This window comes from Campylobacter canis (genome assembly GCF_045504005.1).
Lineage (GTDB): Bacteria > Campylobacterota > Campylobacteria > Campylobacterales > Campylobacteraceae > Campylobacter_A > Campylobacter_A canis.
In genome coordinates this window covers 173,015-264,148 of sequence record NZ_JBJJXH010000003.1, presented here as the reverse complement: position 1 = coordinate 264,148, position 91,134 = coordinate 173,015, and the positions used below count along the sequence as shown (strand labels likewise).

Annotated in this window: 93 protein-coding genes, 2 tRNA genes, 1 other RNA gene and 1 pseudogene (1 of these 97 running past the window's edge); 26 read left to right on the top strand and 71 right to left on the bottom strand. The window is 38.3% G+C overall.

What is annotated here, in order from left to right:
• The 4 genes from ACHJH3_RS04815 to ACHJH3_RS04800 form a co-directional block, all read right to left on the bottom strand.
• Positions 1-1,130, bottom strand: a 1,130-nt coding sequence (locus ACHJH3_RS04815) for a cache domain-containing protein (RefSeq protein WP_407063805.1), incomplete at its 3' end; no start/stop codon positions are given.
• Positions 1,131-1,390: 260 nt separating this feature from the next.
• Positions 1,391-1,465: transfer RNA gene (locus ACHJH3_RS04810), tRNA-Met, on the bottom strand.
• 17 nt (positions 1,466-1,482) lie between these two features.
• Positions 1,483-1,557, bottom strand: a tRNA-Gln gene (locus tag ACHJH3_RS04805).
• Between the two features lie 174 nt (positions 1,558-1,731).
• Positions 1,732-2,421 (bottom strand): MOSC domain-containing protein, encoded by a 690-nt coding sequence (locus ACHJH3_RS04800; protein WP_407063804.1) that lies wholly within the window; start codon positions 2,419-2,421, stop codon positions 1,732-1,734.
• Between the two features lie 228 nt (positions 2,422-2,649).
• Between ACHJH3_RS04800 and hcp the strand changes: the two genes are divergently transcribed.
• The gene (hcp, locus tag ACHJH3_RS04795) at positions 2,650-3,984 is read left to right on the top strand and encodes a hydroxylamine reductase (protein WP_407063803.1); all 1,335 of its coding nucleotides are present in this window, start codon (positions 2,650-2,652) and stop codon (positions 3,982-3,984) included.
• 74 nt (positions 3,985-4,058) lie between these two features.
• On the opposite strand, the gene ACHJH3_RS04790 is transcribed toward hcp, so the two are convergent.
• The 15 genes from ACHJH3_RS04790 to ACHJH3_RS04720 all read right to left on the bottom strand — a co-directional run bounded on the left by ACHJH3_RS04790 (position 4,059) and on the right by ACHJH3_RS04720 (position 19,399).
• Complete coding sequence (locus tag ACHJH3_RS04790; RefSeq protein WP_407063802.1) at positions 4,059-4,751, bottom strand: DUF4230 domain-containing protein; 693 nt, start codon at positions 4,749-4,751, stop codon at positions 4,059-4,061.
• A gap of 141 nt (positions 4,752-4,892) precedes the next feature.
• Positions 4,893-6,104, bottom strand: coding sequence for a threonine ammonia-lyase (gene ilvA / locus ACHJH3_RS04785; RefSeq protein ID WP_407063801.1), 1,212 nt, complete (start codon positions 6,102-6,104; stop codon positions 4,893-4,895).
• Complete coding sequence (locus ACHJH3_RS04780) at positions 6,088-6,492, bottom strand: CoA-binding protein (protein WP_407063800.1); 405 nt, start codon at positions 6,490-6,492, stop codon at positions 6,088-6,090. Before ACHJH3_RS04780 ends, ilvA begins: the two co-directional genes overlap by 17 nt.
• A complete protein-coding gene (gene trmA / locus ACHJH3_RS04775; RefSeq protein WP_407063799.1) occupies positions 6,479-7,594 on the bottom strand; it encodes a tRNA (uridine(54)-C5)-methyltransferase TrmA in 1,116 nt (371 codons plus the stop codon). Before trmA ends, ACHJH3_RS04780 begins: the two co-directional genes overlap by 14 nt.
• A gap of 1 nt (position 7,595) precedes the next feature.
• Positions 7,596-9,266: a Na+/H+ antiporter NhaC family protein gene (locus ACHJH3_RS04770; protein WP_407063798.1), complete on the bottom strand. Its 1,671-nt coding sequence runs from the start codon at positions 9,264-9,266 to the stop codon at positions 7,596-7,598.
• Positions 9,267-10,013, bottom strand: coding sequence for an SDR family NAD(P)-dependent oxidoreductase (locus ACHJH3_RS04765; protein WP_169941566.1), 747 nt, complete (start codon positions 10,011-10,013; stop codon positions 9,267-9,269).
• Between the two features lie 10 nt (positions 10,014-10,023).
• Positions 10,024-11,283: an ankyrin repeat domain-containing protein gene (locus ACHJH3_RS04760; protein WP_407063797.1), complete on the bottom strand. Its 1,260-nt coding sequence runs from the start codon at positions 11,281-11,283 to the stop codon at positions 10,024-10,026.
• A 128-nt stretch (positions 11,284-11,411) separates the two neighbouring features.
• Entirely contained in the window at positions 11,412-11,906 is a 495-nt protein-coding gene (locus tag ACHJH3_RS04755; RefSeq protein WP_407063796.1) for an HIT family protein, read from the bottom strand.
• Entirely contained in the window at positions 11,906-12,691 is a 786-nt protein-coding gene (gene trpC, locus ACHJH3_RS04750; protein ID WP_407063795.1) for an indole-3-glycerol phosphate synthase TrpC, read from the bottom strand. Before trpC ends, ACHJH3_RS04755 begins: the two co-directional genes overlap by 1 nt.
• A complete protein-coding gene (locus ACHJH3_RS04745) occupies positions 12,688-13,962 on the bottom strand; it encodes a tetratricopeptide repeat protein (protein ID WP_407063794.1) in 1,275 nt (424 codons plus the stop codon). The genes trpC and ACHJH3_RS04745 overlap by 4 nt, the downstream gene beginning before the upstream one ends.
• Positions 13,938-14,309: a YkgJ family cysteine cluster protein gene (locus tag ACHJH3_RS04740; protein ID WP_407063793.1), complete on the bottom strand. Its 372-nt coding sequence runs from the start codon at positions 14,307-14,309 to the stop codon at positions 13,938-13,940. The genes ACHJH3_RS04745 and ACHJH3_RS04740 overlap by 25 nt, the downstream gene beginning before the upstream one ends.
• On the bottom strand, positions 14,306-15,001 hold the full coding sequence (locus tag ACHJH3_RS04735) for a tRNA1(Val) (adenine(37)-N6)-methyltransferase (RefSeq protein WP_407063792.1): 696 nt from the start codon (positions 14,999-15,001) through the stop codon (positions 14,306-14,308). The genes ACHJH3_RS04740 and ACHJH3_RS04735 overlap by 4 nt, the downstream gene beginning before the upstream one ends.
• On the bottom strand, positions 14,998-16,950 hold the full coding sequence (locus tag ACHJH3_RS04730; protein WP_407063791.1) for a hypothetical protein: 1,953 nt from the start codon (positions 16,948-16,950) through the stop codon (positions 14,998-15,000). The genes ACHJH3_RS04735 and ACHJH3_RS04730 overlap by 4 nt, the downstream gene beginning before the upstream one ends.
• Before the next feature lie 2 nt (positions 16,951-16,952).
• Positions 16,953-17,906: an NAD(P)-binding domain-containing protein gene (locus ACHJH3_RS04725; RefSeq protein WP_407063790.1), complete on the bottom strand. Its 954-nt coding sequence runs from the start codon at positions 17,904-17,906 to the stop codon at positions 16,953-16,955.
• Positions 17,907-18,058: 152 nt separating this feature from the next.
• Complete coding sequence (locus ACHJH3_RS04720; protein ID WP_407063789.1) at positions 18,059-19,399, bottom strand: class II 3-deoxy-7-phosphoheptulonate synthase; 1,341 nt, start codon at positions 19,397-19,399, stop codon at positions 18,059-18,061.
• Between the two features lie 180 nt (positions 19,400-19,579).
• Here ACHJH3_RS04720 and rarD point away from each other — a divergent pair, with 180 nt between their 5' ends.
• The 6 genes from rarD (at position 19,580) to ACHJH3_RS04690 (ending at position 24,495) form a co-directional block, all read left to right on the top strand.
• Positions 19,580-20,467, top strand: coding sequence for an EamA family transporter RarD (gene rarD, locus ACHJH3_RS04715; protein ID WP_407063788.1), 888 nt, complete (start codon positions 19,580-19,582; stop codon positions 20,465-20,467).
• A 39-nt stretch (positions 20,468-20,506) separates the two neighbouring features.
• Positions 20,507-20,965: a hypothetical protein gene (locus ACHJH3_RS04710; protein WP_407063787.1), complete on the top strand. Its 459-nt coding sequence runs from the start codon at positions 20,507-20,509 to the stop codon at positions 20,963-20,965.
• 149 nt (positions 20,966-21,114) lie between these two features.
• The gene (locus tag ACHJH3_RS04705; protein WP_407063786.1) at positions 21,115-21,612 is read left to right on the top strand and encodes a CPCC family cysteine-rich protein; all 498 of its coding nucleotides are present in this window, start codon (positions 21,115-21,117) and stop codon (positions 21,610-21,612) included.
• A 9-nt stretch (positions 21,613-21,621) separates the two neighbouring features.
• The gene (locus tag ACHJH3_RS04700; RefSeq protein ID WP_407063785.1) at positions 21,622-22,155 is read left to right on the top strand and encodes a hypothetical protein; all 534 of its coding nucleotides are present in this window, start codon (positions 21,622-21,624) and stop codon (positions 22,153-22,155) included.
• Between the two features lie 127 nt (positions 22,156-22,282).
• Complete coding sequence (locus ACHJH3_RS04695; protein ID WP_173031017.1) at positions 22,283-23,206, top strand: aspartate carbamoyltransferase catalytic subunit; 924 nt, start codon at positions 22,283-22,285, stop codon at positions 23,204-23,206.
• A gap of 8 nt (positions 23,207-23,214) precedes the next feature.
• Positions 23,215-24,495: a dihydroorotase gene (locus ACHJH3_RS04690; RefSeq protein WP_407063784.1), complete on the top strand. Its 1,281-nt coding sequence runs from the start codon at positions 23,215-23,217 to the stop codon at positions 24,493-24,495.
• Positions 24,496-24,733: 238 nt separating this feature from the next.
• On the opposite strand, the gene ACHJH3_RS04685 is transcribed toward ACHJH3_RS04690, so the two are convergent.
• The 15 genes and pseudogenes from ACHJH3_RS04685 to ACHJH3_RS04615 form a co-directional block, all read right to left on the bottom strand.
• Positions 24,734-26,047: an amidohydrolase gene (locus ACHJH3_RS04685; RefSeq protein WP_407063783.1), complete on the bottom strand. Its 1,314-nt coding sequence runs from the start codon at positions 26,045-26,047 to the stop codon at positions 24,734-24,736.
• A gap of 111 nt (positions 26,048-26,158) precedes the next feature.
• Positions 26,159-27,223 carry a glycoside hydrolase family 3 N-terminal domain-containing protein gene (locus tag ACHJH3_RS04680; RefSeq protein WP_407063782.1) on the bottom strand — a complete coding sequence of 355 codons (1,065 nt, stop codon included), beginning with the start codon at positions 27,221-27,223 and terminating at the stop codon, positions 26,159-26,161.
• Positions 27,220-28,116 carry an NAD(P)H-dependent glycerol-3-phosphate dehydrogenase gene (locus ACHJH3_RS04675; RefSeq protein ID WP_407063781.1) on the bottom strand — a complete coding sequence of 299 codons (897 nt, stop codon included), beginning with the start codon at positions 28,114-28,116 and terminating at the stop codon, positions 27,220-27,222. Before ACHJH3_RS04675 ends, ACHJH3_RS04680 begins: the two co-directional genes overlap by 4 nt.
• A 1-nt stretch (position 28,117) precedes the next feature.
• Positions 28,118-29,536, bottom strand: a complete 1,419-nt coding sequence (gatB, locus tag ACHJH3_RS04670; RefSeq protein ID WP_173031014.1) for an Asp-tRNA(Asn)/Glu-tRNA(Gln) amidotransferase subunit GatB — start codon at positions 29,534-29,536, stop codon at positions 28,118-28,120.
• Between the two features lie 178 nt (positions 29,537-29,714).
• Positions 29,715-30,395, bottom strand: a complete 681-nt coding sequence (locus tag ACHJH3_RS04665; protein WP_169941537.1) for a F0F1 ATP synthase subunit A — start codon at positions 30,393-30,395, stop codon at positions 29,715-29,717.
• 102 nt (positions 30,396-30,497) lie between these two features.
• Entirely contained in the window at positions 30,498-31,259 is a 762-nt protein-coding gene (locus tag ACHJH3_RS04660) for a TSUP family transporter (RefSeq protein ID WP_407063780.1), read from the bottom strand.
• A gap of 134 nt (positions 31,260-31,393) precedes the next feature.
• Complete coding sequence (locus ACHJH3_RS04655; RefSeq protein ID WP_172199303.1) at positions 31,394-31,930, bottom strand: superoxide dismutase family protein; 537 nt, start codon at positions 31,928-31,930, stop codon at positions 31,394-31,396.
• Positions 31,931-32,048: 118 nt separating this feature from the next.
• Entirely contained in the window at positions 32,049-32,813 is a 765-nt protein-coding gene (locus ACHJH3_RS04650) for a TIGR02757 family protein (protein ID WP_407063779.1), read from the bottom strand.
• On the bottom strand, positions 32,810-34,666 hold the full coding sequence (flgK, locus tag ACHJH3_RS04645) for a flagellar hook-associated protein FlgK (RefSeq protein ID WP_407063778.1): 1,857 nt from the start codon (positions 34,664-34,666) through the stop codon (positions 32,810-32,812). Before flgK ends, ACHJH3_RS04650 begins: the two co-directional genes overlap by 4 nt.
• 1 nt (position 34,667) lies before the next feature.
• Positions 34,668-35,102: a flagellar export chaperone FlgN gene (locus tag ACHJH3_RS04640; RefSeq protein WP_169941527.1), complete on the bottom strand. Its 435-nt coding sequence runs from the start codon at positions 35,100-35,102 to the stop codon at positions 34,668-34,670.
• A 41-nt stretch (positions 35,103-35,143) separates the two neighbouring features.
• Positions 35,144-35,353, bottom strand: a complete 210-nt coding sequence (locus ACHJH3_RS04635; protein WP_172199294.1) for a flagellar biosynthesis anti-sigma factor FlgM — start codon at positions 35,351-35,353, stop codon at positions 35,144-35,146.
• A gap of 52 nt (positions 35,354-35,405) precedes the next feature.
• Positions 35,406-35,612, bottom strand: a pseudogene (locus ACHJH3_RS04630) (rod-binding protein); the annotation flags it as partial.
• Positions 35,613-35,710: 98 nt separating this feature from the next.
• A complete protein-coding gene (locus ACHJH3_RS04625; RefSeq protein ID WP_407063777.1) occupies positions 35,711-36,760 on the bottom strand; it encodes a flagellar basal body P-ring protein FlgI in 1,050 nt (349 codons plus the stop codon).
• Between the two features lie 51 nt (positions 36,761-36,811).
• Complete coding sequence (locus ACHJH3_RS04620; RefSeq protein ID WP_407063776.1) at positions 36,812-37,390, bottom strand: RsmD family RNA methyltransferase; 579 nt, start codon at positions 37,388-37,390, stop codon at positions 36,812-36,814.
• On the bottom strand, positions 37,387-37,737 hold the full coding sequence (locus tag ACHJH3_RS04615; protein WP_169941517.1) for an ornithine carbamoyltransferase: 351 nt from the start codon (positions 37,735-37,737) through the stop codon (positions 37,387-37,389). The genes ACHJH3_RS04620 and ACHJH3_RS04615 overlap by 4 nt, the downstream gene beginning before the upstream one ends.
• 154 nt (positions 37,738-37,891) lie before the next feature.
• Here ACHJH3_RS04615 and ACHJH3_RS04610 point away from each other — a divergent pair, with 154 nt between their 5' ends.
• Genes ACHJH3_RS04610 through ACHJH3_RS04595 form a run of 4 tightly spaced genes read left to right on the top strand, consistent with a single transcriptional unit; the run spans position 37,892 to position 40,596 of the window.
• On the top strand, positions 37,892-38,263 hold the full coding sequence (locus ACHJH3_RS04610) for a FlaG family protein (protein WP_169941515.1): 372 nt from the start codon (positions 37,892-37,894) through the stop codon (positions 38,261-38,263).
• Between the two features lie 2 nt (positions 38,264-38,265).
• The gene (gene fliD / locus ACHJH3_RS04605) at positions 38,266-39,999 is read left to right on the top strand and encodes a flagellar filament capping protein FliD (protein WP_407063775.1); all 1,734 of its coding nucleotides are present in this window, start codon (positions 38,266-38,268) and stop codon (positions 39,997-39,999) included.
• Between the two features lie 7 nt (positions 40,000-40,006).
• Positions 40,007-40,375 (top strand): flagellar export chaperone FliS, encoded by a 369-nt coding sequence (gene fliS / locus ACHJH3_RS04600; RefSeq protein WP_172199276.1) that lies wholly within the window; start codon positions 40,007-40,009, stop codon positions 40,373-40,375.
• Positions 40,376-40,377: 2 nt separating this feature from the next.
• Positions 40,378-40,596: a hypothetical protein gene (locus ACHJH3_RS04595; RefSeq protein WP_407063774.1), complete on the top strand. Its 219-nt coding sequence runs from the start codon at positions 40,378-40,380 to the stop codon at positions 40,594-40,596.
• A 243-nt stretch (positions 40,597-40,839) separates the two neighbouring features.
• Here the strand turns inward: ACHJH3_RS04595 and rnpB are convergent.
• The 5 genes from rnpB to ACHJH3_RS04570 all read right to left on the bottom strand — a co-directional run bounded on the left by rnpB (position 40,840) and on the right by ACHJH3_RS04570 (position 44,068).
• Positions 40,840-41,168: RNase P RNA component class A (gene rnpB / locus ACHJH3_RS04590), an RNA gene on the bottom strand.
• 5 nt (positions 41,169-41,173) lie between these two features.
• Positions 41,174-41,788 (bottom strand): Type 1 glutamine amidotransferase-like domain-containing protein, encoded by a 615-nt coding sequence (locus ACHJH3_RS04585; RefSeq protein ID WP_407063773.1) that lies wholly within the window; start codon positions 41,786-41,788, stop codon positions 41,174-41,176.
• On the bottom strand, positions 41,785-42,135 hold the full coding sequence (locus ACHJH3_RS04580) for a CREC-EF hand family protein (RefSeq protein WP_407063772.1): 351 nt from the start codon (positions 42,133-42,135) through the stop codon (positions 41,785-41,787). The genes ACHJH3_RS04585 and ACHJH3_RS04580 overlap by 4 nt, the downstream gene beginning before the upstream one ends.
• Before the next feature lie 9 nt (positions 42,136-42,144).
• Entirely contained in the window at positions 42,145-43,269 is a 1,125-nt protein-coding gene (truD, locus tag ACHJH3_RS04575) for a tRNA pseudouridine(13) synthase TruD (protein WP_407063771.1), read from the bottom strand.
• Entirely contained in the window at positions 43,247-44,068 is an 822-nt protein-coding gene (locus tag ACHJH3_RS04570) for a thiamine-phosphate kinase (RefSeq protein ID WP_173030997.1), read from the bottom strand. Before ACHJH3_RS04570 ends, truD begins: the two co-directional genes overlap by 23 nt.
• A gap of 87 nt (positions 44,069-44,155) precedes the next feature.
• On the opposite strand from ACHJH3_RS04570, the gene ACHJH3_RS04565 reads away from it, so the two are divergent.
• The 3 genes from ACHJH3_RS04565 to ACHJH3_RS04555 all read left to right on the top strand — a co-directional run bounded on the left by ACHJH3_RS04565 (position 44,156) and on the right by ACHJH3_RS04555 (position 46,899).
• On the top strand, positions 44,156-45,196 hold the full coding sequence (locus tag ACHJH3_RS04565; protein ID WP_407063770.1) for an HdrB C-terminal domain-containing protein: 1,041 nt from the start codon (positions 44,156-44,158) through the stop codon (positions 45,194-45,196).
• Between the two features lie 93 nt (positions 45,197-45,289).
• On the top strand, positions 45,290-46,231 hold the full coding sequence (locus ACHJH3_RS04560; RefSeq protein ID WP_407063769.1) for a 4Fe-4S dicluster domain-containing protein: 942 nt from the start codon (positions 45,290-45,292) through the stop codon (positions 46,229-46,231).
• Positions 46,228-46,899, top strand: coding sequence for a cytochrome b/b6 domain-containing protein (locus ACHJH3_RS04555; RefSeq protein ID WP_407063768.1), 672 nt, complete (start codon positions 46,228-46,230; stop codon positions 46,897-46,899). The genes ACHJH3_RS04560 and ACHJH3_RS04555 overlap by 4 nt, the downstream gene beginning before the upstream one ends.
• An 8-nt stretch (positions 46,900-46,907) precedes the next feature.
• Here ACHJH3_RS04555 and ACHJH3_RS04550 read toward each other — a convergent pair whose 3' ends face one another.
• The 15 genes from ACHJH3_RS04550 to ACHJH3_RS04480 all read right to left on the bottom strand — a co-directional run bounded on the left by ACHJH3_RS04550 (position 46,908) and on the right by ACHJH3_RS04480 (position 60,630).
• Entirely contained in the window at positions 46,908-47,348 is a 441-nt protein-coding gene (locus ACHJH3_RS04550) for a helicase IV (protein ID WP_407063767.1), read from the bottom strand.
• A gap of 28 nt (positions 47,349-47,376) precedes the next feature.
• Entirely contained in the window at positions 47,377-48,072 is a 696-nt protein-coding gene (locus tag ACHJH3_RS04545; RefSeq protein ID WP_169941504.1) for an ABC transporter ATP-binding protein, read from the bottom strand.
• Positions 48,069-48,833, bottom strand: a complete 765-nt coding sequence (locus tag ACHJH3_RS04540) for an ABC transporter ATP-binding protein (RefSeq protein WP_407063766.1) — start codon at positions 48,831-48,833, stop codon at positions 48,069-48,071. Before ACHJH3_RS04540 ends, ACHJH3_RS04545 begins: the two co-directional genes overlap by 4 nt.
• Positions 48,830-49,861 carry a branched-chain amino acid ABC transporter permease gene (locus tag ACHJH3_RS04535; RefSeq protein ID WP_407063765.1) on the bottom strand — a complete coding sequence of 344 codons (1,032 nt, stop codon included), beginning with the start codon at positions 49,859-49,861 and terminating at the stop codon, positions 48,830-48,832. Before ACHJH3_RS04535 ends, ACHJH3_RS04540 begins: the two co-directional genes overlap by 4 nt.
• On the bottom strand, positions 49,862-50,758 hold the full coding sequence (locus ACHJH3_RS04530) for a branched-chain amino acid ABC transporter permease (RefSeq protein WP_407063764.1): 897 nt from the start codon (positions 50,756-50,758) through the stop codon (positions 49,862-49,864).
• A 29-nt stretch (positions 50,759-50,787) separates the two neighbouring features.
• Entirely contained in the window at positions 50,788-51,906 is a 1,119-nt protein-coding gene (locus ACHJH3_RS04525) for an ABC transporter substrate-binding protein (RefSeq protein WP_407063763.1), read from the bottom strand.
• 251 nt (positions 51,907-52,157) lie between these two features.
• The gene (locus ACHJH3_RS04520) at positions 52,158-53,969 is read right to left on the bottom strand and encodes a menaquinone biosynthesis decarboxylase (protein WP_407063762.1); all 1,812 of its coding nucleotides are present in this window, start codon (positions 53,967-53,969) and stop codon (positions 52,158-52,160) included.
• 19 nt (positions 53,970-53,988) lie between these two features.
• Positions 53,989-54,696, bottom strand: coding sequence for a hypothetical protein (locus ACHJH3_RS04515; RefSeq protein ID WP_407063761.1), 708 nt, complete (start codon positions 54,694-54,696; stop codon positions 53,989-53,991).
• Positions 54,693-55,631 (bottom strand): hydroxymethylbilane synthase, encoded by a 939-nt coding sequence (hemC, locus tag ACHJH3_RS04510; RefSeq protein WP_407063760.1) that lies wholly within the window; start codon positions 55,629-55,631, stop codon positions 54,693-54,695. Before hemC ends, ACHJH3_RS04515 begins: the two co-directional genes overlap by 4 nt.
• 9 nt (positions 55,632-55,640) lie before the next feature.
• On the bottom strand, positions 55,641-56,063 hold the full coding sequence (locus ACHJH3_RS04505; protein WP_407063759.1) for an FxsA family protein: 423 nt from the start codon (positions 56,061-56,063) through the stop codon (positions 55,641-55,643).
• A complete protein-coding gene (locus ACHJH3_RS04500; RefSeq protein WP_407063813.1) occupies positions 56,057-57,760 on the bottom strand; it encodes a proline--tRNA ligase in 1,704 nt (567 codons plus the stop codon). Before ACHJH3_RS04500 ends, ACHJH3_RS04505 begins: the two co-directional genes overlap by 7 nt.
• Complete coding sequence (gene hemA / locus ACHJH3_RS04495) at positions 57,760-59,052, bottom strand: glutamyl-tRNA reductase (RefSeq protein WP_407063758.1); 1,293 nt, start codon at positions 59,050-59,052, stop codon at positions 57,760-57,762. Before hemA ends, ACHJH3_RS04500 begins: the two co-directional genes overlap by 1 nt.
• Complete coding sequence (locus ACHJH3_RS04490; protein WP_407063757.1) at positions 59,052-59,945, bottom strand: polyprenyl synthetase family protein; 894 nt, start codon at positions 59,943-59,945, stop codon at positions 59,052-59,054. The genes hemA and ACHJH3_RS04490 overlap by 1 nt, the downstream gene beginning before the upstream one ends.
• A gap of 12 nt (positions 59,946-59,957) precedes the next feature.
• Entirely contained in the window at positions 59,958-60,380 is a 423-nt protein-coding gene (locus ACHJH3_RS04485; RefSeq protein ID WP_407063756.1) for a hypothetical protein, read from the bottom strand.
• Positions 60,373-60,630 (bottom strand): DUF2018 family protein, encoded by a 258-nt coding sequence (locus ACHJH3_RS04480; RefSeq protein WP_407063755.1) that lies wholly within the window; start codon positions 60,628-60,630, stop codon positions 60,373-60,375. Before ACHJH3_RS04480 ends, ACHJH3_RS04485 begins: the two co-directional genes overlap by 8 nt.
• 268 nt (positions 60,631-60,898) lie before the next feature.
• Between ACHJH3_RS04480 and ACHJH3_RS04475 the strand changes: the two genes are divergently transcribed.
• Complete coding sequence (locus ACHJH3_RS04475) at positions 60,899-61,621, top strand: alpha/beta hydrolase (protein ID WP_407063754.1); 723 nt, start codon at positions 60,899-60,901, stop codon at positions 61,619-61,621.
• Between the two features lie 130 nt (positions 61,622-61,751).
• On the opposite strand, the gene ACHJH3_RS04470 is transcribed toward ACHJH3_RS04475, so the two are convergent.
• Together ACHJH3_RS04470 and ACHJH3_RS04465 are read right to left on the bottom strand one after the other, a co-directional pair.
• A complete protein-coding gene (locus tag ACHJH3_RS04470) occupies positions 61,752-62,375 on the bottom strand; it encodes an HAD family hydrolase (protein WP_407063753.1) in 624 nt (207 codons plus the stop codon).
• Positions 62,372-62,707, bottom strand: a complete 336-nt coding sequence (locus ACHJH3_RS04465) for a hypothetical protein (protein ID WP_407063752.1) — start codon at positions 62,705-62,707, stop codon at positions 62,372-62,374. Before ACHJH3_RS04465 ends, ACHJH3_RS04470 begins: the two co-directional genes overlap by 4 nt.
• A gap of 147 nt (positions 62,708-62,854) precedes the next feature.
• Between ACHJH3_RS04465 and ACHJH3_RS04460 the strand changes: the two genes are divergently transcribed.
• Positions 62,855-64,129, top strand: coding sequence for an O-acetylhomoserine aminocarboxypropyltransferase/cysteine synthase family protein (locus tag ACHJH3_RS04460; protein ID WP_407063751.1), 1,275 nt, complete (start codon positions 62,855-62,857; stop codon positions 64,127-64,129).
• Positions 64,130-64,767: 638 nt separating this feature from the next.
• Here the strand turns inward: ACHJH3_RS04460 and ACHJH3_RS04455 are convergent.
• The 3 genes from ACHJH3_RS04455 to ACHJH3_RS04445 all read right to left on the bottom strand — a co-directional run bounded on the left by ACHJH3_RS04455 (position 64,768) and on the right by ACHJH3_RS04445 (position 67,657).
• Positions 64,768-66,222, bottom strand: a complete 1,455-nt coding sequence (locus ACHJH3_RS04455) for a potassium/proton antiporter (protein ID WP_407063750.1) — start codon at positions 66,220-66,222, stop codon at positions 64,768-64,770.
• 141 nt (positions 66,223-66,363) lie between these two features.
• Positions 66,364-66,750: a heat shock protein transcriptional repressor HspR gene (locus ACHJH3_RS04450; protein WP_172199204.1), complete on the bottom strand. Its 387-nt coding sequence runs from the start codon at positions 66,748-66,750 to the stop codon at positions 66,364-66,366.
• A 1-nt stretch (position 66,751) separates the two neighbouring features.
• Positions 66,752-67,657 (bottom strand): DnaJ C-terminal domain-containing protein, encoded by a 906-nt coding sequence (locus ACHJH3_RS04445; RefSeq protein ID WP_407063749.1) that lies wholly within the window; start codon positions 67,655-67,657, stop codon positions 66,752-66,754.
• A gap of 183 nt (positions 67,658-67,840) precedes the next feature.
• Here ACHJH3_RS04445 and ACHJH3_RS04440 point away from each other — a divergent pair, with 183 nt between their 5' ends.
• From ACHJH3_RS04440 to ACHJH3_RS04430, 3 genes are all read left to right on the top strand, one after another.
• Complete coding sequence (locus ACHJH3_RS04440; RefSeq protein ID WP_407063748.1) at positions 67,841-69,244, top strand: Do family serine endopeptidase; 1,404 nt, start codon at positions 67,841-67,843, stop codon at positions 69,242-69,244.
• A gap of 98 nt (positions 69,245-69,342) precedes the next feature.
• The gene (locus ACHJH3_RS04435) at positions 69,343-70,020 is read left to right on the top strand and encodes a response regulator transcription factor (protein ID WP_407063747.1); all 678 of its coding nucleotides are present in this window, start codon (positions 69,343-69,345) and stop codon (positions 70,018-70,020) included.
• Between the two features lie 12 nt (positions 70,021-70,032).
• Positions 70,033-71,274 (top strand): ArsS family sensor histidine kinase, encoded by a 1,242-nt coding sequence (locus ACHJH3_RS04430; RefSeq protein ID WP_407063746.1) that lies wholly within the window; start codon positions 70,033-70,035, stop codon positions 71,272-71,274.
• 13 nt (positions 71,275-71,287) lie between these two features.
• Here ACHJH3_RS04430 and ACHJH3_RS04425 read toward each other — a convergent pair whose 3' ends face one another.
• Entirely contained in the window at positions 71,288-72,484 is a 1,197-nt protein-coding gene (locus ACHJH3_RS04425; RefSeq protein ID WP_407063745.1) for an ABC transporter permease, read from the bottom strand.
• Positions 72,485-72,565: 81 nt separating this feature from the next.
• Positions 72,566-75,169: a preprotein translocase subunit SecA gene (gene secA, locus ACHJH3_RS04420; protein ID WP_407063744.1), complete on the bottom strand. Its 2,604-nt coding sequence runs from the start codon at positions 75,167-75,169 to the stop codon at positions 72,566-72,568.
• A gap of 88 nt (positions 75,170-75,257) precedes the next feature.
• Here secA and lolA point away from each other — a divergent pair, with 88 nt between their 5' ends.
• On the top strand, positions 75,258-75,770 hold the full coding sequence (lolA, locus tag ACHJH3_RS04415; RefSeq protein WP_169941456.1) for a LolA-like outer membrane lipoprotein chaperone: 513 nt from the start codon (positions 75,258-75,260) through the stop codon (positions 75,768-75,770).
• A 22-nt stretch (positions 75,771-75,792) separates the two neighbouring features.
• Here the strand turns inward: lolA and ACHJH3_RS04410 are convergent, their stop codons facing one another.
• The gene (locus ACHJH3_RS04410) at positions 75,793-76,314 is read right to left on the bottom strand and encodes a hypothetical protein (RefSeq protein ID WP_407063743.1); all 522 of its coding nucleotides are present in this window, start codon (positions 76,312-76,314) and stop codon (positions 75,793-75,795) included.
• Positions 76,311-77,633 carry an ATP-dependent DNA helicase gene (locus ACHJH3_RS04405; RefSeq protein WP_172199164.1) on the bottom strand — a complete coding sequence of 441 codons (1,323 nt, stop codon included), beginning with the start codon at positions 77,631-77,633 and terminating at the stop codon, positions 76,311-76,313. Before ACHJH3_RS04405 ends, ACHJH3_RS04410 begins: the two co-directional genes overlap by 4 nt.
• Positions 77,634-77,684: 51 nt before the next feature.
• On the opposite strand from ACHJH3_RS04405, the gene ACHJH3_RS04400 reads away from it, so the two are divergent.
• A complete protein-coding gene (locus ACHJH3_RS04400; protein WP_407063742.1) occupies positions 77,685-79,676 on the top strand; it encodes a M15 family metallopeptidase in 1,992 nt (663 codons plus the stop codon).
• A 63-nt stretch (positions 79,677-79,739) separates the two neighbouring features.
• Here ACHJH3_RS04400 and ACHJH3_RS04395 read toward each other — a convergent pair whose 3' ends face one another.
• The gene (locus ACHJH3_RS04395; RefSeq protein WP_407063741.1) at positions 79,740-80,597 is read right to left on the bottom strand and encodes a D-amino-acid transaminase; all 858 of its coding nucleotides are present in this window, start codon (positions 80,595-80,597) and stop codon (positions 79,740-79,742) included.
• A gap of 142 nt (positions 80,598-80,739) precedes the next feature.
• Between ACHJH3_RS04395 and ACHJH3_RS04390 the strand changes: the two genes are divergently transcribed.
• Complete coding sequence (locus ACHJH3_RS04390; RefSeq protein WP_169941448.1) at positions 80,740-81,249, top strand: hypothetical protein; 510 nt, start codon at positions 80,740-80,742, stop codon at positions 81,247-81,249.
• 27 nt (positions 81,250-81,276) lie between these two features.
• Here the strand turns inward: ACHJH3_RS04390 and ACHJH3_RS04385 are convergent, their stop codons facing one another.
• Together ACHJH3_RS04385 and rsmH are read right to left on the bottom strand one after the other, a co-directional pair.
• Positions 81,277-81,561, bottom strand: coding sequence for a hypothetical protein (locus ACHJH3_RS04385; RefSeq protein WP_169941446.1), 285 nt, complete (start codon positions 81,559-81,561; stop codon positions 81,277-81,279).
• The gene (gene rsmH / locus ACHJH3_RS04380; protein WP_407063740.1) at positions 81,551-82,483 is read right to left on the bottom strand and encodes a 16S rRNA (cytosine(1402)-N(4))-methyltransferase RsmH; all 933 of its coding nucleotides are present in this window, start codon (positions 82,481-82,483) and stop codon (positions 81,551-81,553) included. The genes ACHJH3_RS04385 and rsmH overlap by 11 nt, the downstream gene beginning before the upstream one ends.
• 62 nt (positions 82,484-82,545) lie before the next feature.
• Here rsmH and ACHJH3_RS04375 point away from each other — a divergent pair, with 62 nt between their 5' ends.
• From ACHJH3_RS04375 to ftsZ, 4 genes are all read left to right on the top strand, one after another.
• Entirely contained in the window at positions 82,546-83,133 is a 588-nt protein-coding gene (locus ACHJH3_RS04375; RefSeq protein WP_169941442.1) for a class II aldolase and adducin N-terminal domain-containing protein, read from the top strand.
• 123 nt (positions 83,134-83,256) lie between these two features.
• Positions 83,257-84,720 carry a peptidylprolyl isomerase gene (locus ACHJH3_RS04370; RefSeq protein WP_407063739.1) on the top strand — a complete coding sequence of 488 codons (1,464 nt, stop codon included), beginning with the start codon at positions 83,257-83,259 and terminating at the stop codon, positions 84,718-84,720.
• A 5-nt stretch (positions 84,721-84,725) separates the two neighbouring features.
• The gene (gene ftsA / locus ACHJH3_RS04365) at positions 84,726-86,147 is read left to right on the top strand and encodes a cell division protein FtsA (protein ID WP_169941438.1); all 1,422 of its coding nucleotides are present in this window, start codon (positions 84,726-84,728) and stop codon (positions 86,145-86,147) included.
• A gap of 18 nt (positions 86,148-86,165) precedes the next feature.
• The gene (ftsZ, locus tag ACHJH3_RS04360) at positions 86,166-87,308 is read left to right on the top strand and encodes a cell division protein FtsZ (RefSeq protein WP_407063738.1); all 1,143 of its coding nucleotides are present in this window, start codon (positions 86,166-86,168) and stop codon (positions 87,306-87,308) included.
• Between the two features lie 127 nt (positions 87,309-87,435).
• On the opposite strand, the gene ACHJH3_RS04355 is transcribed toward ftsZ, so the two are convergent.
• The 5 genes from ACHJH3_RS04355 to ACHJH3_RS04335 all read right to left on the bottom strand — a co-directional run.
• Positions 87,436-87,726 carry a metal-sulfur cluster assembly factor gene (locus ACHJH3_RS04355; protein WP_407063737.1) on the bottom strand — a complete coding sequence of 97 codons (291 nt, stop codon included), beginning with the start codon at positions 87,724-87,726 and terminating at the stop codon, positions 87,436-87,438.
• Positions 87,716-88,897, bottom strand: a complete 1,182-nt coding sequence (locus tag ACHJH3_RS04350) for a peptidase M50 (protein ID WP_407063736.1) — start codon at positions 88,895-88,897, stop codon at positions 87,716-87,718. The genes ACHJH3_RS04355 and ACHJH3_RS04350 overlap by 11 nt, the downstream gene beginning before the upstream one ends.
• The gene (locus ACHJH3_RS04345; RefSeq protein ID WP_407063735.1) at positions 88,898-89,245 is read right to left on the bottom strand and encodes a hypothetical protein; all 348 of its coding nucleotides are present in this window, start codon (positions 89,243-89,245) and stop codon (positions 88,898-88,900) included.
• A 170-nt stretch (positions 89,246-89,415) separates the two neighbouring features.
• Entirely contained in the window at positions 89,416-90,948 is a 1,533-nt protein-coding gene (gene purH / locus ACHJH3_RS04340; RefSeq protein ID WP_407063734.1) for a bifunctional phosphoribosylaminoimidazolecarboxamide formyltransferase/IMP cyclohydrolase, read from the bottom strand.
• Positions 90,920-91,134 carry the 3' portion of a GNAT family N-acetyltransferase gene (locus ACHJH3_RS04335; protein WP_169973839.1) on the bottom strand. The gene runs 295 nt beyond the window's last position, so 215 of the gene's 510 nt are visible here — the last part of the coding sequence; its start codon lies off the right edge, out of view; it ends in the stop codon at positions 90,920-90,922. Before ACHJH3_RS04335 ends, purH begins: the two co-directional genes overlap by 29 nt.

Here is a 91,134-nt window from a genome sequence, read left to right as displayed (position 1 = left end):
TCGTTTTCAGAGAGTTTGGCTGATTCTATCTTGCTTATGTTGTCATTTATTAAAGATGCCATTTGACCGAATTCGTCTTTGGTTTTTACGTCTAATTTAGCAGGCTCTTTTATCTCATGGTTTAGGAATTTAAAGAAGGATATTAGTCCTGTTGAGATTAGGTTGAGGGGTTTGAGGAATTTAGATATCGCAAAAACCAAAATTCCAACAATCACTGTGATAAACAGCACAGAAAGAATTGTTTGATTTTTCAAAACCGCATTTAAAGTCTCATCATAATCGCTAAATTCGTTTGAAGAACACACAAGCCAATTAGCAAGATCGTATCTTTTGCAAGCACCTACTTTTCTTACTCCTTCGTATTCAAATTCAAACGCCTTTTCTCCGTATTTTTTAAACCCGCCTTCTAAAATTTCAACCGCCCTTTTTGCCGGTTCAGAATTAGACATGATTAAGTTTTTATTTGTGTTATACACTATCTTTGAACTATCCAAATCAACTAGGCTTAAAACACCCGTATTGCTATCTTTCATCTTTACTAAGGTATCTCCAAGTATAGAAAGATCCACATCAGCTCCGACTACGCCCATAACCTTGCCATTTATGAGAATTTGTTTTACAAAGCTAGAGACTATTTTGTTACTTCCGGGATCCAAATAAGGTTCCGTTGCAAATATCTTATCGGCCTTAGCAACCTTATACCAATCACGACTTCTTGAGTCATATCCATCTTTTTCAAAGCTTAAAATTTCGTATTTTGGCTCCCTTGATCCCTTTTCAAAAAAAGCATTTATAAGCGAACCGTCATCCTCAAACCCTATAAAAAGAGCATCAAGCTTAGCAATGGCTATAAGATCTCCAAAATTTGCCTTCAAAGCCTCTTTGTCCGAGAAAAATTCGGGATTTTTTTGCAAATAATAGATAAAATTCTCTACCGCCTCCACTCTTGAGCTTACATATTCCTCTATAAAAAGCCCTCCTGAAAGAGTAATCGCCTCTTTTGACTTTTCAGATAGTCCTATCATAGCCAGCGTGGTTTGCCTATAGCTCAAAAATGCAAACGTAAGAAAAGATGCGGTAAGCAAAACAAATATAATTGTCGCGATTTTATTTGAAACCCTACTAAACATAAAACAATCTCCCTCCCTTTTGTGATTAGCTTTATTTAAACTTAAAAATAGAATTTTGGGATTATACTATAGAGGTTGTAAAAATTTATTAAAAATAAATTTTTAATTGTTTATCTATTATTTTATTTTAATTTATAATATCTATTTTTGAAAAGCGTTTTGTAAGATTTAATTTTTATATACAATACTTTATTCTTGCAGTATAAGCTAATTCAAATTAAAAGATAAAATAGATTTTTTGATTTAAAAATATAGGAGTTTGGTTGCAGAAGAGGGATTTGAACCCCCGACCTTCGGGTTATGAGCCCGACGAGCTACCACTGCTCTATTCTGCGTCAATATAAGGTTGAATTGGATGGGGTAAGAGGATTCGAACCTCTGAATGTCAGGACCAAAACCTGATGCCTTACCGCTTGGCGATACCCCAATACCAAATAAGAAAACGTGATTATATTCATTTTTTTGTTTTTTGTCAAGATATAAACCGCTAAAATAGCTAAAGTTAAAGTAAAATTATCTATTTAAAAGCCAGACAAAGAGATAATTGTCTAAATTTTCAGCCCAATAGTATTCGCAAGCCAAACGTGATAAACTTAAACTACTAAATTTTATCCATATAAGATGTATCGTAAACACCTTCGATGCGTCTTTTCATATCATCTTGCCAACCTGCGCTTAAAGCCTTTAAATTCATAAATTTATCGACCAAACGAGCATTTTCTTTGGGCGCATAAAATACTCGGTTTACATCAGCCACGCTCATGGAACTACTATCTCTAAAAACTATATCCACACTATCGCCCACTTTGCAAGAACCGGCTTCAAGCACTCTATAATACCAGCCGCTAAGCCCGCTTCTAAAAATTTCTTTTGCTACGCCTGCATTCATCCAGCGTTTTGATAGCTTAAAGCAAGGCTTTCTAGGCTGGCTTACTTCAAGCACAAGCGAGCCTATCTTATGCACATCACCGATAAAAACGTCATTTTCATGGAGTCCTGATATGGTTAAATTTTCTCCCATTGCACCAAATGGCAAATTTGCAAAACCTAAAAACTCACTCCACGCAGGATAATTCTCGTAAGAATTTGCAAATATAGCCTTTTGCTCTCCTCCGTGATGCACCTTATCGGCCACATCATCACCTTTAAAACCAAATTTATCTGCATAAATTTCACCCTCGGTCGCTGTTTTAAATATCGCGCTCTGCCAAATTTTATTAAGCGGATCATTTGAGTTTACATCTCCGTAAGTTTTAACTTCACCTATCAGCAAGGCTTTTACAATTGCCATTTTATACCTTTTATAAAATTTCTTTTGACACCAAATAATCAAAAATAAGCTATGGATAATAACATCTAAAAAGACACTGTTATCCGTCCAGACATTGCTTGCAAACGTTTTGATCGAAATTTGAGCCATTGTTTATTCTCAAAACCACTCGGCGTTGATACGTATCAACACTTAAATTTTGATAATTCAATACAATTTTAGCAAATTTCAACAAAGAAAGGATACAAGATGAGTTCGATAGATCAAAAGATGTTTTGTTACCAGTGCGAGATGAGTGCTCCAAACGGGTGTGGCTCAAAAGGGCAAGATAAAGGAACCTGTGGCAAGGATAGCACAAAGGCTAGACTTCAAGATATGATGATATTTGGGCTTAAAGGCATGAGTGCGTATCGTCACCATGCAAACGAGCTTGGCGCAAACACAAAAAACGTAGATGACGTTATCGCACAGACGCTTTATTTCACGCTTACAAATATGAATTTTAATTTTGAGGAGCATATCGAGCAAATTTTAAAAGTCGGCAAAGCAGGAGTTGAGGTAATGGATCTGCTTTCAGATGCGCACACTAGCACTTACGGCGTGCCAAGTCCCGTTAAAGTCACTCAAAACAGAGCCGAGGGCAAGGCGATCTTAGTTAGCGGACACAACCTTCATATGCTTAAAGAGCTACTTGAGCAGACCAAAGACAAAGGCGTAAATATCTACACTCACTCAGAGATGCTTCCTGCACACGGATATCCTGAGCTACGCAAATATCCGCACCTTAAAGGCAATATCGGCAAGGCTTGGTTTGATCAGACTAAGCTATTTAATGCTTGGCAAGGCGCTATCATAATGAGTACCAACTGCATAGTTCCGCTTCGCTCATCCTGCACATATGCAGATAGGCTCTTTGGATATGATATCGCAGGCACTGACGGCGTAACGCATATTAACGGCAATGATTTTACTCCTGTGATCGAAAAAGCGCTAAGCCTTCCTGATATAAGCGGATTTGATAGCGATGAGATTATAAGCACGGGTCATCATTACAAGGCGATTTTACCTATGGCGGGTGAAATTTTAAAGGCTGTAACAGAGGGCAAAATTCGCCGATTTTTCGTTATAGCAGGTTGTGACGCACCGGGAAAAGACCGCGAATACTACAGAGAACTTGCCGTAAGCTTGCCAAAAGACTGCGTGATACTTACTTCAAGCTGCGGCAAATTTAGATTTAACGACATTGATTTTGGCTTCATCGAAGGCACGCAAATTCCTCGCTATCTTGATCTTGGACAGTGCAACGACAGCAACGGTGCGGTCAAAATCGCTCTAGCTCTTAGCGAAGCTACAGGCATAGCGGTAAACGATCTGCCTATTTCTATCGTGCTTATGTGGATGGAGCAAAAAGCTATCATCATACTCTTTGCACTTTTATATCTTGGAGTTAAAAATATTCACGTGGGACCAAGTCTGCCTGAGTTTATGAACGAGGAAATTTTAAATTTCTTAGTGCAAAATTACAATCTTGGATTAATAAGCGGCGACGCTAAAGCCGATCTTAAAAAATATTTGGGAGAGTAAAATAAAAAAGGAGAGTTAAAACTCTCCTTAAATTTTTAAATTTTAGCCCGCTTCACTAAACCAACGGGCTAAATTCAGGCTACGTTTTGTAGATTTAAGCGTCTGTCAAGCGGCTCGTCATTATCATGGAATTCAAACCTAACCGACCTTGCGCCAAAGCTTTTTGCAATCGCCTCAAGAGTATCGCGAGCCGATTTGTGAATTTTGTTTTGAAGCTCGGAAATTAGCTTAACTGACATCTTCTCAACCTCGTTTCTAGCCTCTGTTATGAGCTTATTTTTATCTTCTTCCGTAAACGTACTTCCAAAAAAGCCGTTTAGCGAATCAGGCAACAAAAACGGTATAAATTTGCCGTTTTTTTCATCATAAAATTTCATATTGGCAATCGAAAATTTATATTTACAAGGCGGCATTACGATAAGATACTCGCCGTTTGCTGTATTTACGATATCCATCTTAGGGCTTGTTAGATCGTAGATGAAATTTATCTCAAATTCAAATATCATCGAAAGCTTCTTTTCACTAACCAGCCAGCGCAGATACTCCTTGCCAAAGCTTCCAAACGCATGATCGGTCTTTGTCACGATCTCTTTGCTATAAACTTGAAATACCGAAAGCTCGCCGATTGATTTTATCTGCGAAATTTCGCTCGTTATATCGCTTTTTATCTCTTTTGACGCTTTTGAAGCCTGCTTATTTACCTTATATATCACGCCAAATACGATCAAAACCAAAATTAGAAGCGCAACTATTACATAATCAACCATATCTTTCTCCTTTTAGCGCGATTTTATCAAAATTTGGTAAAGGGATTGTTAAATTTACCGCCTCATACTTTGTATTTAGATAAAAGCTTGCTTAAATTTGACCGCTTTAAAATCCGTGCGGGTACAATAAACCAAATTTATCTAAAACAGCTGAGTAAATTCAAACCCATGCTCATTTAGAGTGTTTCGCACCATCTCTTGATGCTCTTTGCCCTTAGTTTCAAGCGTGATTGTGATACTTGCATCGCCATAATCAAGACTGGTAGAAAATCTATCATAATCAATCTTGACGATATTTGCATTTGCAGTTTTTAAGCAATCAGTTAGACTCATAAGCGCACCCGGTTTATCAACCAAAGTAACCTTTATCGTCATCTTTCTGGCTGATTTTATAAGACCCTTTTCGATGATGATATTTAACATCTGCACATCGATATTTCCGCCACTTAAGACTATACCGATCTTTGCGTCTTTTTCAAATTTCACTTTTGAGTGAAGCACGCTTGCAACTCCGACCGCCCCTGCGCCTTCAACGATGATCTTTTGATTTTCAAGCAGGAACAAAATCGCATTTGCTATCTCTTCGTCATCAACCTGAACTATATCATCAACGCACTCTAATATATGCGCAAGAGTAACCTCGCTAGCGTCTCTTACGGCAATGCCGTCCGCGATAGTTCGAACGGTTTTTGAATTTTTACTCTTTTTAGCCTTAAAGCTCTCATACATCGCAGGAGCGCCCTTGGCACTTACTCCGATTACTTTGATGTTTGGATTTACCTGCTTAACGCAGCTTGCTATACCGCTTATAAGCCCGCCTCCGCCGACAGGCACTATGATCATATCAAGATCGGCGACTTCATCAAGCATCTCAAGCCCTACCGTGCCCTGCCCAGCCATTACGAATTCGTCGCTAAAAGGGTGTATGAAGCTCATTCCTCGCTCTCTTGCGTATTCGTTTGCGTATTCGTAAGCTTCATCGAAGTTATCGCCCTTTAAAATCACTTGCGCACCAAGAGCCTTTGTGCCTGAAACCTTTAAAAGCGGTGTTGATTCGGGCATTACAATGATGGCTGGCGCACCAAACTCCCTAGCGCATATAGCTACGCCTTGAGCGTGATTGCCCGCACTTGCCGCAACTACGCCCTTTGCACGCTCTTCATCGCTTAAATTTGCTATTTTATTGTATGCGCCTCTTATCTTGTAAGCTCCCGTGCGTTGCAAATTCTCTTTTTTAAGATAAATTTGCGCTCCGCTTAGCAAGCTAAGCTTAGGACTAAACGCAAACGGCGTTTTATAAACAAAGCCGCTTATGGCGCGTTTTGCTTGGATTATTTTATTTAACGATATCATTTTCTAGCCTTTGTAATTCGATTTTTATACACCTATCTTCTACGAAATTCACACCCGCTTCTTTTGCGCGCTCTTTGGCCACTTCGTTTGTTATAGCAAGCTGAAGCCAAAGCGTTTTAGCGCCTACTTTTATCACATCTTCAACAAGAGTGGTTGCAAATTCTCCCTTTCTAAACATCACTACGATGTCGATATCTTCATTTATCTCGCTTAAATTTCTATATACTTTAAAGCCTAAAATTTCACCCTCTTTAGGATAAATAGGGAAAATCCTAAACCCCTCTTTTATCAAAAATTTAGCCACCGCATTGCTAGCCTTGCTCTCATCGGGGCTTAAGCCTACTATGGCTATGTTTTTAGCTGTTTTTAAAATTTCATAAACTTGCACTTCTTCTCCTTAAAAGCACTCCGCACTCTATGTGAGTTGTGTTTGCAAACTGGTCAAATATCGCAAATTTAACCGCCTCGTGGCTTTTATCAAGCTCTTTTAAATTATCTTTTAAAGTTTCGGGATTACAGGATATATAGATGATATTTTCGTAGTTTTTGATGAAATTTATCACGCTCATATCAAGTCCCGCACGAGGCGGATCGACAAGGATGTGAGAGAAATTAAAAGCTTTTAAATTTACGCTTTCTAATCTGCGAAATTCTCGCACGCCGCTAAAAGCCTGCATAAGTTCTTCGCTGCTAACTCTTATAAATTTGATATTTTTAACTTCGTTTAGCTCGCAGTTTTTAAGAGCATTTGAAATCGATTTTTTAGAAATTTCAGTTGCCAAAACTTGATTAAATTCGCTTGCAAGCGGGATAGTGAAATTCCCGTGACCACAATACATCTCAAGTAGATCGTTTGCTCCATGAACGCAGCCTTTGGCCCAAGATATCATCTTTTCGTTTACGGCTCTGTTTGGCTGTATGAAAGCTCCTTCACTAAAGCTAAATTTATACTCCTTGCCCTCTATATAGAGTCTTTCGCTTAAATTTTCATCTCCGCTAACTAGCTTTTGTCCTCTGCTTCTTGCGATTACCGATATGCCAAATTTGTTTGCAAGCTCATCAAATTCGCTCTTTAGCCCATCAAGCTTCTTGTGATACAAAAGCATAGCAAGAAAGCTATCTTTAGTCGAGATAAACTCTATACCAAATAGTTTATGCTTTAAATTGTCGTTTTTTTCGATGAAATTTAAAAGAGGCTGCATTAAATTTGCGATTTTGGCTTCAACCTTCAAACACTCGTCAATTAGCACAAATTTACGCTTATCGCCACGCATATAGTAGCTTAGTTTATCTTTGTCGTGATAGATACCAAATTCAGCCCTACTTCGGTAGTAAGTCGGCGCGGAGGCGAAAAACTCAAATTCACCTCCGTAAAACTCGCTAAATTTTTCTTTTATAAATTTCTTTTTAAACTCAACCTGCTCGTCATAGCTTAAATTTAGAGTGCAACTTCCGCACTCCCCTACAAATTTGCACTCGCTTGCAGTCAAATCAAACCTTTTGCCCTACAAATCTTACCGTTAAAAATACCGCTAAAAACCCAAGCGGAAGCACTATCCACACGCTAAGCCCCAAAGACGCAGGTATATAGCCTACAAGTATGCTTATGGCGCTTACGCTAAGTGCATAGGTCATCTGCGTGCGAACGTGGTCTATGTGGTTACACCCCGCACCCATTGAGGAAAGTATGGTGGTATCTGATATCGGAGAGCAGTGATCGCCAAATATCGCTCCCGTAAGCACGGCTGAAATATTTATGATCATATATGCATGAAGTGCTTCACCCTCAAGTCCGCTGCTGATACCGACGGCATTTGCAAGAGGTATGGCAAGAGGCATCAAAATTCCCATCGTTCCGTAGCTGGTTCCCGTTGAAAACGAGATAAAAGAGCCAAGTATAAATATAGTCGCAGGCAGGATAAATTTAGGCGTGGCGTCTGAAAGCATATCGACAAGATACCTTGACGTGCCAAGCTCTTTGATAACCGAACTTAAAGACCACGCAAGAAGCAAGATAACAATCGTAACTATCATCGTTTTCCAGCCTTTAACCCAAGTCTCAATAGCCTCTTTTACGCCGAAAATTTTTCTATAAACACCAATTAGTATCGCCACTATAGTAGCTAAAAGAGCCGATTGAAAAAGCGCTACTGAAGCATCGGCCGCACCGTAAGTCTCTCTAAGCGTTTCAAAAGTAAGCGGATTTGCAAGAGCCTTTTCAAGAACTTCACCCTCAAGCGCACTAAGCCCGCTAAAATAAAAACTAACAAAAGCGCCTATTATAAGAACCAATATAGGTATAACGGCGTTTGATGTCTGAAGCTTGATGCCTTCTTTTGGCTCAAGAGTCTTATCCTCGATATCAACCATTCTTGATTTGCTTGAATGAAGCTCTCCCGTGCGAGCTCTACGCTCGGCTGCAAGCATGCTTCCGTATTCGCGCCCCATCATTGCCGTACAGACTACAAACAAAAGCATAAAGAGGTTATAAAAGCGATAAGGAATCGTCTCTACAAATATCCCAAACGCGTTTATATCGGTTATTCCGATTAGCTCGTAGCCGTTTTTAATGAGTGAAATTTCAAGTCCGACCCATGTGGATATGATGGCAATTCCTGCTATCGGTGCAGCCGTTGCGTCGATGATAAAAGCAAGCTTTTCTCTTGAGACTTTAAATTTATCGGTTATCGGACGCATGATAGGTCCTACGATAAGGGCGTTTGCATAATCGTCAAAAAAGACAAAAAGCCCCATCACCCAAGTTGAAATTTGAGCTGAAATTCCGGTTTTTGCTTTTTTGCTAAGCCATAAAGCAACAGCCTTTGTGCCTCCCATTTTAGTTACAAGAGCTACCACGCCGCCTATACAAAGCACTTGAAGGATAATGCCTGCGTTCCAGCTATCGGCCATTGAGCCTACTATGCGCTTAACGATATCGACAAATCCCTTTACAAAAGACATTATCACACCGTTATTCATAACGCTTAGCAGATAAGTTCCGCTAAATACACCTATAAAAAGCGATAAGATAACATCTTTGGTGATAAATGCAAGCACTATCGCCACAACGGGTGGGATAAGTGTAAATACACCGAATAATTCGGCATTTTTTGCAGGATCTGCAAACATCAATACAGGTAAAAATAAAGTTAAATATCTCATCTACTCCCTTTCAAAAGCAAATCCCGCCCAAGTCTGCGTCGTCGCCATAACTTCAAGCGAATTTATATTTACGTGTTTTGGTAAATTTATACAATCAACTATAATACGCGCGATATCTTCGGATGTGATAAACTGGGTCTTGTCATATACCGCATCTGCTTTTGCGCTATCTCCTTTAAATCTAACAAGGCTAAATTCGGTCTTTGCGATACCGGGCGCGATTTGCGTAACGCGAATTCCCGTACCTTGCAGATCGTTTCTAAGATTAAAGCTAAACTGCTTCACAAACGCCTTTGTGCCGCCATAGACATTTCCGCCTGGATATGGCCACTCGCCGGCAACCGAGCCTAAGTTTATGATATAGCCGCTTTTGCGAGCCGTCATTATCGGTAAAACAGCCTTGGTTACATATAAAAGCCCTTTGATATTTGTATCTATCATCGTTTCAAAGTCTTCGATACTTGCTTCGTTTGTTTTTTCTTGTCCAAGCGCAAGCCCTGCGTTATTTACGAGAATTTCTATGTCTTTGAAATTCTCCGGCAAATTTGCAACTTCACTGAAAATTTTCTCTTTGTCTCTTATGTCGGCTGCTATGATATGAGTATTGCCAAGCTCGGCAGCAAGTCGTTTGAGCCTATCTTCGCGGCGTCCTAAAAGTATGAGCTTATAGCCCTCTTTAGCAAGCGCTCTTGCCGTAGCTTCACCAAAGCCCGATGTTGCTCCCGTGATAAAAGCGGTCTGTTTCACTCTCTCCTCCTTATCTATTTTCTAAATTTGAACTTAAGCCAATTGAGTTAAGATACTGTAAATTTATATCTTTTTTTCCCATTCTGGCATAATCAAATGCGTTAAATCCAGCATCGTCAATCGCGTCCGTATCTACGCCATTTTCAACCAAAAACTCCAAAATTTCAACATCGCTATTGGCAGCAGCTTCCATAAAGATAGTCCTTGAAGTATGTTCAAAATCACAAAGCTTTATGTAGCTTGGCACCGCTTCGCCCAAATTTGATATATAGGCGAGTTTAGTGTTTAAATCAATGGTTTTAGCGTTGATATCGGCTCTATTTTCAACAAGAAATTTAACCGCCTCAAAATCATTTAGCCTAACAGCCATAAAAAGCGGAGTTTGTCCGAGTAAATTTTTATAATTAACGTCCGCGCCGTTTTTGAGTAAAAATTTAGCGTTGTTTAAATTCTTAAGAGAAAAAAACAATGAATTCTCATATCCCAAATTAAGCTCAGCTCCAATTTTTATAAATTCGCTTAAAATTTCCTCGTTTTTTTCGTAAAGAAGCGCCGTATAAAAAGCGCTTTGAAGCAGCTCTTTAGAAATTTTGCCCGAATATATCAACTCATTTATCTCGTATTTTGAAAACTTAGGATCTATAACTCGCTTATCTATCTCGCTTATATCAAGTCTTGTCGCATCATTTTGTCGCTCTTTTGAATTAACGGCAAATTTTAAAAACTCGTTTGCAACCTTTGTCGCATAGTAAATCGCACTTCCTTCATCCATAGTAAAGTTATTCGTGTAGTGTTTTACAAGCGGATCAAGAGCTAGGTTGTAGGTTTTATTAAACTCTTTAAATAGCAAAAAATTTGATATGCTCTGATGACCCCAGTAGCGCAAATACGCTCTATCCCGCTCTTGGATGGCTTCATAAATCAAAGGCTCATCAAGACTTTTTGCATACATTTCAGGAGAAATTCCCGCTTTAAGCAAGGTAAATTTAAACTTATTTAAGTTTTTCTCAGCGATAATACCTACGCAAAGGCGGCTTTCCGAGCGAATTTTAACCGCCAAATCCATAAGTTCGTTTACAGCAGGAATATTTAAAAGAGAATTTGCACACCCGTAATCAATGCTGTTTAAATCAGGGTTGTTTGGATTAAAATTCGGGCTAAAAATTTGAGTTTTATTAGCTAAAATTTCATCACAATCAAGTTTTGAGTCGTCATAAATTCCGGCAAATCCAATACAAGCAAACAAAAATAGTAGCCAAAGAATTTTCATTGCAAACCTTATATTTCAAATTCATTTATTTTACTCAAAAAAATATTTATTAAATATGAAATATGGCTATTTTAATGAAAATTCTCTCAAAATTTTAAAATTTGGAACATAAAAAAGTAAAAATTTGGCTAACGCAAACTTAAAATTTCGTCAAAAGCCTTTTTTAACTTTTCAAAAAGCGGATGAAAAGGAACTCCATTTACTCTCAAATCGGCAATCGTCGTGATAAAATTCGTATCCCTCTCCCAGCGAGGCACTAAATGATAATGCACGTGCTCGGCAATTCCCGCACCTGCGGCTTTGCCCAAATTCATACCGATATTTACACCCGTAGCTCTTAACTCGCGCTTTAAAATCACAACGCCCTCTCTTACAAAAAGGCTCATCTCAAGCCAAGTCTTTTCGTCCAAGTCCTCGATCTTATCGACATGAGCGTAAGGTATGACCATAAAATGACCAGGGCTATAAGGGTATAAATTCATAATACCAAAGCAGTGCTTGGCACGAAACAAAACACCTGTCTTATCATCGTTTTCAGGATGATTGATAACCTCACAAAATACGCATTCAGCGCTTTTTGTATTAAAATACTCGCTTCTCCAAGGCGCACAAAGATGCTCCATCATCCCTCCTTTATATCTTTTACGGCTTTTACAAGATCATTCTTGCGCATAAAATGCTCGCCTATCAAAAAGGCATCAACACCGATTTTATTTAAATTTTCAAGCTGGCTATGCTCGTAAAGTCCGCTTTCGGCTACTATTATTTTTGACTTAGGTATAAGCGGCACAAGGCTTTCACACAAACTCATATCCATCTCAAAACTTTGCAAATTTCTATGATTTATACCGATGATATTAGCTCCTGCAAGTATAGCCTTCGTGATATCTTCCTTGTCGTGAGCCTCGACAAGCACTTCAAGCCCTAAATGATGAGCGTATTCAAGAAGTTCTTTTAGCTCTTTTAAACTCAATGCCTTTGCTATAAGCAGGATAAAATCGGCTCCATAAACAAGAGCTTCTAAAATTTGGTATTTATCGATTATGAAATCTTTTCTAAGCAACGGCACGCTTACGTATCTACGAATTTGAGTGATAAATTCCAAATTTCCTTTAAAATAATGAGGCTCGGTTAAAACCGATATCGCGTTTGCTCCGCCGCTTTCATAATCCTTAGCTATAAAAATAGGCTCAAATTCTTCTCTTATGATGCCTTTGCTAGGGCTTGCTTTTTTTACTTCGGCTATTATTTTAAAAGGATCTTTCTCGTCTGATTTAAGAGCGGGCAGGACATCTCTAGGCACATAAGGATTGTAAGCAAGACTTCTTCCAAGCCACTCCTCAGGATACTTCGCCTTTTTCTCCTTTAAATCCTCTTTGGTGCGTCTTATGATCTCATCAAGTATCACTTCGCGTCCTTTTGCGCTTGGTTTTTACTTAAGCACTCCTTGATAAGTCTTATATGCTCTTTTGCTTCGGTTGAATTTACGAATTCATCATCGTGCAGTGTTTTACTCATAACCTCATCGGCTCTTTTGCACTCTCCTAGCTTATAAAGTCCCCACGCAAGAGAGTCAAGATAATATACCGAATTTGGCTCTTTAATCAAAGCTTTTTCAACCAGCTCTACACCCTTTTTAACATCCACATCGTGATCTATAAGCAAGTATCCGTAGTAGTTTAAATATATCGGATCATCAAGCTTGAGGGCTGATTTTTCAAAGTTATGAATAATCTCCTTTAAACTCTCTTTGCTTAAATTTTTAGCATCTCTTTCATACTGATATACAGCCATTTTGGCTTGATAGTCAAGGTTAAAGCTTTTATCAAAAAGCTCTTTAGCCTTATTGTAAGCCTTGTCATACTCGCCCATTATCGCCCACATTTCCATTAGCAAATTATCATTATGGTTGTATTTTTGCAAAAATTTAGCCGCACCCTCATAGTTTTTTTGATAAGCAAACACGCCTACTGCTTTGTTAAGATACTCTTTTTCCTTAGTAGTCTTATAAAGATCCTCATAAATTTCTACGGTATCGTTTATCTTGCCCGTTTGCATATATAGATCAATAAGCGTTAGGCATACATGCACACTACAGCCGTTAATGCGCCTTGATGTTTCAAGATAGCTTAGTGCCTCTTCTTTTTTGCCCATTTTGTTGTAAAGAAATTCTACCATTCTAAGCAAATTTTCATCGCTTTTGTCTTTTTCATATACGATTTTAAACTGCTCTAGCGCCTCTTCGTTATTATTTTGCATTGACAAGATAGTGCCTAGCATTATGTGGTTGCGAGATTTGCTCTCCTTTTTTACGAGACTTTCCATCACCTTTCTAGCCTCATCAAGCCTATTTGTATTCATAAGACTTGCGCCTTTTATACGAAGAAAGTCGGTGTCGTCTTTTAAATTTTTCTCCGCAAGCTGCATAATGCTATCAAATTCCGCACTATTAGTAAAAAATGCAAATTTAAGCGCCTCTTTTAGATAAGCGGGCTTTTTAGTCTCCTCATAAAGCTTCTTGTAAATAGCCATCGCCTCGTCATGTTTAGCGTTATCAACAGCCATTAAAGCTTCTAATATATAAAGATTTTCATCTATCTTTATCTTCTCATTTGCAAAGCAAAAGCAAGAGATAAATAGCGCAAGCACAACTCTTACAAACGCTTTATTCCTATACATTCTCCCTCCAATTCCTCAAAATGAGTCTTAAAATAATCCCAAAACGGAAAACTTACGCACTGCTTTGGGCGAAATTCATAAACAGAACAGTTTTGCTTAACCTCATCAAAAAAGACGCAGGCAAAGCCGTCTTTATAAATTTTTTCTTTGATACTGAATTTATATCCGTGTTTTTCTAAAAATTTATCCTTAAATTCCTCTACGCTTAAATCCAAAAATCCTGCCAGAGCTTCTATCTCGGCGCTATTTATCCATATATAGCCGCTTTCTCCCGTGCAACATTTACCTCCGCATTCATCACACTTTGTAAAGTCGAATTCATACTCAAAGCCGCTTTGGCGAATCATATCTCGCAACTTTGACTAAAAGTGCCTGCGCGAGTAAAAATTTCACTTGCTTCTTTTGTATATCTTTCACCTTCAAGAATAAATATCGGCGGTAAAATTTTAACTAAAGCTTTTGAATTTTTTTTAGCTTCTATGATAACCAAACTTGCCTCTTTGTTTGCTTTTGGATGGACAAATTTTATGCGGGTCGGGTTAAATTTATACATTTTTAAAAGAGTTAAAATTTCGCTAAGCCGCTTAGCATCATAACAAAACACAAAAGCTCCGCTTGGCTTCATAATCGAATTTACCGATTTTATAAGCTTTTCAAGAGGCAAAAATTCACTATATCTACTTATTTTGATATGCTCGTTTTCACTCTTCTTAGCTCCGTCGTGATAGTAAGGCGGGTTTGAGATAACAAAATCATATCTCTTCTGGCACTCAAAATTAGTAAAATCAGCCGTTATGAAGCTAGCTTTTAAGCCGTTTTCATCGGCGTTTTGTTTGGCAATTTTTATATTTACCTCTTGCATATCAAGCATATCAAGATCAATAGCTTCAAAATCGCGCTTAAGAAGCAGTCCAAGCACTCCACATCCGCATCCGACCTCAAGCACGCTACCTTTTAAGCCTTCCTCGCAGATAAAGCCGTAAAGCATCATCGTATCGCTGTTGTATCTGTAGCCTACTCTTGGTTGGACGATCTTCATCTATAAACCTTGATGACAAAGCCTTGTTTTGTGGAAGAAGTTATGATTTCGCTGCTATAAGATATGCGAGAAAAATCTCCAAATTCATCTCGTATGAGGTTGCCTGCGGTTTTTGCACGCTCTCTTCCTATGCCGAAATTTGCGTAGGTATTTATGCGCTCAAGCTCATTTTTAGGCACGAGCTTGGCAATCTTGGAGGTTGCGATAAAATTTCCCTGACTTACTATAGGAGTTATCTCAAAATAATAATTTGAATTATATTTTTGCAAAAACTCGGTAACTTTATTTATGCAAGTTATGGTAGGCTTATCCGATCCCACACCCATATCATCGCACTCTACCGAAGCTATAAATACGACTTTTTTAGGCACTTCGCTCTTAAAATTCAGCTGTATTATCTTTCTTAAATTTTCATTTTCGTTACTTAGATACTCGCTATCTTCAAGAACCTGCGCGATCTGTTTTTTTGTCTGTTCAAGCTCGTTTTTTATAGCTACGTGATTTTTACCTATTGCGGCTAAATTTTTTAGCTCTTTGGCCTCTTTGATAAGCCTTGAGTTTTCTTCGTTTTTAGCCTCTATTTGAGATTTAAAATTTTGCTTAAACTCTTCAAATTTATCACTTAACTCTTTGATCTGAGAATCTTTTTTAGCTATCTTTTCATCGAATTCATCAGATATTTTTTTATACTCTTGCATAGCTTTTTGGGCGTTTGCTACCTGCTCTTTGGCATCTTTATCTATTTGGATATTGCTTTGGATCAGTAAAGTTATCTTATCGTTTAAGATTTTATAGTTTTTAATGTCTTTTTTATTGTTTAAAATTTCCTCTTCAAGCCGTTCGCTAGTTTCTCTAAGCTGCTCTTTAAGATAAGTTATATTTGATTCATCGGCTTCAAGCTGCTGGGATTTTTTTATATTCTGCTCGCTTAAGTCTTTTACGGTAGCTTCAAGTTCGTTTTTTAAGGCAGAGCTTTCAATAACGCTCCTTTCAAGCTCCATCTTTAGCCTCTCAACTTCGTTTTTATAAAGAGAAGACATGCTTAAAATATCTTTTTCAAGATTTGATTTTTCTTTTTCAAATTTTGCTTTTACATTCTTGATTTGAGAATTTAACTCATCGTTTTGAGCTTTAAATTTAGCATTTTCTTCGCTTATTTTTCTTAGCCTATCGTTTGTATCGTTGGTTTTTTCTTGATAATCGCCCGAGAGCTTTTTTAGTTTCTCATTAGCCAAGTCGGCATCTTTTTTGATAGCTAAAATTTCATCGTCTTTTTGCTTTATGATCTTTTCAAAATCCTCTTTTTTGGCTTCCAAGTCCGATTTAAGCTTGTTAAGTTCGTCTTGGTTTAAATTCTTAGCTTTTAAAACAGCCGCTTCTTGCTCACTAATAACTCTTTTAAGCTCTGATTCTTTAAGATTAATAGTATCTTTTAGCTTGCCGTTTTCATCTTTCAGCTTTGAAATTTCAGCCTTTGCACCTTTTATCTCGGCTTGCAAATTTGCTCTTATACGCTCAAATTCACTCTTTGAGGCAATAGGCTTATCGCTAACTGCCGTAGTGTTGGTGTCAGCTCTGCCAAGCTGTTCTTTTAGGCTATCGACTTCATTTTGAAGTTCGGTTATACGAGTTGCCGCTATTCTTGAATTTTGCATACTTTGCATCTGAGCATCTCTTAGCTCTTTTTCAAGATCATCGATCTCTTGGGCGTATTGATCTATAAGTCTTCTACTATCTTTTGAATTTGCAAGCTCGTCTTTTCTTACATATTTAGCCTGCTCATCCTTTGGAAGCTCCTCAAAACTATGAACCTTTATCACCACCTCTTTTTGTTCGCTAATTTTAGAAGTGGAATTCTTTTGCAAATTTAGATACAAAAAATACCCGCTTGTAGTAACAAGCGCACCGAGTATAAAAAAAGATAGCGAATTTAAAAAAGACTGCTTCAACTCTACCTACTATTTTTAATGCTTTGTATGACTTTATGCGCATGATTTAGCGCTAAAACAATCGAGCCGCCGTTTTTAAGCACGATATCTCCACCTATATAAAGCCCTTTTATAGTGCTTTGATAGTTCTCATCTACAATCGGATCTTTATCCTCATCAAGCTCTACGCCGCACTTTTGCAAGAAATCAACAGGAGTTGAGCCGCCTATAGCGTAAATTATTCGGTCGTAAATTTCGCTAGTATCATCCGTGAAATTTACCTTTATCTTGCCTGATTCGTTTTCAAGCTCTTTTATATCTACGCCAAGTTTTAATTTTAGCTTTTTAGCGTTTGCTAGCTCCATAACCGCGCTTTCATTTATATCATTTAGTCTTGTAAATTTATCCTTGCGGTAATTAAGCGTTACGTCATTTGACTCACTAAGCTCTACGGCGTATTCGGCAGCCGAATTTCCGCCTCCTACAACGATAATCTTCTCACCGCTAGAGCATGAATTGAGATTAAAATTTACAACCGAATTTAGCGAAGGGGGAATTTTATAATCAGGCTTATTCGGACGCCCCATTTTACCTATGGATATCATCACATTTTTAGCGCCGTATCCCACCGAAGCGGTTGTGATATGAAACACTCCGTCTTCTTTTTTCACGCTTTCAACCTCGGAGTTAAATGCGGTATCTATCTCGTCATTGTCCAAAAGCCTATCAAAATAATCAAGCGTGCTCTCTTTTGTTCCGTCATCAAAAGCCACAATTCCGTGAATCGTGCTATCTTGCCCCTTATAGCTCTTATCAACACGCTTATTATCTTTGTAAAATTTACGAATGGTTTGGCTATGGTTATCGCCTTTTTCTAATAATAAAACGTTTCTAAAACCGTTAGCTTTAGCCTCTACAACCGCGGCAATACCGCAAGGACCGCCGCCTATCACCACAAGATCGTAAACACATCTCATACTTTTCTCCGTTATCTAATAATTTTTATTGATAATTTAGCAAAATTTGTATTAAAAATGAAGAAATTTGCCTATATTTTATGAGAGTTTTTATTAGAATTTAAATTTAAAGAGTTAAAACAGCTTTTTAATACTATTTTAACTCTTGATTTTTAGTTTTTCTTTACAAAATCAGCTATCAAAAAGGCAAGCTCAAGTGCTTGATCTGCGTTTAAGCGCGGATCACACTGCGTTTCGTAGCGATTTTCAAGGCTCTTTTCGGTTATATTAAACGCACCGCCGACACACTCGGTTACGTCTTGTCCCGTCATCTCCAAATGCACGCCGCCTGCGTAAGTGCCTTCGGCTTTGTGAATTTCAAAAAAGCTCTTAACCTCGGATAAAATTTTATGAAATTCGCGAGTTTTATAGTTGTTTGAGGACTTTACGGTGTTTCCGTGCATCGGATCGATACTATAAAGGATATTAAGCCCTTCTTTTTTCACTCCGCGTAAAATTTCAGGAAGCTTTTCTTCTATCTTTTCGGCTCCCATTCTAACGATGATATTTAGCCTGCCCGCTTCGTTATTCGGATTTAGTTTGCCGGCCAGCCTTATCACATCCTCGCTAGTTACGCTAGGTCCTATCTTAACTCCGATCGGGTTATGAACTCCGCTTAAAAAATGCACGTGCGCATCATCAATTCCGCGCGTTCTCTCGCCTATCCAAAGCATGTGAGCCGAGCAGTCATACCAATCTCCCGTAAGGCTATCTTCGCGAGTTAAAGCCTCTTCGTAAGGAAGCAACAAAGCCTCGTGAGAGGTATAAACTACGGTTTGATTTATAGTCGGAGTATTTTGAGAAGTTATACCGCAAGCTTCCATAAACGCAAGCGTTTGACTAAGCTTTTCAACCAATTCATCGTATTTTTTGCCAAGCTCAGGCTTTTTGATAAAACCCAAATTCCATCTATGCACCTCATGTAAATCAGCCAAACCGCCTCTTGAAAACGCACGAAGAAGGTTCATTGTCGAGGCTGATTGATAATAAGCCTCTATCATTCTTTTTGGATCAGGCACACGCGCAGCTTCGTTAAACTCAAAGCCGTTTATGATATCGCCTCGGTAACTAGGCAGCTTTACGCCTCCGACCTCTTCGTAGTCGCTACTTCTAGGTTTTGCAAACTGCCCTGCCACGCGACCGACCTTAACTACGGGACAACGCCCGGCAAAGGTAAGAACTATCGCCATTTGAAGCATGACTTTAAACATATCTCTTATATTGTTCGCGTTAAAATTTAAAAAGCTCTCCGCGCAATCTCCGCCCTGAAGCAAAAACGACTTGCCCTCGGTAACATCCTTAAGCGCCTTTTTAAGATTCCTCACCTCACCCGCAAAGACAAGCGGAGGAAGCGAAGCAAGCTTGTTTTCCACGCTTTTTAACTCATCTAAATTCGGATAAACGGGTTGCTGTAAGATGTTTAAATTTCTCCACGAGCTTTTAGTCCAATTCATCTCATACCTTTTTAAAAAATAACTCAGATTTTAACCAAAAAGAACTTTTAATACACATAAAATTAAACTCAAAGAGTAAATTTGTGAATTTAAGTAACAAATTTTTATAAGTGTTTCAAAATTTAACTAAGCTGTGATTAAAAATTTATTAAATAAAATAGCTTCAAAAAAAGAATTCCAATGAAAAACTACGAAAACGAAACAAAAGCGGGCATGATATACGGTCTTAGCGCCTTTATACTTTGGGGACTTTTTCCGATATATTTCAAGCAGCTTTATGAACTGGGATTTGCCGAGATAGTCGCTCACCGCATCATCTGGTCGGTACTGTTTTTGTATATCCTGCTTAAATTTAGCAAAAAACTCTCTGATGCAAAGCAGTTTTTCACAAACAAAAAAACCGCTTTTTTGCTCTTTACCAGCGGAGTTTTAATCGCCCTTAACTGGTCGATTTATATCTATGCGGTTAGCATAGATAAGATTGTGGATGCAAGTTTAGGATACTTCATAAACCCTCTTATAACGATGCTTCTTGGAGTAATAGTACTAAAAGAGAAAATTTCAAACGCGGGGAAATTTGCGATATTTATCGTTTTTATCGCTATATCAATCCAAATTTACGATGTGGGCGGACTGCCTTTTATCTCGGTTATCCTGCCTCTTTCGTTTGCTATCTATTCGCTTGTTAGAAAGCGTATCAAAATTCCATCTTTAGAAGGACTTTTCGTAGAGACTACGATGGTTATGCCTATTGCTATTGCGGCGCTGTTTTTCATAGCAAAGAGCGGGCAAAATCACTTTGATTTTTCATGGTTTGGGCTTTTTATCACGCTTTGCGGACCGCTTACGGTTATACCGCTTTTACTCTTTAACTCGGCTGCTTTAAGGATAAATTTAAGCACCATCGGCTATATGCAGTATATCTCGCCCTCACTTCAACTTCTAATCGCGGTCTTTGTCTATAACGAACCGATAAACACGGCCAAAATAAGCTCTTTTGTGCTTATCTGGATAGCTCTTGGAGTAGTTAGCATAGATGGAATTTACAAAAAGAAAAAGCAAATTTGAGTATAATCGCCTTTGAAATTTAAGCAAAAAAGGAAATTTATGGATATTTTTACCATGACGATAGTAGTTTCGCTTGCGGTTGCGGCAATAATCTATATGCAAATTCAAAAAATAACTAAAAATATCGATCAAAACGGCACACTTGCAAACAGCTCTCCTGAAAATTTAAGGCAAATTTCAGTGCAAAAATACAAAGACTTCTGCGAACTCATAAACAGCGAACTAAGAGAGCTTAAAAATATGGCGCTTTACGATGATATGCTAAAGGACGCCGAGCTTAAAGATAGCTTTTTACAAAGCCTTAGCGAGATGAGCAAGAAGCTCACGTTTATAGAGACCATGAACACAGCTAGAGACGCTGACAGATGGGAAAGCGAGCTGTTTGAAGTGCTAAATAGGCTTGATGAGCTTATCGAAGCAAATTTCAAAGACGGCGAGCGCGTGAGTGACGAGATAAGAGATAGGCTAAGTGCGGCGTTTGCAAAGCTTCAAAATTAACTACTGCAAAAATCAAATAATTTAAAAATACTGAAAGCTCTACTTTAATATCTTTAAGATGATATCCGCTTTCATCTTAAAGATATTTTTTGATAATGTATATTAAAATATCGTATTGAAATATAAATTTATCAAAAAAAAGGATTATTTTGATTAGATGTCCTTGCTGCGGATATTTAACTATGAAATATATAAATGCGAATGACGGCTTTTGTGTTGATATATGTCCTGTTTGCCATTGGCAATTTGATAATATTTCAAATTCTCGTCCAAATATATCAGTAGGACCAAATTCGGTATCCTTAAATCAAGCCAAAGAAAATTATAAAAAGATAGGAGCGATAGAAGAAAGACTCTTGCAGTATGTTCGTCCTCCTACTAAAGAGGAATTTGCGGATAAACGGATAAAATGTCCTTGCTGCGGATATCTAACCATAGTAGATAAAGAGGATAAGAATTTAATACAAGATGTTTGTCCTGTTTGCTTTTGGCAATATAATACCAAAGCCATAAATAACCCGAGTAAAATAATAGAGCCAAATATAGTATCTTTAAATGAGGCTAGACAAAACTATAAAGAGTATAAAGCTTCAAGCAAGCTAGGCTCTATAAATGCAAGAGAGCCTATGGATGATGAGATAAATTAAAAGAATATCATGAACGCTAAACTCTTTAACGGAAAGATAAATTTAACTTCTAAAATGTACACCAAAGATCAGATGGGTCTAATATATACCGAGGTTTATGGAGGATGGATAGATATGCTTCATAGCCTTTGGGTATTTAGACTATTTTACAGACTTAAAGATCATAGTGAAATTACAGATGATGAGTTTAGAGAGATATATCTAACTGCCCTTCAAAGAATTCTAGAGGATGGAAAAGCCATACTAGAACCTCCTTCTTATCTATGGGAAAATGAAAAGAAAAGATACAATACTCCAACAAGAGTAGTAAAGATGAAATTCGGAGATGAGATAGCATGGGATATTCCTATAGAGGATATGATAGATTATCTTAGGCAAAAAATGACGGAAGAAGATTTTGATAAGGATAATTTATTCTGGTATGATAAATACGCTCCTAGTTTGATCTGGGATCCCGAATACGATGAAGAGTATGCGAAATACGATGAATCAAAGATTTTTGTTGTAGAAGGACAGGGATTTAAACAAGCAAGCGCAAGCTAGAATTTTAAAGCGGTAAAATTTCAGTCGCTTAAAATCGTTATTTGAAAATATATAGAATGTTAAGTAAAAAAATAATAATATAGCGTTTTTGGATTAACTCCTATCCTAATAACTTCAAGGAAATTTGATGAGCTACACCAAAAAAGACCTCGTAACAACTTCAAATTTAAGCAAAGATGAGATTTACCACTTCTTAAATTTAGCCAAAGAATTTAAAGAACTAAACAACTCCGAAATCAAAAAAGCAAAATCCCTCTACGGAAAAACAACGGTAAATGCGTTTTTTGAAAACTCCACGCGCACAAGAACCAGCTTTGAAATAGCGGCAAAGCGCCTTGGAGCCGATGCTATAAACTTTAGCGCTTCTCAAAGCAGCACGAAAAAAGGCGAAACGCTGATTGACACCATAAACAACATAGTCGCGATGAAAACCGATATCGTGGTGGTTAGACACTATAGCTCAGGCGCTGCGAAATTTGTAGCCGCAAACACCGACGCTCACGTAGTAAATGCCGGCGACGGGCTAAACGAGCACCCAAGCCAAGCTCTGCTTGATCTATTTACTATCCTTGAGCACAGAGGAAATTTAGAAAATTTAACCGTAGCGATAATCGGCGATATATTTCATAGCCGCGTGGCTCGTTCAAACATCTACGCAATGCAAACTCTCGGTATCAAGGTTAAGCTATTTGGACCACCTATGATGCTAACGGGAATGGAGGCTTTTGGCTGTCAAATTTGCAAAAGCATGCAAGAAGCGCTTGAAGATACCGATGCAATCATCATGCTTAGGATCCAGCTTGAACGACAAGATGACGAAGTGGCGTTTCCGTCGGTAAGAGAGTATTCTAAATTTTTCGGGCTCACCGCCTCAAAGATGAAATTTGCCAAAGATGGAGTCATGATACTTCACCCAGGACCCATAAATAGAGGCGTAGAGATAAATTCAGACGTTGCCGATGATCCTAGATACTCTCACGTATTAAATCAGGTCGAAAACGGAGTTGCCGTAAGAATGGCGATACTTCATACTTTAATCTCAAACAAATAAGGCAAAATATGACTACTTTAATAAAAAACGCAACCATAGTAAATTCCGATGAAATTTTTAAGGCAAATATCCTGATAGACGGCGAAATCATAGCCGATATAACGACAGACGAACCAAAGGCCGATAGCGTCATAGATGCCGCAGGAAAGCTTGCGATGCCGGGGCTTATTGATATGCACGTGCATTTTAGAGATCCCGGGCTTGAATACAAAGACGACATAAACTCAGGTAGCGAAACGGCGGTTGCAGGAGGAGTAACAACCTGCTTGCCGATGGCAAATACAAATCCCGTAAACGACAATGCCGTAATAACTCGCGATATGATCGCTAAAGCAAAAGCAAGAGGACTGATCGACCTGCTTCCGATAGGTGCTATCACAAAGAGTATGGGCGGAAACAAAGTCGTAGAGATGGGCGATATGGTAGAAGCCGGGGCAGTTGCATTTAGCGATGACGGCTTGCCCGTAGCAAGCAGCGACGTGATGAGATACGCACTTGAATACTCAAAGCATTTTGGCTCATTTGTCATAAACCACTCGCAAGACTGCTCTTTGTGTCGCGGCGGACATATGAACGAAGGTCGAGTTTCGGCGATTTTAGGCATAAAAGGCATGCCAAGAGAGCAAGAGGAGATCATGGTGTCTCGCGACTTGCTTCTTGCAAAGCTAACGGGCGGACACATCCACATAGCTCACGTTAGCTCGGAGTGGTCGCTAAAACTCATCAAGCAAGCTAGAGATGAGGGTATAAATGTAACTTGCGAGGTTACGCCGCATCACTTTACATATACCGAAGACGAGCTGATGAATTATGATACAAATTTTAAAATGTCGCCGCCTTTGCGCACATCAAGCGACGTAAAAGCCGTAAGAGAGGCTATCGCAAACGGGCTAGTGGATGTCATAGTAACCGACCACGCCCCGCACCACACGGATGAAAAATTTTTAGAATTTGATAAAGCTCCGTTTGGAATTTTGGGACTTCAGACACTGATTCCAATGACTTTAGATCTTGTTAGAGAGGGGCTTATCGACTATAAAAAAATGGTTGAGCTGACATCTTTTAACCCGGCAAAGCTTCTTAAGCTAAATAACAAAGGCAAAATAGCAAAAGGAATGCTAGCGGACATCGTTATCGTAGATCCTGACATTGAATACGTCTATGATAAAAATTTAAACAAATCCAAATCTCAAAACTCTCCGTTGATTGATAAGAAATTAAAAGGCGCGGCTATCAAAACGATAAAAAGCGGCAAATTAGTATTTGACTTTCCTAATGTAGTGGCGTGAATTTAATTTCACGCTATTTACAAACCAATCAAATTTAACGCTTAGCTTGTAAATTTTACTCATTAAGCAAATTTTGTGTAAATTTATCCAAATATTAGACAATAAGAGATATTTGAAATTTTATCGTAGTAAATTTATTTTATTAAATTTACAAATTTTATTTGCAAAAAAGGGGATTTATAAATTTGTAATCCAATAAAATTTGCAAGCCCAAAATTATCAGGCTTGCAAATATATTTTACTTGCCGTTAAGCATATAAGTTGAGCGTAAAAATACATCAACTCCGGCGAGCAAGGCGTTTTCATCAAAGTCAAAACAGCTATTGTGATGTCCTGCGGCAAGCTTTGTTCCTATCATCAGATATCCGCTCTTTCCGCCGTTTTTTTGCACTTTTTGCATAAAATGCGCAAAATCCTCGCATGCGCTAAAAGTAAATTCTTTCACTATCAGGTCGTTATTTATATAAGGCGACTGAATCGCTGCTTTCTCATAAAGCTCGGTTATCTCAGGGCTACTATCTCCGCCGCTGGTACCGCCCGTAAGCTTTACTTCGTAGTCCACGCCGTGAATCATGCTTACGCCCTTAATGATATCCATACATTTGTTAAACATAAATTCATTAAGCTCCGTAGTCTCTCCCCGAGTTTCGCAGGCGATAAATCCGTTTGGCGCGATCACGTTTCTACCCTCTCCCGCCTTTAAAACTCCCACGTTTATACGAGTTACTCCATCGGCGTGACGCGTGATAGCATGCATATTTATAGCAGCCTCGGCAGCTGCAAGTAATGCATTAGCTCCTTCTTGCGGAGCTCCTGCGGCGTGGGCTGAGCGACCCGTGAAGATAACGTCAAACTTAGATGTCGCTAAAAGTTTATTAGTGCCACAAATTATGCCTGCATTTAGCTTAGCCTGAAATCCGATATGTCCGCCAAGCAGATAATCCACATCATCAACCACACCCATAGGCTCCATGCCTACCGCACCGCGTGTGCCCTCTTCTGCTGTTTGGAATATAAATCTGAATTTGCCGTTAAAATCATCTAAATTTTCAGCTATGATCTTTGCGAGTGCAAGTCCTATCGTGATGTGTCCATCATGTCCGCAGGAGTGCGTAATACCGTCTATGTCGGCTCTAAAGCCCTCTTTTACTGGTCTATGGCTCTCATCTTTGCTCTCGGTAACATCCACGCCGTCGATATCAAATCTAAACGCCGTCATCTTGCCTGCCCTACCCGTATCGATATCTGCAACTACGCCTGTAAGCCCATCCTCCATAAGAGGCAAGAATTCCTGCTCCTCTTTGCTTAGCAAACTTTTGGCTCTTTCTATAGCCTTTTGCGCAGCCTCAGGAGTGCCAAGCCCTTGTCTGGCATCAGGCTTTACTATCTCGCGCCCCATTTTTAAGCTATATCCATAGTCTTTTAGCTTCTTAGCTATACTAGCGGTAGTAAAAAATGTAAACCAACCCGTCTCAGGATGTGAGTGATAAAAGCGTCTGTGCGCTATCATTTCATCTTTTAAATTTTCGACTTTAGCTTGAATTTTATCCATATTTAACTCCTTAAATTTTAGATTTTAAATATTAATTTTAGATTATAACTCAAATTTAATTTTAAAAGTCTAAAAATATTGTTAAATTAGGTGGATGACAAGGAATAAAATTTATTGAAGTTCGCTCTTAAGCTTCATGATTCGCTCGTAAGATAGCTCTATGCGCTCTTTTGGAATTTTCTTTTGATTTACCGCATCAACTATTATCTGCGTTACGTATTCGGTGGTTTTTCGCTCCCCTATCATAAAGTCGCTAAAGAGCAAGATATCTCCGCCCGCATTTATGAAATTTACAACTTTTTGAGTAAGGCTAAAGTCCTTTAAGCCTCCCATGAGCATATCATCGCTTATGACGGCTCCATCAAATTTCAGATTTTCCCTTAGCAAATTTTGGATAATTTTTTCAGAAAGAGATGAGGGATTTTGATTATCCTCTTGATTTAAATAGACATGAGAGACCATTATAAGCCTTGCTTGATTCTTTTTGATCGCATCATAATAAGGCTTAAGTTCGTTATAATTAAAGTTTTCTATCACGGTTTTTGTATTATGCGAGTCAGTTTGCGCAGAACCGTGTCCAGGAAAATGCTTAAGCGTAGTTAGCACCCCAACTTCGCTAAAAGCGTCTAAAAATTCACTCGCATATAAAGAAACTTCGTCTATATCCCTACTAAAGGCTCTGTCCTTGGAAGCTATGATAGGAGATACCGTGTCTAATACATCGACAACCGGGGCGAAATTTAAATTTACGCCAACCTCTTTTAGCTGAGTAGCCATACGACCGTAAAGCTCTTTTGCACTTTCCAGATCAAGCTTTCTAGCCACTTCGCTTGCATAGATAAAGGTTTCAAATCCTACCTTGTCCTTAAATCTGGTTACGATTCCGCCCTCTTCGTCTATGGCTATAAATATATTTTTTTGAGCATTCTTAAAGGCTGCAGTTAAAGCCTTTAGACTCTCTTTGTCTTTGACATTTTTGCCAAGCAGCATAACTCCGCCAAATCTTTGATATTTAGCATCAGATATTGCGGTTTTAGCTTCGTTTTGATTTGCGCCGTTAAAGCCCACCATGATCATCTGGGCTATCATTTTGCGAAGCGGCGGTTTTTCGTTTGCAAAAAGCAAACTGCAAGTCATGATAGTAATACAAAAAAACAGCCTAGAGAAAACTCTCAAATTTTCTTCCTGCTAAGTAGATCAATAAGGCTCTTTTGAACCTCTTTCCCGCCAAGCATGGCGACTACTTCGTTTACGATAGGAGTATAAATCCCCTCTTTTTTAGCAATCTTTTCTATGGCATAAGAGGTATCTATGCCCTCGGTAACTTCGCCTAGATCGTTTAAAATTTTATTCAAGCTTTCGTTTTTAGCAAGTCCAAGTCCTACTCGGTAATTACGCGACAAGACGCTTGAAGCTGTAAGAAAAAGATCGCCCGCCCCGCTTAAACCTAAAAAAGTCTCGTCTCTTGCGCCAAAATACTTGCCAAACCTCGCCATCTCGACAAGCCCTCTTGAGATAAGACTTGCTCTAGCGTTATTTCCCAGTCCAAGACCATCGCAAATTCCACCTGCTATGGCAATCACGTTTTTATACGCTCCGCAAATTTCAGCCCCTATAACATCATCTGAAGTATATGCCTTGATATAACTTGGAAAAAGATTTGAAATTTCTTGAGCTAGCGACAAATTTATAGAATTTACGACAAGGGCGCAAGGAAGTTTCTTTTCGACCTCTTTTGAAAAGGTGGGTCCTGATAAGAAAGCCAAATTTGAACTATCGACGTACTGCTCGTAAATTTCGTTTAAAAATTTTAAACTGCTTGTTTCTATCCCTTTTGAGGCTACTAAAATTTTTTGATTGTAATTTTTAAAATTTTTCTTAAGCCACTCGCCCGTAACCTGAGAAGGAATAGTCATAACTAAAATTTCAGCTCTTAAAGCCTCATCGGCAGATACGAAATTTGGAATTTGACGAGGTGTTTTAGAGCTTATTACACATTCGTTTTTCTGAGAAAGCGCATGAAAAAGAGCGCTTCCCCATTTGCCCGCTCCAAAAACAGCTATTTTCATATCAAAGCTTTGTTTTTAGTAGTTCATTGACTTTAGACGGATTAAAAGCACCCTTGCCTTCTTTCATAACCTGACCGACAAAAAATCCAAATAGCTTGTCTTTGCCGCTTTTATACTCGGCAACCTTATCGGTGTTTGCATTTAAAATTTCATCTATAATCGCAAGTATAGCTCCATCATCACTAACTTGCTTAAGCCCCAATTTCTCTATCGCATCATCTACGCTTATATCGTTTTCCATAAGAAAATCAAGAATCTCCTTAGCAGCCTTCCCGCTTATAGTGCCGTCCTCTATCCTAGCTAAAAGAGTTGCCATTTTAGCGCTATTTACAGGAGAGTTCTCTATAGTAACGCCGTTTTTAAGCCTTCCTAAAAGCTCTACAAGCAGCCATGTCGAGCAGAGTTTTGGAGATATGTTAGCACCCACCAAGTCCTCAAAATACTTTGCCATCTCCGCAGAACTTACTAAATTTTTAGCATCGTCTTCTTTGATATCGTAATCTTTTATATATCTAGCCACTTTTTGCTCTGCAAGCTCAGGGATTTTGATCGCCTCATTATACATATCTTCAGGAATTTCTACGGGCAATAAATCAGGATCGGGGAAGTATCTATACTCGGCGCTATCTTCTTTACCGCGCATTGATTTTGTAACCAAATTTACCGTATCAAAAAGTCTTGTTTCTTGATAAACTTCCTCATCGTATTTGCCATCTTCCCACGCTATACTTTGGCGCTGCACTTCGTAATCAATAGCTTTTTGAATAAATTTAAAGGAATTTAAGTTTTTAATCTCAACTCTTGTGTAAAGTTTCGTATCGCCCTTTGGTCTAATGCTTACGTTTGCGTCGCAACGAAAGCTTCCTTCTTGCATATTTGCATCGCTTATGTTTAAAAATCTCAAAATAGAATGAAGCTTTTTAAGGTAAGCTACCGCCTCATCGCTACTTCTTAAATCAGGTTCGCTAACTATCTCAAGTAAAGGAGTTCCTGCTCTATTAAGATCAACAAAGCTAACGCTTCCTTCGTGGATGTTTTTGCCGGCATCCTCTTCAAGATGGGCTCTGGTGATACCTATGCGCTTTTTCTCGCCATTTACATCGATAAAAAGCTCGCCATTTTCTACTATAGGCACTTCAAACTGAGAAATTTGATAAGCCTTTGGAAGATCCGGATAAAAGTAATTTTTTCTATTAAAAACCGATTTTTTATTTATAGTTGCATTTACCGCAGTACCAAAGCTTATAGCCTTTCTAACAGCTTCTTTATTTAGCACTGGCAAGGCTCCGGGAAGCGCTAGACAAACAGGACAGACATGAGTATTTGCTTCATCGCCAAAACTTGTCGAGCAGGAGCAGAAAATTTTCGTTTTTGTATTAAGCTGAGTATGAACCTCAAGACCGATTACGACTTCAAACATAATTAACCTTTTTTATTAAGAATACGCCGTGAATTTATAGCGCAAATTTTAAGCGTTATTTTAGCAATTATTTCTTTTAACTTATCTAAAAACAGCGATTTTATTTGAAATTTGAGGATAAAAATAGTGAGAAATTTTAAATTTTACCGACCGTAGTTTCAGTCGGTAAAATTAAATTTTAATGTTCGTCGCTTATTAAAATAGCGCCCGCAAGATACACATAAGTAAGCATCATAAAAATAAATGTCTGAAGCACGGCCATAAGCGTTAGTAGAGCATACGCAGGAAATGGTGCGATGACAGGTGCAAGCGCAAGCATAACCATAAGAAATAGATCATCACCCTTGATATTTCCAAAAAGACGGAAAGATAAAGAAACTATACGTGAAAGGTGTGAAACAACTTCAACTAAAAACATAAGTGGCGCTAAAACCTTGCTAGGTCCCATAAAATGCGCAAAATACTTAACAACTCCGTTTTTTCTAATACCTTCAAAGTTATAATAAACAAACACGACAAGCGCAAGTGTTAGCGTCAAATTTAGGCTTGATGTAGGCGACTCAAAGCCGGGAATGATACCGATAGCGTTTGAGAAAAATACTACAAAACCTATAGTTGCAACAAGTGGAAGGTATTTTCTGGCTAGCTGCTCGCTTCCTAGCACGTCTTTACCCATAGCTGTAACGCCCTCCAAATACGCCTCAACGACATTCTGAGTGCCTCTTGGAACAAGTTGCATATTTTTAGTGGCAAGCTTGGCGACAACTAAAATAATAAGCGTAACAAGCAAGAAATGCGCCGCATAAGTAAAGGAGTGTGAATGTGAAATAAGACCTGAAAAGAGAAACAAATCTTTCATGCATTAACCTTAAATTTATAAATTTTGCTGAGATTTTAGCAAATTTATTGTTAAAAGTTTTTTAACTTTGCCCTATTTTAGCACTTATTTTGATTTTTGAACTTAAGAAGCGAAATAGTCATAAAGAAGTTTTAAGATAGTGGCTCCAACCACAAATAAAAACATCGTTCTTATAAATTTAACCTCTTTTTTAATGACTAAATTTGAGCCTATGAAAGAGCCTAAAATTTGCCCTACTCCCATTAATATCCCAACTTTCCAAAGAACTTGTCCGCCGATGATAAAAACGCCTAGAGATACGATATTGCTAACGAAATTTAAAAGCTTTGTGTGTGCAACAGCTTTTTTCATACTAAGTCCTATCAAAGCCACCATGGCAAAAGTCCAAAACGAACCGGCTCCGGGCCCGAAAAAACCGTCATAAAAACCAAGCAAAAGCCCAAAAGCTATGTAAAAAATTTTATAATTCATCCTTGCTTTTTTATCGCTATCTCCAATCTTTGGGGTGATGAGAGTATAGATAAAAATAGCGATTAATAAAAACGGAATTACGACTTTTAAGAAATTTGGATTTAAAAATAAGATTAAAGTAGCGCCGAGACATGCGCCGATAAAAGTAAAGATAATGCCTAAAAACGCCTCTTTATAGTCGATCATGCCTTTGCGAGTAAAATTTAAAGTCGCCGTAAAGCTCCCAAAAGATCCTTGAAGCTTGTTCGTTCCAAGCGCAAGATGAGGCGGCACTCCCATAGCCATGATAGCAGGAAGAGTTATAAGTCCGCCTCCGCCGGCAATAGAGTCGATAAATCCACCCAAAAACGCAGCGCCAAAAAATATAAAATAAGCTAAGAGATCAAATTCCATAATTTTTCTTAAATTTGAATTTAAAATAGGCAAAAATAATACTAAAAAATTTATTAAATTTTAATGATATTTTGTGATTTAAAGAATTGAAAGAAAATTTAAAGAGAGCGGCTCCAAAAAAGGAGCCGAGAAAATTATTTTATAACGCCGCAAACCAGTCTTGCACCACCACCGCCAAGTGGTTTTGGATGATCATGGTGGTTATCTGCGCCAACGTGAACCATTAGTGAGTGTCCTTTTAGCTCGTCAAGCGATTTAATCTTTGGAGCTAGTACAGGATATACTGCGTTACCGTCTTTGTCAGCATAAAGGATAGGCAAGTCGCCTTTGTGTCCCATATCATCCCAAGGGAATGAGTGTTTTTTAGTATCTGTCGGATCCCAGTGACCGCCGGCTTTCATGCCTAGACCTTTTTCAGTAGCGCCACAGTCTGCATTCATGTGAACGTGAAATCCGTGAGCACCGCTCTCGATTCCTTTTAGATTTGGGAAAAACGCTACGCCGTAGTTTGTCTCGATAGCTACAACTTCGCCTACGTTTGTATTGCCTTTTTCACCAAGTTGCTCCATAGGGATAACGATATGTTTTTGAGCTTTAGGGTCAAAATGCATATGCTCGTGAGCAAATAGCATAGTGCCAAGCAACGCGCTAAGTAAAAGAGTTTTTTTCATGAAATTCCTTTAAAATAAAATTTATGCGTAACTATATCAAAACATTGTAAATAAAAATTAATAGTAAATATTAATTTTTCCTTTAACTTCGTTAAATAGCCGTTTTAAATATGTTAAATTATTTTTCGGGATTTAAAATTTTCTCAAGCTCTTTGCTCTGCCCTATCCTATAAAGTGCAAAATCATAGCGTATAGGATCAAGCGGATCAAACTCTTTTAGTCTGTTCGTAAGCTCACAAACAGCGGCAAAATCATAACTTTTGCGATTTATTAAATTAAGCGCAAGCGAAACTCGGTGAGTATGCACATCAAGAGGGATTAAAAGCTCGCTTTTAGGCAAATTTTTAAAAAGCCCAAGGTCGATATCGCTATCTCTTACCATCCAACGAAGAAACATATTGTAGCGTTTATATGGTGAATTTGGTTTGTTCTCAAAGCTCTTTCCAAAAAAGAATTCATATCCGTCGGATCTATACGAATTTAAAGAGTAAATAAATTTGATAAGCTCGTTTATGCCCTCAACCATAAGCCCGTTTTTATCAAAGCCGCTTTTGATAATCGCCTCAATATCACCGTCTTTTTTAAGGCGAGAGAGCGTGATAAAAATTTGCCTCACATCTTCAACGCTTTGAAATCGGTATTTGAAATTTTGCAAATTTGAAACGATCTTGCTTTCACTCTCATCAAGCAAGCTAAAGTCAAGCGAATTTAGAAATTTAAGGATCAAATTTGCATTGCCGTAAGCAAACAAAGCGCATATTAAAGCTATGTTAGGCTCTTTAAATTTGCTTGCTGCTTGAAGCGGATCCGAGGCTGAATAAAGCCCCAGATCGGTATTTTTCTCAAGCGCATGAGCGTCAAGTAAAGATTTTAAATCCGTCATTGTTTAAGCGTTAGTAGAGTATCAAGCATCTTTTCAACAGTAGTTATTATCTTAGCTGCCGCACCGTAGCTTGACTGAAATCTTATAAGAGAGGTTAGCTCTTCGTTTAAATTTACGCCACTAACTGATTGATGCTCGCTCATGGCGGTTTTATTTATCGCTTGGTTTGTATCATGCAAGTAGTTGTTGCCCTGAGTCTGGCTTGCGATATCGGTTGTGATAAATCGATAAAATCCCTCTATGGTCTCGATCTTATCCGCATGCTTGTTTGAATAAAAATATATCTTTTTATATTGAAGCTGAACCATATCGTTTGCTACGTCATTATTACCAGGAGTCGGATTTGAGTAGCCCTTAAGTTTATGCGGATTTTCCACTAGCTCGGTTTTAACGCCGATATCTTTTGCACTATTTCCATTGAAAAATTTATTAGTGCCGATAATGCCCGGGAAATTTGTCCCTTTATCCACAAACGCTATACTGTATTCGCCCGAGTGTCTTAGAGCCGATACGCCAAATGTGCCCTTTTTAGTCGCTGGATCATACTGATAATAAGCCCTAAAATAATCATTTACGTCGTTGTGTATGTTATTGTCTTTATTATCATCCGTATCGGCATTAAAGTCTTTGATGATAGAAGTGCCTCTAGTAGGATCATCCATCGTCGTAGTAGCGTCTATGGTTATGGTTTTTCTGGCTACCTCTTGACCTTGATTGTTATAAACTATCACGTCAAAGCTTCCATGCTTGATGTCGTCGTTAAAATTCATAAGCGTTCTTGAAGGCTCAAGGAAGCTAAGCTCGTCTGTTGTTATATTTTCTACGGCTGATTTGGCGTAGATGTTATTAGTCTCGGTTATCAAGCCTTTAGCAAAAGTGTTTAGATTGTCAATATATTTTTGAATAATTCCGTCTTGAAATTCTCCGCCCTCGCCAAGATATCTTCCTCTTAGATCAAGCGCCGCTCCTAGTTTGCCGCCTGTAAGCTTAGAGGACATATCCACGCGTTTGCCGTCTTCTCTTTCGTAGTAGATATTGTGAAAGTCAAATTTATTGGTTGAATTATCAAGCGCAAGCGGATGGAAATTTACGCCGTCCACTATAGAAAATCCCGAAATGTTAAGATTGTATTTTGAACCTATATCCGTTACCGTAGGGTCTATATAAGCGCTTCCTTGAAGCTCGCCTTTAAAGGCGGTTGCATTAACGAGCTTTGATATGGCAAGCTCAAGCTCATCACGCTTATCGCGCAAGTCATTGGCTCTTGTAGTGCCTACTGACTCCACGCGCTGAATTTGCTTATTGATCTCGGCTATCTCTTTTGCATATTTGTTTATCTCATTTACCGTTACTTCTATCTGCGAATTTACATCTTGCTGAATTTTATGCAACATATCAGATGCGCCTTGAATGCTCTTTGCTAAAGTCTCAGCCGCATTTAGCAAATTTATCTTTTGAGAGCCTTCGGTAGGATTTGAAGCAAATTTATTCCAAGCATCAAAGTAGTTTTGTATATCTCGCCCTATTCCTACACTTTTTAGATCAGGAAATCTCTGAGTAATCTCTTCTAAAATTCTCTTTTTATATGCTGAAAATTCAAGATTGCTAGAAGAACTTCTAAGACGGGAAAACACAAATTCGTCATGAATTCTTACTATAGTATCTACCTTGGTGCCTCGTCCGATATCACCGGGCATCCCGTGCTCAGGCTCTCTTGCCGATTGGATTACACGCTGTCTTGTGTAGTGCTCGTTATCGGCGTTTGTGATATTGTGTCCGGTAGTTGAAATTTGCATCTGGGCAGCATCAAGCCCGCTTATACCGATTCCTAGCGAAGAAAATATATTAGCCATTTTAAACCCTTGTTTTTAGTAGCGTCTCAGGCGTAGGAGTAGCCTTTGCGTAGCCGCTATCGTCTTTTGCGTCTTTAAACATATCTTTAACTAAACTGTCAAAAAATTCTTTAACCGTTACTACGTATCTTGCATACTCTTTGTTTTTTAGATGAAGCTCTTCAAGCTTGCTTCTCATATTGACTAAATTTGCCTTTACTTCATCGTCAAGTATGCTTGCTAAATCAGAGCTGTTTTGCTCTTTTGAAATTCTTAAAAGCTCTTTGTCAAGTAGTGATTTTGTGTTTTCAAATTTTTTTATGAGGTCGTTTTTTAGCTTCACACTCTCTTCAACGGCGGAGTGTTTTGCCTCTTTGATATTTTCGATATCAGAATTTGTAGTTTTAATAAGTTCATCAAGCACGCCAATCGCGTCATTTAAATAAGTTTTAAGCATATTTGTCCTTTCTGCAAATTCACACAAAGGACAAATTCATGCTACATAATCTCATCGGCAATTGCGCGCGCGGTTTTTGAAAGATCTATCTTGTAAGTTCCGTCGGCTATCGCTTGCGAAATTTTCGCTACCTTGCTTTCGCTTTTATCCTGTGTGTTTTTAATCTCTTCGCTAACTTCACTTTTTTTAACTTCATTTCGTGAAATTTGCTGAGGGCTAAGCCCAAATTTTGAACCGAGTGTCGATATCATTGTTATGCCTTTTTAAACATTTGATTACCAAATCGGCATAAATAAAATTTTCTTAAGCCCTTTCCTTTAAAAAATTATAAAGTAGCTCACTAAAGCCTAAATTTCCGCTCAAAGCCCTGCTCATCGTGTCGTTATACATAGATGAGTAAATTTTATCTCCAGCATCCTTTGGAAAGAGCGGATTTTCATCTTTAAGCGCAATATCAAGCACGCTTTTAACCAAAAACGCCTCAAAAGCATCTGTTTGCTCTCTTAAGAGCTTATCGTTTTCCTCTTCGCTTCTGCCTGCTTTATTCGTGATAGAATTTGTCGAGATACTGTTATATGCGTTTATAGCTAAGTGATTATCAACGTTCATTATATGATCTCCAAATCAACATGTATAGCGCCGACTCGCTTTAAATTTTCAATTATCGCGATGATGTCGCTTGGGCTTGCTCCAAGTTTATTTAGAGCTCTTGCTACGCTTGCTACGGTGGTGCGCTCTCCGCTTACTTTTATCAAATTTGCCACCGGATCTATCGCCGTGTTGTCTTTGATATCTATAGCGCGCTCGCCGTCTTCATAAGAGTTTGGCTCGATCTTTATCGTGATATCTTTATGCGTGATTACGACGGGATCAACGGTGATATTTACGCCGCTTACTATCGTGCCCGTGCGCTCGTCTATTATTATCTTATCAAGCGCTTTATAATCAACATCTATCTCTAAAATTCCCGCCAGAAACTCAACCATACTGGCATTTTCAGGCTTACTGACTCTAACCGTTCTTGGATCGATAGCCACGGCTACATTGCCTCCCACATGCAAATTTATAGCGTTTTGGATATTTGAAGCAATTCCAAAGTTTGACTCTTTAAGGCTTAAATTTATAGCCTCTTGATTGTAGATATCATACACTATCTCGCGCTCCACAAAAGCTCCGCCAAATACCGTTCCCGCGGTTGCGTGATTGCCGCTATTTCTGCTTGCACTTTTTCCGCCTATGGTAAGCGAGCCTTGAGCAAGCGCGTATATATCGCCGTCAACGCCCTTTAAAGGGGTCATAAGAAGCGTACCGCCTTGTAGACTTTTGGCATCGCCGATTGAGGATATCACCACATCAAGCTTATCACCCTGTCTTGCAAAAGCGGGAAGCTTAGCCGTAACCATAACGGCTGCGGTATTTTTTGATTTTATATCGTTTGGATCGATTTTTACATTTACGCTTTGAAGCATGTTTGAAAGGGATTGGATAGTAAATTCAGAGCTTGAGCCGTCGCCCGAGCCGTTAAGTCCCACTACAAGTCCGTATCCTATAAGTTGGTTTTCTCTAACTCCTACGACATTTGCGATATCTTTTATCTGAGCCGCATTTGCAAATACGCCAAGTATACACGCAGCAATCAGTGATGAAGCTAGCTTCATAGCCGTCCTTTTAGTTTATTTGCCTAAAATAAAGCAAGAAGCATTCCAAATTTACGAGTAGTAGCTTAAGGAGGTGTTTCCGAATTTTTTAGTTTTTATAAGCAAAAATTTGCCGATATTTTCAGGCAGGGCGTAAGAACTTGCATGCTCTATTGCGATTAAAAAAATTTGCTTTTCGTCTAAATTTGATATCAAATTTAAGCACTTTTCATAAATTTCCTTAAAGCCCTCTCTTATATCAAAAGGCGGATCAAGATATAAGATAACGCTTTTTTCGCCAAAATTTTCGCTTCTTAAAATTTCAGGCGTGAGCTTAAAGGTATCTCCGTTTAGCACGCGCAAATTTAGCTCATCGATACTTTTTGCATTTTCGTAAGCTATCTTAAAGGCTGCTTTATTAAGCTCTATAGCATAAGCTTTTTTAGCCTCGTTACTAAGCGCTTCGCATGCCATAAGCGCACTTCCGCCAAAAGCTTCGATGAAAATTTTACCCCGCAAATCATATCTGAAGCTGTCAAAAAAAGAGCCTTTTACTATATTTTTTGTGCTTCTTGTGGTAGTAAGAGAAGGCAAGGCTAGTTTTTTACCTTTAAATTTACCGCTTGAAATAGTTGTAAAAAGCCTTTTCATAAGTACGACTTTATAAGAGCTATGAGATCTTTTTTAAATTTTTCCACCAAATTTGAAATAGCCTCTTCAAGGGCTAAATTTTCATCTTTTTGCTCTATCTTAAAGCTTGCTTTTGGAATTTGGATAGCGGAATAAAACTCTTCAAGCGTATTTAAAAGAGTCTCTTTACTAAAAGGAATTTGAAGATGAGCGGAATTTGCAGCGATTATAAAAACAGGTTTTTTACTATCTATCTTTCTGTCAGAAATTATAAAATCGCAATCTTTTTTATGCGCAATAAAATCTTTTAAAAACAGTTCAAGAGAGTTTTGAAGCAATATACAATCGCAATCAAATGAGATTTTCATACCGAATTTCCTTTTAAAAAGTAAGAAATATTAGCAAATTTAAGCGTAAATTTTAATTAATTCAAAGAGAGAATTTATGGTATAAAGAAATTTGAAATTATGACGATGTAGGGGAATAATATTGATTAAAACGGCAATCTTTAAAGGAGAAAAGATGGAAATTTTTAAAGTCGCTAGCCAGCAAATGAACACGGTAGCGCATCCTAGCAACGCTCAAGCGCATACTCAAACAAGGGAAGTTGAGCAAACTCACTTACAACAAAACAGTGCGCAAAATAATTTAAGCATAGACAACGAAGATTTAGCAAAAAAATTAAACGAAGCGACCGAAAAATTAAACAGACAGATGGAAGCCCTTGATACCAATGTTCGCTTTGCATATAACGACAAGATAAATTCGCTATATGTGAATGTAATGGAAGTAAAAACGGGTGAAGTTATAAGAAAAATCCCAAGCGAGCAAGTAATGAAACTAAGCGAATACTTCAGGGAGGCTGTCGGGGTATTATTCGACAAGGAGAGTTAAAAATGGCATTAGGTAAGATATCTTCACTAGGTCTTGGAAGTAGCGTTTTAACCCAAGAGGTTATAGATAAGCTAAAGGCCGCCGATCACAAGGGTTTAGTAGATCCGATTTCTAAAAATTTAGAGAAAAACTTAACCAAACAAAAAGATCTTTCGGCGATAAAAACTCTTGTAAGCTCTTTTAAGTCTTCCGTTGCGGCACTTGGCGATGAAACGATGTTTCTTAAAAGAAACGTTAGCACAAACGGAAAGAGTGCCGATTTGCAAGCAGATCCCGGCGTAGGTCTGCAAGATATCGAGATAGACGTAAAACAACTTGCACAAAAAGATATCTACCAAAGCAAAAAATTTACGGCTCCCGAGTCTTTTGTCGGCAAAGAGGGCTCGTTTGCTATCAAATTTGGCTCAAATACATACAAAATAGAGTTAAAACAATCAACTTCGTTTGAAGAGCTAGCTACAAAGATAAACGACGCCACAAACGGCGAAGTGCAAGCCAGAGTGCTCAAAGTGGGCGGAGATAAGCCGTATCAGCTGATTTTACAATCCAAAAACACGGGTGCTGAAAACAAGATAGAATTTAGCACCGATAACGGCAGCGGTAATCCGCTAACAAATGCAAACGAAATTCTAACCGAGCTTGGCTGGGATAGCGCAAACGTAGCAAATAATAAAATTTCAAACGCTCAGGATGCCGAATTTACATATAACGGCATAACCGTAAATAGATCAACTAACAATATAAAAGATCTTAACATAGGACTAAATTTAACTCTTAAAGAGACGGGTAAAACGACATTTAGTATAAAAGAAGACAATAAAGACATAAAGACGGAAATTGATAATGTAGTAAAAAATTACAACTCCCTTATAAATACTCTTGCTATGCTAACCGATTACAACCAGGACACAAAAAATGCAGCCACTTTTCAAGGCGTTAGCGAGATAACCAGTATCAAATCAACCATAAACAAAGCTCTTTTTGAAAGCAAAGCTATAAATGTTAACGGCAAAATCAAAAACCTAAATTTGACCGATTTTGGCTTTGAGCTTACCGAAGATGGTCTTCTTCAAGTAAAACATTCAAAACTAAACGAAAAACTTGATAAGAATTTAGACGAAGCCAAGATGTTATTTACAGGCTCGACAAGCTACTCTCAAGTTATCACGGGAAGCTCTAAGCCTATAAATAGCGGAGCGCTTACGATAGCAAATGAAGATTTTACAATAAACGGTAAAAAGATAAATTTAACCACATCTGCGTCAAATTCGTCAAAAGAAAACGCAATCGCGCTTTTAAAAGCCATAAATGAAGCAGGCATTAGCGGAATGCAGGCAAGCCTTAATCAAACCGAAGATAGAATCGTGCTAAAAAGCATAGACGGCACAAACATAGAGGTAAAAGGCAATCCTAATATCCTTGATAAACTAGGACTTGCAAATAGCAACATAGGTGCCAAAAAGACGACGACGGACGGGATTTTTACAAATTTAAATATAAAATTAAAAGGTATGATCGACAAAGAAAAAGGCTCACTAAGCATCTTTGCTAAAAATTTAAATGAAGAAAAAGAGAAGCTTGGAGAAGACAAAAAACGTGCCGTAACTGATCTAAATACCAAATACGACATGATGGCGGAGAGATTTTTAGCTTATGACAAAATGATTAGCAACTTGCAAAATCAATTCTCGACGCTTAAATCAATGATCGATGCCGAACTAAACGCAAAGAGATAGGAAAAATATGATAAATAACACAGCTTACGCGGCATATTCTCAAAACGCGGTAGGAGGCATTGAGTCTCCTCAAAAGCTAATAGAGATGCTGTATGAAGGAATTTTAAGATTTATCTTTAGAGCGAAAAAATCGATGCAAGAAAATAACATCGAAAAAAAGGTCTATTTCATCAACCGAGCAAACGCTATCTTTATCGAGCTTTTGAATTCGCTTGATTACGAGCAAGGCGATGTGGCGCACTATCTAAGCGGTCTTTATACGAGGCAAATTCAGCTTCTTTCACAAGCCAATATCTCAAACGATGAAAAGATTTTAGAAGAGGTTGTAAATGTTACCAAGCAACTTCTTGAAGCGTGGAAAGAGGCCACAAATTAGCGATGAAATGGCTGGAAGAATTTAAGATAGCCGTGAGTAACGGCGATGTCGCGAGTCTGGAAAAGCTGATAGAGAATTTTCCGCAGGAATTTGAAACTTTAGAACAGCTCAGCGAGGCTGCAACTCTAACCGAAGGCGCCATAGAGATCATTAAAAGCAAAGTCGATAAGCTAAGCGTGGAGATGAAAAAACTAAAAGACGCTAGAAATTACATGCAGTAAAAGGCAATTTGAGTCAATTTAGCGCCAGTTAGCCCTTACACTCTTTTCCATTGATATTTTTTGAAATTTGACTATCAAAAATAGCGCAAATTTCAAAATTACAAAGATTGCAACAACCTCAAACCAGAAATTTACCGGCTCTTGCCGGAAACAATCTCTTCAAAATCACGGAATACAAAAATAATCCGAAACAGCTACGCTTTGCAAACACAAGATAGTTAAATTTGTAGGATTAAATGCATAAATAAAGGCACGGCGATAAGCCGAGTTCTGTCGTGAGTGATTATTTATCTAATCCAAATTTCGCAACTTGGCTCTAGCGAAGGGTTTAACATAAGACTAAAACCATCCCTTCTTGCTGCAAGTCGGGTTTATATAGCCGCCATGCTTTCGCGTGGCGCTGGTGGGCTCTTACCCCGCCGTTTCACCATCACCGCCGAAGCGGCAGTCTGCTTTCTGTTACACTATCCCTTAGGTTTCCCTAGCCATCCGTTAGATGGGACTTTGTCTTATAGCAGCTCGGACTTTCCTCTTTTAAACCGGAATTTAAAAGCAATCACTTGCCGTGCCGATGAGATTATAGCGACTTTGCGCTTAAAATAACCGCTTCTTCACTTCGAACCAGAATCGCTTCTGAGTTATTTATCGCTTTTAGATCTATTTTCTCGCCAAAATTTGCAGTTATACTCCTGCACGCATCTTCAAACGGAAATTCGCCCAAGTGAGGCAAGGTATAAAAGCTAACTAAATTTAAAGCGCTAAGATCTTTTAGCTCTACTAAATTTTCATCCATTAGCCCTATATACTCGATATCAGGCGATGTTATTATGCCGCCTGCCGATTCGCCGATATAAATTTTGCCGCTGTTTACAAAGCTCTTTAGCTCGCTCATGATGCCAGATTTTTTAAGCTCGCTTAAGAGATAAAAAGTATTTCCTCCACACACGTAGATGAAGTCGTTTTGGCTAAATTTCTTCAAAATTTCCGTCTTGTCGCTTACCGAGATATCAAGCTCATCGACTTTCACGCCAGCATTTTTAAAGCACTCTTTTGCCTCATCTAAGTAGAAATTTACCTCTTCAAATTTACTAGCCGTTGATATGAAGCAAACACTCTTTCCCTCGCAGTCAAATTTATCCGCAAAGAGCTCAAAGACTCCTGCAAAATAAGAGCACAAAAAGATATTTTTCACGATTTTCCTTTTTGGTTGCTTTTTGATTTTTTAAAATTTTCTTGCTCTTCCTTGATCTCGCAAGGATCTTTTATGTATTCGATACTACCCTCAAGCTCGCTTTCCCACTCAAGCTTACCGTCTTTGTTTTTATCAAATTTTTTAAACTCCGCTTCGCTAAAATCTTCAAATTTAACTCTAAAATTATCCATACTCTTTATATTTTTCCACTCGTTCATATCAAGTACGCCGTCTAAATCCATATCATTTTCATAGACGAAAGCTTCCGCAGCAGGAGGCGACTCACAAGCCTTTGTAAATCCCAAAAAACATGCTAAACATCCTAAAACAATCACAAAATATCGCATATTCTCTCCTTATTTGAAAATATCCTTATGCAAAATTTCTTCCAAAACCACAGTCGCATAAGAGCCCTTTTGTAAAGTAAAATTTATGCCAAAATGCGCTTTTTCAGGATTGTATTTATATTGAACATTTTCAAGATAGCTCCAAGCAAAACGCCTACTCCCGCTCATTTTTGCTTCAAATTCACTTGCCTCGCTAAAGATATCATCCTCTATCTTTTTAGCAAGCCCCTCGCTTTTATACGCCCTACTTCCCACGATAAGCCCGCAGCTGGTTCTATCTTTGAGATTAAATTTCTCAACCTCGCTTTGCAAATCCTCACACAAAAAATACTTACCAAAAGGATAATGACCCAAAACTTCGCCACGAATCAGCTTAAAAAACTGCTTTTGACTCTTTAACTCTCTTATCTCGTCCGCACTCATAAATTTATAAATTTCACCCAACTCTTTTGCGCTAAATTCATCTGCAAATCGCGAAATTTCGATACGCTTACTAAGCCAGCGGTTAAAAAGATCGCTTTGATAAGCGGAGATTAAAAACTCGCTCATTTTTGGATTTTTAAGCTTTTTGCCGTTTAGAGTTCCGTGCTTTAAAATTTCAAATCCGCTAGCTGCATTATCGCCAAATTTGCCAAACCTCTGATAGCCAAAATAGTTCGGATATCCGATCTCATCTAGCTTCTTAATAGCCTGCTCAAGCTTAAGAGCATCGGTTGCAAGGACCTTTTTAAGACGGATAAAAAAACTATTGCCCTTTAAATGACCTATTCTTAGTTTATTGTTATGAGCGTTCATGTTTAGAATTTTCATTTTATCGTGGCTAAAATTTGCCAAATTCGCCTCAAATTTACGCGGCATAGAGATAAACTGAGTAGTCATTCCCTGCTTATCCTTAAGCCCCGCATAGCCAAATTCTTTTATCTTAACGCCCGTAAAGTCGCTTAAAGCTTTTAGGGCTTCTTGTGTCGTCATATCTTTTTTGGAAATTTCAACAATAAGATGCTCGCCGTCTCCGCTAAATTCGTAAAGCGGTATTTCACGCACTACAAAATCATCCGAATTCTTGCTAAAGTAAGCGTTTATAGGAGTGTGAGCGAGTGCGTATAAGGGCTTAAAAGTGGTGTTGTCTTGCATGGGTTTTGTATCTTCCTTTTGTGATTTTTCCAAAAATATTTATTTTTACGCGAGCTTTTTTGGCTTCGTTTTTGATCCTGTGCAAATTTTTTTTGCTAAACGTAAAAAGCACTTCGTACTCTTCGCCGCTTAGCATTTGATTTTTAGGGATTTGCTTGATAAATTTTACCGCACAACCGCTTGACTTGCAAAGCTTAATCAAATCCGCACCAAGCCCGTCACTAATATCCATAGCGGAATTTATAAACCTGCTAGCCGAATAAAAGAATTTATCCCTTAAAATCGGTCTTTTAAAGCGAGAATTTCTACTTACCGCTCCGCCGTTCATCAAAGCTTTTAATCCCTTTAAACTCTCTCCAAGCTTTCCCGTATAAGCTATAAAATCGCCTTTTTTTGCGCCATTTCTAAAGATAGGCTTATCGTAAATTATTGAAACAACGGTTACGCTTATAAAGATTTTATCGCTACTTATCGTATCGCCGCCTATTATCGTTAATCCAAACTCATCGCACGCCTTTTGGATACCTGATTTAAGCAAAGAAATTTCAGCGGGCTTTATGTCCTTAGGAAGTCCAAGCCCCAAAAGCGCGTATTTAGGAACCGCATTCATAACGATAGCGTCTGAGATATTTACGATCATCGCCTTGTAAGAAACCTCATCAAGGCTAAGCCAAGATCTCTTAAAGTGCGTATTTTCGTAAAACAGATCCTTACTATAGACCCATTTTCCCGCAACCGCACCGTCATCGCCTATAAATGAGTTGCTAAATTTATCGATTATCAGCTGTTCTTTATCCATGCCACATTTTATAAAATTTGACGTTAAAAACTACTTCAAACGTTAGTTAAGCTAAAATTTTATAAACTACCCTTAAAAGGACGGCAGATGCTTGAAGTGAGAATTTTTAGATTTAACGCCAAAAACGATGTATTAAGATACCACAAACCATATTTTTTTGAAAACTACAACTTTAAAAACTTACAAGATTTACTAGAGGATATTAAAAAAAACGATCCGTATTTTGATTTTGAAGGGGTTAAATTTGTAAAGATAAACGGCGTAGTAGTTAGCCTAGATACGAACTTTGATCTAATCTTAAACCGCTTTGAGAGCACTCTTATCATAGAGCCTTTAAGCACAAAAAGAGCGGTAAAAGATCTCATCATAAACGATGACGACTTTATGGGGAAAATCAAGCTATTTAGTAAATTTTATACAAAAGAGGATACTAAATTTTACGAGAACCTAAAGCCGTATTTTTATGCAGGATTTATGAGTGAATTTGAGCCAAATTTCATAGGCTCAAGCACGATAATATTTGCTAAATTTCTATGCGAAAAATATCCTGATAAAAAAGATGAAATTTTAGCCGTCGTAAGCGATAGCAAATTTGGCGTATGGATAGCGGGAGATTTAAAAGAGCGGATATTTTGGAATGATGAAATTTACAAAGGGGCTTTAGAATTCATAAAATCAAATTTAAAAGAGCCCGAAAGAAAACTGCCTGCTCTGAGTGCTGAAATGAAAATAGAAAAACTAAATTTCAAACATGATTTTAAGGATTTTACAATCGCAAGCTACGGTGAAATTTCGGACGAGATAAGAAGTCTAAAGGCAAAATTTATCAGCACCGATAGCCAAAATTTGCCTTGCGGATTTGAATTGATCGGACTAAATGACGAGCTTGCCTTTAAACTTGCCGGCAAAATTTTATTTGACGCGTTTGATAGCGGAGCTGATTTTTTACTGGTTGATAACGAACAAGCCTTTTATATGTTTGATACGCTTTCAAACAAACTGCAAAAATCAATCGGTAGAAGCTTGGAAAAATTTTATATCCTACGCACAGCCGAGCTTGTAAGCCTAGCAAACGGCGAAATTCCAATAAGTATAAAAAATCATAAGCTAAAAGTAAGATTGGTCTAAATTTAAAATCATAGTTTTATACAAGTCGCTTTTCGTAACATTATCACTGACAAATTCCAAGCATGTTAGTATCATAAACAAAAAGGATTAGCGATGAATAGACGAAATTTCTTCAAATTTAGCGCTGTTTCTGCGCTTGGAGCGACTGTCGCCGAGGCTAAAGCCTTGAGTGATAAACAAATAGCCAGCATAATAGACGTAGATCTTTGCGACGGTTGCGTAAACGAGACTATGCCTCTATGCGTAAAAGCCTGTAAAATCAAAAATGAGCCTATATTTCCGGTTCCAAAAGAGCCGATCATGGACTACTGGCCGCAGACTAAGCATGAGGACTACTCAAAACAAAAGGATAATATCTCAAGGCTTACTCCATATAACTTCACATATATAGAAAAACTAGAAGTAGATGGAAAAACGCTTTATATCCCTAGACGCTGCATGCACTGCGATCATCCTCCCTGTCAAAAAATCTGCCCTTTTGGCGTTATAAGTAAGAGCAAAGAGGGTGCGGTGGATATAGACAAAGATTTTTGCGTGGGTGGCGCAAAGTGTAGGGATGCTTGTCCGTGGGGCGTGCCTCAAAGGCAAGCAGGAGTGGGAATATATCTAAAAGTTATGCCAAAACTAGCAGGCGGTGGAGTGATGTTTAAGTGCGATATGTGCAAGGAACTGCTAGAACAGAACAAAAATCCGGCATGCGAGATCGCCTGTCCTAAAAACGCTATAAAATTCGGAAAGCGAGATGAAATTTTCGCCATTGCAAACGAGATGAAAAAAACTCGCTTTATATACGGTATGGATGAAAATGGCGGCACATCAACCATTTATGTAAGCTCTGTTGATTTTAATAAAATTGATAACGCAATATCCAAAAAATATGAGAACAAGCCAAAAATGGGAATAATGGATATGAAAAATCATCTAAACCCTATGGAAAAATCGCAATTTCTAGCAGCTGCAACTCTAGTAACTCCTATTGCAGCATTTGGTGCTGCGAGCATAGCCGTCATAAAGAGTATAAAAGAGAAAAAATGAGATCAAATGCCAATAAACAAAAGATAAAGAGACAGAGCTTGCAAAACCGCGTTATACATTGGGGAATAGCTATAAGTATATTTGGACTGATAGTAACCGGAATTTTACAAATGCCGGTAGCAAAAAGATACAACATAACCAAAATTTTTGAATGGAGTGGAGAGTATTTTTTCACACTAAGCCTACACTATATGTTCTCAGTGGCGCTTATATTTTTTGCATTTTATCACGTGATATATCACTCTATGAAGCGCGAATTTGATATATTTCCAAAAAAAGGAGATATCAAAAACAGCTTTCTTGTGATAAAAGCGATGATTACGGGTTCGGACGAGCCTGCAAGCGATAAATATCTACCTGAACAGCGCATAGCATATCTTGGCGGAGTGCTTATAATAGCGCTTTTAATAGTTACGGGCATGATAAAATCGTATAAAAATATACTCGGATTTGATATCTCAAACGATCTTTACCTATGGGTAGCACTGCTTCACAATTTAGGGCTAATTTTAATAATTCTATTTATAATAGCTCATCTATTGGCTTTCATTCCAAAAGCAAATCGCCCACTTTTAAGCGGTATGTTTAGCGGTAAAATAGATGCAAAATACGCCAAACACAGACATAGCTTGTGGAAAGACATCAAAGACGAGTCTAAATTTTCTTAGACACTATTTTACTTTGCCAAATTTATATACTTAATGTTAAATTTGGCAAATTCTATTTGAAAAAATTGATTAAGATCCCTTAGGCTATCGTCGTTCATCTCAATTAACTTAAGGCGGTTTTTCTTGTAAATTTTAATCTTCTTTTTCTTACGCTTAAGATAAGCAGGCGTTTCAAGCCCCCAAAATTCGATATAAACATCATAATCAACCAGATAAAAATCGCTAATCACTCGCTGATTTGCATTCGCCTTTTTCTCGTAGATAAATTTCACTCTGCGATAAAAGAGCCAGTTTGCGATAACCAGCTCCGCCCTACTCTTTACCATGTCGCCACTATCGCTTTTATAGCGAGTTTGTTTGATCTTTGTTTTTCGCGAAAGCCTTATTAAAAGAGCTATCAGGATTAAAACTAGTATAGCGATAACGATAGTTTTTAAGTCTATTTGCAAAAGATCTCTTTAAATTTAAACACCGAATTTAAGCCCCAAGATATTTGCGCCTGATCTCATCATTGCCTATCATATCTTTTGCAACACCTTGCATAGCGATTTTTCCGTTTTCAAGCACGTATGCGTAGTCGCTTATCTTAAGTGCTGCAAAGGCGTTTTGCTCGACTAAAAGTATGGTTATACCCTCCTCTTTTAGCCTAACTATGGTATTAAAGACCTCTCCTACTATCTTTGGCGCAAGCCCAAGGCTAGGTTCATCAAGCATAAGTAGCTTAGGCTCACTCATTAGCGCACGTGAGATGGCCAGCATCTGCGCCTCTCCGCCGCTTAAAGTTCCTGCAAGTTGCTGCTTTTTATCCGCCAAGCGAGGAAATAGTCTATACATTTGAGAGCGTAAGTGCTCGTAGTTTTCGTCGTTATTAAAAGCGCCCATACGTAAATTTTCATCAACCGTCAAATTTATAAACACTCTCCTACCTTCAGGAACCAGCGCTATGCCGTGCCTAACAAGAGTATGAGTCTTGTGCCTTCTTGTATCATAACCCAAGAAATTTATCTCGCCTGTCTTTTTAACGCTGTTTAAAAGCGCGTTTAAAGTAGAGGTTTTACCAGCACCATTTGAGCCGATAAGAGAGACGATATCACCTGTTTTAACCTCAAAATCTATCCCTTTAACAGCTTCTATAAGTCCGTAATAAACGTGCAAATCTTTAACGCTAATCATTGAATAAAATCTCCCAAATAAGCAGATACGACCTTTTCGTTACGCACGGCGTCGCTTGGCTTACCCTCAAAAATTACCTTACCGTAATCAAGTACCAAAACGCGCTCGCAAAGGCGATTAACAAACTTCATGTCATGCTCTATAAGTAAAATACTAAGCTTGTATTTTTCCCTAAGCATAAAGATAAGCTCAGCAAGATCTTCGGTCTCTATAGGATTCATGCCTGCTGCAGGTTCATCTAGCAGCAAGAGCTTGGGATTTGTCGCCATAGCTCTAGCTATCTCGACCTTCCTTTGAACCCCGTAACTTAAGCTTGTAGCAGGCTCGTTCGCATAACCGCTTAAATTTAGCTCGTTAAGTATATCCATGGCTTTTTCGCGTGCGATTCGCTCCTCTTTATGAAAGCGTCCCATGTGCAAAATACTCTCGATAAAGCTATATTTTATATGTCCATCAAGTCCGATTAAGACGTTTTCAAGCACGCTCATAGAGCTAAAAAGGCGGATATTTTGAAATGTCCTTGCTATGCCGTGCCTAACGATAACGTTTGGCTTTTTGCCGTTTAGCGTAACGCCGTTAAATTTAACCTCTCCGCCGCTTGGTTCGTAATTGCCCGTGATGATATTAAAGATAGTCGTCTTACCAGCACCGTTTGGACCTATAAGACCAAAAATTTCACTTTCGTTTACATGAAAACTTGTGTCGTTTATAGCAGTTACTCCGCCAAATTTCTTACTGATATTTTTTAGCTCTAAAATCATCGTTTAAGCCTTTTGATAGCCGATCTAGCTACATCCGTTAGCTCTCTTTTGCCAAAAATTCCCTCTCTTGCAAACAGCATAACAAGTATAAGTATAACCGAAAACACAATCATTCTAAGCCCAGGCATCGCATCAAATGTATGACCAAACATGCTTATCGGCTCATCTAAAAATCTAAGCCACTCTCCGCCTCCTATCACCAAGATAGTGCCTAAAATAGCTCCCGTCATAGAGCCAAGTCCGCCAAGAACGATGATAATAAGCAGCTGGAAAGTTAGATAAAAATCAAACTCATTCGGCACGATAGAGGCAAACGAGCACGCCCAAAGCCCTCCGCCGACACCTTCTAAAAACGCCGAGGTGCTAAAAGCGGTAGTCTTAACGGCAAAGGTATTTACACCCATAGCAAGTGCCGCATCCTCGTCATCTCTTACGGCTTTCATCGCGCGACCGAATTTCGAATAAACTATATTTAGCACCATAATAACGCTAATAATAGCAATCCCACCCGTATAATAAAGCGTAGCGTGCTGAGGTATGGAGCTAAGTCCAAGTGATCCGTTTGTGATGGACGGATAGTTGATGGCTAAAATTTTAATAATAAAACCAAAGCCAAGCGTAACAATAGCTAGATAATCGCCCCTTACGCGAAATACCGGAAAGGAAAGAACCAAAGCAAGTATAGTAGCACAAACTCCTGCGGCAAGAAGAGCTAGCAAGAAATTTGACGAGTGAAGCCAAAGGACAAATGCTGCAGGACTTTCAAGATCAAACTGATAGTTTTTAGCGTCCGCATCAAGAAGTATAAGAGCAGCCACATAAGCTCCAACCGCCACAAAGCCATTTGGCTCAAGCGAAAACTGTCCTGTAACGCCGTTTATAAGGTTGTAACTAACCGCCAAGATAATAAAAATGGCGATATTGTTTAAAACCCTCAAAGAGTAATCATCAAAAATATAATGAGATATAACCAAAAAACCCACAGCCAAAGCAAAAAATATGATATGCGTAATCTTAGGAACTCTCATCTAAAACCTACTCTTTTCAAAGTCATAGCCTAAAATTCCCGTAGGCTTAAATATAAGTATAAGAATCAAAAATATAAAAGCAAAAGCATCTTTAAAGCCTGAAAATTCAGGACTTAAAGATACTACGACAACTTCCGTAAATCCTATGATAAATCCTCCAAGCACGGCTCCGCCAACCGATCCTATGCCTCCAAGAACGGCTGCGGCAAAGGCTTTAAGACCTATCAAAACTCCCATCATAGGCTCGATAGACGGGTAATTTAGCGACCAAAACACGCCACCGATAGCTGCAAGCATAGAACCAAGCGCAAATACTATCGCAATAATCAAATTTGCGTCTATTCCCATTAAATTTACGGTATGGATATCAAAGGCAAGCGCTCTTATCGCCATTCCGTATTTGGTGCGGTAAAGTATAAAAAGCGTAATAACCAATAAAACAAGAGTGATGATAGGAACAAAAACCGCGCTCATAGCCAAAGTAATATCTCCAAACGTTAAGACTTTTTGCAGATATTGCGGTATGACAAAGGCTTTAGCCTCGCTACCAAAAATAACGTTAAATAGATTTTCAAGTAAAAAACTAATGCCAATCGCGGTAATGAGTAGCGAAATTCTAGGCGCTTTACGAAGCGGCTTATAAGCTATCGTGTCCGTTATGATACCAAGGGCTGCGCATATGGTTACGGCAAAGACAACCGCCGCGATAAATGGCAAATTTAAAGAAACCATACCAAAAAAGCAGACATAAGCCCCTACCATCATGATATCGCCGTGAGCGAAATTTATAAGCCTTAAAACCCCATAAACCATAGTATAGCCTATGGCAATAAGTGCATACATACTACCAAGGCTAAAACCGTTCACCATATTTTGTAAAAATAGTGAAAATTCCATCATCACTCCGAGTTTAAAGTATTTAAATTTTAAGGATTAACGTTTGCTTTAAACGTCGGTTTGCCGCCAACTATCTCTTTCATTACGACAGAGCGGATGGCATTTCCCTTAGAGTCTATACTAATTACACCCGAAACGCCTGAAAATTCTTTAGTTTGGTGAATTTGATCGTTTACACAAACCGAATCGCTAGGATCTGCGCACTTATCCATAGCCTCAACCATTACAAAATAAGCGTCCGCTCCAAGAGCCGTAAAGCCCGCTATATCTCTTGTACCTTTATCTTTTTCATACTCGTCTAAAAATTTCTTTGAAAGCTCTGTAGGAGGATTTGAAGCGTCAAACGAATCGCTAAAGATAAATCCGTCTACCGAATCTCCGCCAAGCTCTATGAAGGTTGGATTTGCCACACCGTCTGATCCAAGCATAGGTTTATTTAAATTTATTTGCTTGGCTTGGCGCGCTAGCAAAGCCGCTTCCGGATGATACGTAGGCACATAGACAAAGTCTGGATTTTGGCTTTTTATCTGTGAAACTATCGCCTTAAAGTCCTTATCTCCGGAGCTTATTCTAAGCTTTGTTAAAACCTTGCCGCCGTTTTTGGTAAATTCAGCCTCAAACGTCTTAGCAAGCCCAAGAGAATACACCTGAGCTTGATCCACGACGATAACTGCAGTTTTATATCCTAGATCCTTTGCCGCAAATTCAGCCGCAGCCTTGCCTTGAAACGAATCCATAAAGCAAACTCTGCTACCAAATTTCACATTATCAAGAAGCTTGTCCGATGTCGCAGCAGGCGCTATTACGGGAATTTTGTTTTTATCAGATATCGCCATTACCTGCATGGTGTTAGCGGTGATTAGCTCGCCGATGATACCTACAGCTTTATTTTGCGAGATAGCCCTTGTGGTGGCGTTTGAAGTCTCAACCTTCTCGCCTCTTGTATCAAGCAAAACAACCTTGATCGTATCGCCGTTTTTTAGGGTCGGGCGCATTTTATTTGCCAAGGTTACTCCCTCGTAAGCCGTCTGTCCATAAGCGGCAACAGCACCGGTTACCGGCATAACCGCAGCTATGGTTATCTCTTTTGCAAAGCCGAACGAACTGATAGCCGCCAAGGATAGTGCTAAAGTAGTTATTTTTTTCATTTTTACTCCTTAATAATTTATGTGTTACATTATATTACAAATTTAAGAGCAAATGAGTATTTTTGATCCCATTATGATAATTTTAAATGCGTATTAGTTAAGAATTTACTCAATCTATATAAAAATTATTGTTAATTAGTAACATTTTAGTAGGATATCTTATAGCAAAAAGAATTGTAAAAAATAAAAATATAAAATTTTACGCCCGAATTTAACAAATTTACTCAATCAAATTCGGGCAAGGGCGTAATCTATCCAAATATCTCAAATTTTTTAAATAGATTCTCATCGTTTTCAACGATACCGCGCTCAATGAGGCTTCTTACGACTTCAGGAGTGCAATCAGTCTGCTTTGGCCACCCTCTATCATAGCCATCCTCAACCCCTTTTTGCGTAGCATCTACAAAAACCACGCTTTGTTTTATGTATATATCGCGCATAGCGTCTATGTTATTAGTAACTCTCCAAACGAGCATATATGGATTTTCAAGATAGTTTTCAGCCCCTACGAAAACAACTATTTTAAAGTACTGTTTAAGCTGCATAAATTTATCAAGCGTCTCTTTTAAAGGGCGTTTTTTATTGTATTTAATAACGCAGATAGGAGATTTGGTATCGGTTTTAAACTGCTTAACCTCAAGAACATCCTCATCAATCTCTTTAAATTTCTCAAACAAAGTATCATCGGCTAAAATTTCCACCTCACCTTCGCTAAAGTCCGCAGTCGCATCTATACCAAGCTTACCTCCATAGCAAGAATTTGGACTGGCATGGTCAAGCTGATCACAAACTCCTTCTGTTATCAAAAGCCCTTTTACTCCAAATCTGTTTAAAATATAGTCGGTAAATTTATCATACTCGCTAGTATTTGGTGCACTCTCATCAACAAACACCGCATGCTTGACAAAGCTCATCTGTCCAACGCCCCAGAATGCATGCATAGCCTGCTTAGCATGCCCCGGATATAGTGTCTCAAGCTTTGCTAGGATAAGGTTGTGAAACACTCCGTTTTCAGGCATATCATAATCAATCAGCTCAGGCACGGTAGTCTGAAGAAGCGGTAAGAAAATTCGCCCCGTAGCCCAGCCCATATATTTATCTTCAAGCGGCGGCTTACCCACAACGGTCGCATGAAAAATCGGCTCTCGCTTATGCGTAATCGCCGTAACATCCATCACGGGAAAAGGCTCAATTGGCGTATAAAAGCCCGTATGATCGCCAAAAGGTCCTTCAAGCTCGGTTTTAGAGGTATCAACAAATCCTTCGATAACAAAATCCACATCATGCGGAACGTAAATTTCATTTGTAAGCGATTTTACAAGCTTAGCAGGGCTTTTTCTAATAAAGCCGTAAAGAAGCAGCTCAAAAATGCCTTTTGGAAGAGGAGCCTGACCGCACCAGATATAAAGCGGATCACCGCCGATCGCTACGGATACGGGCATCTTCTTGCCAGCACGCTTATACTCGTTAAAGAAATTTGCGCCGTCTTTATGTATCTGCCAATGCATTCCAAGGCGATTTTTATCGTAAATTTGCAAGCGATACATGCCCAAATTCGCAAGCTCTCCATCAAGGCTTTGAGTATAAACTTGCCCCATCGTGATAAACGCGCCTCCGTCAAGCTCCCAAGTCTTAAGCACAGGCAAACTAAAGAGATCAACCTCATCGCCTTTGAATTTCACCTGCTGGCACTCACCTTCGCCTTTTATGCGCTTTGTAAATACATTTCTTAAACCAAAAAGATAGCTCATGAAATTTAGCTTTTGTGCAAAACCCTTTGGCTTTTTTGGCTTTAAAAGATTTGAAATTTCCTTAGCCACTTCATCAGGATCTACTCCCATTATAAGCTTGGTCGCTTCAAAACTTCCAAATATATTTGTAAGTACGGGAGCAAATTTACGACCCGATTTTTTACAAACGGGATTCGTAAAAAGCAACGCCTTGCTATCAGGCTTTTTAACCTCGATATAACTTGCATGTGCTATCTCAAGGTGTATATCTACGGGTTTATCAATGATTTTTAAGAGATCATGCTGCTTTAATAAATCAATATACTTTTGCATAAATTTTCCTTGTTTCGTTTTATGTCATCTTAAAAAGATACCATTTGGGAGCAATCTTTTCTATCATTATATAGAGATTTTCATGCATAAGAGGAGCATCTTCTTCTTTTTCTACTCTAAAAAATCCGACTATATTATCAACCATACCGCCGACTACTATCGTAAAGATATTGTCGTTATTTTCTATATGCGATAGATGTAAGGATTTCAAAATTCGCTCTATTTGATCGTTTTTGTCTGAAAAATTTGAGCCGTAAATTTCAAAAATTCGCTCAAATTTATGCAAATTTTCTTTGCCGAATTTGATAAGCTCACTGTCTTTTGCCACGGTAAGTTTTAAATTTTCAAGATCAAGATCTTTCCTCTGCTTATCACTAATCTTTTCATAGTGATAAATCAGATCTTTTATAACGCCTGTCATCGCCAGCGATCTAACTGCATAAATTCCGTCTTCAATCATATAAACATAAAGATCAAAATGCTCGTTGCCATCATTTGAGCTTAAACTAACTCTAAAAACATCAAATTCATAACCTCTGCCAAGAGGAGTTATCTCGGTTATATAAAAACCTTTAATATTAAAATCATGATTTCGCCTAGCGGCTTCGCCTCTAAAATGCTTAGCTTTATCAAAATTCGGATTTGTAAAAAGCTCTTTTATGATATCTACATTTGAACTTCCAAAAGCAATAGCAAAGCTTAAGCCAAGAGCCGTAAGCGCTCTCATGCCTCGTTTGCCATCTCTTCGGCTCGCCTTAAAAGCTCCTTGGCACCCTTAGAGATAAATTCGCGCGCAAGTTCTTTGCCGGCAGTTGCAAATTCGCTCTTTGCCACGGTTAAGCTCTTTTGTAAAACTTCGCTTCCGTCAGGAAGTCCCACGATCGCATTTATACAAATTTGTTCTTTATCAAGCTTTGCATTTATGCCGATAGGCACTTGACAACCGCCCTCAAGCAGCGTTACGAAGTCGCGCTCTACGGTTGTCTCTATAACGGCTCTTTCGTCACGCAAAAACTCTATGGCTTTTAAAATTTCCTCGTTTTCTACAGCCTCTATCCCAAGCGCACCCTGCCCCATCGCAGGTATCATCTGATCTAGTTCAAACGGATAGATAAATTTTACCTCTTCTTTTAAATTTAGGCGATTTATGCCCGCCATTGCTAGGATAATCGCGTCAAATTCGCCCTCTTTTAGCTTTCTTAGTCTAGTTTGCACGTTTCCTCGAAGCGAGATGATTTCTAAATCAGGACGCATTCTTAAAAGCTGCATTTTACGCCTTAAGCTCGTAGTTCCTACTTTGGCACCCTTAGGCAACTCTTCAAATTTAGAGTATTTTTCGCTTATCATCGCATCTCGCACATCCTCACGCGAGCAAATAGCGGCAAGAACGAGCCCATCAGGAAATGCCACAGGCACGTCTTTTAGACTATGAACCGCGATATGCGTTTCGCCTTTTAGCATACTATCTTCAAGCTCTTTGGTAAAAAGTCCCTTACCACCGATCTTAGCAAGCGGAGTATCAAGTATAACGTCGCCTTTTGTCTTCATGCCTACAAGCTCTACCTCTATATCCTTATGAAATTCTAAAATCTTAGCCCTTATATGCTCGCTTTGCCACATTGCAAGGATACTTTTTCTGGTTGCTATTTTTAAATTTTTCATTTTTTACCTTTATTTATATTTGCGCTCTTCTTCGACAACTTCAACATCTATTATTTCGCCTTCCTCGCCGCTTCTTTCATTGTTATAGCTACGAAATTCTCTACTCTGCTCGCTTTTTAAAGATGGATTTTTAAAATTTGAAAACAGAGCAAAGATCACAAGAATAACGCCTAAAGTATCCGTAGCAACACCCGGAAGAAATAGAAAAAATCCGCCTATAGGCATTCCTAAGACACCGAAAAGATCGCTCGGCTTAAGAAGCAGTATCCTTGAAAAAAGCTGAAAAAATCCAACTCTAAACATAAAAAACATCCCCAAAACAGCCGTAGAGATAACCTCTAAAACAAGAGTTAAAAATCCATACTCGCTAATAAAAAAATAAGCGCATATCGCTTCAATCGCGACATAAGGCATAAAAAGAAATCTTAGCATAACGCCTCTTTGATCTTTGCTAAAATTTCATCTTTTGCAATGGAAGTCTTTTGCAAATTTGCTCGATTTATAAACTCGACTTCGCCGCTTTCAAGACCTTTTCCGATTACGACTGCATAAGGAATTCCTATAAGTTCAAATTCACTCATCTTAACGCCAAATCTCTCATTTCTATCATCAAGCAGAGTCGAAATACCAAAGCTTTTAAGCTCGCTATAAAGTTCATTTGCAAATTTTACTCCCGCCTCATCTTTTAAATTTGAGATTATGATATGGACATGAAAAGGCGCACACTCCTTTTTCCAGATACAACCCTTTTCATCATGGCTGGCTTCTATCATAACGGCAACCAAACGACTAACTCCGATACCGTAACAACCCATATAAAAAGGCTTGGCTTTGCCGTTTTCATCAAGGAACGTCGCATTCATCGCGGCTGAGTATTTCTGTCCAAGCTGAAAGATATGCCCTACCTCAATGCCTTTGCTAACGCTGAGTTTTCCGCCGCAATGCGGACATCTGTCGCCTTGCTTAACTTCTGCTAAATCCTTAAATCTATCCGAGTTAAAGTTAGTAACGCTAACGCCCACGAAATGATAATCCTTCTCGTTGGCTCCGCAAATCATCTGCGTTTCGCCTTCAAGCTCTTTATCGATAAAAAATTCCACGCCGCTAAGTCCGATCGGTCCGCAAAATCCCGCTACAATACCAGCTTTCAAAATCTCTTCTTCGTTAGCATCCATTATCTCAAGCGCTGCGCACGCATTAGTAGCCTTAACCTCTTGAAGCTCGTCATCACCACGGATAAAAAACACTACGATCTTTTCTTCGTCTTTATAAATAGCCTTTTTTATCACCGCTTTTATGGTATAAAATTCGCTAACTCTAAAAAATTCGGCTATGTCCTTTATGGTTGTTGCGTTAGGAGTATAAAATTTGCTCGCATCGGCTTCAGGTCTTTGGGCATCGCTAGTTCGCTTTTGTCTTTTAGCGGCTTCTATATTTGCTGCGTATTTACAGCTATCGCATACCAAGATATCGTCTTCGCCGTTGTTTGCAAGAACCATAAATTCCTTGCTTCCGCTTCCACCTATCGCTCCGCTATCTGCTTCAACCGCACGAAAATTTAGCCCCAAACGGGTAAAAATTCTTGAGTAGGTCTCTTCCATAAGATCAAATTCGCGCTTTAGATCCTCTTCGTTTGCATGAAAACTATAAGCGTCTTTCATCAAAAATTCACGGCCTCTAAGCAGTCCAAAGCGAGGGCGCGCCTCATCTCTAAATTTGGTATTTATCTGATACAAATTCAAAGGCAGTTGCTTATAGCTAGTAACCTTACCTCGAACCAGAGCCACAACCGACTCCTCGTTCGTAGGACTTAGAACAAAGTCGTTTTCTTTACGATCCTTAAATCTCAAAAGCTCTTTGCCAAATACATCAAATCGCCCGCTCTCTTTCCAAAGCTCGCCGCTTGTAACCATACTCATGGAAATTTCTTGCGCTCCTGCGTTATCCATCTCCTCTTTAACGACACTTTTTATCTTATCAAGCACGATTTTACCAAGCGGCAAGAAGTTATAAAGCCCGCTTCCCGTCTGCTCGATAAATCCGCCTCTAAGCAAGTAGATATGACTTGGCAGGCTGGCGTCTTTTGGCGCTTCCTTTGAAGTAGGTGCGTATAATCTTGAAAATTTCACTACTCGTTCTCCCATTCAAATTCTTCATCTTTTATCTGCGCTTCGTCGGACACATCAAATATCTTCCCGACAAGCTTTGCCGTTATATCGGCTTTTGCACCCTCTGAAAGGTGTTTTAAATTCACCGTAGGCTTATGCAAAAACGCCTTAAAAACCTGATGTATCAAGCGATACGCCTCATCCTTGTCGGAATTTTTAAGATAGCCCTTTTTTATCGCCTTTTCAAGCTCTCTTTGGGCACACTGCTTAGCCTGCTCTCTTATGCCTTTTATAACGGGCGTTACCGCAAGCTCTCTTATGTGCTTATAAAACTCAACCGTATGCTTTCCAACTATACCGTAAGCTACTTGAGCCTGCTCTTCTCTTAGGGCTAAGTTTTTATTTACGATCTCTTGCAAGTCGTCAACCGCGTAAATTTGCACCTTTTCGCTAGGAGTTACGGCGATATCCCTAGGGACGGCGATATCAAAGAAGTATCTTGTAAATTCCCGCTCCTTGATCATCGTATCATCTATAATCGGATAAGGCGACGCTGTAGCCGAAAAAATCATCTGATATTTATTTACGTATTCTTTTAAATTTTCTAAACTATCATAGGCGTTATTGCACCCCAGCGACATTGCCAAACTCTTGGCACGCTCGATATTTCTGCTAAGCACTTTTACTCTGGCACCGTTGCTGATTAAGTGTTTAGCCGCAAGCTCCGCCATCTCTCCTGCGCCTATTATCAGCGCCATAGATCCGCTTATGTTTCCGCCAAGCAGCTCTTTAGCCTTTGCAACCGCCACACTTGAAACGGATATCGGATTTTTAGAAATTTCAGTCTTATTTCTAACTTCCGCGGCGCACTTAAAGGCATGGTCTATCGCCATATTTAGCTTTACGCCGCAACTTTCGTTCGCACAGGCAAATCTAAAAGCCTCTTTAAGCTGACCTGCTATCTGAGTTTCGCCGATAACCAAACTATCAAGTGAGCTGGCTACCGCAAAAAGATGGTGTATCGCACCGTTATCCTCGTAAATATCGGCTCTGCTTTGCAGCTCCTCGTAGCCAATCCCGCAAAGCACGGCTATACACGACAAGATATGCTTGCTTGCTCCGTCAAGCTCTTTTACGTTTGCCATGATCTCAACCCTGTTACAGGTGCTTAAAACCATGCATTCGTTTATGTTTGAGCTTGATTTTAAAAGCCTTAAAATTTCCGTTTTACGCTCCACATTTGAAAACGACAATCTCTCGCGAACGGAGATGTCGGTATTTTTATGTGTGAAGCTCACACTTGAATAATGCATTAAAATTCCCTATCAATCATACTTCTAACTATATCTTTAAGCCCGTCTAAGCCAAATTCTTCTATGCTTTTTATAGCCTCTTCGCCTAGATCTTTAGCCTCTTTTATAGAGCGTTTTATGATATTAAATTCGCTCATCTTAGCTCTTACCCATTCGTTTTCTTCGCTGCTTAACTCTTTTTTAAAGAGATTTAAAAGCCTGTTTTTGCCCTCTTGGTCTAAATTTTCATAAAGATAGATATAAGGAAGCGTGGTTTTTCCCTCTTTAAAATCGCTTAAATTCGGCTTTCCAAGAGTTTTTGCATCTTGGGTTATATCTAATATGTCATCAATTATCTGAAAAGCAAGTCCTAAATTTTTACCGTAAATTCTAAATTTACTCTCATCAAGACCCGCTAAAATAGCTCCTACGGCGGAGCTAGCCTCTATAAGAACGGCAGTTTTATAATAAATCATCCTTTTATAGGCTTCTTTATCGGTATTAAAAGAATTTGAAAGCTCCACATCCATCATCTCGCCGATACTTAGCTTGCAAACCGCATCAGATATTACGCTTGCGATTTTCTCGCCGAATTTGCAAAGCTCGAAAAATCCCTTAGAGTAAAGTATATCGCCAAGCATTATGGCGTTTTTGGCTCCGAATTTTGCATTTATGCTAGCTTTGCCTCGCCTAGTATCAGATCCGTCTATCACGTCATCGTGAAGCAAGCTTGCAAGGTGAATCAGCTCAATAACGGCACAAATTTTAAGACTCTCTTGAGTTTCGCCCGCTATCTTTAAAATCAGCTTTGAGCGAAGCTTCTTGCCAGAGCTAATCTCGCTAAAAATTTCATCTGCACGCTCATAGTCAAGCTCGGCTATAAAACCTCTCATTATTTCATCAATCTTATCCATAAAACCCCTTATTTACTGCCTTTTGGGATCTTTAAATTCGATCTCAAGGCGTCTTGGTTCATCTTTTATATAAACTTTAAAGTTCGCTTTCGCGCCCTTAAAATCATCAAATTCAAGAAGTAACCAAGCTATGTCGTTTGGCGGCATTTTGTAATCGGGAATAAGGCTTTGCTTATAAGATTTAAGACCTCTTCTAAGCGAAAGAACAAGCTGTCTTGGATAATTTCTATATCGAGTATGGACTATGATGTTTGTATTATCAAAAAGTGTCCATCTAAAGTCAAAACTATCGCGATCGCTAGTGCCTTTTTCGGTTACAAAAACCCTTGCCCACTCGTCTTTTTTAAGCTCGAAAAGATGCTCTTCTTCAAAGGCGATATTTGCCGCTTGCAAGGGCGCTAAAAAAACAAAAAAAACGAATAGTATTTTACTCATTTTGACTTAAAATATCCCCACTAATCCCGATATAGATATCGTTCAAGTTATCGTGAATTTCGGTTTGATTTTGCGTTATAAAAGCGTTTTGCGCAATTTCGCTAAATCCGCTTTGTTCGCAATATATGCTCATCGCTACGAATTTTTCAAGAAGTTTTTCTATTTCGTTTTCTACCAAATTTCTGTTTGCGTTAAATAAAATATCAAAAAATTTATCTCTTGGATTTTGAGCAAAGATATCATAATCCATAAATTTCCTTTAAATAAATTTTAAATTTATTATAGCCAAACAAACTTTTATTTTGATTATAAAAGACGCTTTTTTATTATGTATATATTTAAATAAAATAATATTAAATAATAATTTTATATAAATACGAATTAGAAATTTGCAAGCTGATTTTTTGTATTTTTAAAAAGTGCCAGAGCAAATATTAATATTAAATAGATTGACAAAAAATGATATGACAAGTTAAAATAACAATACAAATATTTTTAATATCGGCTTGAGCTATAAAATGAATCTTGCAAGAAGAAAAATATATATCGGTAAAATACCAGCGATTTTATGGGGTCAGTCATGCGAAAAAATATGCATCTACATACACGGACAATACGGCAACAAAGAAGAAGCGGAATTGTTTTCAAAAATAGTATGCAAACACGGCTGGCAAGTTATTAGCGTTGACTTGCCTGAACACGGCGAAAGAGTGTATGAAAAAGATAAGTTTAATCCTTTAAATGTGGTTGCGGAATTAAAATCACTTATGAATTTTATCAAAAATAGATGGCCTAAAATATCTCTGTATGCAACCAGTATAGGCGCTTATTTTAGCATACTGGCATATAAAAATGATAAAATTTATTCTTGCTTATTTGTATCTCCAATTTTAGATATGAAGAAGTTGATTTTAGATATGATGTCCTACGCCAATGTAACAGCTACTCAACTAGAACAATGCAAAATTATCAAAACAGATTTTGGACAAATCCTTTCTTGGGAATATTTTAAATATGTTTTAGACAATCCTATTGAAAAATGGGATTTACCTACCGAAATACTATATGGCAAAAAAGATGAGATGGTTAAAATAGATACCATAATTAAATTCGCCAGTAATTTTAATTGTTCTGTGACGATATGCAATGAAGCAGAACACTGGTTTCATACAGAAAAACAGTTAAGATATTTGAAAATTTGGATATTGGAAAAATTTTGTAAAGACAAGAACTTTTCCTGAAGAAATTTGGAGTGAAATTTTAAAGTTATAAAAAGATAAAAATTAAAATTTGGCTTAATTTTAATATATTTTAAGCCAAATTTATATGTAAAATAATTTGTATTTTTATATGTATTATTTTATGTAGTTACTACAAAGTCTCGATATATTGCCATGCCTTTTGAGTATCGTATATATTTATAGCTTCCTTACTCTTAGCTCCAAACCCCCAACATACGTTTATATAACTTACTTTGGCATTAATAGCCGCAAGCTCATCTTTATAACTATCCCCCACAAACAAAACCTTACCAAACCCACCCATATCCTTAAGCAAATTTATCATAGTCGGATCAGGCTTTTGAGGCACATCCTTGCTGGCTCCTATGATATGATTAAAATATTTATAAATATTACTTTTTATTAAAATATCTTTTAATGTTTCATTGGGTGCATTGCTGGCAAGTGCTACGAAATAGTTTGCCTCTACACATTTTTTAAGCAGTTCGTCCACTCCTTGATAAGCTCTTGCATACTTATCGTAATTTATCTTAAATTTGACCTCAAAGCCGTCTCTAAGCTTTGAATTTATGACGTTTAATCCATAAAATTCCTTGCCGAGATCTCGTCCTACTTCATTTATAGCTCTTACTATAAATTCCTCACTTAGATCACTCTTAAATCCAAGCTCTCTACGCACTTCATTAACAGTCACACAAATGGCCTTTGAGCTATCTATCAAAGTGCCGTCCATATCAAAAATTATCGTTTTCAATCTTCATCCTTGTATCTATTTTTATGTTTATCTTTTTTATATGTTTTGGAATTTTTTAGCTTTTCAAGCGAATTCGCCGCGTCCAAAAGTTCATTTCTATCGTTGTTTGCGATGATTAAATTTACAAATTTTTCAAGCGCTTTTGAATAAGCCGAGTCAAGATAGACAGGCTCTATTTTAGCCAAAATTTCGGCATTTTTAGCTACTCTTAAGCGAAATTGCTCCTCATTATAATCCTCTCTTTTAAGCCCGCTTATAGCCGACTTTGCAAATTTTTCAAGTCCGCGCAAGTACTTTACACGCCTAAATTTATCATATCCTACATTGTTCATATAAATCTCCAAACAAAAATACAATTATACCTTACTTTCACACTTCAAATTTAAGCCCAAATTTTAATTTCCAAAACGAAAGTGTTAATAAAATGTAACCTTTTTATCTGTATAATACCGAAATTTAATTTACCACAAAGGCAAAAAATGAAGCAAGAAACCATTGCCACTCACTTTGGCTACGATAGCAAAACAGGCACAGGCTCAATGGCGATACCTCTTTATCAAACTACGGCTTACGACTTTGGCACCGCAGAAACTGCCGCAAATCGCTTTGCGCTAGCGGAACTTGGACCTATCTACACAAGACTAAACAACCCTACGACAGATATATTTGAGGCTAGAGCGGCGGCTCTTGAAAACGGTGTGGCGGCTATAGCTACCGCAAGCGGTCAAGCTGCTATATTTTATGCGGTTTCAAACATCGCAGCGGCAAGTGAAAATATCATAGTTGCTAAGAAAATTTACGGCGGATCAAACACTTTGTTTCACCACACTCTAAAGAGATTTGGCATAGAAGCAAGAGCTTTTGATAGCGACAACGCGGACGATCTTGAAAATTTGATAGACGGTAAAACCCGCGCGATATTTTTTGAAACGCTATCAAATCCGCAAATCGCCATCCCAAATATCGAAAAGATAGTCGCTATCGCAAACAAACACGGCATTATAACAATAGCCGATAATACTGTGCCTACTCCGATATTATTCCGCCCTATAGAGCACGGAGTGGATGTCGTAGTACATAGCGCAAGCAAATACATGAGCGGTCAAGGACTTAGTATCGGCGGAGTAGTGGTTGCCGGTAAAGGGCTAAATCAAAAGATAATAACAAGCGCAAGATACGCACATTTCAAAGGTCCGGACGAGAGCTATCACGGACTCATATATGCAGATCTTGCCGAAAATTTTGATATATATACACTTAGAATGAGACTTTCGCTTATCCGCGATATAGGCGCTACGATTTCTCCGTTTAACTCTTGGCAGCTAATTCAAGGGCTTGAAACGCTTGCTATTCGTATGAAAAAGCACTCGGACAACACACTAAAAATCGCTGAATTTTTAAATTCTCACAAAGCAGTTAAGAGTGTAACATATCCGGGACTTAAGAGCGATACGGGATACGAAAGAGCTCAAAAATACTTTGACGGCGGTATGGCAAGCGGACTGCTTTGCTTTGAGGTTGAAAGCTTTGAGCAAGCCAAAAAAGTGCTTGATAAAGTTAAAATTTTTAGCATTGTCGTTAATATCGGCGATTCAAAATCCATCATCACCCACCCGGCTTCAACCACACATCAGCAAATTCAGCCTAGCGAACTAGCTAAGATCGGAGTGCCTGCAGGGCTTATCCGCCTAAGCATAGGCATAGAGGATGCAGATGATTTGATCGAAGATCTAAAACAGGCTTTAGAAGCGTAAGCTTAAAATTTACGAGAGAGTTTAGACTCTCTCACTTTTAGCCAGTCTTTCATTTTAATCTTAAAAACAAGCTATAATTACAAATATAAATTTTATAAACTGAAAAATGTTTCTTAAATTTTATCAAATATCCAATCAATACACATCGCTAAAAACGAAAGAGTAACAATGCTAACCATTATTTTAATACTTATAATTTCTTTTGCTTGGGCTGTAGCGATAAATCAAATTTATAATAGTACTATTTGTTGATATTATAAATCGTAGCATATACCAGTACAAATGATATTAGCAAAGACTATGAAATTATTGTAGTTGATAATAATTTTACTACAAGCGACTTAGAAAGTATGTATGTAAAATCTTCAAACAATCAAAGTGGTTTTAAATTTACGCAAAAAATTAATTCTATTAATGTTTACAAAGACACAAACGCAACTAAAATAATAGCTAAAATTTATAAACATATACTGCCTAAATTTAGTGATTTTATAAAGTATTCAAATAGAAATATCCAAAACTAGTAGTGGTTTATCTTGCGGCTATGTCAAAACCGGATTGCTTAAATACAACTATGAAATAAAGCAAATTTTGAAAGATGTCCTACTAAATAATAATGCAAAAACTATATCAAAATTCTAATTCTGCGGAACAAAATAAGTTTTTAAAATTTCATTGTATTTATTTTCATCTTCGCATTGAATAAGCAATAAATCTCCCTCTTCAAATACCGATGAACCCGTAGGCTTGATGTATTCACCTTTACGTTTGATAAGCAGGATAAGAAAATCACTTGGTAACTCAAGCTCGGCTAAGTTTTTTTCGATGATCTCAGAGCCAAAATGGATAGTATGCTGCCTTAAAGTCTGATAAAAGATAGGCAAATTCGACGCTTCTATGTCTTCTGCCTTTTCGCTATCATCCTCCACTCCGCATTTTTTAGCTACAAATTCAAGCGTCGTTCCTTGGATAACTATGGAAATAAGAACGATAAAAAATATAGTATTAAAGATAAGATCGGCATTTGGTAGCTTGCTTCCGTAAGGATATGTCGCAAGAACTATGGGAACTACTCCGCGAAGCCCGACCCAAGAGATAAATATCTTTTCGCGTATCGCGTATCTTGAAAACATAAGCGAGATAAAAACTCCTATCGGGCGCGCTATAAACATAATCCAAAGCGCGATAACAAACCCCATAAGCGCAACCGACGGCAATGCCGAAGGAAATACAAGAAGCCCCAGCGTAAGAAACACAACTATCTGCATCGTCCAAGCGATACCGTCGTGAAAACCTACTAAATTTTTCTTATGTGCAAATTCCTTTTTATTTATGAAAATTCCTGCGATATAAACCGCCAAAAAGCCGTTTCCTCCGACTTTGACCGCAAGAGTGTAAAGAAGCAAGACCCAAGCTATAGAAAAAACGGGGTACAGCCCCCAGTATTCAAGCCTAAGCCTGTTAAAAATAGCAGGCATCAGCACCCCAAATATATAGCCCATAACTCCACCCAGCAAAAACTGCTCAAGCAAGACAAGCGCTACATCAGCAGGTGCAGGTATGGTGGCAAGCGATATCATTTGAATAATAGTCATGGTTAAAAATATCGCCATCGGGTCGTTTGAACCTGATTCTAGCTCAAGTAGCGGTCCTAGGTTGTTTTTAAGCGAAATTTCTTTAGCCTTTAAGATAGCAAATACAGCGGCAGCGTCGGTTGATGAGATAATCGCGCCAAATAAAAACGCCTCCATCCACGAAAAATCAAGCAGATATTTCACTATCACGGCAACGCCGCTAGCAGTTAGCGCAACGCCGATTGTAGCAAGGATTATGCCATTTAGCATGACGGGCTTTATGGCTTTAAATTTTGTATCAAGCCCACCTGCATAAAGTATAAATATAAGTGCGATGGTGCCCACATCTTGGGCTACTTTTTGGTTGCTAAATTCAATTCCAAGGAGCCCGTCAGATCCGGCCAGCATACCAACGGCAAGAAATACTATAAGTGACGGGATGCCGAATTTATCTGAAATTTTGCTAAATACGATACTAGCTATCAACAACATAGCAAAAAATAGCAAAAAATTTTCCAACTTTCACCCCGTAACTCTACTCAAATTTGGACTTTAAATTTAATTATTACATAAATCAAATTTCAACTCTAGTCTTATATATAAGCCCGCTCATAATAGGCTTTTGCTATAAAAATTATATCAAAAGCAAGCTTATTTTATTTAAATTTTATCCTTTTCTTCGTAAAAGATAAGATCAAAGCTGTTTTTGCGCTTTACCAGAGCTTTTTTAGACGGTACACTTCCCGCACTTGAGAGTCGTTCTATCTCGCCTCTCATCTCATCCACGGTTTGCTCGAACTGATCAAGCTGCTCTTTTAGCTGAAGGATGATATCAACGCCTGCTAAATTTACGCCTAAATCACGCGTTAAGCGAAGTATCATCTTGATTCTGTCTAAATCCTTTTCAGAATAAAGCCTCATTCGCCCATCCGTCCTTGAAGGCTCTACAAGCCCCTCACGCTCGTATTGACGCAAGGTTTGAGGGTGTATACTAAGCACTTTTGCCACTACGCTTATCAAATAAACCGGTTCATCATATCCACGCATTTTATCTCTCCGGAAGTTTTTCTTTCATAAGTTGTATCAAATTTTCATCAAGCGAATTTACATCAGGAAGCCCCACTCTGGCTCTTAGGTATAAATCTCCATAAAGTCCGCTCTTGCGGTTTTTTACTCCATACCCTTTGAGCCTGATCTTTTGTCCCGTCTTTGAGTTTTCAGCTATCTTTATCGTAACATCTTTTTGCAATGTAGAAACAGCGAATTTGCCGCCAAAAAGCATTATCTTAAGCGGAATTTCAACATCTTTATAAAGATCGTCGCCATCTCTTTCATACTCACTGCTTTCATCCACGCTTACGGTTAATATAAGATCGCCGGTGCCAGCGTTTTTAGAAGTTTTGCCTTTGCCTTTTATGCGAAGCTTCTCACCGTCGTTTATACCGTTTGGAATTTTGATTTTTAAGCTTTCGCCATTTAAATTTATCCTATGCTCCCCGCCTAAAACCGCGACTTCAAACGGTATATTAACTCTTGCTTTTATATCTAGATCCTGAGCAAAACTGCCAAACCCACGATCAAAATCACTACTTGAAAATCCGCCAAACCCTCCACGAGAAAAGCTACTAAAGCCTCCTGCCGCACTACCAAATCCGCCGCTAAAGATGTTTCTTAAAATTTCGTTAAGATCGCCCATATTAGCAGAGCTACTTGCAAAATCATGGAAATTTTGACCGCCAAACATCGCATCGCCATATTGGTCATACTGCGCTCGTTTTTTATCATCGCTTAAAATTTCATAAGCGGCATTTATCTCTTTAAATTTATCCTCAGCGCCTGCGTCTTTGTTAATGTCAGGATGGTATTTTCTAGCCAGTCTTCTGTAAGCCTTTTTTATCTCTTCACTTGACGCACCCTTTGAGATGCCAAGCGTATCATAAAGACTACTACTCATCTTGTTATCCTTATGTTTAATTAATTTTATAAAAATTGTAGCATAAAACTTTAGTCTATGTCAATCAAGCTTAGAGAAATTTACAATTCATCAAACCTATAATTAAAGTATTAACTTTGCGTTAAGCGGGTTATTTTATAATTTCACTTTAAAATTTAAACAATGTAAAGGACGCACATAAAAATGAAAAAGATATTAGCAATATCTCTGGTGGCAGCTTGTTCTTTATTTGCTACTACGATAACATTTAATGAAGCAAGAGATGATGCGACAAGAGTAAATCCTGAAGAAACTCAAGGCGTAATCCTCTCATATAATAGCTCAATATCAGAAGCCAAAAAATCGGTTGTAAATATCTCGACTACAAAGACATCTACGGTAGATAACGGCATAGATCAGATGTTTAACGATCCGTTTTTTAGAGATTTTTTCGGCTTTAACTTTAGAATTCCTCAAGATAAACAAAAAACCACATCTTTAGGCTCTGGCGTTATCATCTCAAATGACGGATATATAGTTACAAACAACCACGTGATCGAAGATAGCGACGAGATAGTAGTAACCTTACTCGAAGATGATCAAGAATACAAGGCGAAAGTTATCGGAACCGACCCAAAAACCGACCTTGCAATCATAAAAATAGACGCTAAAAATTTAAAAGCCATCAAGATAGCCGACTCATCTAAGATAATGGAAGGCGATATAGTATTTGCCATAGGAAATCCGTTCGGAGTCGGCGGAAGTATCACTCAAGGCATCATTTCAGGTCTTAATAAAGACAATATCGGACTAAACCAATACGAAAATTTCATACAAACGGACGCTTCTATAAACCCCGGCAATTCAGGAGGCGCACTTGTGGATAGTCGCGGGGCTTTAGTCGGTATAAATTCAGCTATCTTATCAAGAAGCGGCGGTAACAACGGCATAGGATTTGCGATTCCTTCAAATATGACCAAAGAGATAGCCAAAAAGCTTATAGAAGACGGTAAGATAGAGCGCGGATACATCGGCGTTATGATAGCAAATTTAACAACCGAGCAAAAAGAGATATATAAAAACAAAGAAGGCGCTCTTATAAGTAGCGTAGAAAAAGGTCTTCCTGCCGATGCCGCAGGACTTAAACGAGGCGATCTAGTAATACAAATAGATGATAAGAGAGTTAAAAACGCAAACGATCTTAAAAATATCATAGGCTCTCTTGCTCCGGATAAAGAAATAACCGTAAATTACGAACGCTCCGGCAAGATAGAATCTACTAAAATAAAACTTGTAAATATGCAACAAACCACCGACACAAAAGGAACTTCATCGATTGAAGGACTTAGCGTTACATCAATAACAGACGATATCAGATACAAATACAAAATTCCTCAAGATATAGTAGGTGTACTTGTAACTGATATCAAAACCGACTCAAAAGCCGATAAATTTGGATTTAAAAAGGGTGATATCATCATACAAATAGGCGAAGAAAATATTAAAAACATCGATGATTTCAACAAAGCCTTATCAAATTCAAAAAACAAAAAAACTCTTGTTTGGGTTAATAGAGGCGGCATAATACAAGGGCTCGTTATAAAATAATTCTTAAGGGCGCTTAAATTTGCGCCCTGCTCTTTTTTGTAACATTTATCAAAATCTGCTATAATCGGGCTAAATTAATTACAAGCTAGGAAGATATTATGGTAGAAATTTTAATGATTGAAGATGATTTTGAACTGGCTGAAATCCTAACCGAATACTTAGAAAATTACGACATAAAAGTAACCACCGCAGAAGAGCCTTATATAGGTCTTTCTACTTTAAATACAGGCAAATTTGATCTTGTTATACTTGATCTTACTCTTCCGGGTCTTGACGGGCTTGAAGTTTGTAAAGAGATAAGAAAAAGACATGACATACCTATAATAATCTCAAGCGCAAGACACGATATAACGGATAAGGTAAATGCTCTAGATAATGGGGCTGATGATTATCTGCCAAAGCCATATGATCCGCAAGAGCTGTTAGCTCGTATCAAAAGTCACTTAAGGCGCCAAAGCGTGTCTGTCTCGCAAGAGAAGAAATCGGCACCTAAAGATCTTGTATTAAACGATTTTGAGCATACTATAACATTTAAAGGAGAGGCTTTAAATTTAACCGCGGCAGAATATGACATTCTTAAATACCTCATCAAAAAAGAAGGAGGTGCCATAACTCGTGAAGAGCTTATATACAACTGCAACAGCATAAACGAAGACTCCTCAAACAAAAGTATAGATGTTATAATCGGAAGGATAAGGGCAAAGCTTGGCGAAAATCCAAAAGAGCCTACATATATACATGCGATTCGCGGGATCGGCTATAAGCTGATACAATAAATTTAGGCTCCAATGAAACGCTCATCGGTATTTTACACTATCACTTTTATATTTATCCTAGCGCTTACGAGCATATTCTTAGCCTTTTTGTGGCTGATGGATTATGATAAGCAAAACTACACCAGAGAGTTAAACGCAAAATACTCCACAATTGCCAGAAACACTCTCTTTTACATGAGCGGGATAATTAATGAAAAAGAGTACGATAGGCAACTTGAGGGCATAAATATGCCTGAGATAACAAACGATACTCAAAAGGAAGAAATTTTAAAAAACGCGATGGTTTTGGAAGAAATTTCAGCAGATATCGGCTCAAGCGCAATCATGCTTTATGACAAACACCACTACCTTAAAATTCAGCATATAGATAAAGTTTTGCTGCTAAAAGATAGCGACTATCAGCCATATCGTTACGACATTATAAAAATTATATTTATACTGGTTGCGCTCATACTACTAGCTGCTTATGTGTTTGTTATCAAAAAACTAAAGCCGCTTAGAAAACTAAAAAGACAAATAGACATTTTCGCTAAAGGCGAAATAGATAAGATAAAAAACGTAAGTAGCGGAAAAGATGAAATTTCAGAAGTTGCGGAGGCATTTTATGATGCAGTCTCACAAATAAAAAGCCTAAACAACTCGCGCAAACTTTTTTTAAGAAACATAATGCACGAGCTTAAAACCCCTATCACAAAAGGGCGAATCACTGCTGAAATGATACAAAAAGATAAAAATCAAGAACGCCTTGTTGCAGTATTTCAAAAGCTTGAAAGCTTGATAAACGAATTTGCAGCAGTCGAGCAAGTCACATCAAACATCGCGCTAAACAATACTAAAATTTGCCTGATTGATGACATTATAGATGAAGCGCTTGATATCGCCATAGTCGAAAAAGAGAGCGTTACTATAAACAAGCTTGATGATTTTAGTATAAATGTAGACTTCAAACTCTTTGCAATCGCTGTTAAAAATATGATAGATAACGCGTTAAAGTATTCGCCCGACAAGCATGTAAACATCACGATAAACAAAGGAAGTATTAAATTTATCAACAAAGGCGAACCTCTTAAGCAAGAGCTTGCTCACTACATAGAGCCTTTTACCAAAGGCGAGGATGCGCAAAAAAGCTTTGGTCTTGGTCTTTACATCGTGGATAACATCCTAAGAGCGCATAAGCTAAATTTAGCATACACCTACAAAAACAGCTTAAATATCTTTAGTTTTGAAAATTTAGAAAATATAAGATCTAGTTAAAAAGAAATTTATCTCACTCGTTTCTAAGTGTTTCAAGCACGTTTATCTGAGCTGCTTTTTTGGCAGGATAATATGATGAAAGCGCTACTATAAAGATCGCTCCTACGACTATAGAGATAAAATCAACCGCCGAAAGCTCCATAGGTAGCTTGCTATCGCCATAAACATCGGCAGGTAAATTTATAATATCAAAGCTACCAAGCAACCAAACTCCAAACAACCCAAGTATCACGCCAAAGACAATTCCGCTTCCGCCTATAGTAACGCCAAGCGCAAAAAAGCTCTTTTTTATCTCGTTTTTACTAGCCCCAAGAGAGAGTAGAAGTGCGATTTCTTGACGACGATTCATCACAGTCATCAAAAGCGAGCTTATTATGTTAAGAGAAGCCACAAGAATAATCAGCATAAGCACTATAAAAAGCGCTCTTTTTTCAAGCGCTAGCGCCGAGAAAAAGTTTCCGTTTTGCTGCCACCAGCCGATAGCTCTCATAGAAAAAGGAAGCTCTTTTGCTATATTTTCGATATCGACAAAAGGCTTATCCGAGTAGACGTGAATTCCATCATACCTACCCTCTTCGTAGTCTAAAATTTTACGCAGAGCCTCAACCGATGTATAAAGATAGCTTTTATCATAAGCCACAAGTCCCGAATTAAAGCTTGCATTTACGTCAAATCGCTTCATTTTCGGTATGAGAGCAAAGCCGCTTGGATCATTTTTAGTAAATATAAGAGTTAGCTTATCGGCTCCGCTTAATACAAAATCGCTCTTTATCCCGCTTCCCACAAGCAACTCGTATCCGCTAAGCTCTTTTTGCCCAAGAGCCTCTTTGACTACCGAATTTATCGTCTTTTCAGCATTAGAATTTACGCCAAAAAGTATCCCCCCATCAAAGCTTCCGCTGTTTTTGATGATAACTTGAGTCATTATATAAGGGCTAAATTTAAGATGAGGAAATTTAACTTTAAGCCGCTCAACATCGCTATCATCGATATTACCGCGAATATGAGAAAGGATAGTAATAGGATAGTTCATGGTAAAAAGTTTGCGTTCAAATTCCTTATCAAAGCCGTTCATTAAAGCCATAGCGATTATCAGCACCATAAGACCGACACTCACGCCAAGAAACGCCAAAATCGCACAAAGCGTTATAAAAGGCTGGCTTTTGTCAAAACGAAGGTATTTAAATAGCAGATATTTTACCACACTCATGAATCTTCCATATTTATTTTACAAAGCAAATTTATCAAATTTCCAAGACGGCCTTAAAGCTTGCCTTGGAAATATCTATTATCAGCCCGCAAAGGCTCCTTTTTTAGGACCGCTCTTGCCGCAGCACTCTTTGTATTTTTTACCGCTTCCGCAAGGGCAAGGCTCATTGCGAGGAATTTTTTTAGCTCTTACCTCTTGTTTTTTATCCTCTTGCTCCTCGTTTGAGTATTTAAGCTGGGCGTTTTGCTCTTCTTGCATAGCTCTTAAAGCTTGTTGCTCAGCCTCGATCTCTTCGGCATTTTTTAGCCTAACGGCATTTAGAATTTTAATTCCTTCAAATTTGATGCGAGATACAAGCTCCATAAAGAGATTAAAGCTCTCTTTTTTATATTCGGTTAGCGGATCTTTTTGGTTATAGCCGCGAAGCCCGATACCTGTTTTTAAGATATCCATTTGATACAAATGCTCTCTCCAAGCCGTATCAACGACCTGCAAGCAAAGTACTTTTTCAAGATACTTTCTTTGCGACTCTTCAAGCACGCTCATTTTTTCATTATATTGAGCTTCAAATTTATCGGTTATTATTTGAGCCAAATCTTTATAATCAAGCTCTTTTAACTCGCCCTCATCAACTCCCAAGCCGTTTTCTGCAAGTATTGAAACAAGCCTGTTAAGATTAAATTCGCTCTTTAAGACTTCAGGGAAAATTTCAGCCTGATCAAGTAGATTTATTACGAATTCATCTCTATTTTGCTTAATCTTTTCGCTTATATCAAATTCCGGATCAAGCAGCTCGTTTCTAAATTTATAAACCGTCTTTCTTTGTTCATTTGCTACATCGTCAAATTCCAAGATATGCTTTCTGGCTTCAAAATGCAGATTTTCTACTTTCTTTTGTGCGTTTTCAACGGCTCTTGTAACCATCTTTGAGTCTATGCTTTCGCCCTCTTCAATACCGAGCCTATCCATGATGCTTTTTATACGATCGCTTCCGAAAATTCTAAGCAAATTATCCTCTAAGCTTAGATAAAAGCGGCTTACTCCCGGATCTCCTTGACGACCAGAACGACCTCTTAGCTGGTTATCTATACGTCTGCTCTCATGCCTTTCTGTGCCTATGATATATAGTCCGCCAAGCGCTCTAACCTCATCGTTTATACGGATATCCACACCGCGACCCGCCATGTTTGTGGCTATGGTTACGGCTCCTTTGGCACCGGCTTCGGCTATGATTTGAGCTTCTTTTTCGTGATTTTTAGCATTTAGCACCGAGTGGGGGATCTTTTCTTTTACGAGCATGGCGTGAAGCAGTTCGCTTCGCTCGATAGAAGCTGTTCCCACAAGCACAGGCTGACCTTTATCGTGAGCTTTTTTGATCTCGCCAATAACCGCCTTAAATTTCTCATCTTGAGTTTTGTAAATTAAGTCATTATGATCAACTCTTACAACAGGTACATTTGTAGGGATTGATACAACGTCAAGCTTATAAATTTGAGCAAATTCCGTAGCTTCCGTTTGCGCAGTTCCCGTCATGCCCGAAAGTTTGCTATAAAGCCTAAAATAGTTTTGGAAGGTTATATCGGCAAGCGTTTGGCTCTCCTCTTGAATTTTAACGCCCTCTTTTGCCTCAAGAGCCTGATGAAGCCCCTCGCTAAACCGCCTTCCCTCACTAAGACGTCCTGTAAATTCGTCAACTATCACGACTTCGCTATCGCGCACGACGTAGTGAACGTCTTTTTCAAATAGATTATGCGCCTTAAGAGCCTGATCAAGATGATGACTTAAGATGGCGTTTTCAAGATTGTATAAATTCTCTACTCCAAATAATTTTTCAGCCTTGCTAATACCCTCTTCGGTTATGGCTATGGTGCGGTTTTTTTCATCTACTACAAAATCTCCGGTAGCCTTTTCTTGCGGAGTTTCGGGTGCCACACCTCTGGTTAGTGCCTTAGCGACCTCGTTCGCCTTGATATATCCGTCAAGGGTTCTATTTGTAGGACCTGAAATGATAAGCGGAGTTCTTGCCTCGTCGATTAAGATACTATCCACCTCATCGACGATTACGAAGTTATGCTCGCGCTGAACCTTGTCTTTAAACTCCATTTTCATATTATCGCGCAGGTAGTCAAAGCCAAATTCGTTGTTCGTGCCGTATGTTATATCAGAACCGTAAGCGACCTTTCTTGCCTCATCATCATATTGACCCGAAAGCACTACGCCTACGCTAAGACCTAAAAAATTATAAATTTCACCCATTTGCGTAGCGTCACGCTTGGCAAGATAGTCATTTACCGTAACTACATGCACACCCTTGCCGCTCATAGCGTTTAGCACCACAGGCAAAGTCGCAACCAAAGTCTTGCCCTCACCCGTCTTCATCTCGGCTATCTTGCCCTCGTGAAGCACCATGCCGCCGATGAGCTGAACGTCAAAATGACGCATATTAAGAGTTCTTTTTCCCACCTCCCTAACGATAGCAAAGACATCGTTTAGCACATCATCCATGCTCTTTGAGCCGCTTTTTATCGCTTCTCTTAACTCGTTAAAGCTATATTTTAGCTCATCGTCGCTCATGGCTTGATATTTTGGCTCAAGCGAATTTATATCCTTAACTCTTTTTGCGTATTTCTTGACCTCTCGATCATTTTTGGTTCCGAAGATTTTTTGCATAATGCTACTTATCATCTATCCGCCTTGTTAGTTATTTATAAAGCTAAGATTTTACCATTTGTTTAATTAAACTTAGCTACAATTCCCGCCAAAAGGAAAAATAATGAGAAAAATAACAGCTATCTTATCGCTATGTGGCGTTGTTTTGGCGAATTCTTTAAGCTTCAAAACCCTTGAAAGCGACTTTGTGCAAACCGTTACAAGCAACGAATCAAATATCCAGTATCATGGCAAATTTTATGCAAGAGACGATAACAAAGCACTTTGGATATACGACAAGCCTACTCCAAAGAAAATTTACTTTGACAAAAACCGCGTAGTAGTTATCGAAGATGAGCTTGAGCAAGCTATCATATCACGCCTTGAAAATACTCCAAATTTAGCCAATATCCTTAAAAAAGCCACTCGCATCAAAGACGACTTATATAAAGCCGAATTTGACGGCATAGAGTATTTTATAGCTATTAAAAACGAGCTTCCGACAAGGATTGACTATCAAGACAAGCTTGGCAACAAGATAAAAATCATATTTGAAGATGCAAAAAAAGATGAAGTCATAAGCGAAGAGATACTCACTCCTGTCATCCCTTCATTTTACGACGTCATAAATCAATAACTTTCAAATTTGGCGAGCATTTTTACTCGCCAAAATCCTTTCCAAAATCCTTAATCGAATTTAAATCAAGCGGTTGCAGCTCTATCTTGCCGCCTTTTTTAATGATTATATCTTCATCGTCCTCCGTTGCTTGAGAGCTTTTTGATCTGTTTTTTGAGCCGCTATTTTTTTGATCCCTTAGCAGATCCAGTAGCTCTTCAAGCTTTGGCTCACGCACGATTTTAAGCGAGATGATAAGCACTTCATCAATATTGACCGAGTGCTTTTTAGAGGTGTATTTAGCAAAGGTCTCTTTAAATTTCTCCTTGCCCTTTGAGGTTAGCAGATCCTCGACATAAAAGCTTCCTATCACCACGTTTAAGCCGTCAAGTATATACGCTTCGCTATCTTGAACATCCCTTCCCGAAACAAGCAAACTAACGCTAACTTTTTTTATCGAATTTTGCGTATCTTTAGAGTAAAGATCGGTTTCAAAGTCCCTTATATCAAGACTCTCGCCAAACCCGAAAACCGCTAACAAACACGCTATAAAAATTTTTCTCACTGCTCCTCCTTGATATTTTCAAAGATATTTTCTTTATAAAATTTCTCAACTTCTTCGTCTATTTTAACCACATTTCTTAGATAATCTCTAAAATTTTGAGCTCTTGCGTAAATAAGCTTTAAATTTCTAGGATCGGTCGCTCGTGAAAGCGCCACGTAAAGCTGCCCGTTAGCAAAGATGTGATTTAAATCGCAGACCAAGTTATCTATACTCATGCCTTGAGATTTATGAATCGTAAGCGCGTAGGCCAGCTTAAAAGGAAACTGCATAAACGAAGCTCGCACATTTTGCTCTATATTTTCGCCGACAAGTTCAAATTCGCTAAGCTCGAAGCGATTTGGTTCAACTTCGATGATATCGCCGTTTGATTTTTGTACCATGACGCTTTTTATCACGCCGTCCTCTTTTAAAATTTGCATTATTTCGCCGCGCTCACCGTTATAATATTCGCCCCATTTGTTTGTGACAAATATAACCCTAGCCCCGACTTTCATATGCATGATCTCAGGCACCGCAAGGCTATTTATCCAGCCTTCAAGCGTCTTTTCATGCAAATTTTCATCATAAATTTCAACCAAAGCCTCGCTTATCTCAAGCTTGCTTTCAAGACGCTCAAGCATTTGTGCATTTAGTGCGTCAGCCTCGTAATTCCTGCCAAAAAGCACGCTTGTTTCGCTTGAAATTTGCACGTTTTTTACACACAAATTCTCGATATATCTTATAGTTTCCTCATCTAGCTTTCCGATTCTAAGATTTGAGAGAATTTCATAAAATTTAAGATCTTTTGTGCGTTTTGACACTACTAGCTCGATATTTTTTAGCTCAAATTCACTCCAAGCGTGCGAGCTAAAAGCATAAAGAAATTTAAACAGCGCATTTTCATTTGATTCCTTTTTAAGCACGGGCGGAAGCTGATAAAAATCCCCTACAAGCATTATGCGACCCACAAATTTGGAGTTTATGATCCTATGATAGATCATCTCCATCAAATTTGCACTCACCATTGATATCTCATCGATCACAAGCAGATCGCAGCTATCAAGCATGGCTTTTACCTTGCTTACTTTTGACTTTTGCTTGCGATCAAGACCCTTTAACTCCTCCAAATTCGAACAAATTCCGAATTTAAAAAAGCTATGGATACTAACTCCGCCGACACTTACTGCACTTATGCCCGTACTTCCAAGCACAACTACGTTTTTAAGCTCGCTTCTATAGTGCTTTATGATAGCCGTTGTCAAGTAGCTTTTACCGACTCCTCCTCTACCAGTTAAAAAGATATTAGAATTGCGTAAAATTTCCAAAATTTGGTTTAACAAAAATTTTCCTGTTTTTTTGTAAAATTATAACCTAAATCACAGGAGATAAATTTGAAACGAACAATTTTTTTAATTTTTATAGCCGTTTTTTTAACTTCTTGCGCCAAGGTTAGCACCCCAAAAGGCAACGAAAAGCTATTTGATCAAAGTAACCCGGGCAAAATTTCATACCTAAATTTTAGCATTCCTCAAACCGCTTCGGCGATGCCTTTAAATCCTAAAAAAGTAAAATTTAACGGGCAAAATTTGCTTAAAAAGCGCTTTGGCATACTTCTGCTTAAAGAGCCTCCTTACGGCAAAAAAGAGTCGTTTTGGGCGATTGATGTCTATAAAAATTCAGCCAAAAGGCAGTATTACGGCATGAATTTAAAGCCGATTACCGATGAGTGGTTTAGCGCGCAGCAAACTAACGCAAATACTGAGGCTTTCGGCTCGCTTTTACTTCCTGCGATTACGACTGCGACGACTTCGCTTAGAAATTTGCCGACAAATGAAGCCATCCTCTTAAACCCTGCAAAAGCTGGCGAAGGATTTCCGTTTGACTACTTGCAAACTTCCACTTTAAGTATCGGCTATCCGCTTTTAATCTCGCACTACTCGCTTGATAAAGCTTGGGTGTTTGCATTTAACGATAATATCATGGGCTGGATAAGTGCCGAGGATATTAAAATTTTAAGCCAATATGAAGCAAACGAGCTACAAAACGCAAAATTTATAACTATCACGCGTGATAAATCGCCTGTTTATGATACAAACGGCGAATTTTTATTTTATTCTAGGATAGGAGCAATTCTTGCCTTTGAAAGCGAGGATGAGCATAAATTTTACGGGCGAATTCACACTCGCGCAGGAGTTAAGAGATATGAAATTTCAAAAACTGTCGCCTCAAACTATCCGCTTGAATTTAGCGACGCTAACACAAGACTACTAACCCAAAGCCTGCTTAGCGAGCCTTATGGCTGGGGCGGCTTTGCGAGCAAACGGGACTGCTCTTTGCTAACGCAAGACTTTTTAAGCGAATTTGGAATTTGGCTTCCGCGTAACTCCAAAGCGCAAAGCAAGATAGGCAGGCAAATTTCGCTTGTAAATTTAACTAACGAGCAAAAGATAAAAATCATCAAAGAGCAAGCTACTCCGTATCTAACGCTGCTTCATCTAAGCGGTCATATAATGATCTACGTAGGTGAAAAAGAGGGCAATCTGCTTGCACTTCATGACGCTTGGGGCGTAAGAACTAAAGACGCAGGCAGAGCGCTTATCGGCGGTATCGCGCTAACCGAGATTGACATCGGAAAGGATCGTAGCGATATAGATGAAAAAGATCTTTTGCTTTCTAAGATCACTTCTATGAATATCTTGGCAGAACCAAGCGCAAAAAACGCGATAGAGCAAGCTTATGGAGTAAAGATAGAGGGAAATATGCTTAAATTTAAGAGTGGAAGAGAGATAGTCTTTGACGACGGATTGGCAAAAGGCAAGGAAGTGCTTTTATCAAATGCCGATATTGAAGATATCTTTTCCGAGCATTATGAGCTCTTTAGAGAGCTTAAAGTGCCTACAACCGATGCCGGAAGGTATAGAAACTACGAGCTTTTAGATGAAATTTACGGCAAAGACGAAGCCGGAGTTAGAGCAAATTTGGTTAATGTAATTTGGCTTGAAAAACATGTAAATAAAAAGTTTAAATTTAACTCGCAAAATGGCGCAGCTAAAGCTCTTGAAGCGGTTTCAAAAGAGCTTGATGAGCTGGTTGATAAAGAGCCTGACATGCTTAAATTTTTAGACAATCCTTCAGGCACGTTTAACTACCGCGTCATAGCCAAAACAAACCGCAAAAGCGCGCATGCTTACGGAATTGCAATTGATATAAACACCGATAAAAGCGATTATTGGCAGTGGAGCAAAGACGGAATTTATCGCAATCAAATTCCAGCACAAATCGTAAGAATCTTTGAAAAACACGGCTTTATCTGGGGCGGTCGCTGGGCAAGCTTTGACACCATGCACTTTGAGTATCGCCCTGAATTTTTATATATATGGTAGCGATAAATTCGCTAAGCAAATTAAAATTTAAGTAGCCAAATCATCTTGGCTACTTAACCGATACTATAAAATTCCGGCCTCTTTTTTAAGCTTATCTACATACATTTGTCTTAGTTTTGGCACGTATTTGCCGACTTTTCCACCGTTTATAGCTCTTCCGTCAGCACTTATGACAGGTAAAAGTAAAAGCGTAGCTGCGGAAATAAAAACCTCATCGGCATTATAAACATCATCCATACTAAAGGCACGCTGCTCTATCTTAAGTCCGGCTTGCTCGGCAAATCCAAGAATTACTTTTCTGCGAATTCCGGGCAAAATTTCATTTGAAAGAGGCTTGGTTATCAAGACATCATCTTTGATGATAAAAGCGCTTGAGCTTGTAGCTTCGGTTACTAAACCATCTTCAACCATAAATCCCTCATAAGCGCCTTTTTTTACGGCTTGCTCTTTGGCATAGCACTGAGCTAAAAGCGAGATAGACTTGATATCTCTTCGTTTCCAGCGGATATCTTCGACACTTACTACACTGATGCCGTTTATCGCGTCCGGATTATTTACGATCTCCTTTTCGTAGCAAAATATAAAGCAGGTAGGCTCTAAATTTTTGATAAAACAAAAGTCCCTATCAGCCACACCTCTAGTTATCTGCATATATACTCCGCCCTCTTTTAATGAATTTCTTGATATGGCCTCGTTTAAAATTTCTTCAAATTTAGATTTTTCACAAGGCAAACTAAGCTCTATCGCAGCCAAACTCTGCTCAAATCTCTGCCAAAATCCATCTTTATCCACAAGCTTACCGCCAAGCACAGGCACCACTTCGTAAATTCCGTCGCCAAATATAAACCCTCTATCAAATGCACTTACTTTTGCCTCGTTTGCATCCATAAATTCGCCGTTTAGATAGACTATGCCTTTCATTTTTATCCTTATTTTTAAATTTCACATAATTTTAACTTAGAGATGTTAAATAATCTATAAAGTTAAAATTTGAGCGGTTTAAACGAATTTATCGCAAGAATTTGATATAATCAGGCTTACAATTTGAATAAAAAGTGAAAATATGAAAGAAAATCAATTAAAAAATATAATTTTGCAAAACATATTCGTAGTTTCAAAACAACCGGTGCTTTTTCGCGACCTGCTTGAGTCAAACTGCCTCTTTAACGAAGGTATGCTGATTGATCCGGCCAAGCTAAATTTTAAATTTCGCTACATAAAAACCTATATCGTATATGCTATTTTTTGTGCAATTGTATTGGGATTTTTGATTTTATTTACTCACCACCTCTTTACCAGACTTGATTTTCACCTATCTATAATCAGTGCCGTTGTAGTAACCGCTGCGGTTTTTATAGGTTTTGATATGTTTAAAATTTGGGCGAGAAAGGCCATAAGCAAAGAGCTTATAAAAAGAGCTTGGGCTATACATTTTCCGTATTTTTCGTATGAAAAATACTCCACAAAAGTCGAAATGATCTATAACGAAGCCATAAAAAACGAAATACCGAAAAAAGATCTTGAAAAGTATGTCCTAGAAAGATTGGTAGCGCAATCAAAAGACGAAATTTAAATTTTATAAACCTAAATTTGACTCGGTTTATTTAAGATGAAGCGGGTCTAAAATTTGATTTTTATATCTCATCTTCTCAAGTTTTAAGCTTAATTCTCTATTTTCCTCAAAAAGCACGTCTCTTTTACCGCTCAGATCGGCTATATCGCGGCTGAGATAATAAATTTGGTTAGTGATATAAATTTTAGGCAAAAACAGAGCAAGAGCAACCGCTATAGCAAGATACACGGTTAAAAGCGTTTTGAAGCTTAAATTCTCTTCGCCTTTTTGCTCCTCGTCATGAAGAGCTAGCAGATCGTCTCTATCTTGCATTTTTACCTCTTGAAATTTTAAAAATTCTCATCTTTGCACAACTGCTTCTTGGATTTCGTTTTGTCTCTTCTACGCTTGGCATTATAGCTTTTTTTGTGACGATTTCGCCTATGGAGTGGTTATTTCCGCATGCGCAACGCATAGCTTCGTCCGGGCAGATGCAGCTTTTTGCCCATTTTTTAAATCTATTTTTTACTATCCTATCCTCAAGCGAATGAAAGCTGATTATCGCTACTACACACTCATTAATAGATGAATTTTCAATAGCATTAAGCAAATTTTCAAGCTCAGCAAGCTCTGCATTTACTTCGATTCTAATAGCCTGAAAAGCAAGTATTGCAGGGCTAACGCTTCTATTTTTAATGGATTTTGTGCCGATTATCCTAGCCAGCTCGCTAGCACTTGAAATTTTTTGTTTCTGTCTTTCGTTAGCTATATTAGCAGCTATTTGCTTTGCGTTAGTTAGCTCACCGTAGTCTTTAAAAATTTGAGCGAGTTTATGCTCGGGATAGAAATTAACAACTTCATAAGCGGTTAGCTCGCCACTTGTATCCATACGCATATCTAGATTATCGCTCTTTATTCCAAAACCTCGCTCGTTTTTATCGAGTTGAAGAGAAGAAACTCCGATATCGGCTAGAATTCCTCTAATTTCTTGAGTATTAACTTTGCTCAAAATTTCTGAAAATCTGCTCTTAAAGATACTAACGCGATCTTTAAATTTAGCAAGCTTGTTCGTTGAAAATTCTATGGCTTCATCATCTTGATCGCAAGCTATAAGTTTTATATTGTCATTTTGCTCTAAAATAAGACTGGAGTGTCCCGCGTACCCAAGCGTACAATCAACGACAACGCCTTCTTTTATATCGCTAAAAGCTTGCAAAACTTCACTTGGCAGCACAGGAACATGCGGAGAATTCAAATTTTTCCTTGATGATTTAATTTGATGTATAATAACAAAAAAAGTTTATAAAAGGTTAAAGAATGGATTTGACATACGCCTCCGCAGAGCTTAGTAAAATTTCGTTATCGATGTTTAGAAAGAATTTTTTCGGTGTCTTTCATGGCTCTATTTCTGCTCGCATAGAACACAACCAATTTTTGATAAACAAAAAAAATGCGATATTTGATAATCTCAAAGAGGAAGATTTCATAATGCTAAATTCAAAAAAAGACTATAGATGGAACGATGCAAGCTTGGATTCTGACATCCACCTAAATATCTACAAAAACATAAATGAAGCCAAATACGTCTGCTACGCCATGCCTCCTTACCTTACCGCATATACCCTAAATCATACCTTCATACACCCTAGGGATTATTTCGGATATGTAAAGCATCACGAGCTTCCCATATATGATCCAAAGCAATTTGACGACTGGTACGAAAGGGCAGATACTGAAATTTATCGCTATATGATAGAGAACAAAACAAACATAATGATCATCAAGGGATATGGCGCATACGTATATAACAGAACTCCTTATCAACTAGCAAAAGATGTCGCTATACTTGAAAATACTTGTAAATTGTTACATATAGCTCACTCTTATGAGATATATCGTCACTAACAAAACAAAAAATGTTAGTAAAATTGCAAATTTTTCTATTTGAAAACGCCGAATTTAAGGTTACATTCACATAAATTCGGTAAAATAATACATAAAATTTTTAGTTAGTTTAAAGGAAACTAAATGATAACTTGGATGCAAAAGCACAAAAAATACCTCGTCGTAACCATCTGGGTAAGCACTATAGCCTTCGTTGGAGCGGGCTTTGTAGGATGGGGGGCTTACGACATGAATACTAATCGAGCAACTTCGATAGCAAAAGTCGGACACAGAAATATAAGCATTCAAGAATTTCAAAACAAATACAGCGAATTTTACTCATATTATAATCAGTTGTTTGACGGAAAGATGTCTGAAGAAAAAGCTAAAGAGTTAGGGCTTGAAAATTTAGCCATAGAAGCTTTGGTGCAAGAAAATTTACTGCTAAATTTCGCAGATGATTTAAGTCTAGGCGTAAATGATGATGATGTGGTTAAATATATCGTAGCGGATACTACATTTCATGTTGATGGAAAATTTGATAAAAATCTCTACAACGAAACTTTAAAAAGAGCTAGGATAAGCCCAGCCGATTACGAAAACGGACTTAAAAAATCCATACTTCTTGATAAACTAAGGCATGCTATAAACCTACCTACAAACCAAAATGATACAAATTTAATGGCTGCAAGCTTTTTGATGCAAGATAGAGTATCTATGCAGATAGTTCAAGCTTTAGAAGATGAGATAAAAGTCGATGAAAACGAGCTAAAAAGCCTATGGGAAACCAATAAAAACAGCTACAAAACATTAACGGAATTTAAAATAAAAACAAAATTTATCGAGCCGGTAAATATCGATGTAAATGAGACCGAGCTAATGGAGTTTTATACTGAAAATAAAAGCTCATATAAAGACCCGTGGGATAAGATACTAGATTTTAATGATACCAAAGAAGAAGTTTTGCTTGATTACAAACAAAAAAAGACAAAAGACGTAGCTCTTAAAGAGTATTTAAAGATCAAAAAAGGCGAATTAAAGCTAGAAGATGGCTCGTCTGTAGCACTTGAAAACGATACAAGTCTTCCTGTAGATGAGTTAAAAAACGCAAAAGCAGGAGAAGTACTAAAGCCTGTTGAGCACGAAGATGGTTATTTAATTGTGCAATTAGAAGAAACTACCCCTTCGCAAGTTATGACTTTTGAGCAGGCAAGAGAACAAGTGCTTGAGCTTTATAAAACCGAAAAAGAGCAAAAGATAGTAGAGCAAAAAGCTAAAAAACTCCTTGAAACCGGCTTTGAGGGGAAAGATATAGGCTTTATCAGCAGAGATGTCGTTAGTGCGATTACTGGCTTAAGCGATACTGAATTTAGCGTATTTGTTAGTAAAGTTTTTGATAGCAATAACAAAAAAGATTATGTTATGCTAAACAACAAAGCCGTTGTATACGAAATTTTGGAACAAAAGTTGCTTGATAGTGAAAAAGAAAATGAGTATAAAGATGTAATAACACAAAATGTTAGTTACCTCAAAAATAACGAGTTGATTCAAGATCTAACTAACGCATTGCAAAAGCGTTATAAAGTTGAACATTATTATAAAAGGTAGTGGTTTTGAGCACCAAAATTTTAGGTATTGATGTAGGCTCCGTTCAAATTTGCGCTGTTATAGCGCAACACGACGAGAGCGGACTAAAGATAATAGGTATAGGAACGGCAAAAACTCAAGGTATCAAAAAAGGCATTATAACAAACATCGAATTAGCCTCCAAATCCATAAAAAGCGCTCTTATAGATGCTCAAAGGATTGCAGGAACATACTACGAAAGAGTAGTGGTATCTATTTCCGGAGCATACACCAAAAGTGTAGATAGCAGCGGAGTTGTAAACATACCAAGCCATGAAATCGGCATAAGAGAAATAAATCGCTCGATGTTTGAATCAGACCGCAGAGCGCAAATTCATAATGATTACGAGAAGCTTCATATATTGCCTTACAACTTCAAAGTAGACGATCAAGAACACATAGAAGATCCTCTCGGAATGAACGGAAGCAGGCTTGAGGTTCAAACTCACATCATAACGGCTCAAAAATCATCCCTTAGCAATCTTAGAAAAGCTCTAAATTTAGCAGGTGTTGAACCTGATAATATCGTTCTTTCAAGCTATGCTTCAGCTATAGCTACATTAAATCAAGATGAAAAGGATTTAGGAGTAGTTCTTATAGATATGGGTGGGGCTACTTGCAATATGATAGTTCATTCTGGGAATTCTATAAGATATAATGAATTTTTAGGAGTTGGCTCTGCAAATATCACAAATGATCTTTCTGCGGCACTTCACACTCCGCTTTTAAAAGCCGAGGAGATAAAACTAAACTACGGCTCACTTATCAATAGAGCCAATGAGCTAGTTGAAATTCCACCAATAAATGATGACGGCAAAGTTCAAGAAGTATCGCTTGACGTGATATCAAACGTGATCTATGCAAGAGCCGAAGAGACGCTTATGATACTTGCAAAAATGCTTGAAGATAGCGGATATAAAAGCTCGGTTGCAGCAGGCATAGTGCTAACGGGAGGTATGACTAAGCTTGAAGGCATAAGAGACTTAGCCTCTGCGATATTTGACAATATGCCTGTTCGCATAGCAAAACCAAAAGAAACGGAAGGGCTTTACGAGATCATGAGAGATCCTGCCAACTCTTGCGCTATAGGACTTTGCATGTATGGGGCGGGATATTTTACTCCGTACGAGATAGATTCCGAAAAGAAAATGCGTTATAAAGATGAAAGCATAACGAGAAATAAAAATTTAAGAAACATAGTAGAAGACGGAAAATCAAAAGATACAAAAACACAAGAAGAAAACGGTGAGAAGATATTTCAAGGAAGCGTTTTAGACGATGAATTTGACTTTAACGATTTGAAATTTGACAATCCAAAAGAAGAGTTGGCCAATATCGCAGACATCAGCAACGAGAAAAAAGAAAGCTGGCTATCTCGTACTTGGCATAAAATGACACAACTATTTTAATTTAGAAGAGAGGATAAGATGGGTGGCTTTACGGTAGAAGAGAAGAGAAATACTTACGGTGCTAAAATAAAAGTCATAGGTGTTGGCGGCGGCGGGGGTAATATGATAAATCATATGATAAGAGAAAACGGTGGCGATGTAGATATAGATCTAATCGTTGCAAATACCGATGTCAAGGCTCTTGAAAATTCTCTAGCCTACACCAAGCTTCAACTTGGTGAGAAAAAAACCAAAGGTCTAGGCGCAGGTATGATGCCTGAGATAGGACGAGAGGCTGCTCAAGAGAGCTACGAGGAGATAAAAAGCGCGCTTGAATACTCAGATATCGTATTTATAGCATCCGGTCTTGGTGGTGGCACAGGAACTGGCGCAGCTCCCGTGATAGCTCAAGTAGCAAAAGAGGTTGGAGCTTTAACAATAGCTGTCGTAACCACTCCTTTTTCATTTGAAGGCAAAAAGCGCAAAAAGCTAGCTGATATGGGGCTTGAAGAGTTAAGAAAAGAGAGCGACTCCATAGTCGTTATACCAAACGATAAGCTTCTAACTCTTATTGATAAAAAAGCAGGTATGAAAGATAGCTTTAAAATAGTCGATAATGTATTAACTCGTGCTGTTAGCGGTATGAGTACTATCGTTCTTGACTCGGGCAAAAGCGATATAAATCTTGACTTTGCAGACGTTAAAAAAATAATGGAACATAGAGGTATGGCGCTAATGGGAGTTGGTGAAGCGGACGGCGAAGAAGCTGCTCAAGAAGCTATCAAAAACGCTATACAATCACCTCTTCTTGATGATGTTACTATAAACGGCGCTATGGGAGCCCTGGTTCACTTTAGAACTCACCCTGATTGTCCGTTTAGCGATATAAACGAAGCTATGGAGCTTATCACGGAAGCTGTTGATGAAGATGCTGATGTAATCTTCGGAACTACAACAGATGAAAATATGGAAAACAACAAAGTTCAAGTAACGATAGTTGCAACAGGCTTTAGAAACAAAAACGAGAAAAAGCCTGCTCCTGCAACTACAATACAAAACGGCTCAAACAATCCATTCTTAAGCCAAAGACTAGAAAGACTTAAAGTAAGTGGTGGATATGATAGCGAAGAGGCTCAAGCCATACTTGAACTGCCAACATATATCAGACACCAAATGGACTAAAATCCTCAACCCCAGATCCGCATATCACCCAATGCGGATCTTTATACTTCCAAATTAAAAACTAAAATATCTAAATAGCCCAAATTTAATATATTAGACAAATTTGGGCCATTAAATTGCTTATGTGTCATGCTCCAAGAGCGGCTTTTACCTCATCGCTTGCCATTGAGATATTCCAAGCCGGCTCCCAAACCAAATTTATCTCGCACTCCTTTACACCCTCAACTCCAAGCGTTGCATTTTCAACCCAACCCAAGATGAGTTCGTGAAGCGGGCAAGAACGCGTTGAAAGTGTCATCGTAACAACCGCCCTGCCATCATTTTCCTTAACATCATATATAAGCCCCAAAGACACTATGTCAAATCCAACTTCAGGATCGACTATATTTGAAAGCGCTTTGTAAATTTTATCCTTCATTTTGAACTCCGAATTTAGTATATTTAAAAAAGTTTATTACATTAACCACAACTAGCACTACGCTTAATGCAAGGCAAATTTGACTTAGCAAATTTAAACCGCCAAAATAAGCCGCAACCGAAGCCGTCTGAAGCGCCAAAGATAAATTTGCTACCCACTTTATCATCATATCATCAAGCAAAGGCACCTTAGTCTTGCCTACAAATTTCGCCACGTAGTGATACCATATCAAAAACGGCATAATCTTATAAAGATGTCCGACTATAAAAGCATATAAAAAGCCAAAAGTAAGCGTAAATACGGCAAATTCTATCCCGCCAAGAGCTACGCAAACTATGCAGACAAAGAGCCAAACAAGAGCGAAAAAGACATTTAAATTCCAGTAGTCATAAGCCTTTCTAACTCTTTTTTTAAGTATCAAAAGCGCTTCAATCAAAAAGTAAATCACACTCAAAGCTATCAAAGTAAAAGTTAGCTCAAGGCTAAATTTAAGCGCCGCGCCGCCAGCTAAAAATAGTGCTATAGATAGCTTGCTAAGATAAAATTTAAGATCATGCACAAGAGCAAACATAGGCAAAAGCACGCTTGCAACGCCTACTATGATCAAAAATACAAAGCCAAGCACGAAGTAGATGTGATAGTGTAAAACCAGCTCAAAATCAAGCGCAAATTTGCCTGACAGTATCAAGATAAGCATAAATCCAAGCACGACTCCCACAAATAAAAACAGAGCCGAGATAAGCAGAGCAACCACAGCCAAACCGCCCTTTTTAGCCCCTAAAAAGCTAAGCGCGTAAGTAACGGTAAAAAAGAGCAGCGCGATAAATAAAATCCCGGCTCCGGCATGGATAAGCGCCATTTTCTCAAGATACATCCCAAGGCTTAGCACTAAAACGCCTGCCGTATATAAGAACAAATTTAAAAAAGCAAATTTTATAGTCGAAAAAGCCTTTTCAAGAATGACGGAGGTAAGCTGATAGAGCGCGCCGATGATGATACTCATCACAAAGCCAACAAGATATACGTGGAAAAATCCGGCGGTTTTAAGGCTTGTAAGAGCATTTAAATCAACTCCGAAAAAGACAAACACGCTTACAAGTAAGAACAAAATCCCCACGATAAAGTATCCGCCTACCAGACTAAACGGCGGAGCAAATGTATTTAGTAGCATTTAGCCACCACATTTTACGTTTGTATCTAGTGTTTGCGCGCTTACGCCGTCTTTTAGGCTGATTATCACCTTGACCTCTTCGCCTTCAAGTTTTTCGTGCGAGATGTCATAGCTCTGCTCGATCTTTGGGATGAGAGCAACCGGATAGTGGTGATTTATCATCATTACTTTAGCTTTGCTGTCTGCTATCAAATTTAGAGCAACCAAAGCATTTACCATAGGCTCAGGCGGCACGCATTTGCGCGAGTCAAACCCGATATACTCCACTCCGTCTTGGCTAAATTTATAAAAAGGCAGAGTTGCGCCATCTACTTTGATCTCGGTTGCGTTTTTGAAAAATTCATTCATTTTTTATCCTTGTTTAAAATTTAGGATAATTATACTCTTAGATTTAGCGTGGATTTATTGATTTAGTTCAAGATATGTTTAATTTATAGAACAAATATTTATTTAATAAAGCAAATTTAAGCCGCTTTCCCTTAAAAAGCTTGGCTTAAATTCGCTAACTTATTTAATTCTTAATGCAAAAAGTGCCTAACCCCCGTAAAGTATAGCGCCATGCCGTGCTCATTTGCAGCCTGCACAACCTCATCATCACGGATACTACCGCCCGGCTCTATGATGGCTTTTACGCCCACTTCAGAAGCGATATCTATACTATCTCTAAATGGAAAGAACGCCTCGCTAGCAAGCGCGCATCCGTTTAGATCTATTCCTAGATCGCGAGCCTTGTTTACCGCAGCCCTTGCGGCATCCACGCGGCTTGTCATGCCCATACCGATAGCGACCATGGCTGAATTTTTCACATAAACCACGCAGTTGCTCTTAGTAAGTGCAGCCACTTTCCAAGCTATCTCAAGGTCTTTTAACTCCTCTTTGTTAGCCTTACGTGTGGTTTGTAGCTTCATGTTTTCTAGCTCGCTAGGCTTAACCTCGTCACTTTCTTGGAAGACAAATCCGCCGTCAACATGCTTAAAGTCGTATTTGTCGTTTGCTCTTGTTAGAAATTTATTGCCTTGAGAGAAAATTTTGATACGTTTTTTGGACTCAAATACCTTAAGAGCTTCTTCATCGACATTTGCTGCAATTATAACTTCGACGAAAATTTCATTTATCTTTTCAGCCAAAGCCTTATCAAGCGTGCCGTTTATCGCCACAACTCCGCCGTAAGCCGAGATAGGATCGCATTTTAGCGCTTCGGTGTAGCTTTCAAGCAGGCTTGATTTCACCGCAAAGCCGCAAGCGTTTGCGTGCTTGACGATAGCTACCGCAGGTGCTTCATCAAAGCTACTTGCAAGCATCAAAGCCGCGTTTATATCAGTCATATTATTAAAACTTGCTTCGCCCTTTAATGCTTTAAAGTTATTGCTAAAGAAATAATCAAACTCATACAAAGCGCCTTTTTGGTGCGGGTTTTCTCCATATCTAGTGTCAAACACCTTGCTTGCCGAAATAAATTTCATCTCGCCAAAGCCGCCGTTAAACCGCTCGTTCATGTAGTTTGCTATCATAGAGTCATAAGCTGCGGTGTGCTCATAGGCTTTTATCATTAGCGCGCGTCTAAATTCGAGCGCATTTTCTCCGTTTCTTAAATTTTCAAGCACAGCCTCATAGTCAAGCGGACTGGTTACGATATATACGTCTTTAAAATTTTTAGCCGCACTTCGCACCATCGCAGGTCCGCCGATATCGATATTTTCGATAATCTCCTCAAAATCATCGGTGCGTATGGTAGTCTCTTTAAAAGGATACAAATTTACACAAACCAGATCGATCCTTCCGATACCGTTTTGCTCGGCTTGCGCCACATGGCTTTTATCATCTCTTTTATGCAAAATTCCGCCGTGAATTTTAGGATGAAGGGTCTTTACCCTACCCTCAAACATCTCTGGGCTCTTTGTGTACTCGCTAACTTCAAGCGAATTTATACCGCTTTGCACAAGTAGCTTATGCGTCCCGCCCGTTGAAAGTATCTCAAAGCCAAGCGAAGCAAGCCCCTTGACAAACTCCACAACTCCTTCTTTATCGCTCACACTGATTAACGCTCTCATTTCCTCTCCTCTTTTTGATATATCTTAAAATTTCAAGTTCGTTTAACTCTTCATATCGCCTTGGCACAAAGCTCTCATCGCGCTCAAATCCAAATTTCTCATACATTTTGATAGCTATTTCAAGCTCTTTGTTTGTATATAGATAAATTTCATCAAAATTTTCATCACAAAATTTAATCGCCTCTT

Excerpts from the sequence above, each read along its gene's own strand:
- ACHJH3_RS04760 (WP_407063797.1), bottom strand. The coding sequence starts at position 11,283 with ATGAAAATTCTTTGGCTACTATTTTTGTTTGCTTGTATTGGATTTGCC.
- fliS (WP_172199276.1), top strand. The coding sequence starts at position 40,007 with ATGATAAATAACACAGCTTACGCGGCATATTCTCAAAACGCGGTAGGA.
- ACHJH3_RS04800 (WP_407063804.1), bottom strand. The coding sequence starts at position 2,421 with ATGGCAATTGTAAAAGCCTTGCTGATAGGTGAAGTTAAAACTTACGGA.
- ACHJH3_RS04735 (WP_407063792.1), bottom strand. The coding sequence starts at position 15,001 with ATGAAGATCGTCCAACCAAGAGTAGGCTACAGATACAACAGCGATACG.
- hemC (WP_407063760.1), bottom strand. The coding sequence starts at position 55,631 with ATGAAAAATTTAAAAATAGCAACCAGAAAAAGTATCCTTGCAATGTGG.
- fliD (WP_407063775.1), top strand. The coding sequence starts at position 38,266 with ATGGCATTAGGTAAGATATCTTCACTAGGTCTTGGAAGTAGCGTTTTA.
- ACHJH3_RS04520 (WP_407063762.1), bottom strand. The coding sequence starts at position 53,969 with ATGCAAAAGTATATTGATTTATTAAAGCAGCATGATCTCTTAAAAATC.
- rarD (WP_407063788.1), top strand. The coding sequence starts at position 19,580 with ATGAAAAACTACGAAAACGAAACAAAAGCGGGCATGATATACGGTCTT.
- ACHJH3_RS04535 (WP_407063765.1), bottom strand. The coding sequence starts at position 49,861 with ATGAGAGTTCCTAAGATTACGCATATCATATTTTTTGCTTTGGCTGTG.
- ACHJH3_RS04475 (WP_407063754.1), top strand. The coding sequence starts at position 60,899 with ATGAATCTTGCAAGAAGAAAAATATATATCGGTAAAATACCAGCGATT.
- ACHJH3_RS04675 (WP_407063781.1), bottom strand. The coding sequence starts at position 28,116 with ATGAAAATAGCTGTTTTTGGAGCGGGCAAATGGGGAAGCGCTCTTTTT.
- truD (WP_407063771.1), bottom strand. The coding sequence starts at position 43,269 with ATGCAAGACAACACCACTTTTAAGCCCTTATACGCACTCGCTCACACT.
- ACHJH3_RS04635 (WP_172199294.1), bottom strand. The coding sequence starts at position 35,353 with ATGATATCGACACTCGGTTCAAAATTTGGGCTTAGCCCTCAGCAAATT.
- ACHJH3_RS04700 (WP_407063785.1), top strand. The coding sequence starts at position 21,622 with ATGAACGCTAAACTCTTTAACGGAAAGATAAATTTAACTTCTAAAATG.
- ACHJH3_RS04580 (WP_407063772.1), bottom strand. The coding sequence starts at position 42,135 with ATGCGATATTTTGTGATTGTTTTAGGATGTTTAGCATGTTTTTTGGGA.
- ACHJH3_RS04740 (WP_407063793.1), bottom strand. The coding sequence starts at position 14,309 with ATGATTCGCCAAAGCGGCTTTGAGTATGAATTCGACTTTACAAAGTGT.
- ftsZ (WP_407063738.1), top strand. The coding sequence starts at position 86,166 with ATGGGTGGCTTTACGGTAGAAGAGAAGAGAAATACTTACGGTGCTAAA.
- ACHJH3_RS04395 (WP_407063741.1), bottom strand. The coding sequence starts at position 80,597 with ATGAAAGGCATAGTCTATCTAAACGGCGAATTTATGGATGCAAACGAG.
- gatB (WP_173031014.1), bottom strand. The coding sequence starts at position 29,536 with ATGTTTGAAGTCGTAATCGGTCTTGAGGTTCATACTCAGCTTAATACA.
- ACHJH3_RS04660 (WP_407063780.1), bottom strand. The coding sequence starts at position 31,259 with ATGGAATTTGATCTCTTAGCTTATTTTATATTTTTTGGCGCTGCGTTT.
- ACHJH3_RS04450 (WP_172199204.1), bottom strand. The coding sequence starts at position 66,750 with ATGCGTGGATATGATGAACCGGTTTATTTGATAAGCGTAGTGGCAAAA.
- ACHJH3_RS04540 (WP_407063766.1), bottom strand. The coding sequence starts at position 48,833 with ATGATTTTAGAGCTAAAAAATATCAGTAAGAAATTTGGCGGAGTAACT.
- ACHJH3_RS04530 (WP_407063764.1), bottom strand. The coding sequence starts at position 50,758 with ATGGAATTTTCACTATTTTTACAAAATATGGTGAACGGTTTTAGCCTT.
- ACHJH3_RS04690 (WP_407063784.1), top strand. The coding sequence starts at position 23,215 with ATGACTACTTTAATAAAAAACGCAACCATAGTAAATTCCGATGAAATT.
- ACHJH3_RS04355 (WP_407063737.1), bottom strand. The coding sequence starts at position 87,726 with ATGAAGGATAAAATTTACAAAGCGCTTTCAAATATAGTCGATCCTGAA.
- ACHJH3_RS04685 (WP_407063783.1), bottom strand. The coding sequence starts at position 26,047 with ATGGATAAAATTCAAGCTAAAGTCGAAAATTTAAAAGATGAAATGATA.
- ACHJH3_RS04440 (WP_407063748.1), top strand. The coding sequence starts at position 67,841 with ATGAAAAAGATATTAGCAATATCTCTGGTGGCAGCTTGTTCTTTATTT.
- ACHJH3_RS04385 (WP_169941446.1), bottom strand. The coding sequence starts at position 81,561 with ATGCAAGATAGAGACGATCTGCTAGCTCTTCATGACGAGGAGCAAAAA.
- lolA (WP_169941456.1), top strand. The coding sequence starts at position 75,258 with ATGAGAAAAATAACAGCTATCTTATCGCTATGTGGCGTTGTTTTGGCG.
- flgK (WP_407063778.1), bottom strand. The coding sequence starts at position 34,666 with ATGGCTAATATATTTTCTTCGCTAGGAATCGGTATAAGCGGGCTTGAT.
- ACHJH3_RS04725 (WP_407063790.1), bottom strand. The coding sequence starts at position 17,906 with ATGAGATGTGTTTACGATCTTGTGGTGATAGGCGGCGGTCCTTGCGGT.
- ACHJH3_RS04745 (WP_407063794.1), bottom strand. The coding sequence starts at position 13,962 with ATGTATAGGAATAAAGCGTTTGTAAGAGTTGTGCTTGCGCTATTTATC.
- ACHJH3_RS04465 (WP_407063752.1), bottom strand. The coding sequence starts at position 62,707 with ATGAACAATGTAGGATATGATAAATTTAGGCGTGTAAAGTACTTGCGC.
- ACHJH3_RS04485 (WP_407063756.1), bottom strand. The coding sequence starts at position 60,380 with ATGAGTAAAATACTATTCGTTTTTTTTGTTTTTTTAGCGCCCTTGCAA.
- ACHJH3_RS04595 (WP_407063774.1), top strand. The coding sequence starts at position 40,378 with ATGAAATGGCTGGAAGAATTTAAGATAGCCGTGAGTAACGGCGATGTC.
- ACHJH3_RS04445 (WP_407063749.1), bottom strand. The coding sequence starts at position 67,657 with ATGAGTAGTAGTCTTTATGATACGCTTGGCATCTCAAAGGGTGCGTCA.
- ACHJH3_RS04620 (WP_407063776.1), bottom strand. The coding sequence starts at position 37,390 with ATGAAAAGGCTTTTTACAACTATTTCAAGCGGTAAATTTAAAGGTAAA.
- ACHJH3_RS04625 (WP_407063777.1), bottom strand. The coding sequence starts at position 36,760 with ATGAAGCTAGCTTCATCACTGATTGCTGCGTGTATACTTGGCGTATTT.
- ACHJH3_RS04655 (WP_172199303.1), bottom strand. The coding sequence starts at position 31,930 with ATGAAAAAAACTCTTTTACTTAGCGCGTTGCTTGGCACTATGCTATTT.
- ACHJH3_RS04505 (WP_407063759.1), bottom strand. The coding sequence starts at position 56,063 with ATGCTAAGATTTCTTTTTATGCCTTATGTCGCGATTGAAGCGATATGC.
- ACHJH3_RS04350 (WP_407063736.1), bottom strand. The coding sequence starts at position 88,897 with ATGCTACTAAATACATTTGCTCCGCCGTTTAGTCTGGTAGGCGGATAC.
- ACHJH3_RS04545 (WP_169941504.1), bottom strand. The coding sequence starts at position 48,072 with ATGATTAGCGTTAAAGATTTGCACGTTTATTACGGACTTATAGAAGCT.
- ACHJH3_RS04390 (WP_169941448.1), top strand. The coding sequence starts at position 80,740 with ATGAAAGAAAATCAATTAAAAAATATAATTTTGCAAAACATATTCGTA.
- ACHJH3_RS04640 (WP_169941527.1), bottom strand. The coding sequence starts at position 35,102 with ATGCTTAAAACTTATTTAAATGACGCGATTGGCGTGCTTGATGAACTT.
- ACHJH3_RS04610 (WP_169941515.1), top strand. The coding sequence starts at position 37,892 with ATGGAAATTTTTAAAGTCGCTAGCCAGCAAATGAACACGGTAGCGCAT.
- ACHJH3_RS04710 (WP_407063787.1), top strand. The coding sequence starts at position 20,507 with ATGGATATTTTTACCATGACGATAGTAGTTTCGCTTGCGGTTGCGGCA.
- ACHJH3_RS04555 (WP_407063768.1), top strand. The coding sequence starts at position 46,228 with ATGAGATCAAATGCCAATAAACAAAAGATAAAGAGACAGAGCTTGCAA.
- ACHJH3_RS04430 (WP_407063746.1), top strand. The coding sequence starts at position 70,033 with ATGAAACGCTCATCGGTATTTTACACTATCACTTTTATATTTATCCTA.
- ACHJH3_RS04345 (WP_407063735.1), bottom strand. The coding sequence starts at position 89,245 with ATGAATGAATTTTTCAAAAACGCAACCGAGATCAAAGTAGATGGCGCA.
- secA (WP_407063744.1), bottom strand. The coding sequence starts at position 75,169 with ATGATAAGTAGCATTATGCAAAAAATCTTCGGAACCAAAAATGATCGA.
- ACHJH3_RS04720 (WP_407063789.1), bottom strand. The coding sequence starts at position 19,399 with ATGAATTGGACTAAAAGCTCGTGGAGAAATTTAAACATCTTACAGCAA.
- ACHJH3_RS04615 (WP_169941517.1), bottom strand. The coding sequence starts at position 37,737 with ATGAAAATCTCATTTGATTGCGATTGTATATTGCTTCAAAACTCTCTT.
- ACHJH3_RS04695 (WP_173031017.1), top strand. The coding sequence starts at position 22,283 with ATGAGCTACACCAAAAAAGACCTCGTAACAACTTCAAATTTAAGCAAA.
- ACHJH3_RS04515 (WP_407063761.1), bottom strand. The coding sequence starts at position 54,696 with ATGAGAGCGCTTACGGCTCTTGGCTTAAGCTTTGCTATTGCTTTTGGA.
- ilvA (WP_407063801.1), bottom strand. The coding sequence starts at position 6,104 with ATGATATCGTTAAATAAAATAATCCAAGCAAAACGCGCCATAAGCGGC.
- ACHJH3_RS04665 (WP_169941537.1), bottom strand. The coding sequence starts at position 30,395 with ATGAAAGATTTGTTTCTCTTTTCAGGTCTTATTTCACATTCACACTCC.
- ACHJH3_RS04525 (WP_407063763.1), bottom strand. The coding sequence starts at position 51,906 with ATGAAAAAAATAACTACTTTAGCACTATCCTTGGCGGCTATCAGTTCG.
- ACHJH3_RS04650 (WP_407063779.1), bottom strand. The coding sequence starts at position 32,813 with ATGACGGATTTAAAATCTTTACTTGACGCTCATGCGCTTGAGAAAAAT.
- ACHJH3_RS04425 (WP_407063745.1), bottom strand. The coding sequence starts at position 72,484 with ATGAGTGTGGTAAAATATCTGCTATTTAAATACCTTCGTTTTGACAAA.
- ACHJH3_RS04560 (WP_407063769.1), top strand. The coding sequence starts at position 45,290 with ATGAATAGACGAAATTTCTTCAAATTTAGCGCTGTTTCTGCGCTTGGA.
- ACHJH3_RS04460 (WP_407063751.1), top strand. The coding sequence starts at position 62,855 with ATGAAGCAAGAAACCATTGCCACTCACTTTGGCTACGATAGCAAAACA.
- ACHJH3_RS04435 (WP_407063747.1), top strand. The coding sequence starts at position 69,343 with ATGGTAGAAATTTTAATGATTGAAGATGATTTTGAACTGGCTGAAATC.
- ACHJH3_RS04570 (WP_173030997.1), bottom strand. The coding sequence starts at position 44,068 with ATGGATAAAGAACAGCTGATAATCGATAAATTTAGCAACTCATTTATA.
- hcp (WP_407063803.1), top strand. The coding sequence starts at position 2,650 with ATGAGTTCGATAGATCAAAAGATGTTTTGTTACCAGTGCGAGATGAGT.
- ACHJH3_RS04370 (WP_407063739.1), top strand. The coding sequence starts at position 83,257 with ATGATAACTTGGATGCAAAAGCACAAAAAATACCTCGTCGTAACCATC.
- ACHJH3_RS04755 (WP_407063796.1), bottom strand. The coding sequence starts at position 11,906 with ATGGAGCATCTTTGTGCGCCTTGGAGAAGCGAGTATTTTAATACAAAA.
- ACHJH3_RS04480 (WP_407063755.1), bottom strand. The coding sequence starts at position 60,630 with ATGGATTATGATATCTTTGCTCAAAATCCAAGAGATAAATTTTTTGAT.
- ACHJH3_RS04565 (WP_407063770.1), top strand. The coding sequence starts at position 44,156 with ATGCTTGAAGTGAGAATTTTTAGATTTAACGCCAAAAACGATGTATTA.
- ACHJH3_RS04770 (WP_407063798.1), bottom strand. The coding sequence starts at position 9,266 with ATGAGATATTTAACTTTATTTTTACCTGTATTGATGTTTGCAGATCCT.
- ACHJH3_RS04375 (WP_169941442.1), top strand. The coding sequence starts at position 82,546 with ATGGATTTGACATACGCCTCCGCAGAGCTTAGTAAAATTTCGTTATCG.
- ACHJH3_RS04490 (WP_407063757.1), bottom strand. The coding sequence starts at position 59,945 with ATGGATAAGATTGATGAAATAATGAGAGGTTTTATAGCCGAGCTTGAC.
- ACHJH3_RS04790 (WP_407063802.1), bottom strand. The coding sequence starts at position 4,751 with ATGGTTGATTATGTAATAGTTGCGCTTCTAATTTTGGTTTTGATCGTA.
- hemA (WP_407063758.1), bottom strand. The coding sequence starts at position 59,052 with ATGCATTATTCAAGTGTGAGCTTCACACATAAAAATACCGACATCTCC.
- purH (WP_407063734.1), bottom strand. The coding sequence starts at position 90,948 with ATGAGAGCGTTAATCAGTGTGAGCGATAAAGAAGGAGTTGTGGAGTTT.